Here is a 113118-nt window from a genome sequence, read left to right on the forward strand (position 1 = left end):
GAGCGCGAACCGTTACTTCGTCGCGATCGGCGACGCGCGACAGGTGTCGCTGCTGACCACACTGCAGTTCTGACCATGCACTTGCCGCGCGGCCGCCATGCCGGCGCGCGGCGTCGGAGAACCCCCTGATGAACCTGAAGATGAAGACCGGCGCCGCGCGCGCCGTTGCCGTTGCCGACGGCGCACGGCGCCGCGCATTGCGCGCGATCGCGGGCTCGGTGCTCGCACTGTCCGCTGGCCTCGGCGCCGGCGTCGCGACGCCCGCGTGCGCCGCCGATGCGCCGCCGGCGGTTACGCGCGTCGCGATGCTCGTGCAGTTGCGCGGCCCGAACCTGAAGGTCGACGAACGCATCAGCCAGCATCTCGGCGAACGCGGCTACGCGGTGCGCCTGATCGACGAGTCGGCCACGCCCGATGCGGCGCGCGACGCCGACGTGATCGTGATCTCGTCGACGGTATCGTCGAAGAACGTGCGGCCCGGCTGGCGCACGCTCGACAAGCCGCTCGTCACCTGGGAAAACGACCTGCTCGACGATCTCGCGATGACGGGCAAGCGGCACGACGTCGACTTCGGCGAAACCGGCAAGGAGCGCTACCTGTGGCTCGTCAATGCGCCGCATCCGATTGCGGCCGGCTTGCCGGCCGGCGCAATCAACGTGTACGGCAAGCAGGCGCCGATGAGCTGGGGCAAGCCGGGGCTCGGCGCGATCACGATCGCGACCGTGTACGGGCAGCCCGACAAGGCCGCGATCTTCGCGTACGAGAAGGGCGCGACGATGGACTACGAAGCACTCGCGCCGGCGCGGCGCGTGATGTTTTTCCTCGACAACGACACGTTCACGAACCTGTCGCCGGCGGGCGTCGCATTGTTCGACGCGGTGCTCGACTGGGCGGCCGGGCGGCGCTGAGCCGCCACGCGCAGGTCAGGCCGGCCGCGGCGGCGCGCCGACCCGCGACGCGTCTTCGATCAGTTGCGCCAGCTGCTGCGCAGGTTCCGACATCGTGCGCCGCGCGCGATGCACGAGCCCGATGTCGCGGTGGAACGTGTGATGCCCGAGGTCGATCGCGCGGACGCCGGCGGGCCAGCGGCGATACACGGCGGTCTGCGGCACGATCGCGACACCCACGCCGTTCTCGACCAGCTTGACGATCGCATCGAGTTCGTCGAGTTCGCAGGTGTCGCGCACCGCGATGTGCATCTTGCGCAGAAAGCGATCGACCTGGCGGCCGCCGAACGACGCGCGGTCGTAGCGGACGAACGGCTCGCTCGCGAGCAGCTCGGCCCAGTCCTTGCCTTTCACGCCGCGCGGCACGATCAGCCGGAACGGTTCCTGCGCGAGCGTCGTCCAGTGCAGGTCGCTCTGCAGCGAAAACGGCGGGCGGATGATCGCAGCCATGTCGATCTCGCCCGCATCGACCCGGTTGACCAGCTCGATCGACAACCCCGGGATCACGCGTGTCCGGCACGCGGGATGCCGGCGATGGAAATCGGCCAGCGCGGCCGGCAGCAGCGCGCTCTGCACCGACGCGATCGCGCCGATCGTCACGCGCACGGCGGCGGGCGAGCCGGGCGCCGTCGAGCTCAGGTTCTCGTACAGGCCGATCAGCGCCTGCGCCTGGTCGAGCACGTGATGACCCATCTCGTTGAGCCGCGCCGACCGGCCTTGCCGGTCGAACAGCGCGAAGCCGAGCTCGGCCTCAAGGCGTTGCATCTGCGCGCTGACGGCCGCCTGCGTGAGCCCGATACGATTGCCGGCGGCGGCGAACGTGCCTTCCCGGGCGACGGCGACGAGGGTTTTCAGCTCGCGGATCATTCATCAATTCCGTTTGTGAATCGCGAAATTATATATTGATTTAATTTTTGCTTGACCTTGTCTACCATGGTGCCGTCCTCGCGCCACGCGAGCGTTCCTTCACGAGGCAACCATGAGTCTTTCCCCGTTTCACCTGGCGATTCCGGTCTACGACCTGCCGGCCGCGCGCGATTTCTACGGCCGCGTGTTCGGGCTGGAAGAGGGGCGTTCGAGCGCGCAGTGGGTCGACTTCGACTTTTACGGGCACCAGCTCGTGATCCACGCGCATCCGAAGACCGCGTCGCAGGAAGGCGCGCACACGAATGCGGTCGACGGGCACGACGTGCCGGTGCCGCATTTCGGGATCGTGCTCGACTGGCCGAGCTGGGAAGCGCTGGCGGAGCGGCTGCGCTCGTTCGGCGTGACCTTCGTGATCGAGCCGTATGTGCGCTTTCAGGGGCAGGTCGGCGAACAGGCGACGATGTTCCTGTTCGATCCGTGCGGCAATGCCCTCGAATTCAAGGCGTTTCGCGACATCGGCCAGCTGTTCGCGAAGTGACCGGCGTGGCCGTCAGCGCCGATTGACGTTGGGTGCGAGAATGCGGCCTCCGGCATGGGCGTGCGCAGGCGCGCCGGCCGACGCCGCGCCGCACGGCATCCGTCCGTGCGCGCCGTTCTCCAAGGAACCCGTATGGACCGTCACATCGCTCCGGTGGAGCTGAAGAAAGCCTACCGTCTCCTCAACCACGGCCCGACCGTGCTCGTGTCGGCCCGTCACGGCGGCGTCGACAACGTGATGGCTGCCGCGTGGGCGTGCGCGCTGGACTTCCTGCCGCCGAAGCTGACGGTCGTGCTCGACAAGTCCGCGAAGACGCGCGAGCTCGTCGAGCGCAGCGGCACGTTCGTGATCCAGGTGCCGACGGCCGCGCAACTGCAGCTCACGCATGCGGTCGGCAGCCACAGCCTCGCGGAGCGGCCCGACAAGCTGCGCGAAGCGGGCGTCACGCTGTTCGACGTCGAAGGGCACGACCTGCCGTTCGTCGCCGGCTGCTCGGGCTGGCTCGCATGCAAGCTGATTCCCGAGCCGCACAACCAGCAGACCTACGACCTGTTCATCGGCGAAGTGGTTGGTGCATGGTCCGATACGCGCGTGTTCCGCGACGGGCACTGGTATTTCGAATCGGCCGATCCCGCGCTGCGCAGCCTGCACTACATCGCGGGCGGCAATTTCTATGCGATCGGCGAATCGCTGCACGTCGATCCGGACGCGCAGTAAGCGCCGGGCGACCGGCCATTCCCCATCAGGGCGCGCGATTCACGCGCGCTTTTTCAATTCCGCGAGCATGGTTTCGGCGAACGCCTGCGCGACGCGCGGCAGCGTGCGCCCGCGTTTCGTGACGAGCGCGATCGGCCGCACGAACGCGGGATCGTCGATCGGCTTCGCGACCAGCTCGGGCTCGGCGCGCACCTCGCGCGCGGTCGCGGGCAGGATCGTCACGCCGAGGCCGCCGCGCACCATCGCGACGGCCGTCATCATGTAGGTCGGTTCGCACGCGATGTCGGGGGTGCAGCCGGCCGCCTCGAGCGCGGCATCGACGACGCTGCGCACGCTGGTGCCTTGCGCGGTGAGCACGAGCGGCACGCCGGCGACGTCGGCGGTGGTGACGCGCCGCTTGCGCGCGAGCGGATGATCCTTCGGGCACACGGCAACGAGCCGGTCGGTGCCCGCATACAGCACCTCCAGCGACGCATCGAACGTGTCGCCGCCGGTCAGCCCGAGATCGGCTTCCTCGTTGCGCACGAGCGCGGTGACGAGACTCGCGACGCCATCGCGGATCTCGAAACCCGCGCGCGGCACGTCGCGCCGGAACGACTGGATCAGCTCGGGCAGCATGCTGGATGCAAAGGTCGGCAGGCACGCGAGCCGCACCGTGCCGCTCGTGCCTTCGCCGAGCGCGCGCGCATCGCGCAGCACGCGCTCCATGTCGTCGAGCGAGCGCTGCAGCAGCGGCAGCAGTTCGCGCCCGGTCTGCGTGAGCGCGACGCTGCGGCTGTTGCGGTCGAACAGGCGCGCGCCGACGATTTCCTCGAGCCGGCGGATCTGCACGGTCAGCGCCGGCTGCGACAGGTGCAGGCGCGCGGCCGCGCGCGTGAAGTTGCCGGCCTGCGCGACGGTGACGAACGCGCGAATGTCGCGAAGATTCAGATCCATAACGGTTCGTGATTGCTGCGATCAAATCATTTCAATTGTGCTATCGCTGCGCCGACCTTACGCTCGTCTCCAACAAAAGACAAGGTAGGAGACACGGATGCTGCCGTTACTCGGGCTTGGCACGATCGTCGTGCTGCTGGCCGCGATTCTGTCGAAGCGGATGTCGCCGCTCGTCGCGCTGATCATCGTGCCGATCGCCGCGTCGCTGATCGGCGGCTTCGGGCTGCACACCAGCAAGTTCGTCATCGACGGGCTGAAGGGTCTCGCGCCCGTCGTCGGGATGTTCGTGTTCGCGATCCTGTATTTCGGGACGATTACGGATGCCGGCACGCTCGACCCGATCATCGACCGGATCCTGCGCGCGGTCGGCACGCGGCCGACGCGCATCGTGATGGGCACGACGCTGCTCGCGCTGCTGATCCACCTCGACGGCTCGGGCGCCGTCTGCTTTCTCGTGACGATTCCGGCCGTGCTGCCGCTGTACGACCGGCTGAAGATGGACCGGCGCGTGCTGGCCGCCGCCGTGTCGATGGCGGCGGGCATCAATTTCCTGCCGTGGACGGGGCCGATGATCCGCGCGTCGGCGTCGCTGCACCTGCCGGTGTCGGCGCTGTTCAATCCGCTGATCCCGGTGCAGGCGATCGGGCTCGCGTTCGTGTTCGGCGTCGCGTACTGGCTCGGGCGGCGCGAGGAGAAGCGGCTCGGCCTGTCGCGCGGCGATGCGTCGATCCCGCTGCCGACACGCGAACTGACGCCCGACGAACTGGCGCTGCGCCGGCCGCATCTGTTCTGGTTCAACCTCGTGCTGACGCTCGTCGTGCTCGGCACGATGGTCGTGATGGGCGAGAAGATCCCGCCCGCGATCATGTTCATGGTCGGGCTGTGCATCGCGCTGATGGTGAATTATCCGGACGTCGACATGCAGCGAAAGCGCATCGACGCGCATGCACGCGCCGCGCTGATGATGGCCGGCATCCTGCTCGCGGCCGGCGTGTTCACGGGGATCATGCAGGGCAGCGGGATGCTGAAGGCGATGGCGCAGGCGGCGGTCGGCTTCGTGCCGCCGTCGATGGCCGGCCACATTCCCGTGGTGCTCGGCCTTGCGTCGATGCCGCTCAGCATGCTGTTCGACCCGGATTCGTTCTACTTCGGCGTACTGCCGGTCATCGCGGAAGTGGCCGGCCAGCTGGGCGTGCCGGCCGTTCAGGTCGGACAGGCCGCGCTGCTCGGCCAGATGACGACCGGGTTCCCGGTCAGTCCGCTGACGCCCGCGACGTTCCTCGTCGTCGGCCTGTGCGGCATCGAGCTGGCCGAGCACCAGAAATTCACGTTTCCGCTGCTGTTCGGCGCGTCGATCGTGATGACGATCGCATGCGTCGTGCTGGGCATCTTTTGATTTTTACCGGCGGCGCAAGCCGCCGGACGACGGGACGGACATGACAGCAAAGCAACCTGAACGGCGCGTGCGCATCGGCGCGGGCGCCGGCTACTCGGGCGACCGGATCGAGCCCGCGGTCGAGCTGGCCGAACACGGGCAACTCGACTATCTCGTGTTCGAATGCCTGGCCGAGCGCACGATCGCGATCGCGCAGCAGGCGCGGCGCAAGGATCCGGCGCTCGGCTACGACCCGTTGCTCGACGCGCGGATGCACGCCGTGCTGCCGGTCGCGGCGGCGAAACGCGTGCGCATCGTGTCGAACATGGGCGCCGCGAACCCGCGCGCGGCGGCGCGGCACACCGCGCAGATCGCGCAGTCGCTCGGTATCGCGGGGCTGAAAGTCGCGGCAGTCGAAGGCGACGACGTGCTCGACGTCGTGCTGCGCGGCGCGTTCCGTTTCGAGGAGTCGGGCGACGAAGTCGCCGCGTATCGCGACCGCATCGTGTCCGCGAATGCGTACCTCGGCGCCGCGCCGATCGTCGACGCGCTCTCGGCAGGCGCGGACGTCGTGCTGACCGGGCGGGTCGCCGATCCGTCGCTGTTTGCCGCGCCGCTGATCCACGCGTTCGGCTGGCGGATGGACGACTGGGACACGCTCGGGCAGGCGACCGTCGTCGGCCATCTGCTCGAATGCGCCGGGCAGGTGACAGGCGGCTATTTCGCGGATCCCGGCTACAAGGACGTGCCGAACCTGGCGCGGCTCGGCTTCCCGATCGGCGAAGTCGCGGCTGACGGTTCGGTCGTGATCACGAAGGTGCCGCACGCGGGCGGCCGCGTGAGCGCGGCGACCTGCAAGGAACAGCTGCTCTACGAGATTCACGATCCGGCGCGCTATCTGCAACCCGATGTCGTCGCCGATTTCACGCATGTGGCGGTTGCCGAGGAGGCGGCCGACCGCGTGCGCGTGACGGGCGGCCGTGGAAGCGCGCGACCCGATACGCTGAAGGTGTCGGTTGCTTACGTCGACGGCTGGATCGGCGAAGGCCAGATTTCGTACGGCGGGCCGGGCGCGCTCGAACGTGCGCGCCTCGCGCGCGACATCGTCCGCGAACGGCTGGCGCTGACCGGCGTCGCGGCGACCGAGTGGCGCTTCGACCTGATCGGCATCGATTCCCTGTATGGCGACGCAACGCCGGCCGAGCGCGGCGAGCCGGCCGAGGTGCGCGTGCGGGTGGCCGGCCGTACGGCGAGCGCTGCCGAAGCCGCGCGGATCGGCAATGAAGTCGAGACGCTCTATACGAACGGGCCGGCCGGCGGCGGCGGCGCGTTCAAGTCGGCACGCGAGGTGATCGCCGTGCAGTCGGTGCTGCTGCCGCGTGCGGCCGTGACACCGTCGTTTTCATTCGTGGAGGCATGATGCAACTGCGTGAACTCGCGCATGCGCGCACCGGCGACAAGGGCAATACGCTGAACGTATCGGTCATCTGCCGCGATCCGCGTCATTTCGATCATCTGCGCGCGCATCTCGATGCGCAAGCGGTGAAGGCATGGCTCGCGGGCATCGTGCACGGCGACGTCGTGCGCTACGAACTGCCGGCGCTCGGTGCATTCAACTTCGTGCTGCGCGATGCGCTCGGGGGGGGCGTGACGCGTTCGCTCGCGCTCGACGCGCACGGCAAGTCGGTCAGTTCGGCGCTGCTGGCGATCGAGGTGCCCGATCCGGCGTGACGCGTGGCGTCGCCGCCGCGGGCAGGCAGGTGCGGGTCACGGAATCAGCAGCTCGCGACGTCCGTTCGCGTGCTCGATGCGTTCGCCGGCGATATGCAGGCGCTGATCTCGCCGATAGTCGTAGACCGCGCGCGATGCGGCGAGCTGGTCGAAGTCGAGTTCGAGCGCATGACGCGATTCGGTGTTGCCGGCTTCGAACATCACGTTGCCGTACGGATCGACCGCGAGGCTGCCGCCCGCGAACACGACGTCGTGCGTGCTGTCGCCGACGCGATTGGCGACTGCCGCGAACACCTGGTTCTCCATCGCGCGCGCCGACACCGACGTGCGGTGGACGTTGCGGTACGGCTCCATGTTGCCGTCGGTCACGAGGATCAGCTGGGCGCCGAGCGCGGCGAGTGCGCGGCCGGTTTCCGGGAATTCGCTGTCGTAGCAGATCAGCAAGCCGATCCGGACGCCGCGCCATTCGACCGTTGCGTAGCGGTCGCCCGGCAGCACGACGCCGTGCTCGCTCACCCACAGATGCGTCTTGCGATAGCGCAGCGCGATGCCGTCCGGCGTGACGAACACGGTCGTGTTGTAGAAGCGTCCGCCGTCGTTCTCGATCAGCCCGACCACAACCGCCACGTCGCGTGCGCGCGCAGCCGCAATGACCGCGCCGACGCTCGGGCCGTCGAGCGGCTCGGCGACTTCCGCGAGATTCGACGGATCGAGGAAGCCGGTGAGCTGCGCTTCCGGAAACATCACGATGTCGGTGCCGGGCGCGCAGGTCGCGATGGCGTCGAGCGTGCGCTGCAGGTTGTAGTGCGTGTCGCCGTCGCGGCCGGCGAGCTGGACGATGTCGAGCTTCAGTTTCATGGGCGGTTTCGGGGGCAGTGGCCCGTCGCGACACGCGGCGGAGCGGTTGGAAACAGGGCCTAGTATGCGCCGATCCTTACGGTTTCCCATCCCGCCGACGCGTTAACCCGTCGGGGGTATTGAACTCGCGACAGGTATCGACGGGGGCGTGAACGGATACGGAAATCAGTGGCTGCCGGAGGGCGTCGTGAATGGGCGAGTACCGACCGAATCCGCAAGGACGCCCGGACGGCGCGGTCGATAGACGGGATCGGCGCGCGAAACGCTCAGCCGTCGATCAGCGCCCAGTCGAACAGCGCGCTGCGCGTGCGCACGCCGAGCTTCGCGAACGCGCGCTTCACGTAGGTTTCGGCGGTCGAGTGGCGGATGTCGAGCAGGGTTGCGGCTTCCGGCACCGAGCGGCCGCTCAGCAGAAGCTTGCAGATTTCCTGCTCGCGGCGCGACAGGCGCACGTCCTGGCGCGCGATGCGCGTGTCGAAGCCGTGATGCGACGGCGCGTGGCTGGCCGCCGGCGCGATGCGGCGCGCGGCGCACGAGCGCGCATGCATTTCGAGCAACGGGAACAGCAGGTCGGCCATCTGCCGCAGGTGGAACAGCTCGTCGCGGCTGAATGCGGCCTGGCCGGTCGAGCGCGTGACCGACAGCGCATACTGGACGTTCGCATTGCCGTGCACGAGCATGCATTCCTGCGTGACGCGCTGTTCGTCGAAGAAGCGCCGGCGGAAATCGCCGTCGGGCAGTCCGCCGACGTGCCGCTGCAGCAGCAGCGTGCCGGTCGTGCCGCGCACCGGCTCGATGAGCGGATCGGTTTGCCAGAAATCCAGATAGTACGCATCCATCAGCGCGCACAGCTCCTGATACCGGTCACCCCAGCTCCCGAGCCATTCGATCAGATAACCCGACGCGGCGCCCGGGTCGGGCCGCCAGCGTTCGAGATGGATCGCGTCGGTGACGAGGCTCTCGTTGACGAAGCGGGCGACGGCATCGGCGAACCCGGCGGTGCCGGCCGCCCGGATCGTATTGCCGAGTGTCTGCGGCCGCACGCCGATGACAGGACCGGCGTGGCCGGGTGAAGCGGGTGGAGAGAGGTGCATCGCGGGGTGCCCGGGAGGCTGAACGATACGCGAACCTTACGCGAGCGGCGTGCGGACGTCAGCCGGGGATTGCCCGCGTCTGGGCCAGATCGCGGCGGCGCTGCGCATCACGCATCGGTCTGCGCCTTCAGGAACAGCGAAAACAGTTCCGACTGCGAATTGATCGAGAGCTTGGCGTAGATGTTGCGCCGGTGCACCTTGACGGTTTCCGCCGAGATTTCCAGCTTGTTTGCGACTTCCTTGTTCGAGCGACCGCTCAGGATCAGCCGGATCACGTCGAGTTCGCGGGCGGTGAGCGGGGTGCCGAGCCTGGCCATCGCGTGCTCGAAGCGGTGACTCGCGTCAGCACCGGCGCCGGCCGGGCGCGACGGCGCGGATTCGGCGGGTGTCCGCTCGTACGCGAGGCGCTGGCGCATCAGCGCGACGATCCACGGCCGCACCAGGTCGAGCAGTGCCACTTGTTCGGGGCTGAAGCGCCGCTTGCTGCCGAGCGACAGGCACAGCGTGCGCGTGTCGTCGAGCACGACGTTGAACTGCACCTCGTCCTCGACGACGTTGTGCGTGAAATAGCGCGTGTAGTACTCGGTGTCGCGAAAGCACTCGGGCGCGACGTCGGACAGCCGGAACAGGCCGCTGGCCGGCGCATCGCGGTTCGCGATGTAGAACGGATCCAGCAGGTACAGGCCCTGCACGTAGTCGCGAAACAGCGGGTCGGGGCCGCCGCCTTCGTACGCGCATTCGGCGAACACCAGCGGGCGGCCTTCGCCGAACATCAGCGCCACCCAGCTGTCGACCGCGACGTATTCCTCGATCAGCCGGATCAGCGACAGCCAGAAGCCCGGCTGGTCGAGCGACTCGATGAGCCGCCCGACCGAGCGGTGCCAGGCGACGTCCTGCAAGGTCAGGTTCATGCGTGTGTCCATGTCGGGCCGGCGATTCGACGCTTGCGGTGCCGCGCCGTGCGTGTACGCTACGGCCTCGCGGACCGATTCCCGCGTGCATCGAACGGAGCCTGGAGTGAAGAACGAGATCGTAACGCCGGCCGGCGCGAATGGCGAGGCCATGCGTCGCGGCCGGTGCGCGGCACTCGCCGTGGGCGCCGGGCTGGCGTGCGCGGGCGTGCTGGCTGCGCAATCGGCGGCCGCTGCGCCGCCGGCGTCGTGCAACGCGCAATTGACGGCGCTGATCGTACCGGCGCTGCGGCAGACCGCGATGGCGCGGCGCGACATCCATGCCGACGTGGACGAGCGCAACGGCCATCTCTACCGCATCCGGCTGTTCACGGTGCCCGACCACCCGGGCACGCCCAATCGCGAAGCGACGATCGGCTGGGTGACGCTCGATACGCAGGCGATGCGCGCACTCGACATCACATGCGATCCCGACCGGCCGGACGTGCTGAAGATCGACCGGCGCGCGCTGTCGCGTGCCGTGTCGGCGTGCGATGCGCCGGCTGCGCCGGTGCGCGGTGCCGTCGATTGCGACGCGCTGAACCGCCGCGCACAGGGGCAGGGTGATTTCGTGACGGGTAGCGACGCCGGGCGTGTCGTCACCGGCAAGGGGCGCCTGCCGTTCTTTTCCGCGCCGGACGACGCATGCCGGATCGACGGGCTGTTCATCGTCGAGCACGATCACGTCGATGCGCGGACCGAATATGGCCGTTTCACGTCGATTGTCTACCTGAATCCGCGCACGCGCGGCATGGCCGAGGGATGGGTGTCAACCGCGCGGCTGAAGCCGGACGGCACCGGCATCGCGCCACGGCAACCGTGATCGGGCGCGCCCGCAACCATTCACCGCCCATCCTTCCGACCAGAACGAACCTCGTCATGACAGTCCCGCACCGGAACACACGTCTCAAGCCGCTCGCGGCTTCGCTTGCTGCACTGGGTGCACTCGCGGTACTGACGGCGCTCTCCGCGCTGTCGCCCGTTTATGCCGTCGAGCCGGCCCAGCCCGACCATCAACTGAAGACCTTCATCCACGACACTTACGGCAACTGGCGTGCGGACCGCAAGGGTTGGCAGGCGGACGGCGACGATTTCATCTACGCGCCGTGTGGCTCGCTGCGCGTCGCGACCGCGGACGGCGCGCGCACGCTGCTCGCGGTGTGCGGCGAAACCGAAGCGGCCGTGCAGAACGGAACGCCGGGCATGGATGCGGACGCGTCGACCGGCACGATCGACCTGTACGTGCTGAAGCCGACGGCCGACGGCAAGACGCTCGAGCCGGTCGTGAAGAAAACGGAGATCGCGTCGGGCACGCGCGGCGAGCCGGGCACGGTGCGCATCGAGCGGCTCGGGCCGCACGTGTTCGGGTTCGTCATCGGCGAACGCGACATGCGGCAAGGCTATACGCAAAGCTTCCGCTCGATCTGGCTGCCGTACGGCAACGCGCTGGTGCAGGCGGCGGCGCGCATCGACGAGGCGCTCGACAACGCGGAGTCGACCGAATGTGCGAACGCGCACGCTCGCTGCGAGGAGCGCCGCTTCGAGATCGTGCCGGACCTGACCGGCACCGGCGACGTCTATCCGCTGACGGTCAGCGAAACGGGCACGCGCGGCGACAAGGCCATCCGCGCACGCCATACGGTGACGTTCGATGCGGCACGCGGCCGCTACGTCGTGCCGAAGGCATTGCGCGACGGCTACTGAGCCGTCGCGCGCGGGAACGGGCGGCGTGGCGCCGCCCGTGCATCACACGTACAGGTAGCGTACGAGGTGGAAGAACACCGGCGCGGCGAAGCAGATCGAGTCGACGCGATCGAGCATCCCGCCGTGGCCCGCGATCATCGAGCCCCAGTCCTTCGTGCCGAGCGAGCGCTTGACGGCCGACAGCACGAGCCCGCCGACGAAGCCCGCGATCACGATCGCGAGCGAGATGCCGAAGGCCGCGCCGAAGCTGAACGGCGTCACGCGATACAGCGACGCGCCGCACAGCGTGGCCAGCAAACCGCCGCCGACGAAGCCTTCGATCGTCTTCGACGGCGACAGCTGCGGCGCGATCTTGCGGCGCCCGAACAGCTTGCCGACCACATATTGCAGCACGTCGCTGATCTGCACGACGAACAGGAAGAAGAACAGCAGCAGCGCGTTCTGCCCCGCGTAGCGCGGAATATCGAGGATCAGCACGGCCGGCGCATGGCTCAGGCCGTACACGCACACCATCAGCGCCCAGTTGATCTTCGCGTTGCGGCTCAGGAATTCGCGCGTGTCCTGCGTGAGCGCCGAGACGAGCGACATCGCGAAGAACAGGTGTACGGGCACGAAGATCGAATACATCCCGTACCAGTTGATCCCGAGCAGCAGGTACTGCACGGGGATCGCGACGAAGAACGCGATGAAGAGCGTCGTATGGTCGCTCGCGGTGGTCGGCGTGAGCGTGATGAATTCGCGCAGCGTCAGGTACGACAGCAGCGCGAACACGAGATACGTGACGTTGTTGCCGAGGCCGATCGCGATGGCCATGATCGCGATCATCGCCCACCACGCGCGGATGCGCTGGTTCAGGTTGACGATGGTCGAGCTCTGGCCGCCGCTGCGCGCGCCGAGGATCGCGCCGATCACGGTCGCGACGACGAGCACGCCCGTGACGCCCGCGACCAGTTCCCAGAAGATGGTTCGCATTGTTGTTGGTATCCGGAAAAAGGGAGAAAAGGGCGGCGCGTTCAGCCGGCGGGCCGCTGCGGCGGCGCGAGCGCGACGACCGCGTCGCGCATGCGGGCGAGGAAGGTCGGCTTCTCTTCCTGGTCGCCGAGCGCGTCGTTCGCCCCGAAATGCACCTTGCAGATCAGCGGCACGGGCCAGATCGCGCCCTTCGGCATGATGCGCTGCAGGTTCTCGAGGTAGACGGGCGCGAGCGCGACGTCCGGGAATTCGGTCGCGAGATGGAACAGCCCGCTCTTGAACGGCTGTGGCAGCACCTCGGCGCCGCGCGTGCCTTCCGGGAAGATGATGATCGAATGGCCCTGCCGCAGCGCGTCGCGCACGGGGTCGAGCGGGTCGCCGCCGGATTCGCGGTGGCGGTCGATCAGCACGACGTTCAGCAGCTTCTGCGCGATGTGCCGCTTCATGTCGCTGCTGTCCCAGTAGTCGCGCGCGGCGACCGGCCGCACGACCGCGCGCACGTTGCGCGGCAGCGCGGCGAGGATCGCGAGCGTGTCGATGTGGCTCGTGTGATTCGAGAAATAGATTTTCTGCGTCGGGGACGGCGGCGCCTGATGCCAGACCGGATACGCGCCGGCGACGAGTCGCACGATGGACAGCAGGAAGTCGCGCTGCCAGACATTGAGGATGTTCATCGGCACGGTGCCTCCTGCCTGCATGCCCGGCCCGCTGCGCAAGCGCGGCGGGCGGAACCCCGGAATGCCGGCGCGGCAGGATGCGCGCCGGACGGCTCTTGTTTAAATTTTTTCAAATTCGTGGCTGCCTGTCGCAGGTCCGCGATAATCGGACGATTCGCCGTCGCACGCTGTTGCGTCGCGGCGAATGCGCCGGTCGGCGGCGTGATAATCGGCTGTTGCACGAGTGCCCGTCTGCAGTTCGAATGGATCTCACCGCGATCGGGCCAGCGGATTATCGCGAGTTTCGCTGAAAAACGCCAGATTCGCGCCGCGCGGGCGTGCCGGGCCGCAGGCTTGACGCATCGGGGCCGCTCGGCGACGATTAGGGCCGTCCAATGAAGGCTGACGAAGGCCGTTTCGCCGCCCGGGGCATGGCGGCGGGAAACGTATCCGACTGTGCCGCGCAAATAAAACGATGAGCCTCTACGCACTCAAACCCAAATTCCAGAACCGTCTGCGCCCGTTCGCGAATTCGCTCGCCGAACGCGGCGTCACGGCCAACCAGGTCACGCTGTTCGCGGCCGGCGGCTCGATCGTCGTGGGCGCGCTCGCCGGCCTGGGCGTGTTCGCCCGTGCGCTGTTCCTGCTGATTCCGCTGTGGCTGTTCGCGCGGATGGCGCTCAACGCGATCGACGGGATGCTCGCGCGCGAGCACGGGCAGAAGAGCACGCTCGGCGCGTACCTGAACGAGCTCGGCGACATCGTGTCCGACGTCGCGCTCGTGCTGCCGTTCCTCGCCATGTCCGCGTTCGCTCCGGCGGACGTCTGGCTGTTCGCGCTGACGGCGGTGATCGTCGAATGCGCGGGGCTGATCGGCCCGCTCGTCGGCGCGACGCGCCGCTACGACGGCCCGTTCGGCAAGAGTGACCGGGCGCTGGCCCTCGGCGCGTTCGCGCTGTGGATCGGCCTCGGATTCCCGGTCGGCAGCGTCGCCGCGTGGCTGTGGCGGCTGCTGATCGTGCTGTCGATCGTGACGGCGGTGCGGCGCGTACGGGCCGGGATCGCCGAAGCGGGCGGCTGATGGCCCGGGCGCCGGAGGGCGGCGCCACACAATTCGAATAACGAAACGAGAGAAATCGCATGAGCGCACGCACGGCACGTGAGGCCGACTTCATCACGCACGACGGCGAAACGCTGTTCTATCGGCACTGGCCCGCAACGGCACCGCATTGCCGCGGCGCCGTCGTGCTCCTGCATCGCGGCCACGAACATTCGGCGCGCGTCGCGCACCTCGTCGACGAGCTCGACCTGCCGGATTTTGCATTTTTCGCGTGGGACGCGCGCGGTCACGGCCGCTCGCCGGGCGCGCGCGGCTACAGCCCGAGCGCGGCCGCGTCGGTGCGCGACCTGCAGACCTTCGTCGAACATATCCGCGACACGCACGGCATCGCGATCGAGGACATGGCGGTCGTCGGCCAGAGCGTCGGCGCGGTGCTCGCGGCCACCTGGGCGCACGACTATGCGCCGCCGATCCGCGCGCTCGTCGTGGCGTCGCCGGCATTCCACATCAAGCTTTACGTGCCGTTCGCGCGGCCGGGGCTGCGGCTGATGCACAAGCTGCGCGGGCTGTTCTATGTGAACAGCTACGTGAAGCCGAAATTCCTCACGCACGATCCCGAGCGGATCGCGAGCTATGCGTCCGATCCGCTGATCACGCGGCCGATCGCGGTCAACATGCTGCTCGACCTGCACGACACCGCGCAGCGGATCGTCGCCGACGCGGCCGCGATCACCGTGCCGACGCAGTTGCTGATCTCGGGCGCCGACTGGGTCGTGCATCGCGGCCCGCAGGATCGTTTCTTCGAACGGCTCGGCGCGGCGCGCAAGGAGCGCATCGTACTGCCGGGCTTCTATCACGACACGCTCGGCGAACGCGACCGCGCACAGGCGCTCGCGCCGCTGCGCGCGTTCGTGCTGCGCGAGTTCGACGCGCCGAGCCCGCGCGTGTCGCTCGCCGATGCCGACCGGCGCGGCGCGTTCCACGACGAATACGCGGCGCTCGGCCGGCCGCCCGCGAACGTATTCGCGCGGGCGTACTGGGCGCTCACGCGCGCCGGCCTGAAGGCAGGCGGCGCGCTGTCGGACGGCATCGCGCTCGGGCTGCGGCTCGGCTTCGATTCGGGCTCGACGCTCGACTACGTGTACCGCAACCGTGCGCAGGGGCGGCTCGGCGTCGGCGCGCTGATCGACCGCACGTATCTCGATTCGCCGGGCTGGATCGGCATCCGCCAGCGCAAGGTGCATCTGCAGGAACTGATCGGCACGGCGATCGGCCGCCTGCGCGGGCACGGCTCGCCGGTGCGGATCGTCGACATCGCGGCCGGTCACGGGCGCTATGTGCTCGACGCGATCGCGTCGGCCGCCGAGCGCGACGGCGCGGCGCCCGACGACATCACGCTGCGCGACTACAGCCCGCCGAACGTCGAGGCCGGGCGCGTGCTGATCGCGCAGCGCGGCCTCGAGCCGATCGCGCGCTTCGAGCGCGGCGACGCATTCGACGAGACATCGCTCGCGACGCTCGAGCCGCGCCCGACACTCGCGATCGTGTCGGGCCTGTACGAGCTGTTCGGCGAGAACGCGCTGATCGAGCGCTCGTTGCGCGGGCTCGCGCAGGCCGTGCCGCCGGGCGGCTATCTCGTCTATACCGGGCAGCCGTGGCATCCGCAGCTCGAATTCATTGCGCGCGCGCTGAACAACCACCGCGGCGAGGCGACCTGGGTGATGCGCCGCCGTTCGCAGGCCGAGATGGACGAGCTCGTCGCGCGCGCAGGCTTCCGCAAGCTCGAGCAGCGGATCGACGAGATGGGCATCTTCACGGTCAGCCTCGCGCAGCGGGTCGACGCGTCATGAGCGCGCTCGGCGGCGGCGCGGGCGGCCTTGCCGAACCGGCGGCCGGCGCGCGCGACGCGTCGTTCGCACTGCGCTTCGGCTGGCTCGCGGCGATGGGCGCGGTGTTCTTCTCGACGTACGGCTTCGCGAACTGGCTCGCCGCGCGCCGCGCGGCAGTGCCGACGTTCGCGTTCGGCTGGGAGCATGCGATCCCGTTCGTGCCGTGGACCATCGTGCCGTACTGGTCGATCGACCTGCTGTATGCGCTGTCGTTCTTCTTCTGGACGCGCCGCGCCGATCTGCTCGATCACGTGAAACGGCTGCTGACCGTGCAACTGGTGTCGGTCGGCTGCTTCATCGTGTGGCCGCTGCGTTTCGGGTTCGAGCGGCCCGACGCGGGCGGCGTGGCCGGCACGCTGTTCACGCTGCTGATGGGCTTCGACAAGCCGTTCAACCAGGCGCCGTCGCTGCATATCGGCTTGCTCGTCGTGCTGTGGGCCGTCTACGCGAAGCACCTGCGCGGCACGTTCGCGCGCGCCGTGCTGCATCTGTGGTTCGCGGCGATCGGCGTATCGGTGCTGACGACCTACCAGCACCACGCGATCGACGTGCCGACCGGCGCGGCCGTCGGTTGTCTCGCACTGTTCCTGTTTCCGCTGCGCGATGCGGCGGGCCGCTTGCCGGGCGCCGACGCGTCGCCGGGCGCGGCCGGCCGCGCGCTCGCGCGGCGCTATGCGCTCGGCGCCGCACTGGTGGCGCTGGCGGCCCTGTGGTGCGTGCCGCGCGCGCCGGGCTGGGCGCTGGCGGCAGGGTGGATCGCGCTGGCGCTGGCGTGCGTGGCATGGGTCTACCGGCGTGGCGCGCCCGGCGCATTCCAGAAGGATGCGCACGGCCGGTTGCCGGTCTTCGTTCGCTGGCTGCTCGCTCCGACGATTGCCGGTGCGTTCGTCAATTCGCGGCTGTGGACGTTCCGGCAGCCGGCGCCGGTGCGGATCGACGCACGCGTGTCGATCGGCCGTACGCCGACGACGCGCGACCTCCGGCGCCACGGTTTCACCGCGCTGGTCGACCTGACTGCCGAGATGCCGCGCTGGGCGGCGGCCGATGCGTCGCTCGCGTATGCGTCCGTGCCGCAGCTCGATCTGGTCGCGCCGACGCCGGCGCAGCTCGCGCAGGCCGTCGCGGCGCTCGAACGCCTGCACGGGGACGGGCGCGACGTGCTGGTCTGCTGCGCGCTAGGCTATGGGCGCAGCGTGCTGTGCGCGGCCGCGTGGCTCGCCGCGCGGCGCGGGCTGGGCGATGCGCGCGACGCGCTGGCGGCGGTGCGCGCGGTGCGGCCGCATGCGGTGTGGTCGGATGACGGCGTGGGCGTGCTGCAGGACTGGATCGATCGCCGTCGCGACATGGGACGGGCGTGATGCGCGATCCGTCCGCTCCCTTCAGGATTGCCGCCGCGCGCGGCGCGCTCGATGCGGGTGCATGGGCGATCGCGGCGGCGCTGGCCGCGGCCGGCGCGGGCTGGTGGATCGCGGCGGGCTGGGCGCCGGCGACGCTCGCCCGCGGGCTGCTGGCCGTCGTCAGCTCCGGGTCGGGGATTGCGGCGTTGTGGTACGCGGTGCGCATCGCGATCGACCGCCGGCTGTTCGCGGCGCTCGCGCGGGCGGCCGCGGGCGACGGGGCGCTCGACGACGGGCTCGAGGCGCTCGACCGCGCGCTCACCGATCTCGGCTGGATCGACGCGACGAAGGCCGGGCGCGCGCTCGACGCGCGCGTGCGCGGTGCGGTCGGGCTGTGCCGTGCCGGCGTGCTCGTCGCGATCGTGCAGTGGCTCGTGGTCGGGATCGCGCTCGCGGTGCCGCTGACCGGCTAGCGTCGCCCGTCAGGCGTTACGCGTGCGCGGTGCGCTGCGACCGCGTCCGCTTGGCTTCGTACATCGCCTGATCGGCGTGCTCGATCAGCGCGTTCATGTCGGTGCCGTCTTCCGGCAGCATCGCGATTCCGACGCTGACGCCGAGCCGCAGCGCGTGCCCCTCGAATTCGAACGGTTCGCCGACCTGCCGCGCGAGCCGCGTGCTTTGCGCGTGCGCATCGTCGCGGGTGCCGATGTTCGGCAGGATCACCGCGAATTCGTCGCCGCCGACGCGCGCGACCGTGTCCGAGCGCCGTACCACCCCCTGCATCCGCGTAGCGATCTCGCGCAGCGCGGCGTCGCCCGCGCGGTGGCCGAACCCGTCGTTGATCGGCTTCAGTCCGTCCATGTCGATGTTGAGAATGCCGAGCCGGCCGTTTGCGCGCAGCGCCGTGTGCATCGACTGGCGCAGGCGGTCGTAGAACAGCGCGCGGTTAGGCAGGCCCGTGAGCGCGTCGTGCGTCGCGCGCAGGTACAGCTCGTTCGCCTCGTTGCGCGCCGCGTGGAACATCGCGGCGGCAATCAGGTCGGCCATCAGCCGCAGCGTGCCGGCGTCGGCCTGCGAGAAGCCGTCGACGTTCGGCGACATCACCTTCAGCACGCCGACCGTCGTGTCGGCATGCGTGAGCGGCATCACGAGCATCGAGCGCAGGCCGACGCGGCGGCACGCGTCGCGATCGACGCGCGGGTCGATTTCCGAATCGACGCAGTGCAGCAATTCGCCTTGCTGCACGCACAGGCCCGACAGGCTGCCCGAGCGCCGCAACCGCAGCCCGAGCATCCCGGCAGCCGTGCCCGACGCGGCGCGGTACACCATGTCGTCGCCTTCGGCGAATTCGACCGCGGCGGCGCTCGCGCCGGTGAGCTGCGGCACCTGCTCGGCCACGTAGGCCATCACGCTGCCGAGGTCGAGACCGAGTTTCGCGATTTCGGTCTGCGTCGCGATGATGCGCAGCAGCGTGTCGGAGGAAGGGGGGGCGGGGTCGATGATTTGATTCAAGTCAGTTTTCCGTGAAAGAAAGCACGTCCGGCGTCGCGGGTTTGCGGTAGCATACGCGCCGCTCCGCGGCAGCGCGTTCCGGGCGGTCTGCAACGGACCGCCGCACCGCGCCGGCAGTATGCCGTTCGACCCGTCTGGCGACAACGGCGCAATTCTTACCATTCGTACCGCATGCGCAGCATTTCCGACCGGATTGAGGTTTTTTTCGCTTCGCCGTCGCGAAGCGGCGTTAGTTTTGTCCCATTTTTGAGATAGTGTGACGAATGCGCGTGCGCCAGTGCCAGGCGCGCGGAGCACGACGACGGCCATGAAAGGATTTGCCGCGTCGTTTCGATAAATGCATCAGGCCAGTTCGCCATATGAGGGGAAGCAGTGGGGATGTGCACTCACGGGCATAGCTGCTTAGCGCGCGTCGGTTCCGACACGCTTGATGACCGGATCAGCCAGACGAAACGGAGGGGCGCATGAAGCCGTCCGCGTCGCTGCTCGTCCTGTCGGTCGCCATGGTTGGCGCTTTCCACACGGCCGCGTTGTCGGCCGCGCCGATGCCGGCAGTGCCGGCCGTCGCGTCAGGTCCCGGTCCCGGTCAAGCGGCGGCACCTGCCGAGGCAGCCGCGCCGACGCTCGCGGCTGCGCCGCCGGCGGCCAGCGCGCCGGCCGCCGGCCTGCCGGCCACGACCGTGCGTCTGCCGTTCGCGTCGCTCGGCGCGTTCGATCCGCTGCGCCTGCGCGGCGCCGACGACGCCCGCACGATCAACGCCGGCGTGCGGCTCGACCGCGTGGTCACGGGCGCGCGGCTGCGCCTGACCTACGCGTATTCGCCGTCGCTGATATTCCCGATGTCGCACCTGAAGGTGTCGGTGAACGGCGAGGTGATCGCGACCGTCCCGTTCGACGCCGCGCGCGCGGGCCGCACGGTCACGCAAGAGATCCCGATCGATCCGCGCTACTTCTCGGATTTCAACCAGCTCGGCTTGCGCCTGATCGCCCATTACACGCTCGACCATTGCGAGGATCCGGCGAACTCGGCGCTGTGGGCCGACGTGAGCCCGACGAGCGAACTGATCCTCGACGAATCGCCGGTGCGCCTGCCGAACGATCTCGCGCTGCTGCCTGCGCCATTCTTCGACCGGCGCGACAACGGTCGCGTGCGGCTGCCGTTCGTGCTGCCGGCCACGCCCGATTCGGCGACGCTGCGCAGCGCGGGCGTGCTCGCGTCGTGGTTCGGCGCGCTGGCCGACTACCGGCATGCGCGCTTCCCGGTGTCGTCCGGGCTGCCGGCCGACGATCAGGCGGTGGTGGTCGGCACCGCCGCGACGCTGCCGGCCGGCCTCGCGCTGCCGTCGGTCAACGGCCCGCTGCTCGCGGTCGCCGACAACCCGGCCGCACCGGGGCGCAAGCTGCTGGTCGTCACGGGCCGCACGGCGGCCGAAGTCGACGACGCGGTGGCGGCACTCGTGCTCGGCCGCGCGGCGCTGTCGGGGCCGGCGGCCACGGTCGCGCACGTCGATCTCGGCGCGCCGCGCAAGCCGTACGACGCGCCGCGCTGGCTGCCGGTGAACCGGCCGATCACGTTCCGCGAGCTCGTGAACGATCCGCGTCAGCTGGAAGTGCGCGGCACGACGCCCGATGCGATCCGGCTGAACCTGCGCGTGCCGGCCGACCTTCACTCGTGGAACGGCGCGGGCGTGCCGATCACGCTGCGCTACCGCTACACGGCGCCGACCGTGCAGGACAACTCGACGCTCGCCGTCGAGATCAACGACCAGCTCGTGAAGTCGTACCGGCTCGGGCCGGCCCAGGCCGAGGACGCGCGCGGCCGCATGCAGCTGCCGCTGCTGTCGGTGCCGGAAGGGCGCGTGACGAGCGATGTCGACATTCCTGCGTTCCGCGTCGGCAGCGGCAACCAGCTGCAGTTCCGCTTCACGCTCGATTCGCAGAAGACGGGCCTGTGTTCGAGCACGGCCACCGAGCCGCAGCGCGCGGCGATCGATCCCGATTCGACGATCGACTTCTCGCACTTCGTCCATTACGCGCAACTGCCGAACCTCGCGTTTTTCGCGAACAGCGGCTTCCCGTTCACGCGCTTCGCGGACCTGTCGCAGACAGCCGTCGTGCTGCCCGACCGGCCGTCGCCGCAGGAGCTCGAGGCCTACCTGACGATGCTCGGCCACATGGGCGAATGGACCGGCTTCCCGGCGCTGCGCGTGCAGGTCGCGCGCCCCGGCGACGTTGCCGCGTTGGCGGGCAGCAAGGACCTGCTCGTGATCGACGGCTCGCCTGCGTCGCCGCTGCTTGCGCACTGGCGCTCGGCGCTGCCGCTCGCGATCGGCGAGCAGGGCGGTGCGGGCGGCGGCGCGACGCGCGTCGCGTTCACGGTGAAGGAGCGCTGGCGCAACGGCGTCGGGCTTGCCGACGGCGGCGCGCATATCGAACAGAGCGGCCCGCTCGCGGCGCTCGCCGGTTTCGAGCTGCCGGGCAGCCGTGGCCGCAGCGTCGTCGCGCTGACGGCGACCGACCAGCCGCGCCTCGGCGATCTGCTCGACGTGTTCGAGAACGCCGGGCTCGTGTCGCAGCTGCAGGGCGACCTCGCGGTGGTGCGGCCGGGGCAGGTCGACAGCCTGCGGGTCGGCGAGCCGTACGTGGTCGGCTTCGTGCCGTGGTATGCGCGCGTATGGACGCATGCGGCGCGGCATCCGGTCGCGCTCGGCGCGGTTGGCGTCGTCGCGGGGCTGCTGCTCGCGCTCGGCGTGTTCAGCGTGCTGCAGAGAATCGCTGCGCGTCGACGGGGGATGTAACGGATGGCGCGGGCAATGACGAAGCGACGGGCAGCGCAGCCGGCGCGGCGTGTCGGCGCGACACTCGCGCTCGCGGTCGCGGTGACGTGCGCGGCGGCCGGCGTGGCCACGCGCACGCACGCCGCGGGCGCCGCCGCGCCCGATGCGGGATGCAGCGCGGCGTGGCCGCGCTGGGACGCGTTCAAGCGCGATTTCATCTCGGCCGACGGCCGCGTGATTGACGTCGGTTCGGCCGATTCGCGCACGGTGTCGGAGGGGCAGGCGTATGGGCTTTTCTTCGCGCTGGTCGCGAACGACCGGCGCATGTTCGACACGATCCTCGCATGGACCGAGAACAACCTCGCGCAGGGCGACCTGAGCGCGCACCTGCCCGCGTGGCTGTGGGGCCGCGCGCCCGACGGCGCGTGGCGCGTGCTCGACGCGAACGCGGCATCGGACGCCGATCTGTGGATCGCGTATGCGCTCGTCGAGGCCGGGCGGTTGTGGCGCGAGCGCAGCTATACGGCACGCGGCGCGCTGCTCGCGAAGCGCGTGCTCGACGACGAGACGGCGGCCGTGCCGGGCCTCGGCCTCACGCTGTTGCCGGGGCCGACCGGGTTCAAGCTCGCCAACGGCCAGTTCCGCGTGAATCCGAGCTATTCGCCGCCGCAGGTGATTCGCGCGCTCGGCGCGCGCCTGCCCGACGACCGGCGCTGGGCCGCGCTGGTCGCCAGCACCGGGCGCGTGCTGCTCGACACCGCGCCGAAGGGTTTTTCTCCCGACTGGGCGCTGTATCGCGCGGGCACGGGCTTCGGGCCCGATCCCGAAACGCATGCGGAGAGCGCGTACAACGCGATCCGCGTGTACCTGTGGGCCGGCATGCTCGATCGCACCGATCCGCTTGCCGCGCCGCTGCTCGCACGCTTCGCCCCGTTCGCCGACTACATTGCCGCGCATGGCGCACCGCCGGAGAAAGTCGATACGACGACGGGCGTCGCGGGGCCGAACGACGGCAATGGCGGGTTTTCGGCGGCGGCCGTGCCGTTCCTCGACGCGCGCGGCCAGCGTGCGCTCGCGGATGCGCAGGCGGCCCGCGTCGAGACGCTCGCGCGCCAGTCGGCGCCCGGCTATTACACGAGCGTGCTGACGCTGTTCGGCCTCGGCTGGCGCGACGGACGCTATACGTTCGGCGCGGACGGCACGCTCGACACGCGCTGGGGAGGCCGCTCGTGCGCCGCCCGCTGAAACGCGCCGTGCCGCACGTCGCGGGATTCGCGTGGCTCGCGTCGTCGGTGTGCGCGGCGGCGCCGGGCACCCCATCCGGCGGCACGGCGATGGCGAACCCCGCGGCGCCGGCGACCTCCGCTTCCGCCGACGCGCTGCGTCAGCTCGACACCGCGCGGATGTGGGGCACCAAGCATCGCGACGACCTTGCCCGCGATGCATTGCGCAAGGGGCTGCTGATCGCGCCGGGCGATCCCGAATTGCTGGCCGAACAGGTCCGCGTGCTGCTGCGGCTGGGCGACGCGAAAGGCGCGCAGGCATCGCTCGCGCGTCTGCAGGCGCAGTCGCCGAATGCGCCCGCCACGCGGCGGGTGGCCGACGAATACCGCGTCGCGACGAGCGGGCGCGGCGAGATGGCGCAGATCCGCCTGCTCGCGCGCAGCGGCCGTGCGGACGAGGCGGCCCGGCGGATCGTCGCGCTGTTTCCGAACGGCGCGCCGTCCGGTGCGCTCGGCGCCGAGTACTACCAGATCGTGTCGAATGGGCCGGGTGGCCGCGAGCCGGCGATCGCCGCGCTGCGTCGCGCGGTCGCGGCCGATCCGCAGGACACGAGCGCGTCGATGGCGCTCGCGCGGCTCTTGAACCAGCGCGCCGACACGCGCCCGGAAGCGAACCGGATCGCATGGTCGCTCGCGCAGCGCGCCGATGCCGACCATACGGAGTCGATGGCGCTGTGGCGCCGCGTGTTGCAGTCGGCCGGCAACGATCCCGCGTATCTCGATGCGTTGCGCGCGTATCTCGCGCTCGTGCCGGACGATACCGAATTCCGCGACCGCATCACGGCACTGGATCGGCAGCACGATGCACAGCGCCGTCTTGAACGCGATCCCGACTACATTGCGCAGCAGCGCGGGTTGCAGGCGCTGTCGCGCGGCGACCTGGCCGCCGCCGATCCGCTGCTCACGCGGGCCGCGCGGACGCGCGCGGACGATGCCGATGCGGTCGGGGGGCTCGGCCTGCTGCGCCTGCGCGAAGGGCGGCACGACGAAGCGCGCACGCTGTTCGCGCGGGCCGCGACGCTCGCGACCGACCAGCGCGGCAAATGGCAAAGCCTCGCGCGTACCGCGCAGTTCTGGGGACTGCTCGCGCAAGGCCGCGAAGCGGCCAATGCGGGACGTCCGCAGGATGCCGAACGCGCAGCGCGGGCGGCGCTCGCGATGCAACCGGGCAGCCCGGACGCGAAGCTGCAGCTTGCCGATGCGCTGCTCGCCCAGCGCGACTGGGCGCACGCGGAGCCGTTGCTGCGCGAGTTGCTGGCCGCGCGTTCGCCGAACCTGTCGGCCATCCGCGGCACGGCTACGCTGTATGAAAACACCGGCCGCGCAGACAGGATCGGCCCGCTGCTCGACGCGCTGCAAGGGCGTGTGACCGGGCACGACGATCGCCGCGCACTCGACGGCCTGCGGGCCGATTTGCTCGCGAACCAGGCGCGCGCATTGGCCGACAAGGGCGAGCGCGGGCCCGCCGCGCAACGCTACGAAGCGGCCGTGCGCGCGGCGCCCGACGCGGCGTGGACGCGCTTCGCACTCGCGCGCCTCTATCGCGACATGGGGCTGCCGCAGCTCGGCCGCACGGTGATGGACGACGGGCTGGCGCAGAGCGATACGCCCGAGATGCGCTACGCGACCGCGCTGTACCGCAATTCGCTCGACGATGTCGCGGGCGCGCAGGCCGCGCTTGCTCCCGTTGACGACGCGCATCGTTCGGACGGGATGCGGGCGCTGGCGCGCAAGCTCGCAGCCGAACGCGCGCTGGCCGACGCACGCGGCGCGCTCGCGCGCGGCGACCGCACGGCCTTTGCCGCGTCGCTCGCGCAGGCGCAGGCGAGCGCGCCGGACGATCCCGACATGCTCGCCGCGATTGGCGCACAGTGGATCGACGCGGGCGAACCCGATCGCGGTCTTGCACCGCTGCACGACTGGATCGCCGCGCACCCGCGCGAAGCCGATGCGGACGTGCGGCTGCGCTACGGCGACCTGCTCGGCAGCGCGGGGCGCGACGACGCGCTCGCCGCGTGGCTCGATACGCTGCGCCGCGACCCGTCGCTGACGCCTGCGCAGACGACGCGGCTCGAGGATCAGTCGCTGCGGCTCGTGCTGCGGCAGACCGACGACGCGATCGCCCAGCGGGACTATGCACGGGCGCGCACGCTGCTCGATCGCGCGAGCCCGGCCGGCCGCGCGGACAAGCGCCATGCGCTCGAGCGGGCCGATCTCGAACGCGCGCAAGGCCATTACGGCGCGGCGCGCGATGCGCTCGCGCCGGTCGTTGCGCGCACGCCGGACGACGCCGATACCCAGCTCGCGCTCGCACGGATCGACGAGGACAGCGGCCACCGGGCCGCCGCGGTGGCACGCGTGCAGGCGGTCCTCGCACGCACGCCGGACGACGACGTCGACACACAACTGTCGGCCGTGCGCCGCCTGAACGCGCTGCGCCGCGCCGACGAAGCCGCGCAGGTGACCGACCGGCTGCACGCCGCGTATCCGGAGCGCGCCGACGTGACGGTCGCGGCCGGGCGGGTGGCCGAGGCACGGGGCCGCTACGACGACGCGGCGTCGCTGTACCGGCTGTCGCAGTCGCAGGAACGCGCGACGGGCGTGAGCCCGGGCCGCGACGGGCTCACGCCCGCGCAGGCCGCGTTCGCGGATCTCGAGCAGCGCCGCAATCCCGAGATCGAAACCGGCTGGACGCCTGCGTACAAGTCGGGCGACGAAGGCATCTCGTCGTATCGCGCGCAGCAGGTGCCGATCTACCTGCAGATGCCGATCCGTTACGACGGGCACGTGTTCGCGCAGATCGACACCGTGCATCTCGATCCGGGCACGCTCGACACGAGCGACCCGAACGCGTATTCGCTGCAGACGTTCGGCACCTACGCAGCGCTCAAGGGGCTGAACGGGCTGCCGCCGCCATTCCAGCTGAATCAGCCGGCCGCCGCCCTGATTGCGAATCCGCCGGGCTCGCTGCACCAGTCGATGACGGGCGTCGCGCTCGGCGCGGGCTACCTGTCGGACGCATGGCGCTTCGATCTCGGCACGTCGCCGCTCGGGTTTCCCGTGCACTACCTCGTCGGCGGCGTGCGCTACCGTTTTGAAGCGGGCCCGGCGAGCTTCAGCGTGAATGCGTCGCGGCGGCCGGAAACGAGCAGCGTGCTGTCGTATGCGGGGCTGCGCGACCCGTGGTCGGGCGCGGTCTGGGGCGGCGTGCGCCGCGACGGCGTGAACCTGCGCGCGTCGGTCGACGTCGGCCGCACGAACCTGTTCGCGGAACTCGGCGCGGGCGTGCTGTCTGGCCGGAACGTCGAACGCAACGCGGAAGTCACGCTGCGCACCGGCTTCACGGTGCCCGTGTACGAGCGCGCGACGATGAAGGTCAGCACCGGGCTCGTCGGCAACGCGTGGCACTACGCGCAGAACCTGCGCTATTACACGTACGGGCAGGGCGGTTATTACAGCCCGCAGCGCTACCTGTCGCTCGGCGTGCCGATCGAATGGGCGGGGCGCCACGATGCGCTGTCGTGGGACCTGACTTTCACGGGCGGGATCTCGAACAGCTACGAGAAGGATTCGCTGTATTACCCGACGTTCAAGGACCTGCGGGCCGAGCAGGTCGCGGCCGGGTTCGTGTACGCGGGCAGCTCGACGCGCGGCGTGTCGTTCTCGTACGGCTTCAACGGCATCGTCGAGTACCGCGTGAATCCGCACCTGAGTGTCGGCGCGCAGTTGCATATCGACCGGTCGCACGACTATGCGCCGAGCTCGGCGCTCGTGTACCTGCGCTATGCGTTCGAGGCGCGCGCGCAGCGCAGCTGGCTCGTCACGCCGACGCCGGTGCGGCTTTATTCGGATTACTAGGGGCTGTTTCCGTATGGAACACACATGCGAATGCCCGAAATCGCTCGTCCCGCAACGGGACTTCCGGCGGGGCGTAAGGCAGGAAGTGAGGCGCGCCGGTTGGCCGCGCCAAACAAGCGACGAGCGACGCCGCCATACGGGCGATTTCGGGCTTTCCCGCGGAATGAATTTTTTGATCAGGGGTTGCCGCGAGAACGGCCGCTCGCCGCGTTGCGCGCCTTGCGAATACGTCGGTATTCGTGGCGTCACGCGCCGCGCGAGCGGCCGTTTTCGCGGCAACGCATGGGTGTTCCAGATGGAAACAGACCCTAGGGGAACGTCGTGAATACGGAAATCGATGCCACCCGTCCCGCGCTCGGCGCCGCCGGCCTGCTGGGCCGCCTGCGCGCGCTGCTGCGCATGGGGCCGGCCGGCGGCCGCATCGGCACGCTGAGCCGGCTCGCGATCGACGGCCTGCCCGACACCTGGACGCAACTGGAGGCGGGCGGCCTGTACGCGATCTATGCGGCCGGCGGCACGCCGGCGTGCGATGCGCTCGTCTGGGAAAGCGCGCGGCAGGCGCGCACGCGCGACGTGACGGTCGTGCTCGCGCGCGATGCGGCACGCGTGGCCGACCAGATGGAAGCGCTCGGATTCGCGGGCGGCGCGCAGCCGGCCGGCTGGCCGCGCAACCTGAACGTGCTGGCGATGCCGCCGGCCGCGGAGCCGGCCGACGATGGCGCCGGCACGACCGGCGCCGCGCCGCGCCGCGCGGCACCGGGCCCGTTCGCGCGGTTGACCGGCGGCCTGCGCGCGATGAAGCGCTACGGTTTTCGCGCGCGTTCGCTGTATTTCGTGGAAGGGGCCCAGCGCTGGTTCAGCTGGGACGATCCGGTCGCACTCGCGGAAGAAGCACACGCGCTGGCCGACTGGTGCCGCACGCGCCGGATCGCGCTCGTGCTGCTGCTCGACCCCGAAGCGGCGCGTGCGGGCGACGACGCGCGCACCGACGATGCGCCGCTCGTGCGCGATGCGGACCGGACGCCGCGCAGCGGCTTCCACGGCATCTGCTCGGGCGTCGCACAGTTGCAGCGCACGCACGGCGAACTGCTGTGGATCGTCGATTTCTGGCGGGCGGGCGACACGCTCGCGGCCGGCGAAGTGCGGCCGCTGCGCTTTGCGCCGGGCGGCCGGTTGTCGGCGAGCATCGACGGCGGTGCGACCGAACCGGCGCACCGGATGAAGCTCGCGAGTGACGAGGATCGTGTCATCGTCAGCCGCGCGGTACTCGACGGCACGAATCGCATGCCCGGCGACTGGGAAGTCGTCGAAGACAACGCAGCCGTCGTCGCGGCCTGCGCGCACGCCCAGGCCGCAACCGCGGTGCTCGCGTTCCGCTCGCATGCGCAGCTCGAGGCGTTGTGCGCGGACGTGCATGCGCTGCGCCGGCAGTGCGGCGGTGCGCTGAAGATCGCGGTCGTCGAGCGCGGCGAAGTGCTGCGCCAGCAGTTCGAGATGCTCGTGCTGAGCGTCGGCGCGAACCGCGTCGTCGCGCGCGATTTGCCGGTCTCGCGAATGCAGGCCGCCGTGCATGCGCTGCGTGGCCAGCTCTACGCGCGGCCTGTCGCACCCGACTATCGCGCGGCGCTCGCGGCCGCGCTCGGTGACTCGGTGCTCGGCTATCTGCCGGTCGGCGCGTTCTGCCTGCGCATTCGCGCGGTGCTCGATCGCGGCGCCGTGCTCGCGTTGCCGCACACGCTCGCGAAGATCACGCTGCTGCCGGGCGTGTCGCACGTCGACGCGTTGCGGCACTGCCGCCCGCGCCGCGCGGGCGACGTCGTGACGGCCGATCCCGGGCACCTGTTCGTGTTCCTGTTCGCATGCGAACCGGTCGACGCGGAAGACGCGCTCGCGCGGATCTTCGACGTGCCGGTCGATACGCTGTCCGACCGCGTCGTGTGCCTTGGGCAGGGCAGCATCAACTCCGAGCTGGATGCGTTGAAGGCCGAGAACCGGCGTGCGCCGATCGCCGACTACAGCGACCTGTTCGCGGCGACGCACCCGGCGGGCAGCGTGCGCAAGCCGCCCGCGGGCGCCGATCTCGGCGTGACGCCGGCCGAAGCAAGCGAGGCGATCGAAGCAATCGATGCCATCGTCGCGCTCGAGGCGATCGGTGAGACGCCGGCGCCCGAAGCCGTCGACGCGCCGGCGCCGCATCCCGTCATTCCCGCCGCGCGTGCGCGCGGCGCCACCCGCAGCGTGATGCCGCTGCGCAAGCAGGAGCGCGCATGATTGCCGTACTCGTCACCGGTTTCATCGTCGGCATCGTGGTTGCGGTGCCGGTGTGGATCGTCGCGCAGCACCTCGGCATCGGCCGCGGTTTCCATGCCCCGCGCGGGATCGACCGGCACGGCGCGGTGCCGTGCGAACTCGTGCCGGTCGCGCTGCGCGGCCGGTTGCTGCCCGGCGCCGGCGCCGACAAGGCGGCGCGATGAAGACGATTGCCATTACGTCGACGACCGGCGGCGCGGGCCGCACGACGCTTGCGGCCGCGCTCGCGGTGCTGCTCGCGCGCCGTGGCCGGCCGGTCGTCGCCGTCGAACTCGATCCACAGAACCTGATGGGCGCGACGCTCGGCCTCGACACGCTGGCCGAACACGGCCTCGCGCAGAGCGTGCTCGGCGGCGCCGAGCCGTGGCATGCGCATACGTGGCGTAATGCCGACGGCGTGCTGTTCGTGCCGTACGGGCACGTCGATGCCGCCGGTGCGGCCGCATGCGATGCGCGGCTCGTGGCCGATCCCGCGTGGCTGTCGCGCGCGCTGGACGAGATCGGGCTGCCGGCCGACGGCGTCGTGCTGGTCGACACCGCGCGCTATCCGTCGCCGCAGGCCGAGCAGGCGATTCGCTGCGCGGACCTGACGCTCGTCGTCGTGCCGCCGGAGCCGATCGCCTGCGCGACGACGGCCGCGCGGCTCGGTGCGCTCCGGGCCGGCGCGGGTGAACTGCAGATCGTCGTGAACCGGCTGAACCCGGCGCGCGACATGCAGCGCGACGCGCTCGCGATGCTGCGCGCGGTCGCGGGGCCGGCATCGATGCTCGAGCAGCGCATCCACGTCGATGCGGCGGTGCCCGAAGCACTAGCGCGCGGCAGCTGGATCTTCGACGACGCCCCGTATTCGCAGGTGTCGCACGACCTGAACGGCATCGCGAACTGGGTCCATGCGTGGCTGACGGCCGTCGCCGCGGGCCGCACCGGAGCGGTGCGATGAAGGCCGCGTTCGCGTCGCGACTGCGCACGCTCGGCCGCCGTGCGGCCGACTGGTGCGCGCGCGGCATTGGGCTGCCGGCGGAACGTACGCTGGTCGATTGGCTCGTGCGGCTGTTCTTCCACGCACCGCCGCCCGGCCGGCCCGATCACGTGCGCCGCTGGGTGCGCGTCGGGTTCCTGCGGCTCGCGCACGACTGGGGCGTGCTGCAGCCGCTCAGCGTGCGCGAATGGCTGTGGCGTGCGATCGTGCGTGCGCCGCGCGCGGCCGACGGCCGGCCCGCGCGCGATCCGCTCGCGTGGTTCGACAAATACGTGGTGCCCGTCTACGTGGCCGGGCGCGCGGTCGCCCGGCGCATCAACGCGCTGCTCGAACGTTTGCCGTGGGTGCGCTGGGGCGGGTGGCTCGATGCGCGCGCGAACGGCGTCGGCCGGCACCGCTGGCTCGCGCCGCTGCTGCTCGTGGCCGGTGCGGTGCTGTGGGCCGCGGCCGGGATGTCGCCGCTGATGCCCGGTGCGCAGTTCGCCTTCTTCGCGATCGTCGCCGTGCTGGCGCTCGCGCTGCGCCGCCTGCCGGGCCACCTGCCGACGCTCGCGCTCGCGTCGCTCGCGCTGCTCGCGACGGTGCGCTACGTATGGTGGCGCACGACGCAGACGCTCGATTTCCGCAGCCCGGTCGAGGCCGTCGCGGGCTACCTGCTGTACGGCGCCGAAGCCTATACGTGGATGATCCTGCTGCTCGGCTTCGTGCAGACCGCGTGGCCGCTCGACCGGCCGATCGTGCCGCTGCCCGACGATCCCGACACCTGGCCGACCGTCGACATCTATATCCCGACCTACAACGAACCGCTGTCGGTCGTGAAGCCGACGGTGTTCGCCGCGCAGAGCATCGACTGGCCGACGGCGAAGCTGCGCGTGTACCTGCTCGACGATGGCCGGCGCCCCGAGTTCGCGGCGTTCGCGGCCGAGGCGGGCATCGATTACCTGACGCGCGACGACAACCGCCACGCGAAGGCCGGCAACATCAACCGCGCGCTGCCGAAGACGCACGGCGAATACATCGCGATTTTCGACTGCGATCACGTGCCGACGCGCTCGTTCCTGCAGACGACGATGGGCGTGTTCCTGCGCGACCCGAAGTGCGCGCTCGTGCAGACGCCGCACCATTTCTTCTCGCCCGATCCGTTCGAGCGCAACCTCGGCACGTTCCGCGAGATCCCGAACGAGGGCAACCTGTTCTACGGCCTCGTGCAGTCGGGCAACGACCTGTGGAACGCGACGTTCTTCTGCGGCTCGTGCGCGGTGCTCAAGCGTACCGCGCTGGAGGAGGTCGGCGGCGTCGCGGTCGAGACCGTGACCGAGGACGCGCACACGGCGCTCAAGCTGCACCGGCGCGGCTATACGTCGGCGTACCTGCCGACCGTGCAGGCGGCCGGCCTCGCGACCGAAAGCCTCGCGGGCCACGTGAAGCAGCGCACGCGCTGGGCGCGCGGGATGGCGCAGATCTTCCGCATCGACAACCCGTTCTTCGGGCGCGGGCTCGGCCTGATCCAGCGGATCTGCTACGGCAACGCGATGCTGCACTTCTTCTACGGGATTCCGCGGCTGGTGTTCCTGACGATCCCGCTCGCGTACCTGTTCTTCCACCTGTATTTCATCAACGCGTCGTCGCTTGCGCTCGCGAGCTACGTGATCCCGTACCTCGTGCTCGCGAACGTCGCGAACTCGCGGATGCAGGGACGCTACCGCCATTCGTTCTGGGCCGAGGTCTACGAATCGGTGCTCGCGTGGTACATCGCGCTGCCGACCACCGTTGCGTTCTTCAGCCCGAAGCATGGCAAGTTCAACGTGACCGACAAGGGCGGCAAGATCGACGAAGGCTATGTGGACTGGTCGACGTCGAAACCGTATCTGGTGCTGTTCGGGCTGAACGTGCTCGCGATCCTCGCCGGCCTGTGGCGGCTGGTGGCCGACCAGGGCGACGAGGCGTCGACGATCCTGATCACGCTCGGCTGGACCGTGTACAACCTCGCGATGCTCGGCGCGGCGCTGGCCGTCGCGCGCGAGACCAAGCAGGTGCGCGTCACGCACCGGATCGCGATGCGCGTGCCGGCCATGCTGGTGCTCGCCGACGGGTCGACCGCCGCGTGCTTCACGAGCGACTATTCGACCGGTGGCCTCGGCCTCGAAGCGGTGCCGGGGCTGCCGCTCGCCGTCGGCGACACGGTGACGGTGTGCGTGACGCGCGGCGACCGGGCGTTCCCGTTCCCGGTCCGCGTGACCCGTGTGACACCGACCCATGTCGGCGTGAGCTTCGAGGAACTGACGCTCGAACAGGAACGCCAGCTCGTGCAGTGCACGTTCGGCCGCGCGGATGCGTGGCTCGACTGGCACGAAGGAGAGCGTCTCGACACGCCGCTCGGCGGGCTGAAGGAAGTGCTGCGGATCGGGCTCGACGGTTACGTACGGATGTGGAAGGGTGCGGCGCGCGGCGTGCAGGCGATGCTCGCGCCGAAACTCGATCGGGCGCGCGACTGACGCGGCGCTCATCATGGAGCGGTTTAGATGACATTCTGGAATCTGTATTTCATCCTGAAGTTCGCGCTGTTCGCGACCGGGCACCTGCAGCCGTTCTGGCTCGCAAACCTCGCGTTCGCGGTGGCGCTCGTGGCAAGCGCGCCGGTCCGGCAGCGCGCGTGGCGCATCGTCCGGCAGGTCGTGGCGATCGCGATCGCGGTGCCGCTGCTCGCGCGCGAAATGCATGCGCCGCCGCTGGCCCGTCTCGTCGATGCCGCGCGCGAAGTGAGCACGTTCCGCCTCGACTACTGGATGGAACTGCTGCCGCGTCTGCTGCCGCCGTTGCTGGTACTCACGGTCGTCGGCGCGCTGATCGTCTATTTCATCGTCAACCGCTGGCTGCGCGTCGCGACGTTCGTGCTGGCCGTGCTGATCGTGATGCCGCTGTGGCAGGCCGGCAGCGGGTTGATGGCACGCGTCGTCGCGCCGGCCCAGCAGCAGGCGAACGCAACGGGCGCCACGCGCGCCGACCAGCCCGAGGATCACAACGCGGCGCTCGCGACATTCCGTGCACAGGAGTCGCAGCGGCAGGTTGCGTTCGGTCATCTCGGCGACGATCCGGCCGCGCAGTTCGACGTGATCGTGCTGCACATCTGCTCGCTGTCGTGGGACGACCTCGATGCGGCCAAGGTGCGCAACCACCCGATGCTGAGCCACTTCGACTACCTGTTCACGAACTTCAGCACGGCGGCGAGCTACAGCGGCCCGGCAGCGATCCGCGTGCTGCGCGCGAGCTGCGGGCAGGAAGCGCACGCGGACCTGTACAAGCCCGCGCCGCAGCAGTGCTATCTCTTCTCGCAACTGGCGCGCGCCGGCTACTCGGTGCAGTCGCTGCTGAACCACGACGGTCATTTCGACAACTTCCTGCAGGTGATCCACGACAACATCGGCGTGCCCGATGCGCCGTTGATCTCGAACGCGGCCGCGCCCGTCGCGATGCACGCATTCGACGGCTCGGCGATCAAGGACGATTACTCGACGCTCGCGAACTGGTACGCGCAGCGCGCGTCGGTGCCGGGGCCCGTCGCGCTGTACTACAACACGATCAGCCTGCACGACGGCAACCGTGTCGTCGGCAGCTCGCTGACGAGTATCGACTCGTATCCGCAGCGCGCGACGAAGCTGATGAGCGACTTCGACCACCTTGCCGACCTGATCGCGCAATCGGGCCGTCGTGCGGTGATCGTGTTCGTGCCCGAGCACGGTGCCGCGCTGCGCGGCGACAAGAACCAGGTCGCGGGGCTGCGGGAGATCCCGACGCCGCGCGTCGTGCACGGGCCGGTCGGCGTGCGGCTCGTCGGCTTTGCGGGCAACCACGGCGCGACGACCGTGATCGACCAGCCGACCAGCTTCCTCGCGCTGTCGCAGTTGCTGTCGAACCTGGTATCGAACAGTCCGTTCAAGCCGGGCACGACCCTCGCGCAATACGCGGCGGACCTGCCGCGCACGCGGATGGTCGGCGAGAACGAGGGCACGGTGACGATGCAGACGGCCGCGGGCTACGCGGTGAAAACTCCGGACGGCGTATGGATCGACGAACAGTAATCCTTCCCGGCGACGGCGACCTCGATCGCCTGTCGCAACCGAACGACGTGATCGGTCTCGCGCGGCATCTGCCCGCGCTCGATCCCGAGCGTTATGTCGACGAGCAGGCGCGCCGCGCATTCGTCGAGTCGCTCGACCGCTGGCCGACGCTCGCGAAGCTGATGGGGTTGACGCCGTAAACGAACGACGGCCGGCGTGGGTGCCGGCCGTCTTCGGTGGGGCGGGCGCCCCCGCTTACTGCGCCTTGCGTTCCGGCTGGCGGGTCCATTCGTTTTCTTCGCCCGGTACCTTGCCGAACGTCTGAGCGGCCCAGGCAGCACGCGCCGCGTCGATCTTGGCACGCTCGCTCGAGACGAAATTCCACTCGATGAACCGCTCGCCCGGCAGGTGTGCACCGCCGAGCAGCATCACGCGCGCGCCGTTCGCGCTCGCCAGCGCCACGGTCGCGCCCGGTTCGAGCACGGCCATCGTCGCGGGGGCGAGCGGCGTGCCGTCGATGCTCAGATCGCCGTCGACGAGATAGATGCCGCGTTCGTCGTGCTCCGCATCGAGCGCGAGTTGCCCGCCCGACGCAAATTCCGCATAGGCGTAGAGGGTCGGCGAGAACACGGCGACCGGCGACGTGAGCCCGAACGCGGTGCCCGCGATCACGCGCACGTTTACGCCGTTGCGCGTGAACGACGGCAGCGTGTCGGCGGCATGATGAACGAACGCGGGCGTCGTGTCCTCATGCTCGACCGGCAGTGCCACCCAGGTCTGGATCCCGTGCACCGGCTGATCGTGCGGCCGGTCTTCGTCGGGCGAGCGTTCCGAATGCACGATGCCGCGACCGGCCGTCATCCAGTTCACGTCGCCCGGCACGATCTTCTGCCGGAAACCGAGGCTGTCGTGATGCATCAGCGAGCCGTCGAACAGGTAGGTGACGGTCGCGAGCCCGATGTGCGGATGCGGCAGCACGTCGATGCCGCGGCCGGCCGGCAGCACGGCCGGGCCCATTTCGTCGAAGAAGATGAACGGGCCGACGAGGCGCGCGGCGCGTGCGGGCAGCACGCGGCGCACGACGAGGTTGCCGATGTCGCTTTCGCGCGGCGTGAGCAGGGTCTTGATCGAGGCGGACATGATGGGGACTTTGTGGTCGGTGCGGAAAGCGTCAGGCGATCGCCGTGTCGATCGTGATCGGGTGCGTGAGGATCTTGTGCACCGGGCATGCGTTGGCGATCTGCAGCAGACGCTCGCGTTGCTCGTCGGTCAGGTCGCCGTCGAGCGTGATGCGGCGCACGATCGTGCTGCCCGCGCTGCCCGATTCGTGTGCGAGCTTCACGTGCACTTCCGCGAGCGGCCAGCCTTTTCGTTGCGCATACATCTTCAGCGTGATCGCGGTGCATGCGCCGAGGCTCGACAGCAGCAGCGCGACGGGCGTCGGTGCGGCATCGCCGCCGCCGAGCGACGCCGGTTCGTCGGCGCGCCACTGGTGGACGCCATCGCTGAAGTGGACGAGGTAATCGACCGAGCCGATGCTCGCTTCGACGGACAGTTCGCTCATTGCAGTTCCAGGTGGGGAAAGGGGGCGGGGCCGGCAGCGTGGCCGACCGGGCGTTACGGTTCGAGCAGCCGCTGCAGCCGCAGTTCCTCGAAATCGAGTTCCGATTCTATGCGGTGCAGCGTCGCGTCGTCGACCTTGCCGTCGCGATGCAGGTCGAGCAGCGCGCGCCGCGACACGCCGACGAGTTCGAGCTCGACGCGCAGCATGCGGGCCCGCACGCCGGCGGGCTCGGCGCCTTGCCGGTGCGCGCGTTCGTTGAACGTGACGCGGTTGCGGTATTCGGCGAGCAGGCGGTCGAGCGACTGGCGTTCGAGATCCGACCCGCGCTGCTCGCGCGCGTCGAGTTCGGCGAGCGCCGCGCCGAACGTGTGCGCACGCACCGCATGCTCGGACATCGTGTGGCGCGCGGCCGGGCGCAGCTTCAGCACGCGGATCAGCGGCGCGAGCGTGCCGCCCTGCACGACGAGCGTCGCGATGATCAACAGGAACGTGCTGAACAGGATCAGGTCGCGACCGGGGAAGTTGCCCGGCAGCGCGATCGCGGCCGCGAGGCTCACGACGCCGCGCATGCCCGACCAGCCGAGCACGACGGCTTCGCGCCACGACCACGGCGTGTGACCCGCGCGCGGCGCGCGCAGGCGGCCCGGCAGCCACATCGCGACGAATACCCACACGACACGCGCGCCGATCGCGGCGGCGGTGGCGGGCAGCGCGACGCGCAGGCCGGCCATCAGCACCGCGCCTTCGTGGTTCACGCGCGCGAGGATCGCGTGCAATGCGAGACCGATCAGGATGAACACGAGGGCGTCGAGCACGAACACGATCGCTTCCCACGTCGCTTTCGCCTTGATCCGCATGTCGGCGTCGAACACGCGATGCTGGCGCACGCCGAGCACGAGGCCGCAGGTGACGACCGACAGCACGCCCGAGCCGTCGACGGCCTCCGCGATCCCGTAGCTGCCCCACGCCATCGCGAAGGTGACGACGATGCCAAGCATCGGGTCGCGCAAGCGCGGTAGCACCCAGCTCATCGCATGGCCGCACGCCAGGCCGACCGCGATGCCGATCAGCGTGAGCGAGAAGAACAGGCCGGTGGCGCTCGCGGCCGTGATCGACACCGCGAGCGCGGCCGATACGGCCATCTGGTAAAGCAGCAGGCCCGATGCGTCGTTGACGAGGCTTTCGCCTTCGAGCACCGCGACGAGCCGTGCGGGCAGCGGGTGGCGTTGCAGGATCGCCTTCGCGGCGACCGCATCGGGCGGCGACACGATCGCGCCGAGCGTGAAGCACGCGGCCCACGGCAACGCCGGGTTCGCCGCATGCACCGCGAGGGCGACCGCGACGGTCGTGAACGCCACCGCGCCGAGCGCGAGCGACGCGATCGATGCCAGTTGCTCCCGGAATTCCTTCCACGCGGTGTAGAACCCGCTCGACATCAGCAGCGGCGGCAGCACGGCCGCGAGCAGCAGCGCCGGGTCCATGTCGGGCACGCGCTTGCCGGCGATCGCGATCACGCAACCGCCGAGCAGCAGGACGACGGCCGGCGGAATCGAAATCCGTTCGGCGAGCCACGTGAGCGCGCCCGCGCCGCAAATCAACAACAGCAGGTAATGGAACAGTTCGACGTTGGTCATGCGCGGCGGGTCGTGAAAGAGGGCATCACGACGGCTTGCGGTCGTTCGTCGTGCCGCCCGGCAGCGCGCCGAACATGTGCTGGCTGCACTGCGCGTCGCGCCATGCGGTATTCAGCCGGTGGCCCGACAGCATCCGGCGCGCGACCGGCAGGATCTGTTCGCCGGCCAGCATGCCGAGCAGGCCGGTGAGCGCGATGATCGGCGGCGCCGGCGAGTTCACGCCGAGTGCGCCGTAGATGACGCCGGCGAGGATGCCGGCGAGCAGCGACAGGAAATACGGTTTCATGGTGAGCCTCCCGTGATGGCGGACGAGCGGCGCAGTGCACGTCGTCAAGGTCTTGAAAGCGTATCGGGTTTGCGTGAAGAAAAAAAGGGCGGGGCGCCCCGATCGGGCATCGATTCCGGAATCGGATCGATTCCGTTTCTTGGGTGTTCGCGCCGCGCGTTTGCGGATTAAATATTTCGAGCCGGATGACGATCCGGCGCCGACGTACCCCGGCTCCTCCCGTTTTCACGGTCGAGGCAGGCCCCCCTTTTTTCGTTCACAGGACACCTTGCGCCATGAGCAATCCGAAACTTGAAGTACTGACGCCGCAGAACAGCCAGCTGATCTTCATCGACCAGCAGCCGCAGATGGCGTTCGGCGTGCAGTCGATCGATCGCCAGACGCTGAAGAACAACGTCGTCGGGCTCGCGAAAGCCGCGAAGGCGTTCAACATTCCGACCACGATCACGACGGTCGAGACCGAGAGCTTCTCGGGCCATACGTTCCCCGAGCTGCTCGACGTGTTCCCGAACCAGAAGCTGCTCGAACGCACGTCGATGAACTCGTGGGACGACCAGAAGGTCCGTGATGCGCTCGCCGCGAACGGCCGCAAGAAGGTGATCGTCTCTGGCCTGTGGACCGAGGTCTGCAATACGACGTTCGCGCTGTGCGCGATGCTCGAAGGCGGCTACGAGATCTACATGGTGGCCGACGCATCGGGCGGCACGTCGCAGGCCGCGCACGATTTCGCAATGCAGCGGATGGTGCAGGCCGGTGTCGTGCCCGTCACGTGGCAGCAGGTCGTGCTCGAGTGGCAGCGCGACTGGGCGCGCCGCGATACGTACGACGCGGTGATGTCGCTCGTGCGCGAGCACTCGGGTGCGTACGGGATGGGGGTCGACTACGCATACACGATGGTCCACAAGGCAGCGCAGCGCACCGCGACGCCGCACGAGTCGCTCGCGGCAGTCCCGGCGAAGTAACGGGCCGCCGGCTGCGATCGTCGCGCGGGATGCGGCGATCGCCTGCCATCGGCCATCGCGCGATCAGGTGTTGGGCAGCGCCCACGGCGCGTGCGAGAAGTGCTCCGCGAGGAAGTCGAGCAACACCGTCACGCGCGCGGCGCGCAGCATGCCGGGCGGCGTGACGAGGTTCACGTTGATATCGGCGATCTTCCAGTCGTTCATCACTTCCTCGAGCTCGCCGCGCTGCATCGCATCCCACACGAGGAATTCGGGCTGCAGTGCCAGGCCGTGACCGGCGACGAGCGCGGGAAGGATCACGTCCGCGTTGTTGGTGCGAATCCGTCCATGGACGGACACGCCGACTTCGTCACCCGAGGCCGGGTGACGGAAGCGCCAGTGCTCGGGTGTCGGCAGGTTCGTGTAGGTGAGGCACACGTGCTGTTCGATGTCGCGCGGGTGCGCGGGGCGGCCGCGCCGGTCGAGGTAAGCCGGGGCCGCGACGAGCGGCCGGCGTACTGCGCAGAGGCGGCGCGAGCGCAGCGACGAATCGTTGAGTTCGGCGATGCGGATCGCGACGTCGAAGCCGCCGGACACGATGTCGACGATGTGGTCGGTGAGCACGAGGTCGATGTCGATGCGCGGATAGCGTTCGAGAAACGCGGGCAGCACCGGCGACAGGTGGCGTAGCCCGAACGACATCGGCGCGTTCACGCGCACGAGGCCGTGCGGTTCGAGCGCCTGCGCGGACGCTTCGTTCTCGATCAGCTCCGCGTCGGCGAGCAGGCGGATCGCGCGGTCGCGCAGCAGTTCGCCGGTCGGCGTGAGCGACAGCTTGCGCGACGTGCGGTACAGCAGCATCGCGCCGAGACGCTTTTCGAGGCGCGCGATCGCCTTCGACACGGTCGGCTGCGACACGCCGAGCAGGTCGGCGGCTTTCGCGAACGAACCGGTCTCCGCGACGCGCGCAAAGATGGCCCAGGCTTCGAGATCAGGAAGGAGTTGCATGGTCGGAATGAATGGCAGGGAAGCGAAACGGATGCGACGTGCCGCGAAGGCGGGCGCGCGGTGCAGGTGATTCTAATCCGGCCGGGAGAAAAATCGTTATGGAATCTTATCTACTTTCGTTGGGCGCCGGCGTGCTGATCGGCGTCGTATACAGCGTGATCAAGGTGCGCTCGCCCGCACCGCCGCTGATCGCACTGGTGGGCCTGGCCGGCATGCTGGTCGGCGCGCAGGCGATTGCGCCGGTCCGTCACTGGCTCGGCTTCTGACCGCATCGAGGACACCTCATGAGCGCAACCGATACTCAACCCGATCTCATCCTGCACAACGGGCGCATCACGACGCTCGATCGTGCGAACCCGGTCGCGACGGCCGTCGCGATCAAGGACGGCCGCTTCGTCGCGGTCGGCGGCAACGCGGACATCGTACCGCTCGCAGGCCGCGCGACGCAGGTCGTCGACCTCGATGGCCGCACCGTGCTGCCGGGCCTGATCGACAACCACACGCACGTGATTCGCGGCGGCCTGAACTACAACCTCGAACTGCGCTGGGACGGCGTGCGTTCGCTCGCGGTCGCGATGGAGATGCTGAAGCGCCAGGTCGCGATCACGCCCGCGCCGCAGTGGGTGCGCGTGGTCGGCGGCTTCACCGAGCACCAGTTCGCCGAGAAGCGCCTGCCGACGATCGACGAACTCAACGCGGTGGCACCCGATACGCCCGTGTTCATCCTGCACCTGTACGACCGCGCGCTGCTGAATGCGGCCGCGCTGCGGGTGGTCGGCTATACGAAGGACACGCCCGAGCCGCCGGGCGGCACGATCCTGCGCGACGCAGCAGGCAACCCGACCGGGCTGCTGCTCGCGAACCCGAACGCGACGATCCTCTACGCGACGCTCGCGAAAGGACCGAAGCTGCCGTTCGACTATCAGTACAACTCGACGCGCCACTTCATGCGCGAGCTGAACCGGCTCGGCGTGACGGGCGTGATCGATGCGGGCGGCGGCTCGCAGAATTATCCCGACGATTACGAAGTGATCCGCAAGCTGCACGACGCGGGCGAGATGACGGTGCGGATCGCGTACAACCTGTTCACGCAGAAGCCGAAAGCGGAGAAGGAAGACTTCGTGAACTGGACGAAGAGCGCCACGTATCACGACGGCACCGACTACTTCCGCCACAACGGCGCGGGCGAGATGCTGGTGTTCTCGGCGGCCGACTTCGAGGATTTCCGTGTCGCGCGGCCGGATCTGCCCGCGCAGATGGAAGACGATCTCGAAGGCGTCGTGCGCGTGCTCGCCCAGAACCGCTGGCCGTGGCGCATGCATGCGACGTACGACGAAACGATCAGCCGCGCGCTCGACGTGTTCGAGAAGGTGAACCGCGATATTCCGCTCGACGGACTGAACTGGTTCTTCGATCATGCGGAGACGGTTTCCGATCAATCGATGGACCGGATCGCCGCGCTCGGCGGCGGCATTGCGGTGCAGCACCGGATGGCATACCAGGGCGAATACTTCGTCGAGCGTTACGGCGCGCAGGCGGCCGAGGCGACGCCGCCCGTCGCGAAGATGCTCGACAAGGGGCTCAAGGTGTCGGCCGGCACCGACGCGACGCGTGTCGCGTCGTACAACCCGTGGGTGTCGCTCGCGTGGCTCGTGACGGGCAAGACGGTCGGGGGCTTGCGGATGTATCCGCGGCGCAACCTGCTCGATCGCGAGACCGCGCTGCGCATGTGGACCGAGTACGTGACGTGGTTCTCGAACGAGGAGGGGAAGAAAGGGCGGATCGCGGTCGGTCAGCTTGCCGACCTGATGGTCCCGGATCGCGATTTCTTCACATGCGCGGAGGACGATATCGTGGACACGTCCGCGCTGCTGACGGTGGTCGGCGGCAAGATCGTGTGGGGCGCGGGGCCGTTCGCATCGCACGACGCGCCGATTCCGCCCGCGATGCCCGACTGGTCGCCGGTGCGCGAGTATGGCGGTTACGGCGGTTGGGGGGCGACGCGGCGCAACGGCGCACCGCTGCAGCGTGCAGCAGCGGCGGCCGCCGCGTGCGGCTGTGCGAGCGCGTGCAACGTGCACGGCCATGCGCATGCCGGTGCGTGGGGGCGTGCGTTGCCGACGTCGGATGCAAAGGGCTTCTGGGGCGCGTTCGGCTGTTCGTGCTGGGCGGTCTGACATGGCGACTCCGACCCATTCCGTCGGCGTCGGCAACCCGGCGTGGGTGCGCATGCTGCTGGCGCGGCCGGCGGTCCTGCCGCTCGTGCGTCTGGCGCTGGTGTCCGCGTACCTGATCGGCGGCGTCGCGAAGGCGCTGGACTTCGACGGCGCGGTTGCGGAGCAGGCGCATTTCGGTCTGCATCCGGCCGCGCTGTGGGCGGCGCTCGCGATCGCGGTCGAGATCGCCGGCTCGCTGTGCGTGGTGTTCAACCGCTTCACGTGGCTCGGCGCCGGCAGCCTCGGCATGTTGACGCTGGTCGCGATGGCGGTGGCGAACGACTTCTGGAACCGCACGGGCGCAGAGCACTTCATGGCGCTCAACAGCTTTTTCGAGCATCTCGGACTGATCGCGGCACTCGTGCTCGCGACGCTGCTTGCCGATACGAAGCACGCGGCCGGCGACGGCCGCACCACTCGATGACGATAAAACAACCAGGAAACCCCTTCATGAAAATCATTCGTTCCGTGTTGCTCGCCGCGATGATCGCGGGCGGTCTCGCCGTCGCGCCTGTCGCATTCGCGAAGACGCCGGTCGCAAAGGCCGTCACGACACCGGCCGTCGCGGTCGGCCCGCAGTACGACACGACGCACGTGTGCGTGTCGCCCGACGATTTCGACCGTTTCACCGACAGCTTCGTCGCGACGTTCGGCGGCAAGAAATCGAAGCAGGGCGTATTCCAGGTCACGCCGACGCCGAGCCAGACGATGTCGCAGCTCGTGCTCACGCCGGTCGGCACGATCTCGGTGTTCGGTTTCAAGACGCCGATCCCGTATCCGTTCTGTGCGGAGCGCACCGGCTATCTCGTCACCGATCTCGACGTCGCGGTGACGTCGGCGCGCGCGCACGGCGCGGACGTGGTCGTCGACACGTTCCCCGATCCGATCGGGCGTGACGCGATCATCCGCTGGCCGGGCGGCGTGAACATGCAGCTGTACTGGCATACCGAAGCGCCGCACTACGACGCGCTGGAGACGGTGCCCGAGAACCGCGTGTATGTGTCGCCGGAAAGCGCCGACACGCTCGTGCGCGACTTCGTCGCGTTCTCGCACGGCAAGGTCGTGTCCGACGTGCGCAACGCGCCGGGTGTCGAGATCGGCCGGCCGAACGACACGTACCGACGCATCCGCATCGAATCGGGCTTCGGCAAGATGACCGTGCTCGCCACCGACGGCCATCTGCCTTACCCGTTCGGCCGCGATATGACGGGGTACGAAGTGCCCGATCTCGCCGCGACGCTGAAGAAGGCGCAGGCCGCGGGCGTGACCGTGCTCGTGCCGGCGTTCACGTCGGCCGGCCGCGACGCGGCGCTCGTGCAGTTCCCGGGCGGCTACGTCGCCGAGATCCACGCGGGCGCAGCGCGATGAAGCACGAGGACACGATCCTTGCCGCGGTGGCCGGCTTCGTCGACACGCTGAGCTTCGTCGCGCTGTTCGGGTTGTTCACCGCGCACGTGACGGGCAACTTCGTGCTGATCGGCGCAGGCATCGCGGGCTTCGGCCAGGGTGTCGTGCTGAAGCTCAGCGTGTTTCCCGCATTCGTGTGCGGCGTGATCGCGAGCAGTCTGATCGCGCGGTCGATGTCCGCGCGGCCTGCGTGGCAGGGCACACGTGCGCTGCATGCGGTGCAGGCCGTGCTGCTGCTCGGCTTCTGCGCGGCCGGCGTGTGGGCGACGCCCGTCACGCAGCCCGACAGCCTGCCGGCGCTCGTGGCCGGTATCGTCGGCACGTTCGCGATGGGCGTGCAGAACGCGCATCCGCGCGTGATCCCGCGTGCCGGCGTGCCGAACACCGTGATGACCGGCAACGTCACGCAGGCGATCCTCGACGTCGTCGACATGCTGTCCGCCGGCACGGCCGACAACGTGCGCGCGGCCGCACGCGCGCGCTTCGCGAAGATGCTGCCGGCGATCGTCGCGTTCGCGCTCGGCGCGGCGTGCGGTGCGCTCGGGTTCCGCTACGTCGGGTTTCTGGCGCTGCTCGCGCCGGTCTGCGCGCTGGCGGCGCTCGCGCTGTGCGCGTCGCAAGGGGCCGTCACCGTCAAGCAGGAGCGCGCATGAGCCGGTGGCGGGAACGGAATCGCCGCGCGCGCCGCTTCGGCCGTGCGGCACGCGCGTCGGTCGTCGCAGGTCTGCTGATCGCGGGGGCTGATGCTGCGTTCGCGGCCACCGCAACGGCAACGGCAACGACAGCGGCGCCGGCCTCTGACGGCACCGCGTCGACGTGTACGGCCAAGCGGCCGACCGTACTGTTCAACCGCTGGCAGGAAGACTGGTCGGTGCTCGCGAATCCATGCGTGCCGCGCGCGCCGCTCGACGGGTTGAAGTACATTCCGCTCGGCAACGATCCGGCCTCCTATCTGTCGCTCGGCGTGAACCTGCGCGAGCGCCTCGAAACGAACGACGCGCCGCTGTTCGGCATCGGCTCCGCTCAATCGGATACGTACCTGATCCAGCGCGTCGAAGTGCATGCCGATGCGCATCTCGGCCAGCACTGGCAGTTCTTCGTGCAGTTGCAGGACGATCGCGCGTACGGCAAGAACACCATCTCGCCGGTCGACAGGAATCCGCTCGATCTCGAACAGGCGTTCGCGACCTACACGGGCGCGCTCGGCGGCGGCACGTTCAAGTTCCGCGTCGGCCGCCAGGAGATGGCGTTCGACCTGCAGCGCTTCATCGCCGCGCGCGACGGCCCGAACGTGCGGCAGGCGTTCGATGCGGTGTGGGCCGACTACGAGTACCAGAAGTGGCGTTTCATCGCGTATGCGACGCAGCCGGTGCAGAACCGCACCGTGTCCGCATTCGACGACGTGTCGAACCGCGACCTCACGTTCAGCGGCGTGCGTTTCGAGCGGCAGTCGGTCGGGCCCGGCGACCTGTCGGGCTACTGGTCGCGCTACAACCGCAGCAACGCGCGCTTTCTCGACGCGAGCGGTGCCGAGCGGCGCGACGTATGGGACGTGCGTTACACCGGTACGCAGGGCCGCTTCGACTGGGACTTCGAAACGATGCTGCAGACGGGCACGGTCGGCAGCAGCTCGATCCGCGCGTGGGCAGTGGGCTCGATCGCCGGCTACCGGCTCGACGCGCCGTGGTCGCCGCGCGTCGCGCTGCAGGTCGATGCGGCGTCGGGTGACCGCAATCCGCACGACGGCCGCGTCGGCACCTTCAACCCGCTGTTTCCGAACGGCTATTACTTCACGCTGGCGGGCTTCACGGGCTACTCGAACCTGATCCACGTGAAGCCGTCCGTGACGCTGAAGCCGTCGCCGAACCTGTCGCTGCTCGGCGCGCTCGGCTTCCAGTGGCGCGAGACGACCGGCGACGCCGTCTACCAGCAAGGCAACGCGGTGGTGCCGGGCACGGCAGGCAAGGGCGGGTTGTGGACGGGGATGTACGTGCAGCTGCGCGCGGACTGGACGATCGCCGCGAACCTGATCGGTGCGATCGAGGCCGTGCATTTCCAGGTCGGCGATGCGATCCGGCAGGCGGGCGGGCACAACGCCGATTACGTCGGTGTCGAGCTCAAGTACGGCTGGTAACCGGCACGCGTGCGCATGAAAAAGGGCGGCCCGGAGGCCGCCCTTCGTGCGCTCGGGCCGGCGATGCCGCCGGCCCGTTCGTCGCGATGCCGTTACAGGTTCGGCGACAGCGCGAGCGCGTTCGTCAGGTCGCCCATCGGCTGGCCGCCGTTCGCCTTCAGCGCGTCGTCGCGCTGCTGCAGGCCCGCGAGGCGCGGCAGCGAGAAGCGGCGCGTGATGAAGCGCAGGATCGACGCGGTGTCGTACTGCGTGTGGTCGACGAAACCCTTCTTCGAGAACGGCGACACGATCAGCGCCGGAATACGCGTGCCCGGGCCCCAGCGATCGCCCTTCGGCGGCGACACGTGATCCCAGAAGCCGCCGTTTTCGTCGTACGTGACGACCACGACCATGTTCTTCCACTGCGGGCTTGCCTGCAGGTGGGCGATCAGGTTCGCGATGTGCTGGTCGCCGCTCGACACGTCCGTGTAGCCCGCGTGTTCGTTCAGGTTGCCCTGCGGCTTGTAGAACGCGACTTGCGGCAGCGTGCCCGCGTCGATCGCCTTGATGAACTCGCTGCCGTCGGTGCCGCCGTCGAGCAAGTGCTGCGCGCGGCTCGTGCTGCCCGGCGCCTGATTCGCGTAGTAGTTGAACGGCTGGTGGTGCGGCTGGAAGTTCGGCGCCGTCATGTTCGGGCCGTAGATCACGTTGGCCGTGCCGCTTTGCGCGGCCTGCAGTGCCTGGTTCCATGCACCGCCGTACCATGCCCACGACACGCCGGCGTTGGTCATCAGGTCACCGATGTTCTGCTGCGACTGCGGCGGCAGCGTCGACGCGGCCGACGGATCGGCGAGGTTCGGATCGCCGCCGGAAGCCGCCTTGTTGCCGCTCGGCTGATACGGCGGCTGCATCGTGTTGATCGCGTAGAAGTCCGGCGTCAGGTTGCCCGAGTTCACGAACTTCGGAATGCCGTCGAGTGCGGACGCCGGCGAGTTGGTCGCGAGCTGCAGCGACTTGCCGTTGGCGGCGACGGCCGAGATCGACCCCGCGGCCGGGCTCTTGTCCGCATTCGCGTAGAACGGCGCGCAGGCGCAGATCAGGTACTGGTGGTTCAGGAACGAGCCGCCGAACGCGCCCATGAAGAAGTTGTCGGCCAGCGTGAACTGCTGCGCGATCTTCCACAGCGGCAGCTTCGTCGCGTCGGGCGTGTAGTGGCCCATCACGAGGCCGCCGGAGTCGGCCCAGGCGGCGAACATGTCGTTCTTGCCGCCGTTGATCTGCATCTGGTTCTCGTAGAAGCGGTGATACAGGTCGCGCGTCGTCACGCTCATCGGCGTGTTGAAGCCGCTCGGATCGTCGATCGCGAACGGTGCGTTCGGCAGGTTCGCCGTCATCGCTTCCGTCACGGCCGGCGTCACGCCCTTCGCGGTCAGGCCGCCCCAGACCTTCGGCAGCGTCGCGAGCGGCTGGCCGTTGCGGTCCTTCTGCTGCGCGCTGGCCGCGGTCACGTTCTGCAGACCGTTCGCGCCCGGGAAGTTGCCGTACAGGTTGTCGAAGCTGCGGTTTTCCGCGTAGATGACGACGACGTTCTTCACCGTCGACAGGCCCTGCTGCTGCACGTCGTCTCCGCCGCAGGCGGTGAGGGCGGCGGCCGCGGCTACGGCGATCGGTGTAAAGCGAATCCAGGCGTGGTTTTTCATCCGTTGTACTCTCTATCTCTCTCTTGTCGCGTGGGGAACCGGCGCATTCGTGTACCGCCGGTTCGCGAGGTGACCGTGGCATGTCCGGCTGCACGCATTTTGAGGGTGCGATTTGACAGGCGGGTGTAGGCGTCCTTTCGATTAGCTGTCGGCGAGGCGTCATGTAACGGTCATGCGGCTGACATAAACTCCGGCCGCTCATGAACCCACTTTCCGACGAATCGATGAAGCCTCGCCAACCGACAGCCGGCGCGTTCGCGCGTTCGTGGCTGCATCTCGCCGGCGCATTCGCGCTGGCCACCACGCTCGTCACCCTTGCCGGCTGTGACGGACAGCCCGGTGCCGGCACGCCGTCCGCGCAAGCCGCCAGCGCGGCGAGTGCGCCGGGCGCTGCGAGCCTGGTTGCGTCCGCAACGGTTGCCGCGAGCGGCGCCGTGGTCGCGACGAACCAGCCGCAGACGCGGGCACAAGTTTACGAAGGCGTGCGCCGGATGACGGCGCTCGGCAAGCAACTTTTCTTTGACCCTACGCTGTCAGGTTCCGGCAAGCTGGCGTGTGCGTCCTGCCACAGCCCCGATCACGCGTTCGGGCCGCCCAATGCGCTCGCCGTGCAGTTCGGCGGCGACGACATGAAGCGGCCGGGCTTTCGTGCGGTGCCGTCGCTGAAGTACCTGCAGGGCGTGCCGCAGTTCACCGAGCACTTCCACGATTCCGACGACGAAGGCGACGAGAGCGTCGACGCGGGCCCGACGGGCGGCCTCACGTGGGATGGTCGCGTCGATACGGGCGCCGAGCAGGCGCGCATTCCGCTCACGTCGCCGTTCGAGATGAACAGCTCGCCCGCGACGGTCGTGCAGGCCGTGAAGGCTGCGCCGTATGCGGACGAGTTCCGGGCGGTGTTCGGCGTGAAGGTGCTCGACGACGACGCGGCCACGTTCAAGGCCGTGTTGCGCGCGCTCGAAACGTTCGAGCAGACGCCCGAGCTGTTCTCGCCGTATACGAGCAAGTACGACGCGTATCTCGCGGGCCGTGCGCAGCTCACGCCGGCCGAGCTGCGCGGGCTGCAGCTGTTCAACGACGAGAAGAAGGGCAATTGCGCGAGCTGCCACATCAGCCAGCGCGCGCTCGACGGCACGCCGCCGCAGTTCAGCGATTTCGGGCTGATCGCGATCGCGGTGCCGCGCAACCGCGCGCTGCCCGTCAACCGCGACCCGCGCTTCTTCGATCTCGGCGCGTGCGGCCCCGAGCGCACCGACCTGAAGGGCCGCGACGAATTCTGCGGACTGTTCCGCACGCCGTCGCTGCGCAACGTCGCGCTGCGCAAGACCTTCTTCCACAATGGCGTGTATCACACGCTCGAGGACGTGATGCGCTTCTACGTCGAGCGCGACATCCACCCGGAGAAGTTCTACCCGGTCGTGCATGGCAAGGTGCAGATCTACGACGATCTGCCGAAGCGCTACTGGCCGAACATCAACCGCGAAGCGCCGTTCGACCGCAAGCGCGGCGAGCCGCCGGCGCTGAACGCGGCCGAGATCAAGGACGTGATCGCGTTCCTCGGCACGCTGACTGACGGATATCCGCAAACGGCCGCGCCGGCCGGGCACTAGACATTGCAGCACGCATGCTATGCTCGCTCGCTGACGGGCGCGGTGCGTGCCGGTTCGCCGGCCTGCACCGCGCCGTTCGACCGAACATCCAAGGAGAACAACATGTCGATGCGTGCATCCCTTTCCGTCGTCACGCGTGTGCTGGCCGGCGCCGCGTGCGCAGCCGCGATGCTGCCTGCCCATGCGCAGAACAACCTGAACTTCCTGAACGACACGCCGATCAGCTATTTCAGCAAGACCGACCGTGCGTCGCTTTCGAAGGCAGTCGTGCAGGCGCGCGACGAGGGCAAGGACGGCGAAGTCACGACGTGGCAGAGCAGCGGCCGCGGCACGCAGATCGACGCGAAGCTCACGCCGGCCACGACCGAGACGGATGGCAAGACCTGCCGCGAAATCACCACCGAAGTCACCGCGAAGGGCCAGACGATGACCCTCAAGCCCGTCTACTGCAAGACGGGCGCGGGCAAGTGGCAGCTGCAGAAGCGCTGAGCACGCGTGCGATGAAGCGGGGCGGCGCGCCGCGCACGGTGTCGTGCGGCGTCGTGATCCTCGACGCGGCGGGTCGCGTGTTCCTCGCGCACGCGACGGATACCACGCACTGGGATATCCCGAAGGGGCAGGGCGAGCCCGGCGAGACGCCGGCCGACGCCGCGCTGCGCGAACTGCTCGAGGAAACCGGCATCGAGTTCGCGCCCGCGCGGCTGCTCGATCTCGGCCGCTTCGCGTACCGGCACGACAAGGATCTGCACCTGTTCGCGGTGCAGGTGGCCGAAGGCGAGATCGATCCCGCGCAGTGCACGTGCACGTCGCTGTTCCCGAGCCGTCGCGACGGCTCGATGATTCCCGAGATGGATGCGTACCGCTGGACCGTGCTGGCCGACATCGACGCGTATGCGAGCCGCAGCCTCGCGCGGCTGTTTCGCACGAAGCTGTCGCTGGCGGACCTGCATCGGCGGTTGTCGGGCGGGTGAATGTTCCGCTTCGATGCACGCAATGAAAAACCGGCCCTTGGGCCGGTTTTTTCATGGTCGCGCGACGGCGGCTGTCGAAGCCGCCCGCCGCCGTGCGGAGCAGGCCGTCAGGCCGGCTTGCCCCAGCTGTCGCGCAGCCCGACGATCCGGTTGAACACCGGCTTGCCCGGCTTCGAATCGACCCGGTCGGCAACGAAGTAGCCGTGGCGCTCGAACTGCAGGCGCGTTTCCGGCGCGATGTCGCCGTTGCCCGGCTCGACGTACGCCTGCACGATCTTCTTCGAATCGGGGTTCAGCGCCTCGAGGAAGTTCGCGCCGCCCGCGTCCGGATGCGGCTCCTTGAACAGGCGGTCGTAGATCCGCACTTCGGCCGGCTGCGCATGCTTCGCGCTGACCCAGTGGATGTTGCCCTTGACCTTGTACGTGTTCGCGCCTTCCGTGCCCGACTTGCTGTCCGGGAAGTAGTTGCAGTGCACGGCCGTCACGTTGCCTTCGGCGTCCTTGTCGAAGCCCGTGCACTCGATCACGTAGCCGTAGCGCAGGCGCACCTTGTTGCCCGGGAACAGGCGGAAATAGCCCTTCGGCGGGTTTTCGACGAAATCCTCGCGCTCGATCCACAGCTCGCGCGAGATCGGGAACGTACGCACGCCGCGATCCGGGTGGTGCGGGTGCACGGGCGCCGTGCACGCTTCCTCGAGGTCTTCCGGATAATTGTCGATCACGAGCTTCAGCGGATCGAGCACCGCGACCGTACGCGCGGCCTTGTCGTCGAGGTCGTCGCGCAGCGCGCCTTCGAAGATGCTCATGTCGATCCACGAATCGATCTTCGTCACGCCGATCCGTTCGCAGAACAGGTGGATGCTCTCCGGCGTGAAGCCGCGGCGGCGCACGCCGACGATCGTCGGCATCCGCGGGTCGTCCCAGCCGTCGACGTGGCCTTCGGTGACGAGCTGCAGCAGCTTGCGCTTGCTGGTGATCGCGTACGTGAGGTTCAGGCGCGAGAATTCGATCTGTTGCGGCAGCGGGCGCGTGAACATGCCGGCTTCCGCGAGTTCGTTCAGCACCCAGTCGTACAGCGGGCGGTGATCCTCGAACTCGAGCGTGCACAGCGAATGCGTGATGCCTTCCAGTGCATCCGAGATGCAGTGCGTGTAGTCGTACATCGGATACACGCACCATGCGTCGCCGGTGCGGTAGTGGTGCGCGTAGCGGATCCGGTAGATCACCGGGTCGCGCATGTTCATGTTCGGCGAAGCCATGTCGATCTTCGCGCGCAGCACGTGCTCGCCTTCCTTGAACTCGCCGGCCTTCATGCGGCGGAACAGGTCGAGGTTTTCTTCCGGCGTGCGCCCGCGGAACGGCGACGGCTTGCCGCCTTCGGTGAGCGAGCCGCGGTTCGCGCGCATTTCATCGGCGCTCTGGCTGTCGACATACGCCTTGCCGCGCTTGATCAGCAGCTCGGCGAACTCGTACAGCTTGTCGTAGTAGTCGCTCGCGAAATACTGATGATCGACCGCGTCCTTGCGCCAGTCGAAGCCGAGCCAGCGCACCGCGTCGACGATCGAGTCGACGTACTCGACGCTTTCCTTTTCCGGGTTCGTGTCGTCGAAGCGCAGGTGGCACACGCCGCCGTAGTCGCGCGCGACGCTGAAGTTCAGGCAGATGCTCTTCGCATGGCCGATGTGCAGATAGCCGTTCGGCTCCGGCGGGAAGCGCGTCTCGACGCGGCCGCCCCATTTGCCGGTGCGGTTGTCGTCGTCGATGATGTTGCGGATGAAATTGGAAGCCGCGGGGGCGTCGTTGCGTTCGGTGCTCATGCGGTTGGCGTCAGGTTGTGTCGGCGCGTCGCGCCGGTTTAATCCTGTAATTCTACCTGACCGGGGTCCGTCCCGCGCGGGTTGCGGGTCCGGCACCCTGCGTTCGCAATGCGTAACGCAATATATCGAGTCTGTGTCGGCTGTAACACGACGTAAATCGGATTGCCCGCGCCGTTCGGGTTTTCCTATGATGGCTTTACCGATACAACGCCGCCAGTCGTATTTTTTTCCGGGCGGAAGGAAGCCAATAACCATGATGAAGAAGACCACTTTTCTCGTTCGTACCGCAGTGATCGTCGCGGCCCTGTCGCAACTCGGCGCATGCGCGATGACGCATACGCAACGTAATGCCGGTATCGGCGCGGCCGCGGGCGGCGCGCTCGGCTACCTGATCACGGGTGGCCCGGTCGGCACGGTCGCCGGTGCGGCGGCAGGCGGCCTGGTCGGCGCCGGCGTACGCTGATCCAGGCCGGCGGATGCCCGCGACGCGGGCGCCGCTGAACGCCGGCCGGTCGTGACGCCGGTCTGAACGCGTCACGGCCCGCATGAATTTCACGCACATCCCCGGATTTTGACAGGCAGCATCAGGGAGAGGAGGGTGTGCGACACTTCGTCGACGCCACATCACGATTCCATTCGTCGACGAACCCTCCATGAGCGACCCCTTCGTTTTCGTCCTGCCGGGCTACGGCAATTCCGGCCCGCTTCACTGGCAAAGCCGCTGGGAGCGCGCCGATGCGCGCTTTTCGCGTGTCTCGATGCCCGACTGGGACCGCGCGTTCCGCAACGGCTGGTGTCTCGCGCTCGACCGCGCGGTCGAAGCCGCGCGCGGGCCGGTACTGATTGCCGGCCACAGCCTCGGCACGCTGACCGCCGCATGGTGGGCGACGCGCTATGCGCGCCCGGCCGCGCTCGCGAAAGTGCGCGGCGCGCTGCTCGTCGCGTTGCCCGATCCCGCCGGGCCGGCGTTTCCGGCCGGCGCGCACGGTTTCGGCCCGGTGCCGCACGAGCGGCTGCCGTTTCCGACCTGCGTCGTCGCGAGCAGCGACGATCCGTACGGTTCGCTCGCGTTCGCGCGCGGCTGCGCGCACGCGTGGGGCAGTGAATTCCGTGAAATCGGCCCGCGCGGCCACATCAACGCGGACAGCGGGCTCGGCGACTGGCCGGCCGCGCGCGGCTGGCTCGACGCGCTCGCGCGGTAGGCGGGCCGTCCGCCACCGCGCGAGCCTGGCACGTCAGATCGCCTGCTTCGCCTTCAGCGCGGCAATCTGCGCGTCGTCGTAGCCGAGCATGTCGCGCAGCACGTCGCCGGTCTGCGCGCCGAGCAGCGGCGGGGCCGTGCGCGCGTCCGGCGGCGTCGCGCTCATCCGGATCGGGTTGCGCACGAGCTTCACGTCGGCGCCGCACGGGTGCGGCAGCGACACCTGCATCCCGCGCGCGATCACCTGCTCGTTGTCGAACACTTCGTCGAGATCGTTGATCGGCCCGCACGGCACGCCGGCCGCTTCGAGCACGGCGATCCAGTCGGCCTTGCCGCGCGTCTTCACCATCTCCGCGAGGATCGGCACCAGCGTGTCGCGATGGCGCACGCGCGACGGGTTCGTCGCGAAGCGCTCGTCGTCGGCCAGTTCGGGCCGGCCGCCGGCCTCGACGAACTTGCGGAACTGCCCGTCGTTGCCGACCGCGACGATGATCCAGCCGTCGCTCGTCTGGAACGTCTGGTACGGCACGATGTTCGGATGCGCGTTGCCCCAGCGCACCGGCGGGTTGCCGCTCGCGAGGAAGTTGGTGTTCATGTTCGCGAGCAGCGCGACCTGAACGTCGAGCAGCGCCATGTCGATGTACTGGCCTTCGCCGGTCCGGTCGCGGTGCGCGAGCGCGGCGAGCACGGCGATCGTCGAATAGAGGCCGGTCGCGAGATCGGCGATCGCGACGCCTGCCTTCTGCGGGCCGCCGCCCGGCTCGCCGTCGCGCTCGCCGGTGATGCTCATGAAGCCGCCGATTCCCTGCACGATGAAGTCGTAGCCCGCGCGGTGCGCGTACGGGCCCGTCTGGCCGAAGCCGGTGACCGAGCAGTAGACGAGATCTGGCTTCACCGTGCGCAGCGAGTCGTAATCGAGCCCGTATTTCTTCAACTGGCCGACCTTGTAGTTCTCGAGCACGACGTCGCTTTGCGCGGCGAGTTCGCGCACGATCTGCTGGCCCTCGGGCGTCGCGATGTCGATCGTCACCGAGCGCTTGTTGCGGTTCGCCGCGAGATAGTAGGCGGCCTCGGCGGTATCCGCGCCGTCCGCGTCCTTCAGGTACGGCGGCCCCCAGTGGCGCGTGTCGTCGCCGGCGCCCGGGCGCTCGACCTTGATCACGTCCGCACCGAAATCGGCAAGCGTCTGCGCGCACCACGGGCCCGCGAGCACGCGGGTGAGGTCCAGCACGCGGATATGGCTCAGGGCACCCATCGTCGAATCGTCTCCTTTCATGGCTGGCCTGCCTTGTCGGGCAGGGCCGATTGGCATGCCGAGCATCTTAAGGCGAATCGGCCATCCGGGTGGCCCAGCCGGGCCGTCCGGATGGCCGAGCCGCTTTGCCGGCGCTTTGCCCGGAAGCCGGCCCCGATCCCGTATAATCGATCGTTTCCGAATCCATGCCGTCGAGCGCCCACCAAGGGCGCCGGCGTTTGAAGCCGTCTTTGCCAGACTGTCCCCGCACGCCATGAAAGCTGCCGAAATCCGCGAGAAATTCCTCAAATTCTTCGAATCGAAGGGCCACACGATCGTCCGCTCGTCGAGCCTCGTGCCAGGTAACGACCCCACGCTGATGTTCACGAACTCGGGCATGGTCCAGTTCAAGGACGTCTTCCTCGGCACGGACCCGCGCCCGTACTCGCGCGCCACGACGGCGCAGCGCAGCGTGCGCGCGGGCGGCAAGCACAACGACCTCGAGAACGTCGGCTACACGGCGCGCCACCACACGTTCTTCGAGATGCTCGGCAACTTCTCGTTCGGCGACTACTTCAAGCACGACGCGATCAAGTTCGCGTGGGAGCTGCTGACCACGGTCTACCAGCTGCCGAAGGACAAGCTGTGGGTCACCGTCTACCAGGAAGACGACGAGGCATACGACATCTGGGCGAAGGAAGTCGGCGTGCCGACCGAGCGCATCATCCGCATCGGCGACAACAAGGGCGCGCGCTACGCGTCGGACAACTTCTGGACGATGGGCGACACCGGCCCGTGCGGCCCGTGTACCGAAATCTTCTACGACCACGGCCCGGACGTGTGGGGCGGCCCGCCGGGATCGCCCGAAGAAGACGGCGACCGCTACATCGAGATCTGGAACCTCGTGTTCATGCAGTTCAACCGCGACGCGCAGGGCAACATGACGCGCCTGCCGAAGCAGTCGGTCGACACCGGCATGGGCCTCGAGCGCCTCGCCGCGGTACTGCAGCACGTGCACAGCAACTACGAGATCGACCTGTTCCAGAACCTGATCAAGGCCGCCGCGCGCGTGACCGAGATCAGCGACCTCACGAACAACTCGCTGAAGGTGATCGCCGATCACATCCGCGCATGCTCGTTCCTGATCGTCGACGGCGTGATTCCCGGCAACGAAGGCCGCGGCTACGTGCTGCGCCGGATCGTGCGCCGCGCGATCCGCCACGGCTACAAGCTCGGCCGCAAGGGGTCGTTCTTCCACAAGCTGGTGGCCGACCTCGTCGCCGAGATGGGCGTCGCGTATCCGGAGCTGAAGGAAGCCGAACAACGCGTGACCGACGTGCTGCGCCAGGAAGAAGAGCGCTTCTTCGAGACGATCGAGCACGGGATGTCGATCCTCGAAGGCGCGCTGGCCGACGTCGAGGCGAAGGGCGGCAAGGTGCTCGACGGCGAACTCGCGTTCAAGCTGCACGACACGTACGGCTTCCCGCTCGACCTCACGGCCGACGTGTGCCGCGAGCGCGGGATGACGGTCGACGAGCCGGCATTCGACGACGCGATGGCGCGTCAGCGCGAGCAGGCGCGCGCGGCCGGCAAGTTCAAGGCCGCACAGGGCCTCGAATACACGGGCGCGAAGACCACCTTCCACGGTTACGAGGAAATCGCGTTCGACGACGCGAAGGTCGTCGCGCTGTACGTCGACGGCTCGTCGGTCAACGAGGTGAAGACCGGCCAGGATGCGGTCGTCGTGCTCGACCACACGCCGTTCTACGCGGAATCGGGCGGCCAGGTCGGCGACCAGGGCGTGCTCGCGAACGCCGCGACGCGCTTCGCGGTGGCCGACACGCTGAAGGTGCAGGCCGACGTGATCGGCCATCACGGCACGCTGGAGCAGGGCGCGCTGAAGGTCGGCGACGTGCTGCGCGCGGAAATCGACGCGCATCGCCGCGCCCGCACGCAGCGCAACCACTCGGCCACCCACCTGATGCACAAGGCGCTGCGCGAAGTGCTCGGCGCGCACGTGCAGCAGAAGGGGTCGCTGGTTGACGCGGAGAAGACCCGCTTCGACTTCGCGCACAACGCACCGATGACCGACGACGAAATCCGTCGTGTCGAGCAGATCGTCAACAACGAGATCCTGGCCAACGCGCCGGGCATCGTGCGCGTGATGCCGTACGACGAAGCGGTGAAGGGCGGCGCGATGGCGCTGTTCGGCGAGAAATACGGCGACGAAGTGCGCGTGCTCGACCTCGGCTTTTCGCGTGAACTGTGCGGCGGCACGCACGTGCATCGCAGCGGCGACATCGGCTTCTTCAAGATCGTCGTCGAAGGCGGCGTCGCGGCCGGCATCCGCCGCGTCGAGGCGATCACCGGCGACAACGCGGTGCGCTACGTGCAGGAACTCGACGCGCGCGTGAACGAAGCGGCGGCCGCGCTGAAGGCGCAGCCGTCGGAACTCACGCAGCGCATCGCGCAGGTGCAGGACCAGGTGAAGTCGCTCGAGAAGGAGCTGGGCGCGCTGAAGTCGAAGCTCGCCTCGAGCCAGGGCGACGAGCTCGCACAGCAGGCAGTCGAAGTGGCCGGCGTGTACGTGCTGGCCGCGACGCTCGACGGCGCCGACGCGAAGACGCTGCGCGAAACGGTCGACAAGCTGAAGGACAAGCTGAAGAGCGCGGCGATCGTGCTGGCGGCCGTCGAAGGCGGCAAGGTCAGCCTGATCGCGGGCGTCACGCCGGATGCGAGCAAGAAGGTCAAGGCCGGCGAGCTCGTGAACTTCGTCGCGCAGCAGGTCGGCGGCAAGGGCGGCGGCCGTCCGGACATGGCGCAGGCAGGCGGCACCGAGCCTGCAAACCTGCCGGGCGCGCTGGCTGGCGTGAAGGGCTGGGTCGAAGAGCGGCTCTGATCGTGACGCGATCGATGCGATGCCGTGTCACTGACGGCATCGCCTGAATGGAAAAACGACCCGATCGGCAGGCGCCGGTCGGGTCGTTTTGTTTGTGCGCGTCGATCGGTGCGGCGACGCGCGAACACGGGTCAGGCCGTCACGGTCACCGGCGGCTTCGTCGCGTCGCCAGGCGGCCGCGCGGCTTCCGTGAGCGCATCGCGCAGCGCGGCGAGCGCCGCCGACGCGTAGCCCTGTCGCCACGCGAGCAGTGTGTCGATGCCTTCGAGGTCGGGGATCGTGTGCGCGGTGATGTTGCCGGTCTCGGGTTGCAGATCGAGCACTGAACGCGGCGCGACCGCGATGCCCGCGCCGGCCGCGACGCACGCGACGATCGCGTGATACGAGCCGAGTTCGAGCACGCGCGCCGGCTTCACGCCGTGTGCCGCATACCACTGTTCGACGTACTTGCGATACGTGCAGCCGCGCTCGAACGCGATCAGCGTCGGCAGGATCACGTCGCGCGGCGTGCGCACCGGCGGATGGCCGCGCGGCGTCAGCAACACGAGGTTCTCGCGGAAGATCGGCACCGTCTCGAACGTGTCGGGCAGTGACGCCGGCTCGGGCGGGCGCGCGAACAGCGCGGCGTCGATCTCGAAGTCGCGCACCCGGTCGATCAGCCAGCCCGTCGTGCCGGTCAGCAGTTCGAGCGATACGTCGGGCCACGCGTGGTGATAGTGCGCAAGTATGGTCGGCAGCCGGCTGGCCGCCGTGCTTTCCATCGTGCCGAGCCGCAGGCGGCCACGCGGTGTGTCTTCGCGCACCGCGTCGCGCGCTTCGTCGGCGAGCGCGAGCAGGCGCTCTGCGTACGGCAGCAGCGTGTGGCCGGCCGGCGTCAGCACGAGCCGGCGGCCGTCGCGCACGAACAGTGCCGCGCCGAGTTCTTCCTCCAGCTGCTTGATGCGCGTCGTGACGTTCGACTGCACGCGATTGAGCTTGGCCGCCGCACGCGTCACGCCGTTCTCGCGCACGACCGCCCGGAATATCGCCAGCGCGGCCAGATCCATGATTCTCTCCAGAGGATGAGTCGATTCTCAATTATTCATTTTTCGAGAACGTTTGGTCAAGCTACGATGCAAACATTCCGATTTCCGATCCGGCCGGCGCGCTGAGTGCCGGCCGCTGCCGCCATGTCCCGCTTCGATGTCCCGACCGCCGCTGCCGGCGTGCTTTCGTCCGATCAGGCCGACCGCCGTGCCCGCGCGGCCGCGCTGGCCTGCATGATCGGCCTCGCCGTCGTACTCGGCGTCGGCCGCTTCGCGTTCACGCCGCTGTTGCCGCTGATGCTTGCGGACGGCTCGATCGGCCTGAAGGCCGGCAGCTGGCTCGCGTCGGCGAACTATGCGGGCTACTTCGCCGGCGCGGTCAGTTGCGCGGCGGTGCGCGTCGCGCCCGCGCGGATGGTGCGCTTCGGGCTCGCGGCCACCGTGCTGCTGACCGCCGCGATGGGCGTCGGCCACCTGCTGCCGGTGTGGCTCGCGGTGCGGTTCGTCGCGGGCGTCGTCAGTGCGTGGACGTTCGTGTTCGTGTCGCAATGGGGCTTGCGGCGCCTGGCCGAGCTGTATGCGCCGGAGTGGAGCGGGGTGATCTACGCGGGGCCGGGCGTCGGCATCGTCGTGACGGGGCTGCTCGGCAGTGCGCTGGCCGGCCAGCGCGCGGCGGCGGGCTGGCTGGGTTTCGCGGCGCTGTCGGCGGTGCTGTCGGTCGCGATCTGGCGCACGTTCGGCACGACGCGGGCGAACGCGGCCCCGCCGGCTGCCGCCGCGCCGCATGCGGCCGCCGGCGCGACGGCCGCTTCGACGGGCCCTTCAACGCCACCTGCCGCCGGCATGCGAAACCATCGCGCGGACGCCGCATGGCTCGTCGGGCTGTACGGCGCACCGGGCTTCGGTTACATCATCACCGCGACGTTCCTGCCGGTGATCGCGCGCGCCGCACTGCCGGCCGGTTCGCCGTGGCCCGACCTGTTCTGGCCGATGTTCGGCGCGGCGCTGATCGTCGGCGCGATCACCGCCGCGCGGCTGCCCGGGCACTGGGACAACCGGTTGTTGTTGGCGGCTGGTTGCGCGACGCAGGCGCTCGGCATCGCTGCCGGAATCGTGTGGCCGAATGCGGCCGGCTTTTCGGTCGGCAGCGCGCTGCTCGGCCTGCCGTTCACCGCGATCACGCTGTTCGCGATGCGCGAGGCGCGGCGCCTGCACGGCGAGCGCGCGGCCGGGCTGATGGGTTATGCGACCGCCTCGTACGGTGTCGGGCAGATACTCGGGCCGCTCGTCGCAGCGCCGCTGGCCGCGCATTCCGGGTCGTTTACGCCCGCGCTGTGGGTCGCGGTGGCCGCGTTGCTGACCGGCGCGGCCGGCTTCGCGGCCACCGCCGCACGCGGGCGCCGGCAATTCTGACGCCGGCGGGGCCGGATCGTCTGCGGCGCGGGCAAACTCGCTAGAATGAAGCCTTTCCCGCGCCGAGCGGGTGCGCGGGCAGCCGGCTGGCGGCCGTCCGGCGCTCGCCAGATCCCCATCGATGACCACCGCCGACTACCGCTTTTGCCCGCGCTGCGCGAGCCCGCTGACCGAGCGCGCCGATCCCGAACATGAAGGCGGCCGCATTCGCCAGGCATGTCCCGACGACACCTGCGGCTATGTGCACTGGAACAACCCGCTGCCCGTCGTCGCGGCGATCGTCGAGCTCGACGGCAAGATCCTGCTCGCACGCAACGCGGCCTGGCCCGAAGGGATGTTCGCGCTGATCACCGGTTTCCTCGAAAACGGCGAAACGCCCGAGGACGGCATCGCGCGCGAGGTGTTCGAGGAAACCGCGCTGAAGGCCGAGCACGTGTCGCTCGTCGGCGTGTACGAATTCATCCGCAAGAACGAGCTGATCATCGCGTACCACGTGCGTGCGTCGGGCTCGGTGTCGCTGTCGCCGGAATTGCTCGAATACAAGCTCGTCGATCCGCCGTTGCTGCGCCCGTGGCGTGCCGGGACGGGTATCGCGCTCGCCGACTGGATGCGCGCGCGCGGCCTCGATTTCGAGTTCGTCGACCGGCCGGGCCAGTGACGGGCCGGCCTGCCCGCAAGGTTTCATCCGCCGCACCGCGAGCGATCGCGGCACGGCGGCGCGTTTCCCGCCGCCGTGCCGCGCCTTACGGCCGCCGCGCGTCGTCCTCATCGCTCCCATCGTCCTGACCGCCATCGCCATGTCCGACAAGCCGCAGCCGCGTCCGCGCGACGCCTATCGCAACTTCCTGCCGATCACGACCCGCTGGATGGACAACGACGTCTACGGGCACGTGAACAACGTCGTCTACTACAGCTACTTCGACACGGTCGTGAACGCGTACCTGATCCGCGCGGGCGTACTCGATGTCGAGCACGGGCAGACGATCGGGCTGGTGGTCGAGACGCAGTGCAACTATTTCGCGCCGCTCGTGTTCCCGCAGTCGGTCGACGCGGGGCTGCGCGTCGTGAAGCTCGGCACGTCGAGCGTGCGCTACGAGGTCGGGCTGTTCGCGCAAGGCGATGCGTCGCCCGCCGCGCAAGGGCATTTCGTGCACGTGTACGTCGATCGCGCGACGCGCCGCCCCGTGCCGCTGCCCGATGCGTTGCGCGCCGCGCTCGAGCCGCTCACGGTCTGACGGCTCGCGGTGCACGCGTTCGCGCTCCAGGCCTTCAACGGCCTCAGCTACGGCTTGCTGCTGTTCATGCTGTCGGCCGGCCTCACGCTGATCTTCAGCGTGCAGGGCGTGCTGAACTTCGCGCATGCGAGCTTCTACATGCTCGGCGCGTATGTCGGTTACAGCATCGCAGCCCACGCGGGCTTCTGGCCCGCGCTCGTGCTCGCGCCGCTCGCGGTCGGGCTGCTCGGCGCCGGCTGCGAACGCGCGCTGCTGCGCCGCGTGCAGGCGCGCGGTCATACGAGCGAGCTGCTGCTGACCTTCGGTCTCGCGTACCTGATCGGCGAGGGCGCGAAGCTCGTCTGGGGCCTCGCGCCGCTGCCGGCGCCCGTGCCGCGGTTGTTCGACGGCGCACCCGTGACCGTCTTCGGCCTCGCATTGCCGCGTTACCGGCTGTTCATGATGGCGATGTCCGCGACGATGCTGGTCGCGCTCGGCGCGCTGCTGCGCGTGTCGCGCATCGGGCTCGTCGTGCGTGCGTCGCTCACGCATCGCTCGGCCGTCGAGGCGCTCGGCTACGACGTGCCGCGCGTGATGACGGCGTTGTTCGGCGCGGGCACCGCGCTCGCCGCGCTGGCCGGGGTGATCGGCGCGCCGCTCGCGGTGATCGAACCCGCGCTGGCCGAGACCGTCGGGTCGGTCGTGTTCGCGGTCGTCGTGATCGGCGGGCTCGGCTCGCTCGGCGGCGCGTTCGTCGCGTCGCTCGCGGTCGGTTTCGCGCAGACCTTCGCGGCCGCGAGCGACACGTCGCTGCGCGACCTCGCGCAATGGGCCGGCATCGCGCTGCCTGACAGCGTGGCCGCGGTGTCGATCGCGCAACTCGCGCCGCTGGTACCGTACCTGCTGCTCGTCGCGGTGCTGGTCGCGCGGCCGCGCGGACTGTTCGGAGAACGTGCCGATGCGTAGCCGCATGCTGGCCGGATGCGTGCGCTGGGCGCTGTTCGCCGCGTGCTTCGCGCTGCCCGCGTGGCTGTGGCCGCATGGCGCGGTGCTCGGCTATCTCGCGCAGACGGCCGCGCTCGTCGTGCTCGCGCTGTCGTACAACCTGCAGCTCGGCACGACCGGGCTGCTGTCGTTCGGTCACGCGGCGTTCGCGGGCCTCGGCGCGTTCGCGGCCGCGCACTGGTTCAACCATCTGGGCGGCCCGTTGCCGCTGCTGCCGCTCGTCGGCGGTGTGGCCGGCGCGGGATTCGGGTTCGTCGCGGGGCTGCTCGCGACGCGCCGTTCCGGCACCGCGTTCGCGATGATCACGCTCGGGCTCGGCGAATGCGTCGCGGCGGCCGCGTGGAGCGTACCGGCGTGGTTCGGCGGTCTCGGCGGCGTGCCGATCGACCGCGCGAGCGGCACGCCGTGGGGCAACTGGCATTTCGGCGCGCCGGCGCACGCGTATGCGGTGATCGCCGCGTGGTGCGTCGTGTCGGCGTGGGCCATGCACGCGCTGACGCGCACGCCGCTCGCGCGGCTCGCGAACGCGGTGCGCGACAACCCGGCACGCGTCGCCGCGCTCGGCACCGATCCGCGCCGCGTGCGGCTTGCGATGGTCACGTGCGCATCGTTCTTCGCGGGCATCGCCGGCACGCTGACGTTGATCGACATCGAGATCGCGACGCCCGACAGCGTGTCGATGGCGCGCTCGGCAACCGTGCTGATCGCCGCGGTGATTGGCGGCACCGGCGCGTTCTTCGGGCCGGCCGCCGGCGCGGCGGTGCTGACCGCGCTGAGCATCGGCGTCGCGGGCGTGTCGCGGGCGTGGGCGCTGTATCTCGGCGTGCTGTTCGTCGCGATCGTCGTGGCCGCGCCGCGCGGGCTCGCGGGCATCGCGCAGGCGCTCGCGCGGGCGATGCGGCGCGATGCCCCGGCGCCCGAGCGGTGGCGGATGCTGTGCGCGGTCGGCGCGTGCGTGTTCTGGGCCGTCGCGATCGTCTGCGCGGCCGAACTCGGCTATGCGTGGCGCTTCGCGCAGGACGACGGCACGGGCCTCGCATTCGGCGCATGGGGCATCGACGCCGATACGCCGGCCGGCTGGGCCGTCGCGTGCTCGGCGGCCGGCATCGGCACGCTGCTGTGGGGCTGGCGCGCCCGGTTCGTGCAGGGCGGGCAGGCCGGCAAGCGGGAGGATGCGCGATGAACGGCAACGCGATCGCGCTGCATGGCGTCGTGCAGCGCTTCGGCGCGCAGACCGTGCTCGACGGTGTCGAGCTGAGCATCGCGGCCGGCGAGCGTCATGCGCTGATCGGGCCGAACGGCGCGGGCAAGTCGACGCTGTTCGGCGTGATTGCGGGGGCGACGCGGCCGACGCGCGGGCGTGTCGTGCTGCATGGCGTCGAGCTGCGCGGACGCGGGCCGGTCGTCGCGAGCCGCCTCGGCATCGGCCGCAGTTTCCAGCAGACCAGCGCGTTCGCGCGGCTGACGGTATTCGACAACCTGCGTTGCGCGGCGCTGCATGCGCCGGCCGAACGGCGGCGCTGGTGGAACCGGCTGCGCGAATCGGCGTCGGTCGATCTCGCGGCCGCGCGCGTGCTGCACGACATCGGTCTCGACGCGCGGCGCGACACGCCGGCCGCCGAACTGAGCTATGCGGAACAGCGCGCGCTCGATCTCGGGATCGCGCTCGCGAGCGGCGCGCGCACGCTGTTGCTCGACGAGCCCACGGCCGGCATGAGCCGCGCGCAGGCGGCGCGGATGATCGCGCTGATCCGCGCGACGACGCAGGGTCGCACGGTGCTGATGATCGAGCACGACATGGACGCGGTGTTCGGCTTCGCGGAACGCATCACGGTGCTCGTGCGCGGCACGGTGGTCGCGACCGGTGCGCCCGATGCGATCCGTGCCGATCCGCGCGTGCGGGCCGCGTATCTGGGCGAGGGCCGCGCATGAGCGCGCTGCTCGACATTCGCGGCCTGCGTGCGTGGTACGGATTGCAGCCCGTCCTCGACGGTGTCGATCTCGCGCTCGCGCCGGGCGAGACGCTCGCGCTGCTCGGCCGCAACGGCTCGGGGCGTTCGACGCTCGCGAAGGCCGTGATGGGGCTCGTGCGCACGGCCGGCTCGGTGCGCATCGCCGGTGCGGAATGCGCGGGCGCGAGGACGTTCGAGATCGCGCGGCACGGCGTTGCTTACGTGGCCGAAAGCCGCGACGTGTTCCCGCTGCTGACGGTCCGTGACAACCTGCGGCTCGGGTTGCGCGGCGCTAGCGGCCTGGCCGAACGCGCGGCGCTCGACCGCCTGTTCGACCGCTTTCCGCTGCTGGCCGCGCGCGCGGACGTGAAAGCCGGGCGGTTGTCGGGCGGCGAGCAGCAGGTGCTCGCGCTGGTGCGCGCCCTGGCCGGCAGCCCGCGCGTGCTGATCGTCGACGAGCCGGCCGAAGGGCTCGCGCCGCTCGCGGTCGACGAAGTCGGCGCGTGCCTCGCCGCGTTGCAGGCCGACGGTGTCGCGATCCTGCTGATCGAGCAGCGGCTGCAGTTCGCGCCGCGGCTCGCGCGGCGCGTCGCGGTGATGGGGCGCGGACGGATCGTCTACGACGGCGCGCTCGACGGCCTGGGCGGCGAAGTCGCCAATGCCTGGCTGAGCGCCGGGTGACGGCGCGCGACCGATTGTTCGGCAAACTCCGCCAGTCAATTCGCTTCGGGCCGCTTTATCGCTGCGGTGCCGCAAAGTAAATTTCCAGTCAGGCCGGTTGCCATGGCGCCGCATCAGCGCGGCAGCCGGCGCCAACCATCGAACGTCTTCTGACCGAGGAATGAAATCATGAGCAAGCTGGCAGGCAAGGTAGCGATCGTCACGGGCGCATCGAAGGGCATCGGCGCGGCAATCGCGAAGGCACTGGCCGTCGAAGGCGCGTCGGTCGTCGTCAACTACGCGAGCAGCAAGGCGGGCGCCGATGCGGTCGTGAGCGCGATCGTCGAAGCGGGCGGCCGTGCAGTCGCGGTCGGTGGCGACGTGTCGAAGGCGGCCGACGCGCAACGCATCGTCGATACGGCGATCGACACGTACGGCCGTCTCGACGTGCTCGTCAACAATTCCGGCGTGTACGAATTCGCGCCGATCGAAGCGATCACCGAAGAGCACTATCGCCGTCAGTTCGACACGAACGTGTTCGGCGTGCTGCTGACCACTCAGGCGGCCGTCAAGCATCTCGGCGAAGGCGCGAGCATCATCAACATCAGCTCGGTGGTGACCAGCATCACGCCGCCGGCCAGCGCCGTGTACAGCGGCACGAAGGGCGCGGTCGACGCGATCACCGGCGTGCTCGCGCTCGAACTCGGCCCGCGCAAGATCCGCGTGAACGCGATCAACCCCGGCATGATCGTGACCGAAGGCACGCACAGCGCGGGCTTCATCGGCTCGGATCTCGACAAGCAGGTGCGCAGCGAGACGCCGCTCGGCCGCCTCGGCGAGCCGGACGACATCGCGTCGGTGGCCGTGTTCCTCGCATCGGACGATGCCCGCTGGCTGACCGGCGAGCACCTCGTCGTGAGCGGCGGGCTGAACTGATCCGGCGGGATTGCGCGATCGGCGCGCGTGCGCCGATCGCGCCGTTACGCGAGCATCGCCAGCGCGTTCGTGCCGACGTGCCACTGCAGGCTCTCGACGACGAGCGCGTGATTGTCTTCGGAATCGAGCCCTGCGATCGTCATCGCGCCGACGATGCCTGCGCTGGCGATCCGCAACGGTACGCTGCCGCCGTCGAGCGCATAGTCGTCGTCCGACAAGCCCTGCGATTGCAGCGACCAGCCGGCGCGGCGAAAGCGCGCGCCGACCGCGAGCGAACTCAGGCCGAAACGCAGCACCGTGTTCTGCCGGCGGCGGATCGCGTCGCTGTCGTTTGCATCGCTGCCGTCGAGCGCGCAGTAGAACAGCGGCGCCTCCTCGCCGACGATGCTCACCGCGATCGGCAGCCCGCGCCGCGTCGCGAGGTTGACCGCGATTTCCCCGATCTGGCGTGCGACGGCCGCATTGAAGCGCGGCAGCGCCGGATTCGACGCGTCGTCGTCGAAGGGATGGGGTTCGAGGCGAAAGAGGGTCGTCACCATGGCGGCTCCGTGGCGTCGCCGGCTCAGTGTGCGCGTGCCGGGCGTCGCATCGTCACGGGCCGCGCGCGGGCCCGTCGTCCGTTCAGTGCTGCGGCATGTCAGCGTTTTGGCGCCGCGTCGAGCATCCACTCGTGCGCGGGGTCGTTCTTGAACGCCCACGCGCGGCTCGGCCCGGCCATCACGTTCAGGTAGTACAGGTTGTAGCCGTGCGGCGCGACGACCGGATGGTAGCCGCGCGGCACCATCACGACGTCGTGGTTCTCGACCGCGCATGCTTCGTCGAGGCTGCGGTCGTCCGTGTACACGCGCTGGAATGCGAAGCCCTGCGGCGGGTCGATCCGGTGATAGTAGGTTTCCTCGAGCGAGGTTTCGTCGGGCGAGGCGTCGCGGTCGTGCTTGTGCGGCGGATAGCTGCTCGAATGGCTGGCCGGCGTCACGACTTCGACCACGAGCAGCCGGTCGGCGGCCGGGTTGTCGCCCATCAGGATGTCGCACACGTAGCGCGTGTTGGTGCCTTGCCCGCGCACCGAGCGGCGCATCCGTTCGCCGTCGAGGCGCCGCACGGGCTTGTCGCCGCTCGCGTACGGCGCGGTGCACAGCGCGATTTCCGCATCGCGCGTCGCGACCAGCGTGACGCGCTTGCCGCCCGGCACGTACAGCGCGTCCGGCGAGACCTCCTCGAACACGCTGTCGCGCTTGCCGAGCGCATCGTAGGTTGCGCCGTCGACTTCGGCACGCACGGTGCCCGTCAGCACGACGACGCACAGCTCGCGCGTGCCGGTGTCGAGCGTTTCGGCGTCGCCGGCCTTCAGGCGCAGCGCGCGAAAGCCGACATGCTTCCAGCCGGCCGATTCGGGCGTGACGTTGCAGATTTCGCGGTCGGCGGATGCCTTGACCAGCAGGGGAGAAATCGTCATGGGGAGGGGCTCCGCAATAGGGTAGGGCTCACGCGCTCACGCGCTCAACCGGTCGACGATCGCACGCAGCGACTCGTAGCCCTTTTTCGCATAGGCATAGCTCGGCGCGACGGCCGGATCCTGCTCGGCCTCGACGACGAGCCAGCCTTCGTAGCCGGCGTCCTTCAGCGTGCGCAGCGTCGCGTCGTAATCGAGCGCACCGTCGCCCGGCACGGTGAACGTGCCGTTGATCACGCCGTTCAGGAAGCTCCAGCCGTCGTTGCGCGCCTGCGTGACGACCTGCGGCCGCACGTCCTTGCAGTGCACGTGCGCGACACGCGACACGTGCTTCTTCAGCAGCGTCACCGGATCGGTCGCACCGCCGAAATACGCATGGCCCGTGTCGAACAGCAGGAACACCTTCGCCGGGTCGGTCAACGCCATCAGCCGGTCGACGTCGTCCGGCGACTCGACGTATGCGCCCATGTGGTGATGGTAGGCGAGCTTGATCCCGTATGTGTCGAGCAGGTGCGCGCCGAACGCATCGAGGCGCGCCGCGTAGCGCTGCCAGGCTGCGTCGTCGACGAAACGCGGCCGTTTCGCGACCGGCGTCTCGATGTTGCCCTGGATCGTGCCCGCGCATTCGCCGTAGACGACGACCTTCACGTCGTTGAACTGCAGCTTCGTCATGTGCGCGCGGCAGCGCTCGATCTCTGCCGCGACCGCGTCGGCGTCGCTCATGCCCGGCGCGACTTCCGCGAGGAAGCCCGAATACCAGCCGGACACGCACACGAGGCCGAACTCGGCGAGCTTCGCCTTCAGCTCGGGGCCCGTCTTCGGAAACTTGTTGCCGAGCTCGAAGCCCGCATAGCCGATTTCGGCGCCTTCCTTCAGTGCCGTTTCGAGCGGCGTCTCGCCGCCGAGCGACGGCAGGTCGTCGTTCATCCACGACAGGGGATTGATGCCGATGCGGACGTTCCAGCTCATGACGTGCTTCCTTGGTTCGAATGATGGGGTGTGCGGGGCGGGTTCGTGGACAGCGTTCGTAGTCAACGCCGCTGCCGGGTCTTCGCGTCGAGATACGCGCGGTGTGCGGCGTCGACGCCGGTGCGTTCGGACACCTGCGGCACCGCGACTTCCCACCACGCGCCGCCGTCGTCGGTCGTGCGCCGGTGCGTGGTGTCGATCACGAGCACCTGGCTCTTCTTCGCTGCGCGGGCGCGCGTCATTTCCCGGCGTAGCTCGGCGATGTCGCGCACGTGCACGGCTTCGGCGCCCATCGCGCGGGCATGCATCGCGAAGTCGATCGTCGAGCGCTCGCCGCCTTCCGGCACGCAGTCGTCGAGCATGTTGTTGAAGCTCGCCCCGCCGCAGTTCAGCTGCAGCCGCTCGATGCAGCCGTAGCCACGGTTGTCGAGGATCACGACGATCAGCTTGCGGCCGAGCATCACGGACGTCGCGAGTTCGGCGTTGAGCATCATGTACGAGCCGTCGCCGACGATCACGATCACTTCGCGTTCGGGCCGCGCGAGTTTCGCGCCGAGGCCGCCTGCGACTTCGTAGCCCATGCACGAGTACGCATAGTCCATGTGATAGTTGCCCGGCACGCCGCTGCGCCACAGCTTGTGCAATTCGGCCGGCAGCGTGCCGGCCGCGCAGACGACGAGATCGTCGCGTGCGCTGTCGCGTCCCGCGTCGGCCGCGGAGTCGCGCACCGCGCCGATCACTTCCGCGTCGTACGGCAGCGTGTCCGCCGGAATGCGCGTCGTCAGCTCGGTGACGCGCGCGTTCCACGCGGCGGCCTGGTCGCGATTCGAGGCCGTCCACGCGGGGTCGGCATGCCAGCCGGCCAGCGCGGCCGACAGCTGGCCGAGGCCCGTGCGTGCGTCGGCGATCAATTGCCGGCCGCGTTTCTTGCCGGCGTCGAACGGCTGCACGTTCAGGCTCAGCAGCGTCGCGTTGCCAAACAGCGCATGCGAGCCGGTCGTGAAATCCTGCAGCCGCGTGCCGACCGCGAACACGACGTCGGCCTGCGCGGCCGCGCGGTTCGCGGCGGGCGAACCCGTTACGCCGATCGAGCCGAGGTTCAGCGGGTGATCCCACGTGAGGCTGCCCTTGCCGGCCTGCGATTCGGCGACCGGCACGCCGTGCGTGTCGGCGAACGCGCGCAGCGCGTCCCACGCCTGGCTGTACAGCACGCCGCCGCCAGCGACGATCAGCGGCTTCTTCGCGGCTTTCAGCACGTCGAGCGCGTCGGCGAGTTCGAGCGCGTCGGCCGGCGGACGGCGCATCCGGATCACCGGCGGCGCGAAGAAATCCTCGGGCCAGTCGTATGCGAAGGTCTGCACGTCCTGCGGCAGCGCGAGGCACACCGGGCCGCACTGCGCGGGGTCGGTCATCACCTGGATCGCGCGCGGCAGCGCGACGAGCAGCTGCTCGGGCGACGTGATGCGGTCGAAGTAGCGCGTCACGGGCCGGAAGCAGTCGTTCGCGCTGACGTCGCCCTGTTCGAAATCCTCGACCTGCTGCAGCACCGGGTCGGGCAGCCGCGACACGAACACGTCGCCGGGCAGCAGCAACAGCGGCAGCCGGCCGACGTGCGCCAGCGCGGCCGACGTCAGCATGTTGGTTGCGCCGGGGCCGATGCTCGACGTCGCGGCCATCATCCGCTGGCGGAAATTCGCTTTCGCGAACGCGACGGCCGCGTTGGCCATCCCTTGCTCGTTGTGTGCGCGGAACGTCGGCAGCCGGTCCTGCTCGGCATGCAGCGCTTCGCCGAGCCCGGCCACGTTGCCGTGGCCGAAGATCGCGAACACGCCGCCGCAGTACGGCAGGATTTCGGTCCGGCCGTCGGGCTGGACGACTTCGGCGCGCAGGGCGGCCAGGTAGCGCACGAGCGCCTGGCTGACGGTCAGTCTCACGGTGGTGGTCATCGTCGGTCGATAGAGAGGAATCGGGTGGTCGTCACGGGCACGGTCATCAGGCTGCTGCGGCGGCGCGCGCGGCGGCGCGGCGGCCGAGCCACGCGTCGACCAGTTGCGCGAAATTGCCGGCCACTTCGTCGATCAGCGCCTGGTCGTCGATGCGGCCGGCGAACCAGTTCAGCGACGCATCGGCCCACAGCGTGCGCCCGACCATGAAGCCCTTGACGATCGGGTTGGTCGCCGAGCGGAAACTGTCGACGAGGTATTGCAGCGGCTGGTTCAGGCCGAGGATCACCGCGCCGCGGCAGTGCGGGTCGCGCTCCGCGATCAGCGCGGCGAGCCGTGTCCAGCCGTCCGCGCTCAGCGGCGTGAGCTTCCACCATTCGGGCTTCACGCCGAGGTTGTAGAAGCGCGCGACCGTGCGCAGCACCGCGTCGTCCTCGGTGCCGGCCGGCGTGACCGCGCGCGGCGGAATCATTTCCAGCAGCAGTTCGTTGCCGCTGGCCCGCGTGGCTTCCCACAGTTCCAGCACGCGCTGTTCCTGTTCGACGCGCAGGTCGACGTCGTCGTCGGGGTGATAGTGGACGAGGCACTTCACGACCTGTTCGGTCGGCCAGTGCGTGAGCGACGAGCCGACCGAGCGCGTTTCGTCGAACCGCAGCGGCCGCGAGCCCGGCAGCTCGACCGGGCGGCCGACCCACCAGCCGCGCCCGGTGGCCGACGCGAGTGCGTCGCTGCCGTAGGCGCCGCCGTCGATCAGCACGCCGACGTGGCCTTCGATATGACGATCGCGCTCGACCTGCTCGACCGCACGCACGAGCAGCCGCTTCAGCGTCTTGACCCGCGCTTCGTCCGCGCCGGCCTGCACCGCGAGTTCGTAGAACTGGCTGCGATGGTCGAATGCCATCACGCACAGGTCGTCCCATTCGCGGCGCGGCACCGTCACGCGATGCAGGTGCGCGAGCGTGCGGTCGGCGTCGACCACCGGATTGCGGCTGCCGTCGAACCAGTGCGCGAGTTCGGCCGGCGTCGGCATCGCGGCCGAGCACGCATGGCGCGACACGACGATCGCGCCGCACGCGTTCGCGATGCGCGTCGATTCGCCCCAGTCGCGCCCGCGCAGCAGCCCCGACAGCAGGCCCGACAGGAACGCGTCGCCCGCGCCGAGCACGTTGAGCACCTCGACACGTTCGCCGAGGAAGGTCGGCGCGTCGTCGATGCTGGCCGGAATGCCGCCTTCGATCACGCAGCAGCCGAGCGCGCCGCGCTTGACGACCAGCGTCGCGTTCGTGATCGCGCGCACCGCTCGCAACGACCCGGTCAGGTCGTGCGGCACGCCGCCCGCGATCAGGAATTCCTCTTCGGTGCCGACCAGCAGGTCGAATTCGCCGAGCACCTGCTGCAGTTGCCGCGTCACCTGCGCGTCCGGCACGTAGCGGTTTTCGCCCGCGCCGCGCGCGGTCAGGCCCCACAGCACGGGGCGGTAGTCGATGTCGAGGATCCGCACGACGCCGTGGCGGCGCGCATAGCCGAGCGCGGTCAGCGACGCTTCGCGCGTGGCCGGTGTCGACAGGTGCGTGCCGGTGATCGCCAGCGCGCGGCAACCGGCGATGAAATCCTCGCTGATCTCGTCGGCGCGCACGGCCATGTCCGCGCAGTTTTCGCGCACGAACAGCAGCGGAAACGTGTCGCGATCCTTCAGCCCGAGCAGCACCAGCGCGGTGAGGCGCTCGCGGTCGGTCTGCAGCTGGCTCGTGTCGCAGCCTTCGCGCTCGAGCGTTTCGCGCAGGAAGCGGCCCATCTGCTCGTCGCCGACGCGCGAAATCATCGCGGTCTTCAGCCCGAGCCGGGCGACGCCGAACGCGACGTTGCCCGACGAGCCGCCGAGATACATCTGGAAGCTGCGCGCGTCTTCGAGGCGGCTGCCGTACTGCTGCGCATAGAGATCCACGGCCACGCGGCCGAGGCAGGCGAGATCGATGGGGCGGTCACTCGGAAAGTTCAGCAGGCTCATATCACGTGTCACGCTCGCGGCCGGCGTTCGGCGCTGCCGGCAGATTAGGGGACCGATCCTGTGGCCACGGTCCGCAACGTGCGCTGCACGACGCGGGACTGCCTGCCGCAGGAAATCGGGCTACGAACGCAGTCTAGACTTTTTGGAAATCCAGTTCCCTAGGTGAAATCACGTAGAAATAAATTTCCAAATTTTCAAGGAAGTGATCTACAGTTTCATCCGGATGCTTCAGTCCGTATCGGACTCGGCCCGGCGGCGCGCAACGCGCCGTCTTCCGCCCCCCGGAGATGAGGAGACAGATTGATCATGAAGACCAAGCTGATGGCCGTCGCGGCCGCCGCGATCCTGGCTGCGCCGCTCGCGCATGCCGAGAAGATCGGCGTGACGATGGCATCGTTCGACGACACGTTCCTGACCATCCTGCGCAACAGCATCGCCGATTCGGCGAAGAAGGACGGCGCGACGGTGCAGATCGAGGACGGCGGCAATGACGTCGGCAAGCAGTTGAGCCAGGTCCAGAACATGATCGCGCAGAAGGTCGACGCGATCATCGTGAACGCGGTCGATACCGACGCGACGCCGAAGATCACGAAGATGGTGACCGCCGCGAAGATTCCGCTCGTCTACGTGAACCGCAAGCCGGTCGACTTCGACAAGCTGCCGGCGGGTGTCGCGGTCGTCGCGTCCGACGAGAAGCAGTCGGGCACGCTGCAGGCGCGCCAGGTGTGCAAGCTGCTCGGCGGCAAGGGCGACCTCCTCGTGCTGATGGGCGAGCTGTCCAACGAATCGGCGCGCGCCCGCACCAAGGACATCGAGGACGTGATCGCGACGAAGGATTGCTCGGGCATGAAGATCGTCGACAAGCGCGAAGGCAAGTGGAGCCGCACGCAGGGCCAGGACATCACGATGAACTGGCTGAGCTCCGGGACGAAGTTCGACGCGATCGTGTCGAACAACGACGAAATGGCGATCGGCGCGATCAATGCGCTGAAGGCCGCGCGCAAGTTGACGCCGAAAACCGTCGTCGCGGGTATCGACGCGACGCCGGACGGTCTCGCGTCGATGAAGGCCGGCGAGCTGAAGGTGTCGGTCTACCAGAATGCGGCCGGGCAGGGTGCGCAGGCGGTGGCCGCCGCGCTCAAGCTCGCGAAGAAGCAGCCGGTCGACCGCTACGTGAACGTGCCGTTCGAGCTCGTGACGCCCGAGAACATGAGCCAGTACGCGAAGCACTGACCGGTGATCCGTTGAACTGCGCGGGCCCGGCACGGCAGGGTTCGCGCGCGACTTGTCGAGGAACGTCCATGTTTACAGCCAGAGTCGCGCGCCCGATGGCCGGCGGCGACGCGCCGGCCGCTTCGTCCGGCGCGGCCGGCCAGTCCGGTGCGCCGGCTTCTTCCGCGGCCGACTGCGTGCTCGAGGTGCGCGGCGTCGGCAAGTCCTTTCCCGGCGTCGTCGCGCTCGACGGCGTGCAGTTCCGCGTGCGCCGAGGCACCGTTCATGCGCTGATGGGCGAGAACGGCGCCGGCAAGTCCACGCTGATGAAGATCATCGCGGGCGTCTACACGCCCGACCAGGGCGAGATCCTGATCAACGGCGAACCGGTCGTGCTGAACGGCCCGCTCGATGCGCTCGACCGCGGGATCGCGATGATCCACCAGGAACTCAACCTGATGCCGTACATGACGGTCGCGGAGAACATCTGGATCCGCCGCGAACCGAAGAACCGCTTCGGCCTGATCGATCACGCCGAATTGCGCCGCCGCACGGCCGCGCTGTTCGAGCGGCTGTCGATCGATATCGATCCGGAAACCGACGTGCGCACGCTGACGGTCGCGAGCCGCCAGATGGTGGAGATCGCAAAGGCCGTGTCGTTCGACTCCGACGTGCTGATCATGGACGAGCCGACCTCCGCGCTGACCGACAAGGAAGTCACGCACCTGTTCCGGATCATTCGCCAGCTGCGCGAGCAGGGCAAGGGCATCGTCTACATCACGCACAAGATGAACGAGCTGTTCGAGATCGCCGACGAGTTCTCGGTGTTCCGCGACGGCAAGTACATCGGCACGCATGCCTCGAGCGACGTCACGCGCGACGACATCATTCGCATGATGGTCGGGCGCGAAATCACGCAGATGTTCCCGAAGGAGGAAGTGCCGATCGGCGATGTCGTGCTGTCGGTGAAGGATCTCGGCGTCGACGGCGTGTTCCGCGACGTGAGCTTCGAGCTGCGCGCCGGAGAAATCCTCGGCGTCGCGGGCCTCGTCGGCTCCGGGCGCTCGAACGTCGCGGAGGCGCTGTTCGGCGTCGTGCCGGCCACGTCGGGCGAGATTCGCATCGACGGCAAGCCGGTGCGGATCGCGACGCCCGCACAGGCGATGAAGCATGGGATGGCGTTCCTCACCGAGGATCGCAAGGACAGCGGCTGCTTTCTGAATCTCGACCTGCTCGCGAACATGGAAGCGGCCGTGCTCAGCAGCCGCTACGTGAAATTCAACTTCGTGCAGCAGGCGCAACTGAAGCGCGACTGCGAGGAAATGAGCCGGACGCTGCGCGTGAAGTCGCCGGGGCTGCACGAGGAAATCCAGAACCTGTCGGGCGGCAACCAGCAGAAGGTGCTGATCGGCCGCTGGCTGCTCACGCAGCCGCGCATCCTGATCCTCGACGAACCGACGCGCGGCATCGACGTCGGCGCGAAGGCAGAGATCCACCGGCTCGTCAGCGCGCTCGCCGGCAAGGGCGTCGCGGTGCTGATGATCTCGTCGGAGATGCCGGAAGTGCTGGGGATGAGCGATCGCGTGATGGTGATGCACGAAGGGCGCATGACCGGCATCGTCGATCGCAAGGACGCCGACCAGGTCCGCATCATGGATCTCGCGTCGCGCTGAGCCGTAACAAGATTGGAGACAACTGAAATGGGCAACCTGAACCCGGTCGCGGATGCGCAGACCATGACACTCAAGTCGCGGCACACGAAGTGGCCGCCCGAGCTGAGCATCTTCCTCGTGCTGGTCGGCATCAGCCTGTTCTTCGAGATCGTCGGCTGGATCGTCGTCGGCCAGAGCTTCCTGTTCAACGCCGAGCGGCTCGAGATCATCGTGCTGCAGATGGCCGTGATCGGCATCATCGCGGTCGGCGTGAACCTCGTGATCATCACCAGCGGGATCGACCTGTCGTCGGGATCGGTCGTTGCCGCCGCTGCCGTCGTATCGGCGAGTCTCGCGCAGGTGTCGGATTTCCCGCGCGCGGTGTTTCCGCACCTGACCGACCTGCCGATCATCTGGCCGGTGCTGGCCGGCGTGTGCGTCGGGCTGCTGGTCGGCCTGCTGAACGGCACGCTGATCGCGATGACGGGGATCCCGCCGTTCATCGCGACGCTCGGCACGATGGTCGCCGCGCGCGGCTTCGCGAAGTGGTTCACCAACGGGATGCCGGTGTCGATGCTGACCGACCCGTTCGCGGCGATCGGCGCGGGCGCCAATCCGGTGATCATCTTCCTCGTGATCGCCGCGATCTTCCACGTCGTGCTGCGCTACACGCGCTTCGGCAAGTATACCTATGCGATCGGCGCGAACCGCCACGCGGCCGTCGTGTCGGGCATCAACGTCACGCGCCACCTGATCTTCGTCTATGCGATCGCGGGCCTCCTGAGCGGTATCGCAGGCACCGTGACCGCGGCACGCGCGATCTCCGGCCAGTCGGGCATGGGCGTGATGTACGAGCTCGATGCGATTGCGGCTGTCGTGATCGGCGGCACGTCGCTGTCGGGCGGCCTCGGCCGCGTGACGGGCACCGTGATCGGCGTGCTGATCCTCGGCGTGATGACGTCGGGCTTCACGTTCATCCGCATCGACGCGTATTACCAGGAGATGGTGAAGGGCGCGATCATCGTCGCGGCCGTGATCGCCGACCAGTACCGCAACAAGAAGACGCGCCGCTGAGCGGACGCACGCGTCGAGCCGGTAACCGCATTCGCGAAGGAAGCCTGATGAAGATCGCGCTGGACCCTTACATGATTCGCCACCTGCCGCTCGACCGGCTGCCGCACGCGGTGGCCGAGCTCGGCTACGACCAGATCGAATTGTCGCCGCGCAGCGACTTTCTCGACTGGTGGGTGATGCCGCGCGCGACGCGCGAGCGCATGGCCGCGTTCCGTCAGGCGATGCGTGCGAGCGGCGTCGGCCTTGCGTCGCTGCAGCCGATGTACCGCTGGGCGAGCCCGTTCGAGGACGAGCGGCAATGGGCCGTACGGTGCTGGAAGAAGGCGATCGAAGTGGCGGTCGAGATGGAGTGCACGCTGATGGTGTCGGAGTTCGGGCGCGGCGCGTCGCCCGAGCGTTCGGTCGGCGAGCGGCCGGGCGCGAACCCGAAGGAGCTGTGCGAGGCCGCGTGGTTCCGGTCGATGGACGAGCTGCTGCCGATCCTCGAGCGCGAACGCATCGTGCTGTCGGTCGAGCCGCATCCGGAGGACTGGATCGAGCAGCTGCAGCCGGCGATCGACATCGTCACGAATCTCGCTTCGCCGTCGCTGAAGCTGTCGTACATCGCGCCGCACACGTTCTACTACGGCGACGACATGGCCGTGATGATCGCGCAGGCCGCGCCGATCCTGGCGCACGTGCGCGTGGCCGATACCTTCGACCACCGCAAGAGCAGCCAGCTGCGCTACATCGTGAACCCGCCCGGCTCGACCCAGATCCGCGTGCACCAGCATCTCGACATCGGGCAGGGCGAGATCGACTGGGACCTGTTTTTCGGCGCCCTCGGCGCGGCAGGCTTCGACGGCGTGATGTCGTCGTGCGTGTTCGCGTGGGAGGACCGCGCGGAAGTGTCGTCGCGTTACATGCGCGACACGATCCAGCGCTACGTCGATCGTCATTTCGATCGCACCGCGCGCTGACCCAATGCTGACCGGCGCGGCACGGGCCGCGCCGCTGATGAACGACTGGAGACTCGTAGATGACCTTGCAAATCGGCGTGATCGGCTGCGGCGCGATCGGCCAGGACCATATCCGCAGACTGACCCGCACGCTGTCCGGTGCACGCGTCGTGGCCGTCAACGACATCGATCCGCAGCAGGCGCGCGACGCGGTGTCGAAATACGGCCTCGATGCCGAGATCTACGGCGACGGCCATGAAGTGGTCGCGGCTGCCGACGTGCAGGCCGTGCTCGTCACGTCGTGGGGGCCGACGCACGAAGCGTTCGTGCTCGACGCGATCGCGCACGGCAAGCCCGTGTTCTGCGAGAAGCCGCTCGCGGTGACGGCCGACGGCTGCATGCGGATCGTCGAAGCGGAAGTCGCGCACGGCAAGCGGCTCGTGCAGGTCGGCTTCATGCGGCCGTACGACGACGGCTATCGCGCGCTGAAGCGCGTGATCGACAGCGGCGAGATCGGCGCGCCGCTGATGCTGCATTGCGCGCACCGCAACCAGTCGGTCGGCGAGCGCTACACGACCGACATGGCGATCACCGATACGCTGATTCACGAACTCGACGTGCTGCGCTGGCTGCTCGGCGAGGACTACACGAGCACGCAGGTCGTCTATCCGAAGAAGACGCGCCATGCGTCCGCGCATCTCGCCGATCCGCAGATCGTGCTGCTGGAAACCGCGAGCGGTGTGCGCATCGACGTCGAGATCTTCGTGAACTGCCAGTACGGCTACGACATCCAGTGCGAGGTGGTCGGCGAGCAGGGCATCGCGAAGCTGCCCGATCCGCCGGCCGTCGGGCTCAAGCATGCGGCGCGGCAGTCGGTCGAGATCATGACCGACTGGAAGGAGCGTTTCATCGCGTCGTACGACGTCGAGCTGCAGGCGTTCATCGACGGCGTGCGGCAGGGCGCGCTCACCGGGCCGTCCGCATGGGACGGCTACGCGGCGGCGGTCGCGGCCGACGCCTGCGTGCGGGCGCAAAAGAGCGGCGCGGTCGAGCCGATCGCGATGGCCGAGCGTCCCGCGTTCTATCGCGGCTGACCCGAGGCCGCGCGCCGCTGACCTGCCGGGAAGACCGACATGACGATGAAGATTGGTTGCGCCCCGTGCTGCTGGGGCGTCGACGACGTGAAGAACCCGCATCTGCCGCCGTGGCGGCATGTGCTCGCCGAGGCCGCGCAGGCCGGCTACTCGGGCATCGAGCTCGGGCCGTACGGCTATATTCCGCTCGAACTCGACGTGGTGAGCGCGGAACTCGAGCGGCAGCGCCTGAGCATCACCGCCGGCACGATCTTCGACGATCTCGTGTCGCCGGAGAACCTGCCGAACCTGCTGCGCCAGACGCGCGACATCTGCGCGCTGATCACGCGGCTGCCGAAGCTGCCGACGCAGGATGGCCAGCGTTACGCGGCGCCATACCTGGTCGTGATGGACTGGGGGCACGAGGAGCGTGACTACGCGGCCGGTCATGCCGATCGCGCGCCGCGGCTGTCCGGCGAGCGCTGGGCGGGCATGGTCGACCATATCCGGCAGATCGCGACGATCGCACGCGACGAATTCGGCGTGCGCGCGGTGATCCATCCGCATGCGGGCGGCTACATCGAGTTCGCGGACGAGATCGACCGGATCGTCGCCGATATTCCCGCCGACACGGCCGGCCTCTGTCTCGACACAGGCCACCTGCATTACTCGGGCATGGACCCGGAAACGTGGCTGCGTCGCCATGCGGCGCGTCTCGACTACGTGCATTTCAAGGATATCGACGCGGCCGTGTACGGCACGGTGATGGGCGAGCACATCGCGTTCTTCGCCGCATGCGCGCGCGGCGTGATGTGCCCGATCGGCACCGGCGTGCTCGACTACCGTTCGATCCGCCAGGCGCTCGACGACATCGGCTACGCCGGATACATCACGATCGAACAGGAGCGCGATCCGCGCAATGCCGGCACGAGCCTGCGCGACGTCGCCGCGAGCCGCGCGTTTCTCGCGTCGGCCGGTTTTGCATGACCCCTGAACCCGCACCAGGAACACCACCATCATGATTGACGGACAGATTCTGCTTGGACATTCGATTCGCTGGGGCATGGTCGGCGGCGGGCTCGGCAGCCAGATCGGCTACAGCCACCGGTCGGCCGCGTTGCGCGACGGCAGCTTCCAGCTGGTCGCCGGCGCATTCGACATCGACCCCGAACGCGGCCGCCAGTTTGGCGTGAAGCTCGGCGTCGCGGCCGAGCGCTGCTATCCCGACTACGCGACGATGTTCGACGCCGAGGCGCGCCGCCCGGACGGTATCCGCGCGGTGTCGATCGCGACGCCGAACAACACGCATTTCGAGATCTGCCGCGCCGCGCTGCATGCGGGGCTGCACGTGGTCTGCGAGAAGCCGCTGTGCTTCACGACCGAGGAGGCCGAGGCGCTGCAGCGCCTGTCGGTCGAGAAGAACCGGATCGTCGGCGTCGCGTACGGCTATTCCGGACACCAGATGATCGAACAGGCGCGCGAGATGATCGCCCGCGGCGATCTTGGCGAGATCCGCATCGTGCAGATGCAGTTCGCACACGGGTTCCACAGCGAGGGCGTCGAGGCCGCGAGCGCGGCCGCGCGCTGGCGCGTCGACCCGAAGTTCGCGGGCCCGAGCTACGTGCTCGGCGACATCGGCACGCATCCGCTGTACATCTCCGAGGTGATGGTGCCCGGGCTGAAGATCCGGCGGCTGATGTGTTCGCGGCAGAGCTTCGTGAAGAGCCGCGCACCGCTCGAGGACAACGCGTTCACGATCATGGAATACGACACCGGCGCGGTCGGCTATGTGTGGTCGAGCGCGGTGAACGCGGGCTCGATGCACAGCCAGAAGGTGCGCGTGATCGGCTCGAAGGCGAGCGTCGAATGGTGGGACGAGCACCCGAACCAGCTGCGCTACGAAGTGCAGGGGCAGCCCGCGCAGGTGCTCGATCGCGGGATGGGCTACCTGCACCCGGCGGCACTGCGCGAGGACCGCATCGGCGCCGGGCATCCGGAAGGGCTGTTCGAGGCGTGGTCCAATCTCTACGCGCGCTTCGCGCTCGCGATGGATGCGGCCGATCGCGGTGACGTCGACGCATTGAAGCAGATCCGTTATCCGGACGTTCATGCGGGTGTGGAAGGTGTCCGCTGGGTCGAGAATTGCGTGCGCTCCGCCGACGCGGGCAGCGTGTGGGTCGACTATCGGTGAGCAGGGCAGGCCGGCTGCGCGGGCGACGCCAGGTTGCCCGCCGACAGCCGGCCTCGGTACACACCCTAATCTTTACGACGCCGCGAGAGCGTTGGACAATCGCTTCCAGTCTTGCCGTGGAGCGTGTGCAAGTGATGATCGAGCGCGTGGGAGCGAGCGCGCGGCGCGGGCCGTGCCGCAAACGTGATTAAATTCGCCCTTCATGCATGTATCCAGTCGAGTCCCGGGCCGCGCCTGCCAGTATCGCGCGCATCGGGGCCGTCAACTTCGCGCTATCCGATGAGTTCATCCGAGAAACCTCCCGCCACCGTCGAGCAGTTCCTGCAGCATCTGACGCAGGAATACGACGGCCTCAGCAATCGCCTGAAGGTGATTGCGCGCCACGTGGAAACGCATCGGGACCAGCTTGGGCTGGAAGGCATCCAGTCGCTCGCGGAGGCGTGCGGCGTCCAGCCGTCGGCCGTCGTGCGTTTCGCAAAGCACTTCGGCTTCTCCGGGTTCTCGGAGATGCAGCGGCTGTTCCGCGAAGGGCTCGCGCAGCAGATCGCGCCGGGGCGTGCCTACAACCTGCGGCTGCGCGACGTGATCGAAGCGGGCTCGTCGAGCCTGCAGCCCCAACAGATCGCCGACGAATTCATCAAGGGCAGCATTGCCGGCATGCAGCAGCTGCGGCAGACGCTCGATTCGCAGGCGCTCGCGCAGGCCGTCGACCTGCTCGCGAACACGCAGGCGATCTGGATTGCCGGTTCGCGGCGCGCGTTTCCGATCGCCGTGTATCTCGACTATGCGCTGCAGCACACCGACAAGCGCATCGGGCTGTTCAGCGCGCTCGGCAGCATGCATCTCGGGCAGATCCGCTCGGTGCGCGAGGGCGACGTGATGATCGTGATCTCGTTCATGCCGTATGCGGAGGAAACCGTCCAGGTCGCGCAGCAGGCCGTGCAGCGCGGCGCGCGCGTGATCGCGATTACCGACAGCCGGATGAGCCCGCTCGCACGGGAGGCCGAGGTGACGCTGATGGTGCAGGACAGCGAGACGTTCGGCTTTCGCGCGCTGACGGCCACGATGGGCCTCGCGCAGAGCCTGTTCGTCGCGCTCGCGTACCGGCTCGAACTGTCGTACCTGCCGACCGCCGATGGCGCGCACGGCTCGAAAGCCGGTTGACCTTGACTGCCGGCGTACCGCCCGCGACCCCGATCGGCGGGCGGCACACCGGCCGGCTTACTTCGCGGTCGGCATCGCGAATTCGGCGCCCTTGCCGATGCTCGACGACCAGCGCTGCATCACCGACTTCTGGCGCGTGTAGAAACGCACGCCTTCCTCGCCGTACGCGTGCATGTCGCCGAACAGGCTCTTCTTCCAGCCGCCGAAGCCGTGCCAGGCCATCGGCACCGGGATCGGCACGTTGATGCCGACCATACCGACCTGGATGCGCCGCGCGAATTCGCGCGCGATGCCGCCGTCGCTCGTGAAGCACGCGACGCCGTTGCCGAACTCGTGCGCGTTGATCAGGTCGACCGCTTCGCCGAAATCCTTCGCGCGGACGCAGCCGAGCACCGGCCCGAAGATTTCTTCCTTGTAGATCCGCATGTCGGGCGTCACGTGATCGAACAGCGTGCCGCCGGTGAAGAAGCCGGCCTCGCGGCCCGGCACGCGCAGCCCGCGGCCGTCGACCACCAGTTGCGCGCCTTCGTTCACGCCTTGCTCGATATAGCCTTCGATGCGCTTCAGCGCTTCGCCGGTGACGATCGGGCCCATCTCGACTTCCGGCGACATGCCGTCGCCGATCACCAGCTGGCGCGCACGCTCGGCCACCGCCGGCACGATCCGGTCGGCCAAATCGCCGACCAGCACCGCGATGCTGATCGCCATGCAGCGCTCGCCGGCCGAGCCATACGCGGCGCCGATCAGCGCGTCGACGGCCTGTTCGATGTTCGCATCGGGCATCACGACCAGATGGTTCTTCGCGCCGCCGAGCGCCTGCACGCGCTTGCCCGACTGCACCGCGCGCTGCTGCACGTAGGCTGCGATCGGCGTCGAGCCGACGAAGCTGACGGCCTGCACGTCGGGGTGGTCGAGCAGCGCGTCGACCGCACCCTTGTCGCCCTGCACGACGTTGAACACGCCGGCCGGCAGCCCGGCCTGCGTGAGCAGGTCGGCGATGAACAGCGCGGCCGACGGGTCGCGCTCGCTCGGCTTCAGCACGAACGTGTTGCCCGTCGCGATCGCGACCGGGAACATCCAGCACGGCACCATGCACGGGAAGTTGAACGGCGTGATGCCCGCGACGACGCCGAGCGGCTGGCGCATCGTCCAGTTGTCGATGCCGGTGCTGACCTGGTCGGTGAAGTCGCCCTTCAGCAGTTGCGGCACGCCGCACGCGAATTCGACGATGTCGATGCCGCGCGCGACTTCGCCCTGCGCGTCGGAGAACACCTTGCCGTGCTCGGCCGTGATGATCGCCGCGAGCGTGTCGCGGTGCTCGTTCATCAGCTGCAGGAAGCGGTGCAGCACGCGTGCGCGGCGGATCGGCGGCGTCGCGGCCCAGGCCGGGAACGCGGCGTGGGCCGATGCGACGGCCTGCTGCACTTCGCTGTCGTCGGCGAGTGCGACGCGGCGTACCGCGCGGCCGAGCGCCGGATTGAGCACGTCCTGGAAGCGGCCGCTGCGGCCGGCAACGGGCGCGCCGTCGACATAGTGGCCGACGTCGGCGTCGGACGTGTACGCGGGAACCGGATTCATCGTGTCTCCTGGGGGTGAGGGGGGAACAGGACCCAGTCTAGGGAAACCGGCAGGGCGGGAGAAGGCCGCGAAACTTGATTCACTGTTCAGAATTCTGAATAATCAGTGGATGAATCAGCAAAATGTCCAGGCGCTCTGGCCGCATATCCATTCGCTGACGGTGCTGGCCGCGGCCGGCAGTTTCACGGCGGCCGCGCAGCGGCTCGGCATCAGCAAGGCCGCGATGAGCCAGCGCATCGCCGATCTCGAAAAGGCGGCCGGCGTGCCGCTCGTGCGCCGCACGACGCGCAGCGTGCGGCTCACCGACGCGGGCCAGACGCTCGTCGACAGCACACGCGACGCGTTCGAGTCGATCGGCCAGCACTTCGCGCGCGTGAAGGATCTGGCCGGCGAGCCGCGCGGGCTGCTGCGCGTGACGGTGCCGGTCGCGCTCGGGCGCCAGCAGGTCGTGCCGCACCTGCCCGATTTCCTGCGGCAGCATCCGGGCGTGCAGATCGAGCTCGACCTGTCGGACCGGCTGCATTCGCTGACGCAGGAAGGCTTCGACCTCGCGATCCGTCACACGACCACCGCGCCGCAAACCCACGTCGCGTGGAAGCTGTGCGACACGCGCTCGCTGCTCGTCGCGAGCCGCGACTACCTCGACGCGCGCGGCGCGCCGCGTCATCCGAACGAACTCGTCGACCACAGCTGCCTGTGCTACCTGCGCGACAACGAGCCGGCCGCCTGGAGCTTCGAGCTGCACGGCCGGCGGCGCGAGCGCGTGAGCGTGCCGGTGCGCGGCAGTTTCGCGGCGAACAACAGCGAGGCGATGCGCGAGGCCGCGCTCGGCGGGCTCGGCATTGCGCTGCTGCCGGATTTCAGCGCGCAGCGCGATCTCGACGCCGGACGGCTCGTCGCGCTGCTCGACGGCTGGCGGCCGTCGGGCGCGTTCGGCGATCACATCTTCGCGATCCGCCCGTACAGCCCGGTCGTGCCGAGCGCGGTGCGCGCGCTCGTGCGGCACCTGCGCGAACGGCTCGCGGGCGGTTTCGCGGGCGCGTGAGCGCGGCGCCCGCAGGCGCCGGGCCGCGGGCCGCGGGCGGCCCGGGCAGGCGCGGCGGCGCTGCGGTAAAATCGCGGCTTCCTCCCGCGCCATGTGTGGCGCGTCATTCGAAGGTCGAAAGCCGATGCAGATTCACAAGGAAGTGGATGCGCGCGGGCTCAATTGCCCGTTGCCGATCCTGCGTGCCAAGAAAGCGCTCGCCGATATGGAAAGCGGACAGATCCTCAAGGTGCTTGCGACCGATCCGGGCTCGCAGCGCGATTTCGCCGCGTTCGCGAAGCAGACCGGCAACGAAATCGTCGAATCGACGACGCAGGACAAAACCTTCGTGTTCCTGATGCGCCGCCGCTGACGGCCGCATCGTCCGTCATGCCGCGCGCCCGCGCGCTGGCCGGGCCTCTCTGACAATTCTTAAACCTCGCCATGCGACGGGCTGCGTATACTGACCCGGCCGGTCGTCCGCTCCCAGCGGAGGCGCCGGCCACGGTACGTCGCAAGGCGGGCACGGGGGCCATGCCTGACGCTACCGTCGTACAACGGGGAGAGGACATGTCCTTCAGACCAGGGACCCTTCGAAGTCCGTCCGGAGCGGAAAGCATTGCGCCCGCGCGCAGATCGGAATTGAGCCGGATCGAGCTCGATCCGCAACAGGACCGCCACGCGCGTGCCGCGCTGGAGGCGTATGCAGATTCGGCCGCGGCCGAGATGCCGTGGCTGGCCGAGTGGCTCGACGAACGGCTGCGCGATGCCGCGCAGGACGACGGCTCGGGCCTGACCTACTGCGGTGCGACGGTCGAACGCGTGTTCGATCTGGCGCAGGCGTGGGCGGCGGGCCAGCCCGACTACGCGGCCGGCGCGTGGGAACGGGTGCGCGGCCAGCTGCAGCGGATGCTTGCGCAACCGCCGCTGCCGGAGCCGCCGTCGCCACGCGTGCCGTCCGACGATTTTGCCGAGCCGGTGGCCGGCATCGCGGGTGCCGATTAGGCGTCCGATTGCGCAACAGAAAGGATTATTCGAAGAAAGGACGATAGTCCGCGCAATTTCTTGGCGAATTTCATACTACTATGATGAAATCGCCGGTTCGTCCGTGCCCCGTTTTTGAGATATTTAGCCGGGGTCGCCGGTTTGCGCAGGTGGCGCGAACGGCGAACGACGGCTCGCCGGCCGATATCCGGATGCCGCGTGCGTGCTGCGCGGCCGGGGGCAGGCGCGGGAGCTGAATGGACGAATCGCTTTCGATTTGCGGGGTGCTATGAGAATTGCTGTACTGGATGACGATCCGGCCCAGACGGATTTCGTCAGTCAAACGCTGACGGCCGTTGGCCATACGTGCTATGCGTTCAAGGAAGGCAAGGCCCTGAAGAAGCGTCTGCAGCGCGAGACGTTCGATCTGCTGGTGCTCGACTGGAACGTACCCGACATGTCCGGCGAGGAAGTGCTCAAGTGGGTGCGTGCCAACCAGACCGAGCACAGCCTGCCGATCATCTTCATGACGAGCCGCGACGACGAGGCGGGGATCACGCAGATCCTCAACGCCGGCGCCGACGACTACGTGGTCAAGCCCGTGTCGGGCCCGATCCTGCGCGCGCGCATCGGCTCGCTGCTGCGTCGCGCGTATCCGGTCAATGCCGAGGCGACGGTCCGCGAATTCGATCAGTTCCGTTTCGACGTGAACCTGAAGCAGGCGTACGTCGGCGACAAGGCCGTGAGCCTCACGCAAAAGGAATTCGAACTCGCGCTGCTGCTGTTCCAGCATCTCGACCGGCCGCTGTCGCGCGCGCACATTCTCGATCTCGTGTGGAAGCAGGCGACCGACATTCCGTCGCGCACGATGGATACGCACATTTCGATGCTGCGCACCAAGCTCGGCCTGCGGCCCGAGAACGGCTACCGTCTGGCGCCGATCTACGGGTACGGCTACCGGCTCGAACGGGTCGGCCAGGGAGAACCGGAGTGACCACGCGAATCACGCAGCGCACGGCAAACCTGCGCACGGCGGCGCTGCGCGCGGCGTGCGCGGTCGCGGTTGCGTTCGCCGCGCAGCAGGCCGCGGCACAGCCGCCTGCCGCCGCGGGCAAGATGGTCGTCTATCGCACGCAGGCGGGCGACACGCTGTACGACGTCGCCGCGCGCTACCTGCAGGGTGCGGACGACTGGCAACTGCTTCAGCAGATCAACGGCGTGCCGGCGCCGAAGCACCTGCAGCCCGGCATCGCGCTGAAGCTGCCGGTCGCGCGCCTGCGCAAGGAAAAGCTCACCGCGCGCGTGATCGCGGTGCAGGGCACGGCGGAACGCGCGTCCGGCGACGCCTACGCGCCGCTCGCGAACGATGCGACGCTCGCCGAAGGCGATCGCGTGCGCACGGGCCCGAACGGCTTCGTGACGCTGGAGCTGGCCGACGGCACGCACATGAGCCTGCCGCCCGACAGCCAGCTCGACCTGAAGTCGCTGCGCCGCACCGTGCTGACCGGCACGCTCGATCGCGAATTCGAACTCACGCGCGGCTCGGTCGACAGTGAAGTCACCCATTTGAAGAAACGCGACGACCGCTTCCAGATCCGCTCGCCGTCGGTCGTGGCCGGCGTGCGCGGCACGCACTTTCGCGTGAACTACGACGCGGCCGGCAATGCATTGACGCGCGTCGAAGTGCTCGACGGCACCGTCGGCGTCGCAGGCGGCCGGCAGGCGGCCGATCCGACGCTCGTGCACGCGAATTTCGGCAGCGTCGCGACGTCGTCCGGCGCGGTCGGCGCGCCCGTCGAGCTGCTGGCCGCGCCCGCGCTCGCGCATCCGGACAAGGTGCAGGACGAGCCCGACGTCGCGTTCGACGTCGCACCGCTCGCGCAGGCGCATGCTTATCGCGTGCAGCTCGCGCACGACGCGGGGCTGCTCGACCTGTTCCGCGAAACCCGCACCGATTCGCCGCGCGCGGTGTTCCGCGACGTGCCGAACGGGAACTACTTCGTGCGGATCGCCGCGATCGATGCGAACGGCCTCGAGGGGCGTCCGCGGACCTACGCGTTCGAGCGCCGTGTGATGGGCCTCGATGCGAGCGCGTCGCAAGGCGCCGGCGGATACGAGTTCCGCTGGTCGCCGAACGGTTCGGGCAAGGATGCGCGCTACCGGTTCGTGCTGTCGCGCTCGAAGGACCTGAGTGCGCCGGTCGTCGACCAGGTCGGCCTGCATGCGCGCCAGCTCACCGTCGCGCATCTGCCGCCGGGCGACTATTTCTGGGCCGTGACCGTCGAGGAATTCGAAGGCGGCAAGTTCTACGAGAAGACCAGTCCGGTCAGCGCGTTCACGCTGTCGCGCTGACCCGCGGCGCATGAAACCCGACTCCGTTTCCCCGCGGCGGCGGCTCGGCCGCCGCTTCCTGATCGAGTGGATCGCGATCGGCTGCCTCGGGATCGCGGTGATCCTCGTGTGCGCGCTCGGCCGGCTGTCGTCGAGCGTCGACGGGCTGATCTACGACCGGCTGCTGATGCTGCGCAGCCTGCCGCTGTCGCCCGACGTGGTGGTGGTCGACATCGACAACCAGAGCGTGTCCGCGCTCGGCCGCTGGCCGTGGCCGCGCGACGTGCATGCGCGGCTGCTCGACACCCTGGCGCGCGCGCAGCCGGCGGCGGTCGTCTACGACGTGCTGTTTACCGAACCGTCGCCGGAGGATCGCGCGTTCGCGGACGCGATGAGCCATGTGCCGACCTTCCTGCCGGTGCTGCTGAGCCCGGAGCAGGAGGACGGCACCCGGTCCGTCGATCCGCCGGTCGCCGCGCTCGCGGCGCGCGCGACGGGGCTCGGTCACATCAATCTCGAAGTCGATCGCGACGGCATCGTGCGCAGTGTCGCGCTGTTCGAAAGCGACGGCCGCGTGCGCTGGCCGCAACTGATGGTGCCCGTGTACCGCGCAATCCAGGCCGGCCGGCTGCATCCGGTCGGCGGCACGCCCGGCCCGAACGCGCACGACCTGTCGCGCGACGCGGCCGGCGAAGCCCGCTACCTGATTCCGTTCAGCCGCAACACGCCCGCGTATCCGACGCTGTCGTTCGACGACGTGCTCGAAGGGCGCGTGAAGCCCGACGCGCTGCGCGGCAAGATCGTCGTCGTCGGCGTGACGGCGTCCGGGCTGTACGACCGCTTCGCGACGCCGGTATCCGGCGAGTTCGGCCCGCTTGCCGGCGTCTATATCCATGCGAACGTGCTCGACATGCTGGCGACCGGCAGCGCGATCTCGCCTGCATCGCGCGTGGGGCTGTTCATCGCGTCGCTGCTGCCGCTCGCCGTACTGCTCGGCGGCTTCCTGATGCTGTCGCCGTGGCGCTCGCTGCTGCTGACCCTGAGTCTGGCCGCGCTTGCCGTCGTGGCGAGCCTGGCGCTGCTGTTCGAGGCGCGCATCTGGTTGTCGCCGGCCCCCGCGATCTTCGGGCTGGTCGCCGTCTACCCGATCTGGAACTGGCGGCGCCTCGAGATGACGATGTCGTACCTGCGCCGCGAGCTGCAGCGGCTCGCCGACGAGCCGCACCTGCTGCCCGAGGCGCCGCGCACGCGCAGTGTCGGCGGCGATGTGCTGGAGCGGCAGATGGCGCTGATGGCACAGGCCGCGCAGCGCGTGCAGGACATGAAGCGCTTCGTGTGGGACAGCCTCGACAGCATGCCCGAGCCGATCTTCGTGACCGACCTCGCCGGCACCGTGCTGATCGCGAACCATGCGGCGAAGCGCTACGGCTCGCGGCTCGCGCTGCCGCTGCCGGAAGGGCGGCCGTTGCGCACCGCGCTCGGCGAGCTGACGTTCATGAAGACGGTCGACGGCAATGCCGAGCACGACGCGGCGATTCGCGAGCACTGGCCGGCCGTGCTCGACCCGACGCTCGAGGCCGAGCACGATGCGATGGCGCGCGGCATCGAGGTGCGCGATCGCGACGGGCTCGACCATCTGTTACGCTACGCGGCGTGTACGAACGCGCAGGGCCGGGTGACGGGCTGGATCGCCGGCCTCGTCGACGTGACCGAGCTGCACGCGGCCGAGCGGCAGCGCGAGGAAGCGCTGCACCTGCTGTCGCACGACATGCGCTCGCCGCAGTCGTCGATCCTCGCGCTCGTCGAGATCGAGCGCGACCGCGTCGAGACCGATGCGGTGCGCGCGCTGCTCGCGCGGATCGAGCGCTATGCGCATCGCGCGCTGTCGCTTGCCGACGAGTTCGTGCAACTGGCGCGCGCCGAGTCGCAGGTCTACCAGCTCGAGATCACGAGCCTCGTCGACGTGCTGATCGATGCGAGCGACGAGGTGTGGCCGCAGGCGCAGGCGAAGCATATCCGCGTCGAGACCGGCGTCGGCACCGACATGTGCTGGGTGCGCGCGGACCGCTCGCTGATCACGCGCGCCTTTGTGAACCTGCTGAACAACGCGGTCAAATACAGTCCGTCCGACACGGTGATCACGTGTACGCTGACGGTCGAGCACGCGTCGAAGCGGTTGTTCTGTACGATTCGCGATCAGGGATACGGCATTGCGCCGGAAGATCAGCGGCATCTGTTCGAGCGTTTCAAGCGATTCCATGCCGGCGAGCGGCCCGAAATTTCGGGTTCCGGGCTCGGCATGGCGTTCGTGAAGACGGTCGTCACGCGCCATGGGGGCAGCGTGTCGGTCGACAGCGAAGTGGGTGTCGGCACCGCGGTGACGGTGTCGCTGCCCGCGATCGACGAGCCGTCCGCCTGACAGGGCCGGGCACGACGGCAGGCATTTGGGGAAAGCCATGAGAAAGGAATGGGCAGCGGCCGCGCTGGCGGTGTCGCTGTTGACGGGTTGCGCCGGCGTGACGAGCGGCGTGAGCGCGGTCGGGCAGCCGAATGCATTTGCATCCGGTGCGCACGGCTACGAATTCGCGCGGACGGCCGCGCAGGCGGGCGATGCCGAGTACCGGCAGATCGAGACGCTGGTGCGCGACGAACTCGCGCACCGCGGCTTCGACGCGCAGTCGCTCAAGGACGCACGCTACCGGCTGTCGATCGCTTACGCGACGCAGCCGGCGTCGGTCGCGACGAGCGCCGACCGGTGCGGCGCCGCGAGCAGCGCCTGCGTGACGGTCGACGGGCCGGCGCCGTTCGCGCTGCCGTTCATGGGCCGTGTGTACCGCCATGTGCTGACGCTGCGTTTCGTCGATGCGAAATCGGGCGCCGACGTCTATCGCGTGTCGGCCGCGCTGCGCGATCGCGACCCCGGCACGCAGCAGGCCGCGCCCGCGCTCGTGAAGAGCGCGCTCGCGAAGCTGCCGTTCGGCGACGGCAGCGGCTGGCTCGTCAAGACGAAAAAAGACGACGCGGGCGGGATGCCGGGCGTCGTCTCGGTGAAGCCGGCCGAAACGCGCTGAGCGCCGGCCGGTGTGGTGAGGGCGGGCCCGCCGGGGCGAGCCCTTGCCGCGTTCAGGCGGCCGGTTGCGTGCCGCCGCGCGTGCGCAGGTACGCGTCGAATTCGGCGCTGACTTCCGGGTGGCGCAGCGCGAATTCGACCGTCGCCTTCAGGTACCCGAGCTTGCTGCCGCAGTCGTAGCGCGTGCCCTGATACTTGTAGGCCAGCACCTGTTCGTCGGCGAGCAGCGCCTGGATCGCGTCGGTGAGCTGCAGCTCGCCGCCCGCACCGGGCTTCAGCGCACGCAGGTGCTCGAAGATCCGCGGCTTCAGGATGTAGCGGCCGACCACGCCGAGGTTCGACGGCGCGACTTCCGGCGCCGGCTTCTCGACGATCGCCGACATCTTGACGATCGACTCTTCCCATTCCTTGCCGTCGACGATCCCGTACGACTTCGTTTCCGACGGCGGGATCTCTTCGACGCCGATCACCGAGCTGTGATAGTGGTCGAACACGTCGACCATCTGCTTCATGACCGGCGGGTTGCCGTCGAGCAGGTCGTCGGCGAGGATCACCGCGAACGGGTTGTCGGCGACGAGCTTCTCCGCGCACAGCACCGCATGGCCGAGGCCGAGCGCTTCCGGCTGGCGCACGTAGAAGCAGTCGACGTGACTCGGCTTGATGCTGCGCACGAGTTCGAGCAGCTTTTCCTTGCCGCGCGCTTCGAGTTCGGCCTCGACCTCGTACGACTTGTCGAAGTGATCCTCGATCGCCCGCTTGCTGCGCCCGGTGACGAAGATCATCTCGGTGATGCCGGCGGCGATCGCTTCCTCGACAGCGTACTGGATCAGCGGCTTGTCGACGACCGGCAGCATTTCCTTCGGGCTCGCCTTAGTTGCCGGGAGGAACCGCGTGCCGAGACCGGCAACGGGGAATACCGCCTTGGTGACTTTCAACATGATCGAACCTTTATTCCTGTAATCGACTTGTCAGACGGTCTATGTTCACGTTCGCATTATAGTGAACGCAAACGACCTTACCCTTTGTTACGCAGGCAACCGATCGAGCTGCGCACGCAGTTTTTCGAGCGTGCTCTGGAATTCCGCGACGCGTTTCTGCTCCTGTTCGACCACGGCCGGCGGCGCTTTCGCGACGAACGCCTCGTTGCCGAGCTTCGCGTTGCACTTCGCGATCTCGCCGGTCAGGCGCGCGATTTCCTTCGACAGGCGCTCGCGTTCGGCCGCGACGTCGATTTCCACCTTCAGCACCAGCTTGTTCGGGCCGACGATCGCGATCGGCGCACCGTGCGCTTCCTTGTCGAGCGTCGCTTCGTCCGCGAGGATCTGCACTTCCGACAGGCGCGCGAGCGCCTGGACGTACGGCGCGAACGAGCGCAGGCGCTCGGCATCGCCGGCGGCGAGCAGCGGCACCTTGGTCGCCGGCGACAGGTTCATTTCGCCGCGCAGGTTGCGGCATGCGTCGACGATCGCCTTCAGGTCGGCTGCCCACTGTTCGGACGCCTCGTCGAGCTTCTGCAGGTTCGCGACCGGATACGGCTGCGTCATCAGCGACGCTTCGCCGTCGGTCTTGCCCTGCGGATAGCGGCCGGCGAGCGGCGCGACCTTCTGCCAGAGCGCTTCGGTGATGAACGGGATGATCGGGTGGGCGAGGCGCAGCACCGTTTCCAGCACGCGCAGCAGCGTGCGGCGCGTCGCGCGCTGCTGTTCCGGCGTGCCGTTCTGGATCTGCACCTTCGCGAGTTCGAGGTACCAGTCGCAGTACTCGTCCCACACGAACTTGTAGATGCTGGTCGCGATGTTGTCGAAGCGGTAATCGGCGAAGCCCTTCGCGATGTCGGCTTCGGTGCGCTGCAGCAGCGACACGATCCAGCGGTCGGCCGCCGAGAAATCGAGGTAGCCGCCGGGGCCGCAGTCGCCCGCGCCGCACACTTCCGGCTTGTCGGTGCCGCAGTCGTGGCCTTCGCAGTTCATCAGCACGAAGCGCGTCGCGTTCCACAGCTTGTTGCAGAAGTTGCGATAGCCTTCGCAGCGCGCGAGGTCGAAGTTCACGTTGCGGCCGAGCGTCGCCATCGACGCCATCGTGAAGCGCAGCGCGTCGGCGCCGAACGCGGGAATGCCGTCCGGGAACTCCTTGCGCGTCTTCTTCTCGATCGTCGCGGCCTGCTTCGGGTTCATCAGGCCGGTGGTGCGTTTCGCGACCAGCGTCTCGAGGTCGACGCCGTCGACGATGTCGATCGGATCGAGCGTGTTGCCCTTGCTCTTCGACATCTTCTGGCCTTCGGCATCGCGCACGAGGCCATGCATGTACACGGTGTGGAACGGCACCTTGCCCGTGAAGTGCGTGGTCATCATCACCATCCGGGCGACCCAGAAGAAGATGATGTCGAAGCCCGTGACGAGCACCGACGACGGCAGGAAGTGCTGCAGCTCAGGCGTTTCGTTCGGCCAACCGAGCGACGAGAACGGCACGAGCGCCGACGAGAACCACGTGTCGAGCACGTCTTCGTCGCGCTTCAGCGCACCCGTGTAGCCTTGCGCGGCGGCCTTCGCGCGCGCGTCTTCCTCGCTGCGCGCGACGAATACCTCGCCGTTCTCGCCGTACCATGCGGGGATCTGGTGGCCCCACCACAGCTGGCGCGAGATGCACCAGTCCTGGATGTTCTCGAGCCACTGGTAGTAGGTCGTCGTCCAGTTTTCCGGCACGAACTTGATCTGGCCGTCGCGCACGACGTCGAGCGATACCTCGGTGATCGACTTGCCCGGATGGAACGTGCCTTCCGGTGCCGGCTTCGTCATCGCGACGAACCACTGGTCCGTCAGGAGCGGCTCGATCACGACGCCCGTGCGGTCGCCGCGCGGCACCATCAGCTTGTGCGGCTTCACCGAGTCGAGGAAGCCCTGCGCGTCGAGGTCGGCGACGATCGCCTTGCGCGCGTCGAAGCGGTCGAGGCCGCGATACTGCTCGGGGCCGTTGTCGTTGATCTTCGCGTCGAGCGTCAGGATCTCGATCGGCGCGAGCGAGTGGCGCAGGCCGACCTGGTAGTCGTTGAAGTCGTGTGCGGGCGTGACCTTCACAACGCCCGTGCCGAACTCGCGGTCGACGTAGTCGTCGGCGATCACCGGGATCTCGCGGCCCGTCAGCGGCAGCGTGACGAGCTTGCCGATCAGGTGCGCATAGCGCTCGTCTTCCGGGTGGACCATCAGCGCGACGTCGCCGAGCATCGTTTCGGGGCGCGTGGTGGCCACCGTCAGCGAGCCCGAACCGTCGACGAGCGGGTAGCGGATGTGCCACAGGTGGCCGTTTTCCTCTTCGCTGACGACTTCGAGATCCGACACCGCGGTGAGCAGCACCGGATCCCAGTTGACGAGGCGCTTGCCGCGGTAGATCAGGCCCTGTTCATGGAGGGTGACGAACACGTCGCGCACGGCGGCCGACATCTTGTCGTCCATCGTGAAGTATTCGCGCGACCAGTCGGTCGACGCGCCGAGGCGGCGCACCTGGCCCGTGATCGTCGAACCGGATTTCTCCTTCCATTCCCACACGCGCTCGACGAACGGCGCGCGGCCGAGGTCGTGGCGCGACACGCCCTGCGCGTCGAGCTGGCGCTCGACGACGATCTGCGTGGCGATCCCCGCGTGGTCGGTGCCGGGCACCCACAGCGTGTTTTCGCCGAGCATCCGGTGGTAGCGGGCGAGGCCGTCCATGATCGTCTGGTTGAACGCGTGGCCCATGTGCAGCGTGCCCGTCACGTTCGGCGGCGGCAACTGGATCGCGAAATCGGGGCGGGACGGATCGAATGCCGGGGCGGCATAGCCGCGTTTTTCCCACTCCGGCCCCCATTGGGACTCGATGGTGTGGGGCTCGAAGCTCTTCGCAAGCGTGTTGTCGCTCATGTTGGAAATCTGCCGAAAAATGCGTGAATTGGATGCCGAATCTGACAATTATAAATGGATGCCCATCGGCCAGCCATCGCCTTGCCGGCACGGGCCTGTCGCGACGGGGCCGCAACCTGCCGGCAACGCGTCCGCAACGCGCGGTCGAACGGATCGGGAACGGCATCGCGCGGCCGACTTATAATGTCGGGTCCGCATTTTTCTCGCCCGTCCGCTGCCGCTCCATGCCCGATCTGCTCGCCAATCTGAACCCCGAACAATTCGCCGCCGTCACGTTGCCGAACGAACCGGCGCTGATCCTTGCAGGGGCGGGCAGCGGCAAGACCCGCGTGCTGATCACGCGCATCGCGTGGCTGATCCAGCAGGGCTATGCGTCGCCGCCCACCGTGCTTGCCGTCACCTTCACGAACAAGGCCGCGCGCGAGATGATGGCGCGCCTGTCGGCGATGATGCCGATCGATACGCGCGGGATGTGGATCGGCACGTTCCACGGCCTGTGCAACCGGATGCTGCGTACGCACTGGCGCGACGCCGGCCTGCCGCAGACGTTCCAGATCCTCGACACGGCCGACCAGCTGTCCGCGATCAAGCGGCTGATGAAGGCCGCGAACGTCGACGACGAAAAGTACCCGCCGAAGAACGTCCAGTACTTCATCAACAACGCGAAGGAGCAGGGGCTGCGCCCGGACAAGGTCGACGCGACCGACAACTTCAACCGCAAGTTCGTCGAGCTGTACCAGGCGTACGACCAGCAGTGCCAGCGCGAGGGTGTCGTCGATTTCCCCGAGCTGCTGCTGCGCTGCTACGAGCTGCTCGCGTACAACGCGCCGCTGCGCGCGCACTACCAGGCGCGCTTCCGGCACATCCTCGTCGACGAGTTCCAGGACACCAACAAGCTGCAGTACGCGTGGCTCAAGATGCTGGCAGGCGGCGAGAACGCGATCTTCGCGGTCGGCGACGACGACCAGTCGATCTACGCGTTCCGCGGCGCGAACGTCGGCAACATGCGTGATTTCGAAGACGAATTCCGCGTGCGCAACCTGATCAAGCTCGAGCAGAACTACCGGTCGCACGGCAACATCCTCGACGCGGCGAACCAGCTGATCTCGAACAACGCGCACCGCCTCGGCAAGAACCTGCGCACCGACGCCGGCCACGGCGAGCCCGTGCGCGTGTACGAAGCCAGCACCGATTCGCAGGAAGCCGGCTGGATCGTCGAGGAGATCCGTTCGCTGATCAACACCGGGATGGCGCGCAGCGAAGTGGCCGTCCTGTACCGCAGCAACGCGCAGTCGCGCTCGATCGAGCACACGCTGATGTCGTCGGGCATCCCGTACCGCGTGTACGGCGGCCTGCGCTTCTTCGAGCGGCAGGAAGTGAAGCACGCGCTCGCGTACCTGCGCCTGATCGACAACCCGAACGACGACACGTCGTTCGTGCGGGTCGTGAACTTCCCGACCCGCGGGATCGGCGCGCGCTCGATCGAGCAGCTCGCCGACGCCGCGCGCCTGTACGGCTGCTCGATGGCCGCCGCGATTCCGTACGTGACCGGCAAGGCCGGCACGAGCCTCGGCGGGTTCGCGAACCTGGTCGCGAAGATGCGCGCCGACACGCAGCACATGAACCTGCCCGACACCGTCGAGCACATCGTGCGCGCCAGCGGTCTCGCCGATTTCTACCAGGGCGAGCGCGAAGGCCAGGACCGCCTCGAGAACCTGCAGGAACTCGTGAACGCGGCCACGGCGTTCATCGCCGAGGAAGGCTACGGGCTCGATACGCCGGCCCGCTCGATCCCGCTGCGCGCAGGCGCGATCGCCGCGCCCGAGCTCGGTACGGCGACGGACGATCCGGCGGTGGACGTGCTCGATCCGGCGTCGCCCGCCGACCCTGCGCAGAACCCCGACACGATGACGCCGCTTGCCGGCTTCCTGTCGCATGCGTCGCTGGAGGCCGGCGACAACCAGGCGCAGGCCGGCCAGGACGCCGTGCAGCTGATGACGGTCCACGCGGCGAAAGGGCTCGAGTTTTCGGCCGTGTTCATCACGGGTCTCGAGGAAGGGCTGTTCCCGCACGAGAACAGCGTGCTCGAATCCGATGGCCTCGAAGAAGAGCGCCGGCTGATGTACGTCGCGATCACGCGCGCGAAGGAGCGGCTCTACCTGTCGTTCGCGCAGAGCCGGATGCTGCACGGCCAGACGCGCTACAACGTGCGCTCGCGCTTCTTCGACGAACTGCCGGAGCACGTGCTGAAGTGGCTGACGCCGAAGGTCGAGGCCGGGTCGCGCTGGGGCGGGCGTTCGGACAACGCCGGGTACGGGCGCGACTGGTTCGCGCGGCCGGGCGGCGGCAGCCGCGAGCAGATCGTCGACGCGGCCGTGTCGGCGCCGCTGCCCGCGTTCGCGGACAAGCAGCGCGCGGCCGGCGCCGGCTTCCGGGTCGGCCAGCAGGTGTTCCATACCAAGTTCGGCGAAGGCACGGTCACCGCGCTCGAAGGCAGCGGCACCGATGCGAAGGCGCAGGTGAAGTTCAAGCGGCACGGCGAGAAATGGCTCGCGCTCGCGGTCGCGAAACTGCAGGCGGTGGAATGATGGGCATCGACGGGGTTGCTACGCCTTCGGGCCGCCCGCTCGGCATTCTGGCCGCGCTGCCCGAGGAACTCGGCGACCTGATCGCCGCGATGCGCGCCGACGGCGCGATGAAGACGGTCACGCTCGGCCGCCGCGATTATCACGTCGGCACCGTGCACGGCGCGGCTTGCGTCGTCACGCTGGCGCGGGTCGGCAAGGTCGCGGCCGCCGCGACGGTCAGCGCGCTGATCCACGTGTTCGGCGTGTCGGGCGTCGTGTTTACCGGCGTCGCGGGCGGCGTGTCGCGCACGGTGCGGGTCGGCGACGTCGTCGTGGCCGATATGCTGCTGCAGCACGATCTCGACGCATCGCCGCTCTTTCCGCGCTACGAGGTGCCGCTGCTCGGCATCACGCGCTTCGCGACCGACGCGGTGCTGACGGCGCGGCTGCGGGCTGCGTGCACGCTGTTCGTCGAGGAAGAGGGCGCGCAGTTCGCCGAGCGTTTCGGGCTCGCCGGCGCCGCGCTGCACGCGGGGCTCATCATCAGCGGCGACCGCTTCGTGTCGAGCGAGCGCGAGGTCGTCGCGCTGCGCGACGCGCTGCCGGACGCGCTTGCGGTCGAAATGGAAGGCGCCGCGATTGCACAGGTGTGCGCGGAGCACGACGTGCCGTTCGCGATCGTGCGCACGATCTCCGATACGGCCGACGACCACGCGACGCAATCGTTCTCGCACTTCCTGTCGGCGATCGCGAGCAGCTATTCGTCCGGCATCCTCAAGCGTTTCCTGACGCTGCATGCGACGACGGCGGCCTGAAGCCGCCGTCGTACGCTCCCTTCCAGCCTGTCGGCCGGCCGCGGCGCGCACGCCGCGGCCGGTTCGTCACGCCTTCTTGCGCCGGCTGCTTTCGAGGTTCGGCAGGAACACCGTCAGCACGCCGATCAGCGGCAGGAACGAACACACCTTGTAGACGAACGTGATGCTCGTCGCGTCGGCGAGCTGGCCGAGCACGGCCGCGCCGACTCCGCCGAGCCCGAACGCGAAGCCGAAGAACAGGCCCGCGACCATCCCGACCTTGCCGGGCATCAGTTCCGTCGCGTAGACGAGGATCGCGGCGAACGCCGACGCCAGCACGATGCCGATGATCACGGTCAGCACGCTCGTCCAGAACAGGTTCGCGTACGGCAGCAGCAGCGTGAACGGCGCGACGCCGAGGATCGACACCCAGATCACATACTTGCGGCCGATCCGGTCGCCGACGGGCCCGCCGATCAGCGTACCGGCCGCCACGGCCGCGAGGAACACGAACAGGTGGATCTGCGCGGCCTGCACCGACAGGTGGAACTTGTCGATCAGGTAGAACGTGAAATAGCTGTTGATGCTCGCGAGGTAGAAGTACTTCGAGAACACGAGCAGCACCAGCACGCCGATCGCGGCCATCACGCGGCCGCGCGACAGCGTCGGATGGCCGGCCGCCACGGCTTTTTTCTTCATCGACGGATGCTTCTTGTACCAGTGGCCGATCTGCGTGAGTACGATCATCGCGACGAGCGCGGCTGCCGAGAACCACGCGATGCTGTGCTGGCCGTGCGGGATGATCACGAGCGCGGCGAGCAGCGGCCCGAGCGCGGAGCCCGCGTTGCCGCCGACCTGGAACACCGACTGCGCGAGCCCGTGCTGGCCGCCCGACGCCATCCGCGCGACGCGCGACGATTCGGGATGGAACACCGACGACCCGCAGCCGACGAGCGCCGCGGCGACCAGCAGCATCGGGAAATTCGACGCGACCGACATCAGCAGCAGCCCCGCGAGCGTGAAGCCCATGCCGACCGGCAGCGAATACGGCTTCGGACGCTTGTCGGTATAGAGGCCGATGAGCGGCTGCAGCAGCGACGCGGTGATCTGGTAAGTGAGCGTGATCAGGCCGATCTGCGCGAACGACAGCGCGAACTGGCTCTTGAGCATCGGGTAGATCGCGAGGATCAACGACTGGATCATGTCGTTGAGCATGTGCGAGAAGCTGATCGCGCCGAGCACCGGATACACGGTGCGAGTGGCGGGGGGCGCGGACGGCTGCGCGGCGGCTGCGCCGGCGGATCCGGTGTCGAGACTGGTTTCCATGTGAGCTGAACGAGTTGAGGTGGCGGGCGCGCTCTGCTGGGGGCGGCGCGTGTTGATTCGTTGCTGCGTCAAAGAAGTGTAATGTGGCGTATCAAGAATGTCAGGCCAAGTTTTATCGCGAATCGGACATTCATGTGACGGATCGTCCGGTGCCTGTTTTTTTGGACGGGTATAACGCTGGCGGCGCGTCCGCCCGCCGGCGGGCCGCGCCGGAGCCCGGTGGGTGTTTTACCGGACTCAAGAAACGGCGGTGGCGGCCGTAGAACGACCCAATGACAACAGGTGCGCCGCGTCCGGCCCCGGCTACCCGCCGGGAGGGCGCAGGACGCACGGCATGGCCAGCCATCGCGGGAATGCCGGGACCGACCTTTCCGGCAGCGTGATCCATACGGGGATAGATCGATGAAAGCAGCATCTTTGCATCCACGGCCGGGTGCGGCCGCCGCCGCACCCGACGTTGCCGCCGGTCGCGCCACACGGCGCGCGCGTGCGGCGCGGCGCGAGCGCCGGCCGTGGACCGTCAAGGCGACGTTGCGCGCCGCATTCGCGATCCTGCTGGCCGGCACGCTCGCGATCGGCGTGTTTTCGCTGTGGCAGATCAGCCGGCTGAACGCGTCGATCGCGTCGGTCTACGAGCAGGGCCACGTCGCGAGCCGTGCGGCGCAGGAGGTCCGGGCCGAGGTGCTGCGGGCGAGCCGCGCGCAGAAGATGCTGCTGACCGCGACCACCGCCAAGGAGCGCGACGAACTCGGCGCCGAGGTCGGCGCGGGGCTCGCGTCGATCGGCCAGGCGCTCGGCACGCTGCAGCGTTACGCGGATCCGGCCGACGCCGGCGATTCGGCGCGGCTGCGCGCATTCTCGACGGCCGTCGGCGCGTGGAGCGCGCATCTGCGCGATTTCGTCACGCTCGTGCGCGCGCAACCGCTCGACCTGTCGCAGATGAACTGGCAGGTCGGCACGCAGGACGTGTCGCTGCTGGTCGAAACCGGCAAGCTCGAGAAACTCGTCGCCGAACTCGTGAAGACGCGCGGCGAAAAATCGAAGGCGACGCTCGATGCGTCCGCCACGATCTTCTCGTCGTCGTTCGCGATGATCGCGGCGATGACGGCCGCGCTGATCGTGCTGGCAATCGTGATCGCCGAGCGCGTCGTGCGGCGTCTCGCGTCGCAACTCGGCGGCGAGCCCGCTCATGCGAAGGCGATCGCGGCGGACATCGCGCGCGGCGACCTGACGCGGCAAATCACGCTCGGCCGGCACGACCGCGACAGCATGGTGCGTGCGCTGGCCGAGATGCAGACGGGGCTCGCGGCGACCGTCGGCGAGATCGCCGTCAGCGCCGAGGCCATCGCGGCTGCGTCCGGCGAGATCTCGACCGGCAACCTCGACCTGTCGCGGCGCACCGAGCAGCAGGCCGTCGCGCTCGAACGCACTGCGGCCAGCATGGAGCAACTCACGTCGACCGTGCGGCAGAACGCCGAGAACGCGCGCCAGGCGAGCGCGCTCGCGGCCAGTGCGTCGGAAGTCGCGGAGACGGGCGGGGAAGTCGTCGGGCGCGTGGTCGCGACGATGAGCGAGATCGACGACAGCGCGAAGAACATTCGCGACATCATCGGCACGATCGAGGGGATCGCGTTCCAGACCAACATCCTCGCGTTGAACGCGGCGGTCGAGGCGGCGCGCGCCGGCGAACAGGGGCGCGGCTTCTCGGTGGTCGCGGGCGAGGTGCGCCTGCTCGCGCAGCGCGCGGCAACGGCGGCGAAGGAAATCCGCGCGCTGATCGGCGCGTCGGTCGAGCGCGTCGCGAACGGCGCGGCGCTCGCGCACGACGCGGGCCGCACGATGGGCGACGTCGTGCGCGCGGTCAAGCGCGTGACCGACATCATCGGCGAGATTTCGGCGGCATCGGACGAGCAGAGCGCCGGGATCGACGAGATCGGCCGCGCGGTCACGCAGATGGATGCCGGCACGCAGCAGAATGCGGCGCTCGTCGAACAGGCGGCCGCTGCCGCGAATGCCCTGGACGAACAGGCGCAGGCGCTGAAGTCGCTGGTCGGGAGTTTCCGCATCGCGGCCTGAGCGCCGCACGGTCGCGGGCCGGCCGCCCGCGACGCGCGCACGTCACCGGCTGCCGACCGATCGATGACGAAACCGGCAGCCGCCCGCCGCGCAATCCCCTACAATGCGCTTCCACACAGCTGGGGGCCAGAACCCGCGGTGCGTGCGCATCCACACAGGTGCGGCACGCCGAGCGGGTCATCCATAACAATGACATCGACGATTTACCTGAGCGGATACCTGTGCATGCTCGTTTCCGCCGCGATCGGCATGCGTGCGCGCATCGCCGCGTGGCGGTGGCTCGCGGCGGGCATCGCACCGGCCGCCACGTTCGCCGTGCTGCGCGGCCGGACGGGCACCGACACGGCGATTTACCAGAACATCGTGGCCGGCATCTGGGGCGGCAACCTGAAGGTCGTGCCGCGCACGCTCGAGCCCGGCTTCGTGTGGCTCGTGCGTGCGCTCGAATGGGCAGGGCATGATCCGCGCATCGCGATCGCGATCCTGTCGCTGCTGATCGTCATCGCATGTGTCGTCGCGTTCGGGCGGACCGCCGAGGATGCTTGCGTGTTCGCCACGCTGATCTTTCCGTTGTTCTTCTACGACATGGCGATGAGCGGGCTGCGCTACGGCCTCGCGTTCTGTGCGGCGAAGGGTGCGTCGGACATCTGGGCGCGCAGGCGGCACGGCGCGTCGATCGCGCTGGCGGCCGTGGCGGCCAGCCTGCATGTGTCGGCGGTGCTGCTCGTCGTGCTGCTGCAGGTCCGGCGGCTGCGCGTGCTGCGCTACGCGGGGCTGGCGGCTGCGGTCGGCGGCGTGCTGTTCGCCATGCACCACGACGCGCTGCTCGCGAAGGTCGGCCTCTATTCAGCCTTCACGCCGCCCGCGCAGATGTCGGGCAGCGCGCCGCTTGTGCTGGCGCTGCTGACGTTCGCGGCCGGCTGGGCGCTGCTTGCGCGCCTGCCGCGCACGCTCGCGTTCCTGTTCGTCTGCGAGCTCGCGAGCTTCGCACTCGCACGGGTCAGCTATGCGGGGTTGCGGTTCCAGTGGCTCGTGCTGTTCGCGATGGGCTGCCAGTGCGTGCCGCTGCTGCGCGTGCCGGGGGGGCGGCGCGCGCACGTGATCGTCGCGCTCGTCACGATCGGCGCCATCGGCTTCGCGATGCGGTTGCGCAACATGCTCGGCGAATACGGGCTCGGCCCGTCACCGTTCCTGCCTTACCGGTTTTTCTGGGAATAAGGCAGCCGGGCGGCGTGCCGCCCGGCCGTCATGCGCTTACGACTTCTTCTGCTTGTCGGGATCGATGATGACCGTGCAGGTCGTACCCGCCGACAGCACCACGTCGGCCGGCACTTCGTCGATCCTGATGCGCACCGGCACGCGCTGCGCGAGGCGCACCCAGTTGAAGGTCGGGTTCACGTCCGCGACGAGGTCGCGGCTTTGCGGGTTGTCGCGATCGTAGATGCCGCGCGAGATGCTCTCGACGTGGCCCTTCATCACGCCGCCGCTCATCAGCCGCATTTCGGCCGGTGCGCCGATCTTCACGCGCGGCAGCTTGGTTTCCTCGAAATAGCCGTAGACCCAGAACGAGTGGCTGTCGACGATCGCGAGCTTCGCCTGGCCGGCCACCGCATAGTTGCCCTTGAACGTCTGCAGGTTCGTGATGTAGCCGTCGACCGGCGCGACGACGCGCGTACGCTCGAGGTTGAGCTTCGCGGCGTCGAGCGCGGCGATCGCCTGCTGGTACTGCGCATCGGCGCTCGACGCACTGTGCGCGGCGTTCTCGCGGTTTTCCTTCGACACGACGAGCGCATCGAGGTCCGCGCGGCGGGCCGCGTCGTCGCGGCGCATCTGCAGTTCCGCACGGCGGGCGGCCACGGCCGCCTGTGCCTGTTCGACCGCGATCTGGTAGTGCGACGGGTCGATCTGCATGATCAGGTCGCCTTTCTTCACGAGCTGGTTGTCATGCACCGGCAGCTCGACGATCGCGCCCGACACGTCCGGCGCGACGTTGACGATCTCGGCGCGCACGCGCCCGTCGCGCGTCCACGGATCGTCCATGTAGTGCACCCACAGCGAGCGCCCGATCAGGATCGCGACGAGAAGGATGACGGCGGTCGCGACGAAGCCGAAGAGTTTTCTGAGAATCATGATGGTTCGGAATCAACGGTAGACGGCGAGACTCAGTCCGCCGCAAATACAGACGAGAAGGCAGGCCCGGAACAGCGACGGGTGCCAGACGAGACGGTAGAGGCCCGTGTAGGCGAGCAGGCGGTCGACGGCCCAGGTCGCGAGCGCGCCCAGGACGAACATCAGGACCACCGTGGGCATGTAGGCATCGAGAATGGCGATTTCACGCGGCATCATGACGAGGCTCCTGGTTGGGGACGCACGGGGCGGTTGCGGTTGAGCGGCTCGAGCGGCGATTCCGGATCGAGCAGCGCGGTACGCACGAAATGCAGGTGGCTCAGGATGCGCTGCAGCCGGTGGCGCTCTTCGCGCGACGGCTCGAACGCGTCGAGCGTCTGCCGGGTCGCATCGATCGCCGCATTGGTCGCGGCGAGCGTCGCATCGAAACGCGCGGCGCTCGGCTTCGAGAACAGCGCAGACAGCGCGCTGCGCATCGACTCGATCGCGCGACGCCACGGCATCGCCGGCGCATAGCGCGAGTCGGGCGGCAGCGTCGCCAGCTCGTGGCGCAGGTCGATCGTCGCGTTGCCGGTTTCGAGCACCGCGAACATCCAGCGCAGCGCGTCGCGCTGCACGTCGGGCTGGTCGGCCGACAGCGTGTGCGCCTGGTACATCAGGTCGCGCGCGCCGCTTTCGAAGCGTGTGCGCAAGCCCGCGAGCCGCGCGTGGCCGGCCGCGACGGCCTGGTGGCGCAGGTCGGCGAACAGGCGCTTCTTGAGCCACGGCGCGGTCGGCGGGAACAGCACCGCGAACGCGATCGCCGACACCAGCATCGACAGCACGAGCGCGAGCGAATCGTTCATGAAGCTGGTCGGATCGTAGTGCGTGATGTTGTCCGGGCCGGCGAGGAAGCTGAAGAAGATCAGGTAGCCCATCCCGTAGCCGGCGAGCTTCGGCTTCAGCGTCATGTAGATGCCGATCGCGAGCAACGGTGCGAGCGCGACGCACAGCAGCGGGAAACCGTCGATGTGCGGATAGATGCCGAACGTCAGCAGGAAGCCCGTACAGACGGCGAGCGCGGTGCCCATGCCCATCTGCGCGGACATCGCGGTCGGACGCGGCGTCGACGACGCGAGCGCGCAGGTGGCCGCCGCCGTCAGCGTGAGCGTCACGCCGCTCGGCCACGCGGTCTCGATCCAGAACCACCCGAGCACGAGGATCACGGTCGCGGTGCGAATCGCCGCGATCACCATCGCCGTCATGTTGGTGCGCGGCTCGTAACGCTCGATCCAGCGTTCGCGCTCGTGCGTCGCGGTCGACAGCGACGCGTAGGTGGCCGCGTACTCGTGCAGGTCGGTGATGAAGCGGTACAGCAGTTCGGCGGCCGTATCGAAATCGAGCAACGGAAAGTCCGGCTGCGTTTCGAGCGCCGCGCGGGTCGCACGGATGCGGCGCGGCAGCGCATCGCGCCACGTGAGCAGTTGCTCGGCCGCGTGGCCCGCATCGGTCGACGAGCGCACCGGTTCGCCGGCGGGCGTCAGCAGCAGCGGGGCGATTTCGCGGAAGTACGGCTCGATCGCGTCGATCGCGGCCTGCGCGCCGGCCGCATGCAGCCGGTTCATCAGCTGGTGCAGCGCATGGAAGCGACTCGATGCGCTCATGAATTCGCTGTTCAGCCGCGCGAGGCGGCCGCTGCGCATCCGCGTGTCCGGATCCTCGAACACGGCCATGCTGCGCGCGGCCTCGAACCCGACCACGTCCGCGACGAAGCGCGTGTGGATGGTTTCGATATGCGCGCGGTCGAGCGAGCCCGACAGCGCCGATGCGACGTAGTCGACGAAGCTGCCGAAGCGCTTGCGTACCGTCGTGCGCATCTGCTCGCCGGTGGTCTGCGGAAACACGAGTGCGCTGACCACGCCGGCCGACACGATCCCGACCATGATTTCGGCCACGCGCGTCATTGCGCTCATGAACGCGCCGTCCGGGTGCTGCGACGCGGGCAGCCCGATCAGCGCGGTCGTATAGCCGGCCAGCAGGAAGCCGTAGCTGCGGAAGTTGCGGTTGCGCGCGGCGCCGGCCGTGCACAGCGCGACCCACAGCGCGACCGCCAGCAGGAACAGTTGCGGCTGCTGCGGGAACAGTCCGACGAACGTGAGCGTCGCGATCAGCCCGAAGATCGTGCCGGCGACGCGGTAGAAGCTCTTCGCGAGCACCGCGCCGCTTTGCGGCTGCATCACGATGAATACCGTCGTCATCGCCGTTTTCGGCGCGGGCAGGTCGAGCCGCATCGATACGCCGGTCGCGATGAACGCGGCGAGCAGCGCCTTGAACAGGTAGAGCCACGCGGCGCCGTCGGTGCGGGCCCAGTCGCCGAATGCGGCATACCAGGCCGCGACCGGACCGCCGGCGGGCGTGGAAGCGGGGGAGGAGGCTGACATGGCGGCGCTCCGCGTTACCGTGCGGCCGTTGCGCCGGACGCACCGGCGGTCGCGACCTGCGCGGGCCGGGCGGCGGCGGCCACGGGCTTCGTGCCCGACGCGGCAGCCGGCGCGGCGGCGCCGGCCGTCTCGTCCTTCGGTACGTCCGTGCCCGTCTCGACTCCGCCGCCGAGCGCGGCCATCAGCTGCGCATGCGCGGCGAGGCGTTCCGCATCGATGCGGGCGGCCGTCTCCTGCGCGCGCAGCAGCTGCTGTTGCGCGACCAGCACGTTCACGTAATCGGTCAGCCCGCGGCGGAAGCCTTCGCGCGACAGCTGGTAGCTGCGGTCGTTGGCGGCCACCGAGCGCGCGGCGTCCTTCTTCTGCGTATCGAGCGAGCGGATCCGCACGACCTGGTCGGCGATGTCCTTGAGCGCGCCGACGATCGTCTGGTTGTAGCGCTCGACCGCCTGGTCGTAGCCCGCGTTCGCCGCGCCGAGCTGCGCACGCAGCCGGCCGCCTTCGAAAATCGGCAGCGACAGCGCGGGGCCGGCCGTCCAGCCGCCGTTCATCGCGCGCAGGAAGTCGGTGAACGGCGCGGTCACGCCGAAGCCGCCGACCGTCGCGAGCAGGTCGATGTTCGGGTAGAACGACGCCTTCGCGACATCGATGCCGCGGGCCTGCGCGTCGACCGTCCAGCGCGCCGCGACGACGTCGGGGCGGCGGCCGAGCAGATCGGCCGGCATTGCCGACGGCAGCCCGGCCGGCGCATCGAGCGACAGTTGCGGCCGCTTGATCGCGTCGCCGGCGCCCGGGCCCTTGCCGGCCAGTGCGGCGAGCTGGTGGCGCGCGAGCTGGACCGCTTCCTCATAGCTGTCGATCTGGCGCTCGTAGTCGGGCAGCGTCGATTCCGCCTGGCTCACTTCGAGCTGCGTGCCGAGGCCGGCCTGCAGCCGCTTGCGCGCGAGATCGGCGAGCGAACGCTGGCGTTCGAACGTTTCATGCGCGAGGTCGAGCAGCGCGTAGTTCATCGACATGCCGACATACGCGCGCACGACGTTGACTTCGAGCTCGAGCTTCGCCGCTCGTGCATCGGCCGCGGTCGCATGCGCGGTGTCGAGCGCGCGTTCGGTCGCGTTCTTGTCCTTGCCCCACAGGTCGAGGTGATACGACAGGCCGAGCGTGCCGGTGTTGTTCCACGTGTCGGCGTTCGCGAGCGGGCCCGGGCCGTAGAACACGTTGTCGGGCCAGTGCTCGCGCGTCAGCGACAGGTTGCCGTTGATCTGCGGCAGTTCGGCCGAGCGGGCGACGCGCGCCATCGCCTGCGCTTCGCGCACGCGCGCCTCGGCCGCCGCGAGGGTCGGGTTGCCGGCCTGGGCGGCGGCGATCCACGTGTCGAGCTGCGGATCGCGATAGGCTCGCCACCAGTCCGCCGCGGGCCAGCCCGCGTCGCGGTCGGCCGCGCGGATCGCGGCGCCGGCGTCGAGCGCGTTCGCCTCGATGCGGGCCGATTGCGGCTTGTTGTTGTCGCCCATGCTCGCGCAGCCGGCCATTATTAATGAGACTGCAAGAACCGCCAGTGCGAGCGTCCCTTTTGTCGCCGGAGACTGCACGATTTTCTCCCTTTCGGATATAGATGAGTCGGATGCGATTATATTTTTCAGTGATTCCTGAATAAATGGACAACGGTGCAAGTCATTTTTACGAATCCTGAGATAATATTTGTTGGCCCCTGTGCAACAATCCCTCCGGATTCAAACGGGTAATGGGATGGATACGTTACAAAACATGCGGGTGTTCGTCCGCGTGGTCGACGCGGGAAGCTTTACCGCGGCCGCCCAGCAGATGAATTCGACCACCGCCTACGCGTCGCGCGCAGTCTCGGATCTCGAGGCGCACCTGCGCACGCGTCTCCTGAACCGCACGACGCGCCGGATCGCGTTGACCGAAGCCGGCGAGCGCTACCTGCAGCGCTGCGAGCAGATCCTGGCGTACGTCGACCAGGCCGAAGCCGAGGCGGGCGACGCGCATGCGCGCCCGTCGGGCAAGCTGAAGGTCCATTGCTTCACGAGCCTCGGCCAGCACTACCTGGTGCCGGCGATCGCGCGCTACCGCGAGCGCTACCCGGACGTGCACGTCGAGCTGACGCTCGCGCAGCGGATGCCCGACCTGCTCGACGAGGGGTACGACGTCGCGATCGTCGTCGGCCGCGACCTGCCCGATTCGGGGCTCGTGTCGCAGCGGCTCGGCGAGAGCTACAGCGTCGTCTGTGCGTCGCCGGGCTACGTCGAGGCGCACGGCGTGCCGCAGCGGCCGGCCGATCTCGCGCAGCACGTGTGCCTCGGGATGGTCGCGCCGGGTTTTCACTTCGACGAATGGGCGCTGGCGGGGCCGAACGGCGACGAGGTCGTGCCGATCACGGCGCCGCCGTTCCGCGTGAACGTCGCCGAGGCGCTCGCGGTGGCCGTGCGGGAGGGGATGGGGGTCGGCGGGCTGCCGCTCTATTCGGCGATCGGCTGGCTGCGCAGCGGGCACATCGTGCGCGTGATGCCGGAGTACCGGTCGCACGTGATGAACATCTACGCGCTGTATCCGTCGCGCCAGTACCTCGACGCGAAAATTCGCACCTGGGTCGATTTCCTGCGCGACGAGTTGCCGGCCACGCTCGAAGCGGACGAAGCCGCGCTCGAGCAGTACACGCGTGCGACATGACAGCGCGGTTGGCGGCAATCTGACGAGATTTGTCCTTCACGCAACATTTTTTTACGAACGTGTGTCAGACAGTTTGATACTGTGGGAATTAACGAGATACACCACACCGGAGTAGCAATGGATACGCACCTGATGATCGGCCTTGGCGTTCTGCTGGGCGCGGCCGCCGCCGCCGCGGCGACCCGCGACCTGCTGCGTGCGATGAAGGCGAAGGCGCAGATGAAGCCGGTTCCGGTGCGCGTGCGCGAGCCGCGCCGCCCGGGCCGCTGATCCTGCCGTCACGCTTCAGGTCGGGAAGGCCGCGCAACGCGGCCGCCCGGGCCGGCGCTCAGCCGAGCTCGACGACCTTGTCCCACGCGAACGCGGCATTTTCCCGTTCGCCGGTGCGCCGGTGGATGTAGCCGCGCGGGTTGCACACCACGCGCGTGCCGCCGTCCGCAACATAGTCGAATGACGTATGCGTGTGGCCGTGGAGCCACAGATCCACCGGCGGCCGCACCAGTTCCGCCATGTCCGTCACAAACCCCGCCGAAGCGAGATCTTCCGCATAGCGTTCTGCCAGCGAACGCCGGTGCGGCGCATGATGGGTGACGACGATCGTCTTGCCCGCGAACGGCGTCGCGAGTTGCGCTTCCAGCCATGCGCGGCCTTGCCGGTGCAGCGCGATCGCATCGGCCGGCGAGAAATCCCGTTCCGGCGTGCCCGGCGCCGCATGCAGCGCCGCGTCGTGCGGCCAGGTCACCTGGATCAATCCCTTGAAATCGAGCATCACGCGCAGCGCGGCCTCGATTGCGCCCGCCACGCTGGCGTCGTCGTTGCCGAACAGCGAAAAATCGGCCCAGAGCGTCGTGCCGAGCACGCGGAAGCGCTGCCCGGGATCGACGTAGACGCCATTGTTCAGGTAATGCACGTTGTCGAGCGCATGCGCCGCGTCGCGCATTGCCGTCTCGAGCGCCCCGAATTCCCCGTCGTAATACTCGTGGTTGCCCGGCACGTAGACCACCGGCACGGCCGGGTCGAACGTTTCGGCGGCCCAGCGCAGGCCTTCCGCGTGATTGTGGATGTCGCCGGCCAGCACGACGAGATCCGCGTCGGCATGCGCGATCACGTCGGGCTGGTTGCTTTCGAGGTGCAGGTCGGACAGGACGCGGACTTTCACGGGCGGGGCTCCGGAGTGGATGGCTTCAGCGCAGGACCTTGCCGGGATTCATCAGGCCGCGCGGATCGAGCGCGGTCTTCAGCATGCGCATCAGCGTCGTTTCGACCGGCGACTTGTAGCGCTGCGCGTCGTCGATCTTCAACTGGCCGATACCGTGTTCCGCACTGATCGTGCCGTGATGGCGGTGCACGTTGTCGTAGACGATCCGGTTGATCGGCACCTGGAACGCGGCGAGGAATGCCTTTGCATCGCCGCCTTCGGGCATCTGCACGTTGTAGTGGAGGTTGCCGTCGCCGAGGTGGCCGAACGTGACCATCCGCGCGCCCGGCGCGGCCTGCTGGATCGCCGCGTCGGTCTCGTCGATGAAGCGCGCGACCGACGAGATCGGCACTGCGATGTCGTGCTTGATGTTGAGCCCTTCGTCGGCCTGCGCGAGCGGGATGTGCTCGCGCAGGTCCCAGAACGCGCGCGACTGCGCGAGGTTCTCCGCGACCACCGCGTCGACCACGAGCCCGGCCTCGAACGCTTCTTCCATCAGTTTCTCGAACAGCGCGCGCGCATGCGCTTCGCTTTCGTTGTCGGACAGCTCGAGCAGCACCGTCTGCGCATGCGTCTGCGCGAACGGGTAGCGCAGCTGCGGGTAGTGCTTGCCGACCAGCTGCATGCAGAAATCCGACATCAGCTCGAAGCCGGTCATGAGCGGACCGGCCGCGCGCTGCGCGAGCGACAGGAAGTCGAGCGCCGCGTGCGGCGATTCGAGCGCGGCGAGCGCCGTGACCTGTGCGGCCGGCAGCGGATGCAGCTTCATCACGGCTGCGGTGATGATCCCGAGCGTGCCTTCCGCCCCGATGAACAGGTCGCGCAGGTCGTAGCCGGTGTTGTCCTTGCGCAGTCCGCGCAGGCCGTCCCAGATTTCGCCCTGCGGCGTCACGACCTCGAGCCCGAGGCACAGCTCGCGCGCGTTGCCGTAGCGCAGCACCGCGGTGCCGCCCGCATTGGTCGACAGGTTGCCGCCGATCGTGCAGCTGCCTTCCGCCGCGAGGCTCAGCGCGAACAGCCGGCCGCCTTCGCGGGCGCGCGCCTGCACGTCGGCGAGGATCACGCCGGCTTCGACGGTGATCGTGTTGTTGTGCGGATCGAGCGCGCGCACGCGGTTCAGGCGCGCGACGCTCAGCACGGCCTGGCTGCCGCTCGCATCGGGCGTGGCGCCCCCGGCGAGGCCCGTGTTGCCGCCTTGCGGCACGAGCGCGATGCCGTGCGCGTTGGCCAGCTTCACGAGCGCGGCGACTTCGGCGGTGTTCGCGGGCTTCAGCACGGCGCACGCGGCGCCCTTGTAGCGGCGGCGCCAGTCGGTCAGGAACGGTTCGGTATCGTGCGGGGCGGTCAGCACGTAGTCGGCGCCGATCGCGTCGCGGCACGCGGAAACGAAAGCTTCGGAGGACATCATCACCTTGTGGCGTAAGGGTCAGGACGCGGCGCGCGACTGCTTGGCCGCGCGCTTGAACGGCGCGACGTATGCCAGCGCCGCCACGAAGAAGCCGACGGCAAGCGCGGTCTCGCACCAGCCGAGCGTCGCGGACAGCCCGCGATCGGACATGCCGCGCACGATGCCTTCGGCAAAATAGACGAGGATCAGCATGCTCGCCCACTGCATCGTATAGATGTTACGCCGCCAGACGCCGGGCAGTGCGAGCGCGAGCGGCACGGCCTTGAGCATCAGCGCGGAGCCGCCCGGGCGCAGCGGCGCGAGCCACAGCTCCCAGGCGAGCGACAGGGCGATCAACGCGACGAGGCACGCGGCGGCGGCCAGCGCGTAGCGCGGCCGGGCTGCGACGGCGGGGCGGGCGGGGGCGTTCATGCGGCCTCGGCGCCTTGGGCGGCTGACAGGGCGGCCGCCGCGCGCGCAAGCCGCACGCCGAGCGCGGCCGCGAGCGCCTTCTCGTCCGCGGACAGCCCGCCGGACGCCGTACGATCGTGGTGCGCGACATGCGACGCGCCGTACGGCGTGCCGCCGGTGCGCGTGGTGCTGAGTGCCGATTCGGTGTACGGGATCCCGACGATCATCATCCCGTGATGGAGCAGCGGGAGCATCATCGACAGCAACGTCGATTCCTGGCCGCCGTGCAGGCTGCCCGTCGACGTGAACACGCTCGCGGGCTTGCCGGTCAGCGCACCCGACAGCCATTGCGGTGTCGTGCCGTCGAGGAAATACTTGAGCGATGCGGCCATGTTGCCGAAGCGGGTCGGCGAGCCGAGTGCGAGGCCCGCGCATTCCTCGAGGTCGCGCAGTTCCGCGTAAGGCGGGCCGTCGGCGGGGATGTCGGGGGCAGTGGCTTCGCAGACGGTCGATACGGGCGGCACGGTGCGGATGCGCGCCTGCATGCCCGGCACGCTGTCGATGCCGTTCGCGATGGCGAGCGCGAGATCGCGCGTGGCGCCGTGGCGGCTGTAATAGAGGACGAGGATGTCTTTCATGGGCGACGGAGCCGCGTGCGGCCGCGCGCGTGCCCGGTGCAGTCGGCCCCTGCTGGAATCGAGCGGCTATTATAGGGGCTGAAGCCGTCGCGCAGCGCGGCGGCGGCGCGCCGTGAGGCGCGCGGCATCGAGAAGGAGAAGCCGTTTGCCGAAGTTGAGCGTCGATCTCGACACCATCAAGCGCCTCGCGCAGTTCGCGGCCCGGCGCAGCGCCGAGGATCGCATCCCGCAAGTGGCGGGCAGCCTGACCTTCACGACGATGCTGGCGCTCGTGCCGCTCGTGACGGTCGCGTTCGCGCTGTTCACCGCGTTCCCGATGTTCGCGTCGTTCCAGATCTCGCTGCAGGGGTTCCTCGCGGACCACCTGATGCCCGCGCAGTTCAACATCCAGATCTTCAAGTACCTGAACCAGTTCGCGTCGAAGGCCAAGGGGCTGACGACGGCCGGCCTGATCGTGCTCGTCGTCACGTCGGTGATGACGATGATGACGATCGAATCGGCGTTCAACCTGATCTGGCGCGTGCGCAAGCCGCGGCCGTTCGCGCAGCGCGTGCTCGCCTACTGGGCGTTGATCACGCTCGGCCCGCTGCTGTTCGGCGTGAGCCTGTCGATCTCGTCGTACCTGTTCACGCAGTCGCTCGCGTTCACCGGCGCGGGGCCGTCCACGTCGATCGTCGAGTGGCTGCTCGCGCTCGCGTCGCTGCCGCTGACGGTGCTCGCGTTCACGCTGCTGTACGTGTACTTGCCGAACTGCGCGGTCGCGTGGCGCGACGCGGTGATCGGCGGGCTGTTCGCGGCCGTCGCGTTCGAGCTCGCGAAGCGCGGCTTCGGCTACTACGTGCGGCGCATTCCGACTTACACGGCCGTCTACGGCGCGTTCGCGGCGCTGCCCGTGTTCCTGCTGTGGGTGTACCTGAGCTGGTTCATCGCGCTCCTCGGCGCGATGGTGGCGTCGGCGCTGCCGGCGATCCGCGTCGGGCAGTTTCACCGCATCCACTATCCGGGCAGCGACCTGCTCGACGCGCTGGAGCTGCTCGCGCGGCTGGCCGAAGCGCGCGCGGCCGGCAAGCGCGGCTATACGGCGATGCGGCTCGCGACGATGCTGCGCTGCGACATGGAAACCGCGCAGCGGTTGCTGACGACGATGGAGGAGCGGGAATGGATTGCGCGGCTCGACGGCGGCGGCGAGACCACGCCGCGCTACATCCTGCTCGCGAATCCGGAGCAGCTGACGCTCGCGCAACTGTTCGACGTGCTGGTGATCGACCGCACGGAACTGACCTATCAACTGCAGCGGCGCCGCAGCCACGTCGAAGGCGCGGCGCTGCTCGCGGTGCTGTCGAGCGACCGGTTCGACGTGTCGCTCGCGTCGCTGATCGCCGCGCACCGGCTCGCGGGCGCACAGCCGGCCGGGATCGCCGGGCAGGCGCCGGACGCCGTGCCCGACCCGCACGCGCGGCCGCCGCGGCCTGCGTGAAGGCGGATTCCGGCGGCTACAGCGGAATCTTGCCGGTGCAGATGTCCTTGAACATCACCCAGTCGCCCATCAGGCTGTAGATCGGGTGCCGGAACGTGGCCGGGCGGTTCTTCTCGAAGAAGAAGTGTCCGACCCACGCGAACCCGTAGCCGCAGACGATCGCCGCCGGCAGCCACAGCCAGTAGCCGGTCGCGATCGCCATCGCGACGCAGCCGATCACGCCGAGCGAGCCGAT

The 113118-nt window shown here is 68.9% G+C and carries 100 protein-coding genes (2 of these 100 cut by a window edge); 65 read left to right on the plus strand and 35 right to left on the minus strand.

The window, feature by feature from the left end; all coding sequences use genetic code 11:
* On the plus strand, nt 1-73 hold the end of the coding sequence (locus ACWMMN_RS06950; RefSeq protein ID WP_486423141.1) for a TonB-dependent siderophore receptor. 2495 nt of this gene lie to the left of the window's left edge; 73 of the gene's 2568 nt are visible here — the last part of the coding sequence; the start codon falls outside the window, past its left edge; it ends in the stop codon at nt 71-73.
* A 55-nt stretch (nt 74-128) separates the two neighbouring features.
* On the plus strand, nt 129-908 hold the full coding sequence (locus ACWMMN_RS06955) for a hypothetical protein (RefSeq protein ID WP_059234905.1): 780 nt from the start codon (nt 129-131) through the stop codon (nt 906-908).
* A gap of 15 nt (nt 909-923) precedes the next feature.
* Here the strand turns inward: ACWMMN_RS06955 and ACWMMN_RS06960 are convergent, their stop codons facing one another.
* Nucleotides 924-1814 (minus strand): LysR family transcriptional regulator, encoded by an 891-nt coding sequence (locus ACWMMN_RS06960; protein WP_174992089.1) that lies wholly within the window; start codon nt 1812-1814, stop codon nt 924-926.
* 112 nt (nt 1815-1926) lie between these two features.
* Between ACWMMN_RS06960 and ACWMMN_RS06965 the strand changes: the two genes are divergently transcribed.
* Both ACWMMN_RS06965 and ACWMMN_RS06970 read left to right on the plus strand, forming a co-directional pair.
* The gene (locus ACWMMN_RS06965) at nt 1927-2352 is read left to right on the plus strand and encodes a VOC family protein (protein WP_059234901.1); all 426 of its coding nucleotides are present in this window, start codon (nt 1927-1929) and stop codon (nt 2350-2352) included.
* 132 nt (nt 2353-2484) lie between these two features.
* The gene (locus ACWMMN_RS06970; protein ID WP_340624006.1) at nt 2485-3069 is read left to right on the plus strand and encodes a flavin reductase family protein; all 585 of its coding nucleotides are present in this window, start codon (nt 2485-2487) and stop codon (nt 3067-3069) included.
* A 39-nt stretch (nt 3070-3108) separates the two neighbouring features.
* Here the strand turns inward: ACWMMN_RS06970 and ACWMMN_RS06975 are convergent, their stop codons facing one another.
* Nucleotides 3109-4005: a LysR family transcriptional regulator gene (locus tag ACWMMN_RS06975; protein ID WP_486423142.1), complete on the minus strand. Its 897-nt coding sequence runs from the start codon at nt 4003-4005 to the stop codon at nt 3109-3111.
* A gap of 97 nt (nt 4006-4102) precedes the next feature.
* Here ACWMMN_RS06975 and ACWMMN_RS06980 point away from each other — a divergent pair, with 97 nt between their 5' ends.
* From ACWMMN_RS06980 to ACWMMN_RS06990, 3 genes are read left to right on the plus strand one after another with little or no spacing between them, the layout of a single operon-like run.
* Entirely contained in the window at nt 4103-5401 is a 1299-nt protein-coding gene (locus ACWMMN_RS06980; RefSeq protein WP_342704034.1) for a CitMHS family transporter, read from the plus strand.
* A 40-nt stretch (nt 5402-5441) separates the two neighbouring features.
* Complete coding sequence (locus tag ACWMMN_RS06985; protein WP_486423143.1) at nt 5442-6800, plus strand: acyclic terpene utilization AtuA family protein; 1359 nt, start codon at nt 5442-5444, stop codon at nt 6798-6800.
* A complete protein-coding gene (locus tag ACWMMN_RS06990; RefSeq protein ID WP_059236821.1) occupies nt 6800-7111 on the plus strand; it encodes an AtuA-related protein in 312 nt (103 codons plus the stop codon). The genes ACWMMN_RS06985 and ACWMMN_RS06990 overlap by 1 nt, the downstream gene beginning before the upstream one ends.
* Before the next feature lie 36 nt (nt 7112-7147).
* On the opposite strand, the gene ACWMMN_RS06995 is transcribed toward ACWMMN_RS06990, so the two are convergent.
* The 3 genes from ACWMMN_RS06995 to ACWMMN_RS07005 form a co-directional block, all read right to left on the minus strand.
* Nucleotides 7148-7969: a carbon-nitrogen hydrolase family protein gene (locus ACWMMN_RS06995; protein ID WP_059234891.1), complete on the minus strand. Its 822-nt coding sequence runs from the start codon at nt 7967-7969 to the stop codon at nt 7148-7150.
* Between the two features lie 266 nt (nt 7970-8235).
* Nucleotides 8236-9063, minus strand: coding sequence for a helix-turn-helix transcriptional regulator (locus ACWMMN_RS07000; RefSeq protein ID WP_174992094.1), 828 nt, complete (start codon nt 9061-9063; stop codon nt 8236-8238).
* Between the two features lie 107 nt (nt 9064-9170).
* Nucleotides 9171-9974, minus strand: a complete 804-nt coding sequence (locus tag ACWMMN_RS07005; RefSeq protein ID WP_342704038.1) for a LuxR C-terminal-related transcriptional regulator — start codon at nt 9972-9974, stop codon at nt 9171-9173.
* Nucleotides 9975-10080: 106 nt separating this feature from the next.
* Here ACWMMN_RS07005 and ACWMMN_RS07010 point away from each other — a divergent pair, with 106 nt between their 5' ends.
* Together ACWMMN_RS07010 and ACWMMN_RS07015 are read left to right on the plus strand one after the other, a co-directional pair.
* Nucleotides 10081-10836 carry a hypothetical protein gene (locus ACWMMN_RS07010; RefSeq protein WP_486423144.1) on the plus strand — a complete coding sequence of 252 codons (756 nt, stop codon included), beginning with the start codon at nt 10081-10083 and terminating at the stop codon, nt 10834-10836.
* Nucleotides 10837-10892: 56 nt separating this feature from the next.
* Nucleotides 10893-11717, plus strand: coding sequence for a hypothetical protein (locus ACWMMN_RS07015; RefSeq protein WP_059234887.1), 825 nt, complete (start codon nt 10893-10895; stop codon nt 11715-11717).
* A gap of 42 nt (nt 11718-11759) precedes the next feature.
* Here the strand turns inward: ACWMMN_RS07015 and ACWMMN_RS07020 are convergent, their stop codons facing one another.
* On the minus strand, nt 11760-12689 hold the full coding sequence (locus ACWMMN_RS07020) for a phosphatidate cytidylyltransferase (protein WP_059234885.1): 930 nt from the start codon (nt 12687-12689) through the stop codon (nt 11760-11762).
* Nucleotides 12690-12730: 41 nt separating this feature from the next.
* Nucleotides 12731-13363 (minus strand): lysophospholipid acyltransferase family protein, encoded by a 633-nt coding sequence (locus ACWMMN_RS07025; protein ID WP_174992097.1) that lies wholly within the window; start codon nt 13361-13363, stop codon nt 12731-12733.
* A 457-nt stretch (nt 13364-13820) separates the two neighbouring features.
* Here ACWMMN_RS07025 and ACWMMN_RS07030 point away from each other — a divergent pair, with 457 nt between their 5' ends.
* From ACWMMN_RS07030 to ACWMMN_RS07045, 4 genes are read left to right on the plus strand one after another with little or no spacing between them, the layout of a single operon-like run.
* A complete protein-coding gene (locus ACWMMN_RS07030) occupies nt 13821-14426 on the plus strand; it encodes a CDP-alcohol phosphatidyltransferase family protein (RefSeq protein WP_059234883.1) in 606 nt (201 codons plus the stop codon).
* Between the two features lie 59 nt (nt 14427-14485).
* Nucleotides 14486-16255 (plus strand): bifunctional alpha/beta hydrolase/class I SAM-dependent methyltransferase, encoded by a 1770-nt coding sequence (locus tag ACWMMN_RS07035; RefSeq protein WP_174992098.1) that lies wholly within the window; start codon nt 14486-14488, stop codon nt 16253-16255.
* Nucleotides 16252-17652: a phosphatase PAP2/dual specificity phosphatase family protein gene (locus ACWMMN_RS07040; protein WP_486423145.1), complete on the plus strand. Its 1401-nt coding sequence runs from the start codon at nt 16252-16254 to the stop codon at nt 17650-17652. Before ACWMMN_RS07035 ends, ACWMMN_RS07040 begins: the two co-directional genes overlap by 4 nt.
* Nucleotides 17652-18104: a hypothetical protein gene (locus ACWMMN_RS07045; RefSeq protein WP_174992100.1), complete on the plus strand. Its 453-nt coding sequence runs from the start codon at nt 17652-17654 to the stop codon at nt 18102-18104. The genes ACWMMN_RS07040 and ACWMMN_RS07045 overlap by 1 nt, the downstream gene beginning before the upstream one ends.
* Nucleotides 18105-18120: 16 nt before the next feature.
* On the opposite strand, the gene ACWMMN_RS07050 is transcribed toward ACWMMN_RS07045, so the two are convergent.
* Complete coding sequence (locus ACWMMN_RS07050; RefSeq protein WP_407045092.1) at nt 18121-19143, minus strand: sensor domain-containing diguanylate cyclase; 1023 nt, start codon at nt 19141-19143, stop codon at nt 18121-18123.
* A gap of 464 nt (nt 19144-19607) precedes the next feature.
* Between ACWMMN_RS07050 and bcsB the strand changes: the two genes are divergently transcribed.
* The 9 genes from bcsB to ACWMMN_RS07095 all read left to right on the plus strand — a co-directional run bounded on the left by bcsB (nt 19608) and on the right by ACWMMN_RS07095 (nt 34608).
* Nucleotides 19608-21941, plus strand: a complete 2334-nt coding sequence (gene bcsB, locus ACWMMN_RS07055) for a cellulose biosynthesis cyclic di-GMP-binding regulatory protein BcsB (RefSeq protein WP_256085878.1) — start codon at nt 19608-19610, stop codon at nt 21939-21941.
* A 3-nt stretch (nt 21942-21944) separates the two neighbouring features.
* A complete protein-coding gene (gene bcsZ / locus ACWMMN_RS07060; RefSeq protein ID WP_486423146.1) occupies nt 21945-23165 on the plus strand; it encodes a cellulose synthase complex periplasmic endoglucanase BcsZ in 1221 nt (406 codons plus the stop codon).
* Entirely contained in the window at nt 23150-27061 is a 3912-nt protein-coding gene (locus tag ACWMMN_RS07065) for a cellulose synthase subunit BcsC-related outer membrane protein (RefSeq protein WP_486423147.1), read from the plus strand. The genes bcsZ and ACWMMN_RS07065 overlap by 16 nt, the downstream gene beginning before the upstream one ends.
* Before the next feature lie 321 nt (nt 27062-27382).
* Nucleotides 27383-29332 (plus strand): cellulose biosynthesis protein BcsE, encoded by a 1950-nt coding sequence (bcsE, locus tag ACWMMN_RS07070; RefSeq protein WP_059234866.1) that lies wholly within the window; start codon nt 27383-27385, stop codon nt 29330-29332.
* Entirely contained in the window at nt 29329-29535 is a 207-nt protein-coding gene (locus ACWMMN_RS07075) for a hypothetical protein (RefSeq protein ID WP_059234863.1), read from the plus strand. Before bcsE ends, ACWMMN_RS07075 begins: the two co-directional genes overlap by 4 nt.
* Nucleotides 29532-30311: a cellulose biosynthesis protein BcsQ gene (bcsQ, locus tag ACWMMN_RS07080; RefSeq protein ID WP_059234861.1), complete on the plus strand. Its 780-nt coding sequence runs from the start codon at nt 29532-29534 to the stop codon at nt 30309-30311. Before ACWMMN_RS07075 ends, bcsQ begins: the two co-directional genes overlap by 4 nt.
* A complete protein-coding gene (bcsA, locus tag ACWMMN_RS07085) occupies nt 30308-32845 on the plus strand; it encodes a UDP-forming cellulose synthase catalytic subunit (RefSeq protein WP_226196705.1) in 2538 nt (845 codons plus the stop codon). Before bcsQ ends, bcsA begins: the two co-directional genes overlap by 4 nt.
* 27 nt (nt 32846-32872) lie before the next feature.
* Nucleotides 32873-34429, plus strand: a complete 1557-nt coding sequence (gene bcsG, locus ACWMMN_RS07090) for a cellulose biosynthesis protein BcsG (RefSeq protein WP_486423148.1) — start codon at nt 32873-32875, stop codon at nt 34427-34429.
* Nucleotides 34411-34608, plus strand: a complete 198-nt coding sequence (locus tag ACWMMN_RS07095; RefSeq protein ID WP_059234857.1) for a hypothetical protein — start codon at nt 34411-34413, stop codon at nt 34606-34608. Before bcsG ends, ACWMMN_RS07095 begins: the two co-directional genes overlap by 19 nt.
* Before the next feature lie 55 nt (nt 34609-34663).
* Here the strand turns inward: ACWMMN_RS07095 and ACWMMN_RS07100 are convergent, their stop codons facing one another.
* The 4 genes from ACWMMN_RS07100 to ACWMMN_RS07115 are packed head-to-tail and all read right to left on the minus strand — an operon-like array spanning nt 34664 to nt 37892.
* Nucleotides 34664-35548, minus strand: coding sequence for a pirin family protein (locus tag ACWMMN_RS07100; protein ID WP_486423149.1), 885 nt, complete (start codon nt 35546-35548; stop codon nt 34664-34666).
* A gap of 31 nt (nt 35549-35579) precedes the next feature.
* Nucleotides 35580-35972 (minus strand): OsmC family protein, encoded by a 393-nt coding sequence (locus ACWMMN_RS07105; RefSeq protein ID WP_059234854.1) that lies wholly within the window; start codon nt 35970-35972, stop codon nt 35580-35582.
* 53 nt (nt 35973-36025) lie between these two features.
* Nucleotides 36026-37606, minus strand: a complete 1581-nt coding sequence (locus ACWMMN_RS07110; protein WP_174994395.1) for a cation:proton antiporter — start codon at nt 37604-37606, stop codon at nt 36026-36028.
* Between the two features lie 25 nt (nt 37607-37631).
* Nucleotides 37632-37892 (minus strand): XapX domain-containing protein, encoded by a 261-nt coding sequence (locus ACWMMN_RS07115; RefSeq protein ID WP_034186741.1) that lies wholly within the window; start codon nt 37890-37892, stop codon nt 37632-37634.
* A 275-nt stretch (nt 37893-38167) separates the two neighbouring features.
* Here ACWMMN_RS07115 and ACWMMN_RS07120 point away from each other — a divergent pair, with 275 nt between their 5' ends.
* The gene (locus tag ACWMMN_RS07120; RefSeq protein ID WP_174994396.1) at nt 38168-38854 is read left to right on the plus strand and encodes a hydrolase; all 687 of its coding nucleotides are present in this window, start codon (nt 38168-38170) and stop codon (nt 38852-38854) included.
* Between the two features lie 63 nt (nt 38855-38917).
* Here ACWMMN_RS07120 and ACWMMN_RS07125 read toward each other — a convergent pair whose 3' ends face one another.
* Complete coding sequence (locus ACWMMN_RS07125; protein ID WP_059234848.1) at nt 38918-39841, minus strand: LysR family transcriptional regulator; 924 nt, start codon at nt 39839-39841, stop codon at nt 38918-38920.
* 98 nt (nt 39842-39939) lie between these two features.
* Between ACWMMN_RS07125 and ACWMMN_RS07130 the strand changes: the two genes are divergently transcribed.
* From ACWMMN_RS07130 to ACWMMN_RS07155, 6 genes are read left to right on the plus strand one after another with little or no spacing between them, the layout of a single operon-like run.
* Nucleotides 39940-40107: a DUF1427 family protein gene (locus tag ACWMMN_RS07130; protein ID WP_048244185.1), complete on the plus strand. Its 168-nt coding sequence runs from the start codon at nt 39940-39942 to the stop codon at nt 40105-40107.
* An 18-nt stretch (nt 40108-40125) separates the two neighbouring features.
* Complete coding sequence (locus ACWMMN_RS07135; RefSeq protein ID WP_486423150.1) at nt 40126-42018, plus strand: amidohydrolase; 1893 nt, start codon at nt 40126-40128, stop codon at nt 42016-42018.
* A 1-nt stretch (nt 42019) separates the two neighbouring features.
* On the plus strand, nt 42020-42481 hold the full coding sequence (locus ACWMMN_RS07140) for a DoxX family protein (protein WP_174994399.1): 462 nt from the start codon (nt 42020-42022) through the stop codon (nt 42479-42481).
* 26 nt (nt 42482-42507) lie between these two features.
* On the plus strand, nt 42508-43425 hold the full coding sequence (locus tag ACWMMN_RS07145; protein ID WP_256085886.1) for a glyoxalase: 918 nt from the start codon (nt 42508-42510) through the stop codon (nt 43423-43425).
* Complete coding sequence (locus tag ACWMMN_RS07150; RefSeq protein ID WP_059234840.1) at nt 43422-44117, plus strand: YoaK family protein; 696 nt, start codon at nt 43422-43424, stop codon at nt 44115-44117. Before ACWMMN_RS07145 ends, ACWMMN_RS07150 begins: the two co-directional genes overlap by 4 nt.
* Complete coding sequence (locus ACWMMN_RS07155; protein WP_486423151.1) at nt 44114-45598, plus strand: alginate export family protein; 1485 nt, start codon at nt 44114-44116, stop codon at nt 45596-45598. The genes ACWMMN_RS07150 and ACWMMN_RS07155 overlap by 4 nt, the downstream gene beginning before the upstream one ends.
* Nucleotides 45599-45690: 92 nt before the next feature.
* On the opposite strand, the gene ACWMMN_RS07160 is transcribed toward ACWMMN_RS07155, so the two are convergent.
* Nucleotides 45691-47277: an acid phosphatase gene (locus ACWMMN_RS07160; RefSeq protein ID WP_486423152.1), complete on the minus strand. Its 1587-nt coding sequence runs from the start codon at nt 47275-47277 to the stop codon at nt 45691-45693.
* A gap of 224 nt (nt 47278-47501) precedes the next feature.
* Between ACWMMN_RS07160 and ACWMMN_RS07165 the strand changes: the two genes are divergently transcribed.
* The 3 genes from ACWMMN_RS07165 (at nt 47502) to ACWMMN_RS07175 (ending at nt 49858) form a co-directional block, all read left to right on the plus strand.
* Nucleotides 47502-48887 carry a cytochrome-c peroxidase gene (locus tag ACWMMN_RS07165; protein ID WP_486423153.1) on the plus strand — a complete coding sequence of 462 codons (1386 nt, stop codon included), beginning with the start codon at nt 47502-47504 and terminating at the stop codon, nt 48885-48887.
* Between the two features lie 102 nt (nt 48888-48989).
* Nucleotides 48990-49376: a hypothetical protein gene (locus ACWMMN_RS07170; RefSeq protein ID WP_059236811.1), complete on the plus strand. Its 387-nt coding sequence runs from the start codon at nt 48990-48992 to the stop codon at nt 49374-49376.
* Between the two features lie 11 nt (nt 49377-49387).
* Entirely contained in the window at nt 49388-49858 is a 471-nt protein-coding gene (locus ACWMMN_RS07175; protein WP_174994416.1) for an NUDIX hydrolase, read from the plus strand.
* Between the two features lie 107 nt (nt 49859-49965).
* Here the strand turns inward: ACWMMN_RS07175 and ACWMMN_RS07180 are convergent, their stop codons facing one another.
* Nucleotides 49966-51675, minus strand: coding sequence for a glutamine--tRNA ligase/YqeY domain fusion protein (locus tag ACWMMN_RS07180; RefSeq protein WP_059234830.1), 1710 nt, complete (start codon nt 51673-51675; stop codon nt 49966-49968).
* Nucleotides 51676-51928: 253 nt separating this feature from the next.
* Here ACWMMN_RS07180 and ACWMMN_RS07185 point away from each other — a divergent pair, with 253 nt between their 5' ends.
* Together ACWMMN_RS07185 and ACWMMN_RS07190 are read left to right on the plus strand one after the other, a co-directional pair.
* Entirely contained in the window at nt 51929-52138 is a 210-nt protein-coding gene (locus tag ACWMMN_RS07185; RefSeq protein ID WP_006497729.1) for an ornithine acetyltransferase, read from the plus strand.
* 190 nt (nt 52139-52328) lie between these two features.
* On the plus strand, nt 52329-52877 hold the full coding sequence (locus ACWMMN_RS07190) for an RBBP9/YdeN family alpha/beta hydrolase (RefSeq protein ID WP_059234828.1): 549 nt from the start codon (nt 52329-52331) through the stop codon (nt 52875-52877).
* Between the two features lie 33 nt (nt 52878-52910).
* Here the strand turns inward: ACWMMN_RS07190 and ACWMMN_RS07195 are convergent, their stop codons facing one another.
* Nucleotides 52911-54131, minus strand: a complete 1221-nt coding sequence (locus ACWMMN_RS07195) for a CaiB/BaiF CoA transferase family protein (RefSeq protein WP_340624035.1) — start codon at nt 54129-54131, stop codon at nt 52911-52913.
* Nucleotides 54132-54384: 253 nt separating this feature from the next.
* Between ACWMMN_RS07195 and alaS the strand changes: the two genes are divergently transcribed.
* The gene (gene alaS / locus ACWMMN_RS07200) at nt 54385-57009 is read left to right on the plus strand and encodes an alanine--tRNA ligase (RefSeq protein ID WP_059234825.1); all 2625 of its coding nucleotides are present in this window, start codon (nt 54385-54387) and stop codon (nt 57007-57009) included.
* A 131-nt stretch (nt 57010-57140) separates the two neighbouring features.
* On the opposite strand, the gene ACWMMN_RS07205 is transcribed toward alaS, so the two are convergent.
* Nucleotides 57141-58055: a LysR family transcriptional regulator gene (locus ACWMMN_RS07205; RefSeq protein ID WP_486423154.1), complete on the minus strand. Its 915-nt coding sequence runs from the start codon at nt 58053-58055 to the stop codon at nt 57141-57143.
* Between the two features lie 123 nt (nt 58056-58178).
* Between ACWMMN_RS07205 and ACWMMN_RS07210 the strand changes: the two genes are divergently transcribed.
* The 8 genes from ACWMMN_RS07210 to ACWMMN_RS07245 all read left to right on the plus strand — a co-directional run bounded on the left by ACWMMN_RS07210 (nt 58179) and on the right by ACWMMN_RS07245 (nt 65214).
* The gene (locus ACWMMN_RS07210; RefSeq protein ID WP_486423155.1) at nt 58179-59447 is read left to right on the plus strand and encodes a YbfB/YjiJ family MFS transporter; all 1269 of its coding nucleotides are present in this window, start codon (nt 58179-58181) and stop codon (nt 59445-59447) included.
* Nucleotides 59448-59568: 121 nt separating this feature from the next.
* Nucleotides 59569-60105, plus strand: coding sequence for an NUDIX domain-containing protein (locus tag ACWMMN_RS07215; protein WP_059234819.1), 537 nt, complete (start codon nt 59569-59571; stop codon nt 60103-60105).
* Between the two features lie 139 nt (nt 60106-60244).
* The gene (locus ACWMMN_RS07220) at nt 60245-60682 is read left to right on the plus strand and encodes an acyl-CoA thioesterase (RefSeq protein WP_486423156.1); all 438 of its coding nucleotides are present in this window, start codon (nt 60245-60247) and stop codon (nt 60680-60682) included.
* 9 nt (nt 60683-60691) lie between these two features.
* The gene (locus tag ACWMMN_RS07225) at nt 60692-61627 is read left to right on the plus strand and encodes a branched-chain amino acid ABC transporter permease (RefSeq protein WP_174994408.1); all 936 of its coding nucleotides are present in this window, start codon (nt 60692-60694) and stop codon (nt 61625-61627) included.
* Nucleotides 61620-62849, plus strand: a complete 1230-nt coding sequence (locus tag ACWMMN_RS07230; RefSeq protein ID WP_059234813.1) for a branched-chain amino acid ABC transporter permease — start codon at nt 61620-61622, stop codon at nt 62847-62849. Before ACWMMN_RS07225 ends, ACWMMN_RS07230 begins: the two co-directional genes overlap by 8 nt.
* Nucleotides 62846-63598 (plus strand): ABC transporter ATP-binding protein, encoded by a 753-nt coding sequence (locus ACWMMN_RS07235; protein WP_059234811.1) that lies wholly within the window; start codon nt 62846-62848, stop codon nt 63596-63598. Before ACWMMN_RS07230 ends, ACWMMN_RS07235 begins: the two co-directional genes overlap by 4 nt.
* Nucleotides 63595-64299, plus strand: a complete 705-nt coding sequence (locus ACWMMN_RS07240) for an ABC transporter ATP-binding protein (RefSeq protein WP_340624040.1) — start codon at nt 63595-63597, stop codon at nt 64297-64299. Before ACWMMN_RS07235 ends, ACWMMN_RS07240 begins: the two co-directional genes overlap by 4 nt.
* A 168-nt stretch (nt 64300-64467) precedes the next feature.
* Complete coding sequence (locus ACWMMN_RS07245) at nt 64468-65214, plus strand: SDR family NAD(P)-dependent oxidoreductase (RefSeq protein ID WP_059234807.1); 747 nt, start codon at nt 64468-64470, stop codon at nt 65212-65214.
* A 44-nt stretch (nt 65215-65258) separates the two neighbouring features.
* Here the strand turns inward: ACWMMN_RS07245 and ACWMMN_RS07250 are convergent, their stop codons facing one another.
* The 5 genes from ACWMMN_RS07250 to ACWMMN_RS07270 all read right to left on the minus strand — a co-directional run bounded on the left by ACWMMN_RS07250 (nt 65259) and on the right by ACWMMN_RS07270 (nt 71587).
* Nucleotides 65259-65753, minus strand: a complete 495-nt coding sequence (locus ACWMMN_RS07250) for a heme-degrading domain-containing protein (protein WP_486423157.1) — start codon at nt 65751-65753, stop codon at nt 65259-65261.
* Nucleotides 65754-65851: 98 nt separating this feature from the next.
* Nucleotides 65852-66670 (minus strand): 5-deoxy-glucuronate isomerase, encoded by an 819-nt coding sequence (iolB, locus tag ACWMMN_RS07255; protein WP_256085894.1) that lies wholly within the window; start codon nt 66668-66670, stop codon nt 65852-65854.
* Between the two features lie 36 nt (nt 66671-66706).
* Nucleotides 66707-67636, minus strand: a complete 930-nt coding sequence (gene iolE, locus ACWMMN_RS07260; protein WP_059234801.1) for a myo-inosose-2 dehydratase — start codon at nt 67634-67636, stop codon at nt 66707-66709.
* Nucleotides 67637-67698: 62 nt separating this feature from the next.
* A complete protein-coding gene (gene iolD / locus ACWMMN_RS07265) occupies nt 67699-69582 on the minus strand; it encodes a 3D-(3,5/4)-trihydroxycyclohexane-1,2-dione acylhydrolase (decyclizing) (protein ID WP_486423158.1) in 1884 nt (627 codons plus the stop codon).
* 46 nt (nt 69583-69628) lie between these two features.
* A complete protein-coding gene (locus tag ACWMMN_RS07270) occupies nt 69629-71587 on the minus strand; it encodes a bifunctional 5-dehydro-2-deoxygluconokinase/5-dehydro-2-deoxyphosphogluconate aldolase (protein WP_059234798.1) in 1959 nt (652 codons plus the stop codon).
* A 306-nt stretch (nt 71588-71893) separates the two neighbouring features.
* Here ACWMMN_RS07270 and ACWMMN_RS07275 point away from each other — a divergent pair, with 306 nt between their 5' ends.
* The 8 genes from ACWMMN_RS07275 to ACWMMN_RS07310 all read left to right on the plus strand — a co-directional run bounded on the left by ACWMMN_RS07275 (nt 71894) and on the right by ACWMMN_RS07310 (nt 80891).
* Entirely contained in the window at nt 71894-72820 is a 927-nt protein-coding gene (locus tag ACWMMN_RS07275; RefSeq protein WP_059234796.1) for a sugar ABC transporter substrate-binding protein, read from the plus strand.
* Nucleotides 72821-72888: 68 nt separating this feature from the next.
* Nucleotides 72889-74472 carry a sugar ABC transporter ATP-binding protein gene (locus tag ACWMMN_RS07280; protein ID WP_174994413.1) on the plus strand — a complete coding sequence of 528 codons (1584 nt, stop codon included), beginning with the start codon at nt 72889-72891 and terminating at the stop codon, nt 74470-74472.
* A gap of 27 nt (nt 74473-74499) precedes the next feature.
* On the plus strand, nt 74500-75525 hold the full coding sequence (locus ACWMMN_RS07285; protein WP_059234792.1) for an ABC transporter permease: 1026 nt from the start codon (nt 74500-74502) through the stop codon (nt 75523-75525).
* A 47-nt stretch (nt 75526-75572) separates the two neighbouring features.
* Nucleotides 75573-76484, plus strand: coding sequence for a sugar phosphate isomerase/epimerase family protein (locus ACWMMN_RS07290; RefSeq protein ID WP_486423159.1), 912 nt, complete (start codon nt 75573-75575; stop codon nt 76482-76484).
* A 59-nt stretch (nt 76485-76543) separates the two neighbouring features.
* The gene (gene iolG / locus ACWMMN_RS07295; protein ID WP_486423160.1) at nt 76544-77557 is read left to right on the plus strand and encodes a bifunctional inositol 2-dehydrogenase/D-chiro-inositol 1-dehydrogenase; all 1014 of its coding nucleotides are present in this window, start codon (nt 76544-76546) and stop codon (nt 77555-77557) included.
* Between the two features lie 39 nt (nt 77558-77596).
* A complete protein-coding gene (locus ACWMMN_RS07300) occupies nt 77597-78523 on the plus strand; it encodes a TIM barrel protein (protein ID WP_486423161.1) in 927 nt (308 codons plus the stop codon).
* 31 nt (nt 78524-78554) lie between these two features.
* Complete coding sequence (locus tag ACWMMN_RS07305; RefSeq protein ID WP_174994415.1) at nt 78555-79727, plus strand: Gfo/Idh/MocA family protein; 1173 nt, start codon at nt 78555-78557, stop codon at nt 79725-79727.
* Nucleotides 79728-80006: 279 nt separating this feature from the next.
* Nucleotides 80007-80891, plus strand: a complete 885-nt coding sequence (locus tag ACWMMN_RS07310) for a MurR/RpiR family transcriptional regulator (RefSeq protein ID WP_059234782.1) — start codon at nt 80007-80009, stop codon at nt 80889-80891.
* A gap of 57 nt (nt 80892-80948) precedes the next feature.
* Here ACWMMN_RS07310 and ACWMMN_RS07315 read toward each other — a convergent pair whose 3' ends face one another.
* Entirely contained in the window at nt 80949-82469 is a 1521-nt protein-coding gene (locus ACWMMN_RS07315; protein ID WP_486423162.1) for a CoA-acylating methylmalonate-semialdehyde dehydrogenase, read from the minus strand.
* Between the two features lie 109 nt (nt 82470-82578).
* Here ACWMMN_RS07315 and ACWMMN_RS07320 point away from each other — a divergent pair, with 109 nt between their 5' ends.
* The 7 genes from ACWMMN_RS07320 to ACWMMN_RS07350 all read left to right on the plus strand — a co-directional run bounded on the left by ACWMMN_RS07320 (nt 82579) and on the right by ACWMMN_RS07350 (nt 89879).
* Nucleotides 82579-83514, plus strand: coding sequence for a LysR family transcriptional regulator (locus ACWMMN_RS07320; RefSeq protein ID WP_059234778.1), 936 nt, complete (start codon nt 82579-82581; stop codon nt 83512-83514).
* Between the two features lie 124 nt (nt 83515-83638).
* Nucleotides 83639-83866, plus strand: a complete 228-nt coding sequence (locus ACWMMN_RS07325; RefSeq protein ID WP_006402122.1) for a sulfurtransferase TusA family protein — start codon at nt 83639-83641, stop codon at nt 83864-83866.
* 197 nt (nt 83867-84063) lie between these two features.
* Nucleotides 84064-84498, plus strand: a complete 435-nt coding sequence (locus ACWMMN_RS07330; RefSeq protein ID WP_174994650.1) for a peptidase — start codon at nt 84064-84066, stop codon at nt 84496-84498.
* Between the two features lie 268 nt (nt 84499-84766).
* Nucleotides 84767-85471, plus strand: a complete 705-nt coding sequence (locus tag ACWMMN_RS07335; RefSeq protein WP_006490421.1) for a response regulator transcription factor — start codon at nt 84767-84769, stop codon at nt 85469-85471.
* Entirely contained in the window at nt 85468-86829 is a 1362-nt protein-coding gene (locus ACWMMN_RS07340) for a FecR family protein (protein ID WP_174994649.1), read from the plus strand. The genes ACWMMN_RS07335 and ACWMMN_RS07340 overlap by 4 nt, the downstream gene beginning before the upstream one ends.
* 10 nt (nt 86830-86839) lie before the next feature.
* On the plus strand, nt 86840-89227 hold the full coding sequence (locus ACWMMN_RS07345; RefSeq protein WP_340624047.1) for a CHASE2 domain-containing protein: 2388 nt from the start codon (nt 86840-86842) through the stop codon (nt 89225-89227).
* A 37-nt stretch (nt 89228-89264) separates the two neighbouring features.
* Nucleotides 89265-89879: a DUF4136 domain-containing protein gene (locus ACWMMN_RS07350; RefSeq protein WP_059234771.1), complete on the plus strand. Its 615-nt coding sequence runs from the start codon at nt 89265-89267 to the stop codon at nt 89877-89879.
* 52 nt (nt 89880-89931) lie between these two features.
* Here ACWMMN_RS07350 and galU read toward each other — a convergent pair whose 3' ends face one another.
* Together galU and ACWMMN_RS07360 are read right to left on the minus strand one after the other, a co-directional pair.
* The gene (galU, locus tag ACWMMN_RS07355; protein WP_059234769.1) at nt 89932-90816 is read right to left on the minus strand and encodes a UTP--glucose-1-phosphate uridylyltransferase GalU; all 885 of its coding nucleotides are present in this window, start codon (nt 90814-90816) and stop codon (nt 89932-89934) included.
* Nucleotides 90817-90903: 87 nt separating this feature from the next.
* Nucleotides 90904-93771 carry a valine--tRNA ligase gene (locus ACWMMN_RS07360; protein WP_174994647.1) on the minus strand — a complete coding sequence of 956 codons (2868 nt, stop codon included), beginning with the start codon at nt 93769-93771 and terminating at the stop codon, nt 90904-90906.
* Nucleotides 93772-93995: 224 nt separating this feature from the next.
* On the opposite strand from ACWMMN_RS07360, the gene ACWMMN_RS07365 reads away from it, so the two are divergent.
* Together ACWMMN_RS07365 and ACWMMN_RS07370 are read left to right on the plus strand one after the other, a co-directional pair.
* Nucleotides 93996-96359 carry a UvrD-helicase domain-containing protein gene (locus tag ACWMMN_RS07365; RefSeq protein ID WP_486423163.1) on the plus strand — a complete coding sequence of 788 codons (2364 nt, stop codon included), beginning with the start codon at nt 93996-93998 and terminating at the stop codon, nt 96357-96359.
* Entirely contained in the window at nt 96356-97153 is a 798-nt protein-coding gene (locus ACWMMN_RS07370; protein WP_059234763.1) for a 5'-methylthioadenosine/adenosylhomocysteine nucleosidase, read from the plus strand. Before ACWMMN_RS07365 ends, ACWMMN_RS07370 begins: the two co-directional genes overlap by 4 nt.
* Before the next feature lie 66 nt (nt 97154-97219).
* Here ACWMMN_RS07370 and ACWMMN_RS07375 read toward each other — a convergent pair whose 3' ends face one another.
* On the minus strand, nt 97220-98458 hold the full coding sequence (locus tag ACWMMN_RS07375) for an MFS transporter (RefSeq protein ID WP_059234761.1): 1239 nt from the start codon (nt 98456-98458) through the stop codon (nt 97220-97222).
* A gap of 402 nt (nt 98459-98860) precedes the next feature.
* Between ACWMMN_RS07375 and ACWMMN_RS07380 the strand changes: the two genes are divergently transcribed.
* Together ACWMMN_RS07380 and ACWMMN_RS07385 are read left to right on the plus strand one after the other, a co-directional pair.
* Nucleotides 98861-100534 (plus strand): methyl-accepting chemotaxis protein, encoded by a 1674-nt coding sequence (locus ACWMMN_RS07380; protein WP_486423164.1) that lies wholly within the window; start codon nt 98861-98863, stop codon nt 100532-100534.
* Nucleotides 100535-100759: 225 nt separating this feature from the next.
* A complete protein-coding gene (locus tag ACWMMN_RS07385; RefSeq protein ID WP_340624051.1) occupies nt 100760-101752 on the plus strand; it encodes an EpsG family protein in 993 nt (330 codons plus the stop codon).
* Between the two features lie 36 nt (nt 101753-101788).
* On the opposite strand, the gene ACWMMN_RS07390 is transcribed toward ACWMMN_RS07385, so the two are convergent.
* From ACWMMN_RS07390 to ACWMMN_RS07405, 4 genes are read right to left on the minus strand one after another with little or no spacing between them, the layout of a single operon-like run.
* A complete protein-coding gene (locus ACWMMN_RS07390) occupies nt 101789-102664 on the minus strand; it encodes an efflux RND transporter periplasmic adaptor subunit (protein ID WP_014897260.1) in 876 nt (291 codons plus the stop codon).
* A gap of 12 nt (nt 102665-102676) precedes the next feature.
* Nucleotides 102677-102880 carry a DUF1656 domain-containing protein gene (locus ACWMMN_RS07395; RefSeq protein WP_011351756.1) on the minus strand — a complete coding sequence of 68 codons (204 nt, stop codon included), beginning with the start codon at nt 102878-102880 and terminating at the stop codon, nt 102677-102679.
* Entirely contained in the window at nt 102877-105081 is a 2205-nt protein-coding gene (locus ACWMMN_RS07400) for an FUSC family protein (protein ID WP_486423165.1), read from the minus strand. Before ACWMMN_RS07400 ends, ACWMMN_RS07395 begins: the two co-directional genes overlap by 4 nt.
* 14 nt (nt 105082-105095) lie before the next feature.
* Nucleotides 105096-106673, minus strand: coding sequence for an efflux transporter outer membrane subunit (locus tag ACWMMN_RS07405; protein ID WP_081051851.1), 1578 nt, complete (start codon nt 106671-106673; stop codon nt 105096-105098).
* A 157-nt stretch (nt 106674-106830) separates the two neighbouring features.
* Here ACWMMN_RS07405 and ACWMMN_RS07410 point away from each other — a divergent pair, with 157 nt between their 5' ends.
* Both ACWMMN_RS07410 and ACWMMN_RS07415 read left to right on the plus strand, forming a co-directional pair.
* Nucleotides 106831-107772, plus strand: coding sequence for a LysR family transcriptional regulator (locus tag ACWMMN_RS07410; RefSeq protein WP_059234751.1), 942 nt, complete (start codon nt 106831-106833; stop codon nt 107770-107772).
* Between the two features lie 117 nt (nt 107773-107889).
* The gene (locus ACWMMN_RS07415) at nt 107890-108042 is read left to right on the plus strand and encodes a hypothetical protein (RefSeq protein ID WP_006476208.1); all 153 of its coding nucleotides are present in this window, start codon (nt 107890-107892) and stop codon (nt 108040-108042) included.
* A gap of 58 nt (nt 108043-108100) precedes the next feature.
* Here the strand turns inward: ACWMMN_RS07415 and ACWMMN_RS07420 are convergent, their stop codons facing one another.
* Genes ACWMMN_RS07420 through wrbA form a run of 4 tightly spaced genes read right to left on the minus strand, consistent with a single transcriptional unit; the run spans nt 108101 to nt 111406 of the window.
* Nucleotides 108101-108931, minus strand: a complete 831-nt coding sequence (locus tag ACWMMN_RS07420; RefSeq protein WP_256085902.1) for a metallophosphoesterase — start codon at nt 108929-108931, stop codon at nt 108101-108103.
* Nucleotides 108932-108956: 25 nt separating this feature from the next.
* Nucleotides 108957-110378: an FAD-binding oxidoreductase gene (locus tag ACWMMN_RS07425; RefSeq protein WP_486423166.1), complete on the minus strand. Its 1422-nt coding sequence runs from the start codon at nt 110376-110378 to the stop codon at nt 108957-108959.
* A gap of 18 nt (nt 110379-110396) precedes the next feature.
* The gene (locus ACWMMN_RS07430; RefSeq protein WP_059234745.1) at nt 110397-110789 is read right to left on the minus strand and encodes a DUF2069 domain-containing protein; all 393 of its coding nucleotides are present in this window, start codon (nt 110787-110789) and stop codon (nt 110397-110399) included.
* The gene (gene wrbA / locus ACWMMN_RS07435; protein WP_340624054.1) at nt 110786-111406 is read right to left on the minus strand and encodes an NAD(P)H:quinone oxidoreductase; all 621 of its coding nucleotides are present in this window, start codon (nt 111404-111406) and stop codon (nt 110786-110788) included. The genes ACWMMN_RS07430 and wrbA overlap by 4 nt, the downstream gene beginning before the upstream one ends.
* A 145-nt stretch (nt 111407-111551) precedes the next feature.
* Here wrbA and ACWMMN_RS07440 point away from each other — a divergent pair, with 145 nt between their 5' ends.
* On the plus strand, nt 111552-112883 hold the full coding sequence (locus ACWMMN_RS07440; RefSeq protein ID WP_059234741.1) for a YihY family inner membrane protein: 1332 nt from the start codon (nt 111552-111554) through the stop codon (nt 112881-112883).
* Nucleotides 112884-112899: 16 nt separating this feature from the next.
* Here the strand turns inward: ACWMMN_RS07440 and ACWMMN_RS07445 are convergent, their stop codons facing one another.
* Nucleotides 112900-113118, minus strand: the 3' portion of a protein-coding gene (locus ACWMMN_RS07445; protein ID WP_059234740.1) for an Mpo1-like protein. Its footprint extends 99 nt past the window's final position; only the last 219 of its 318 coding nucleotides appear in the window; its start codon lies off the right edge, out of view; it ends in the stop codon at nt 112900-112902.

The organism is Burkholderia cepacia complex sp. TUM26381 (assembly GCF_057439935.1).

Excerpts from the sequence above, each read along its gene's own strand:
- ACWMMN_RS07020 (WP_059234885.1), bottom strand. The coding sequence starts at position 12,689 with ATGCGAACCATCTTCTGGGAACTGGTCGCGGGCGTCACGGGCGTGCTC.
- ACWMMN_RS07210 (WP_486423155.1), top strand. The coding sequence starts at position 58,179 with ATGTCCCGCTTCGATGTCCCGACCGCCGCTGCCGGCGTGCTTTCGTCC.
- ACWMMN_RS07045 (WP_174992100.1), top strand. The coding sequence starts at position 17,652 with ATGCGCGATCCGTCCGCTCCCTTCAGGATTGCCGCCGCGCGCGGCGCG.
- ACWMMN_RS07110 (WP_174994395.1), bottom strand. The coding sequence starts at position 37,606 with ATGACCAACGTCGAACTGTTCCATTACCTGCTGTTGTTGATTTGCGGC.
- ACWMMN_RS07330 (WP_174994650.1), top strand. The coding sequence starts at position 84,064 with ATGTCCTTCAGACCAGGGACCCTTCGAAGTCCGTCCGGAGCGGAAAGC.
- ACWMMN_RS07410 (WP_059234751.1), top strand. The coding sequence starts at position 106,831 with ATGGATACGTTACAAAACATGCGGGTGTTCGTCCGCGTGGTCGACGCG.
- ACWMMN_RS07120 (WP_174994396.1), top strand. The coding sequence starts at position 38,168 with ATGAGCAATCCGAAACTTGAAGTACTGACGCCGCAGAACAGCCAGCTG.
- ACWMMN_RS07305 (WP_174994415.1), top strand. The coding sequence starts at position 78,555 with ATGATTGACGGACAGATTCTGCTTGGACATTCGATTCGCTGGGGCATG.
- bcsA (WP_226196705.1), top strand. The coding sequence starts at position 30,308 with ATGAAGGCCGCGTTCGCGTCGCGACTGCGCACGCTCGGCCGCCGTGCG.
- iolG (WP_486423160.1), top strand. The coding sequence starts at position 76,544 with ATGACCTTGCAAATCGGCGTGATCGGCTGCGGCGCGATCGGCCAGGAC.
- ACWMMN_RS07315 (WP_486423162.1), bottom strand. The coding sequence starts at position 82,469 with ATGAATCCGGTTCCCGCGTACACGTCCGACGCCGACGTCGGCCACTAT.
- bcsQ (WP_059234861.1), top strand. The coding sequence starts at position 29,532 with ATGAAGACGATTGCCATTACGTCGACGACCGGCGGCGCGGGCCGCACG.
- ACWMMN_RS07245 (WP_059234807.1), top strand. The coding sequence starts at position 64,468 with ATGAGCAAGCTGGCAGGCAAGGTAGCGATCGTCACGGGCGCATCGAAG.
- ACWMMN_RS07025 (WP_174992097.1), bottom strand. The coding sequence starts at position 13,363 with ATGAACATCCTCAATGTCTGGCAGCGCGACTTCCTGCTGTCCATCGTG.
- ACWMMN_RS07115 (WP_034186741.1), bottom strand. The coding sequence starts at position 37,892 with ATGAAACCGTATTTCCTGTCGCTGCTCGCCGGCATCCTCGCCGGCGTC.
- ACWMMN_RS06975 (WP_486423142.1), bottom strand. The coding sequence starts at position 4,005 with ATGGATCTGAATCTTCGCGACATTCGCGCGTTCGTCACCGTCGCGCAG.
- ACWMMN_RS07425 (WP_486423166.1), bottom strand. The coding sequence starts at position 110,378 with ATGATGTCCTCCGAAGCTTTCGTTTCCGCGTGCCGCGACGCGATCGGC.
- ACWMMN_RS07235 (WP_059234811.1), top strand. The coding sequence starts at position 62,846 with ATGAACGGCAACGCGATCGCGCTGCATGGCGTCGTGCAGCGCTTCGGC.
- ACWMMN_RS07365 (WP_486423163.1), top strand. The coding sequence starts at position 93,996 with ATGCCCGATCTGCTCGCCAATCTGAACCCCGAACAATTCGCCGCCGTC.
- ACWMMN_RS07275 (WP_059234796.1), top strand. The coding sequence starts at position 71,894 with ATGAAGACCAAGCTGATGGCCGTCGCGGCCGCCGCGATCCTGGCTGCG.
- ACWMMN_RS07230 (WP_059234813.1), top strand. The coding sequence starts at position 61,620 with ATGCGTAGCCGCATGCTGGCCGGATGCGTGCGCTGGGCGCTGTTCGCC.
- ACWMMN_RS07185 (WP_006497729.1), top strand. The coding sequence starts at position 51,929 with ATGATGAAGAAGACCACTTTTCTCGTTCGTACCGCAGTGATCGTCGCG.
- ACWMMN_RS07100 (WP_486423149.1), bottom strand. The coding sequence starts at position 35,548 with ATGTCCGCCTCGATCAAGACCCTGCTCACGCCGCGCGAAAGCGACATC.
- ACWMMN_RS07350 (WP_059234771.1), top strand. The coding sequence starts at position 89,265 with ATGAGAAAGGAATGGGCAGCGGCCGCGCTGGCGGTGTCGCTGTTGACG.
- ACWMMN_RS07320 (WP_059234778.1), top strand. The coding sequence starts at position 82,579 with ATGAATCAGCAAAATGTCCAGGCGCTCTGGCCGCATATCCATTCGCTG.
- ACWMMN_RS06985 (WP_486423143.1), top strand. The coding sequence starts at position 5,442 with ATGACAGCAAAGCAACCTGAACGGCGCGTGCGCATCGGCGCGGGCGCC.
- ACWMMN_RS07095 (WP_059234857.1), top strand. The coding sequence starts at position 34,411 with ATGGATCGACGAACAGTAATCCTTCCCGGCGACGGCGACCTCGATCGC.
- ACWMMN_RS06965 (WP_059234901.1), top strand. The coding sequence starts at position 1,927 with ATGAGTCTTTCCCCGTTTCACCTGGCGATTCCGGTCTACGACCTGCCG.
- ACWMMN_RS07135 (WP_486423150.1), top strand. The coding sequence starts at position 40,126 with ATGAGCGCAACCGATACTCAACCCGATCTCATCCTGCACAACGGGCGC.
- ACWMMN_RS07175 (WP_174994416.1), top strand. The coding sequence starts at position 49,388 with ATGAAGCGGGGCGGCGCGCCGCGCACGGTGTCGTGCGGCGTCGTGATC.
- ACWMMN_RS07155 (WP_486423151.1), top strand. The coding sequence starts at position 44,114 with ATGAGCCGGTGGCGGGAACGGAATCGCCGCGCGCGCCGCTTCGGCCGT.
- ACWMMN_RS07285 (WP_059234792.1), top strand. The coding sequence starts at position 74,500 with ATGGGCAACCTGAACCCGGTCGCGGATGCGCAGACCATGACACTCAAG.
- ACWMMN_RS07105 (WP_059234854.1), bottom strand. The coding sequence starts at position 35,972 with ATGAGCGAACTGTCCGTCGAAGCGAGCATCGGCTCGGTCGATTACCTC.
- ACWMMN_RS07040 (WP_486423145.1), top strand. The coding sequence starts at position 16,252 with ATGAGCGCGCTCGGCGGCGGCGCGGGCGGCCTTGCCGAACCGGCGGCC.
- ACWMMN_RS07385 (WP_340624051.1), top strand. The coding sequence starts at position 100,760 with ATGCTCGTTTCCGCCGCGATCGGCATGCGTGCGCGCATCGCCGCGTGG.
- ACWMMN_RS06990 (WP_059236821.1), top strand. The coding sequence starts at position 6,800 with ATGCAACTGCGTGAACTCGCGCATGCGCGCACCGGCGACAAGGGCAAT.
- ACWMMN_RS07280 (WP_174994413.1), top strand. The coding sequence starts at position 72,889 with ATGTTTACAGCCAGAGTCGCGCGCCCGATGGCCGGCGGCGACGCGCCG.
- iolD (WP_486423158.1), bottom strand. The coding sequence starts at position 69,582 with ATGACCACCACCGTGAGACTGACCGTCAGCCAGGCGCTCGTGCGCTAC.
- ACWMMN_RS06955 (WP_059234905.1), top strand. The coding sequence starts at position 129 with ATGAACCTGAAGATGAAGACCGGCGCCGCGCGCGCCGTTGCCGTTGCC.
- ACWMMN_RS07195 (WP_340624035.1), bottom strand. The coding sequence starts at position 54,131 with ATGGGTGCCCTGAGCCATATCCGCGTGCTGGACCTCACCCGCGTGCTC.
- ACWMMN_RS06970 (WP_340624006.1), top strand. The coding sequence starts at position 2,485 with ATGGACCGTCACATCGCTCCGGTGGAGCTGAAGAAAGCCTACCGTCTC.
- ACWMMN_RS07360 (WP_174994647.1), bottom strand. The coding sequence starts at position 93,771 with ATGAGCGACAACACGCTTGCGAAGAGCTTCGAGCCCCACACCATCGAG.
- ACWMMN_RS07310 (WP_059234782.1), top strand. The coding sequence starts at position 80,007 with ATGAGTTCATCCGAGAAACCTCCCGCCACCGTCGAGCAGTTCCTGCAG.
- ACWMMN_RS07400 (WP_486423165.1), bottom strand. The coding sequence starts at position 105,081 with ATGTCAGCCTCCTCCCCCGCTTCCACGCCCGCCGGCGGTCCGGTCGCG.
- ACWMMN_RS07075 (WP_059234863.1), top strand. The coding sequence starts at position 29,329 with ATGATTGCCGTACTCGTCACCGGTTTCATCGTCGGCATCGTGGTTGCG.
- ACWMMN_RS07205 (WP_486423154.1), bottom strand. The coding sequence starts at position 58,055 with ATGGATCTGGCCGCGCTGGCGATATTCCGGGCGGTCGTGCGCGAGAAC.
- ACWMMN_RS07145 (WP_256085886.1), top strand. The coding sequence starts at position 42,508 with ATGAAAATCATTCGTTCCGTGTTGCTCGCCGCGATGATCGCGGGCGGT.
- ACWMMN_RS07125 (WP_059234848.1), bottom strand. The coding sequence starts at position 39,841 with ATGCAACTCCTTCCTGATCTCGAAGCCTGGGCCATCTTTGCGCGCGTC.
- ACWMMN_RS07190 (WP_059234828.1), top strand. The coding sequence starts at position 52,329 with ATGAGCGACCCCTTCGTTTTCGTCCTGCCGGGCTACGGCAATTCCGGC.
- ACWMMN_RS07170 (WP_059236811.1), top strand. The coding sequence starts at position 48,990 with ATGTCGATGCGTGCATCCCTTTCCGTCGTCACGCGTGTGCTGGCCGGC.
- ACWMMN_RS07035 (WP_174992098.1), top strand. The coding sequence starts at position 14,486 with ATGAGCGCACGCACGGCACGTGAGGCCGACTTCATCACGCACGACGGC.
- ACWMMN_RS07160 (WP_486423152.1), bottom strand. The coding sequence starts at position 47,277 with ATGAAAAACCACGCCTGGATTCGCTTTACACCGATCGCCGTAGCCGCG.
- ACWMMN_RS07325 (WP_006402122.1), top strand. The coding sequence starts at position 83,639 with ATGCAGATTCACAAGGAAGTGGATGCGCGCGGGCTCAATTGCCCGTTG.
- ACWMMN_RS07140 (WP_174994399.1), top strand. The coding sequence starts at position 42,020 with ATGGCGACTCCGACCCATTCCGTCGGCGTCGGCAACCCGGCGTGGGTG.
- ACWMMN_RS07380 (WP_486423164.1), top strand. The coding sequence starts at position 98,861 with ATGAAAGCAGCATCTTTGCATCCACGGCCGGGTGCGGCCGCCGCCGCA.
- ACWMMN_RS07375 (WP_059234761.1), bottom strand. The coding sequence starts at position 98,458 with ATGGAAACCAGTCTCGACACCGGATCCGCCGGCGCAGCCGCCGCGCAG.
- ACWMMN_RS07370 (WP_059234763.1), top strand. The coding sequence starts at position 96,356 with ATGATGGGCATCGACGGGGTTGCTACGCCTTCGGGCCGCCCGCTCGGC.
- bcsZ (WP_486423146.1), top strand. The coding sequence starts at position 21,945 with ATGGCGCGGGCAATGACGAAGCGACGGGCAGCGCAGCCGGCGCGGCGT.
- ACWMMN_RS07345 (WP_340624047.1), top strand. The coding sequence starts at position 86,840 with ATGAAACCCGACTCCGTTTCCCCGCGGCGGCGGCTCGGCCGCCGCTTC.
- bcsB (WP_256085878.1), top strand. The coding sequence starts at position 19,608 with ATGAAGCCGTCCGCGTCGCTGCTCGTCCTGTCGGTCGCCATGGTTGGC.
- wrbA (WP_340624054.1), bottom strand. The coding sequence starts at position 111,406 with ATGAAAGACATCCTCGTCCTCTATTACAGCCGCCACGGCGCCACGCGC.
- ACWMMN_RS07430 (WP_059234745.1), bottom strand. The coding sequence starts at position 110,789 with ATGAACGCCCCCGCCCGCCCCGCCGTCGCAGCCCGGCCGCGCTACGCG.
- ACWMMN_RS07250 (WP_486423157.1), bottom strand. The coding sequence starts at position 65,753 with ATGGTGACGACCCTCTTTCGCCTCGAACCCCATCCCTTCGACGACGAC.
- ACWMMN_RS07395 (WP_011351756.1), bottom strand. The coding sequence starts at position 102,880 with ATGATGCCGCGTGAAATCGCCATTCTCGATGCCTACATGCCCACGGTG.
- iolB (WP_256085894.1), bottom strand. The coding sequence starts at position 66,670 with ATGACGATTTCTCCCCTGCTGGTCAAGGCATCCGCCGACCGCGAAATC.
- ACWMMN_RS07240 (WP_340624040.1), top strand. The coding sequence starts at position 63,595 with ATGAGCGCGCTGCTCGACATTCGCGGCCTGCGTGCGTGGTACGGATTG.
- ACWMMN_RS07415 (WP_006476208.1), top strand. The coding sequence starts at position 107,890 with ATGGATACGCACCTGATGATCGGCCTTGGCGTTCTGCTGGGCGCGGCC.
- ACWMMN_RS07290 (WP_486423159.1), top strand. The coding sequence starts at position 75,573 with ATGAAGATCGCGCTGGACCCTTACATGATTCGCCACCTGCCGCTCGAC.
- ACWMMN_RS07150 (WP_059234840.1), top strand. The coding sequence starts at position 43,422 with ATGAAGCACGAGGACACGATCCTTGCCGCGGTGGCCGGCTTCGTCGAC.
- ACWMMN_RS07300 (WP_486423161.1), top strand. The coding sequence starts at position 77,597 with ATGACGATGAAGATTGGTTGCGCCCCGTGCTGCTGGGGCGTCGACGAC.
- ACWMMN_RS07015 (WP_059234887.1), top strand. The coding sequence starts at position 10,893 with ATGACAGTCCCGCACCGGAACACACGTCTCAAGCCGCTCGCGGCTTCG.
- ACWMMN_RS06960 (WP_174992089.1), bottom strand. The coding sequence starts at position 1,814 with ATGATCCGCGAGCTGAAAACCCTCGTCGCCGTCGCCCGGGAAGGCACG.
- ACWMMN_RS07335 (WP_006490421.1), top strand. The coding sequence starts at position 84,767 with ATGAGAATTGCTGTACTGGATGACGATCCGGCCCAGACGGATTTCGTC.
- ACWMMN_RS07180 (WP_059234830.1), bottom strand. The coding sequence starts at position 51,675 with ATGAGCACCGAACGCAACGACGCCCCCGCGGCTTCCAATTTCATCCGC.
- ACWMMN_RS06980 (WP_342704034.1), top strand. The coding sequence starts at position 4,103 with ATGCTGCCGTTACTCGGGCTTGGCACGATCGTCGTGCTGCTGGCCGCG.
- ACWMMN_RS07220 (WP_486423156.1), top strand. The coding sequence starts at position 60,245 with ATGTCCGACAAGCCGCAGCCGCGTCCGCGCGACGCCTATCGCAACTTC.
- galU (WP_059234769.1), bottom strand. The coding sequence starts at position 90,816 with ATGTTGAAAGTCACCAAGGCGGTATTCCCCGTTGCCGGTCTCGGCACG.
- alaS (WP_059234825.1), top strand. The coding sequence starts at position 54,385 with ATGAAAGCTGCCGAAATCCGCGAGAAATTCCTCAAATTCTTCGAATCG.
- ACWMMN_RS07390 (WP_014897260.1), bottom strand. The coding sequence starts at position 102,664 with ATGATTCTCAGAAAACTCTTCGGCTTCGTCGCGACCGCCGTCATCCTT.
- ACWMMN_RS07030 (WP_059234883.1), top strand. The coding sequence starts at position 13,821 with ATGAGCCTCTACGCACTCAAACCCAAATTCCAGAACCGTCTGCGCCCG.
- bcsG (WP_486423148.1), top strand. The coding sequence starts at position 32,873 with ATGACATTCTGGAATCTGTATTTCATCCTGAAGTTCGCGCTGTTCGCG.
- ACWMMN_RS07130 (WP_048244185.1), top strand. The coding sequence starts at position 39,940 with ATGGAATCTTATCTACTTTCGTTGGGCGCCGGCGTGCTGATCGGCGTC.
- iolE (WP_059234801.1), bottom strand. The coding sequence starts at position 67,636 with ATGAGCTGGAACGTCCGCATCGGCATCAATCCCCTGTCGTGGATGAAC.
- ACWMMN_RS07165 (WP_486423153.1), top strand. The coding sequence starts at position 47,502 with ATGAAGCCTCGCCAACCGACAGCCGGCGCGTTCGCGCGTTCGTGGCTG.
- ACWMMN_RS07005 (WP_342704038.1), bottom strand. The coding sequence starts at position 9,974 with ATGAACCTGACCTTGCAGGACGTCGCCTGGCACCGCTCGGTCGGGCGG.
- ACWMMN_RS07270 (WP_059234798.1), bottom strand. The coding sequence starts at position 71,587 with ATGAGCCTGCTGAACTTTCCGAGTGACCGCCCCATCGATCTCGCCTGC.
- ACWMMN_RS07215 (WP_059234819.1), top strand. The coding sequence starts at position 59,569 with ATGACCACCGCCGACTACCGCTTTTGCCCGCGCTGCGCGAGCCCGCTG.
- ACWMMN_RS06995 (WP_059234891.1), bottom strand. The coding sequence starts at position 7,969 with ATGAAACTGAAGCTCGACATCGTCCAGCTCGCCGGCCGCGACGGCGAC.
- ACWMMN_RS07000 (WP_174992094.1), bottom strand. The coding sequence starts at position 9,063 with ATGCACCTCTCTCCACCCGCTTCACCCGGCCACGCCGGTCCTGTCATC.